The organism is Phytomonospora sp. NPDC050363, assembly GCF_040655735.1.
In the GTDB taxonomy this organism is placed as follows: domain Bacteria; phylum Actinomycetota; class Actinomycetes; order Mycobacteriales; family Micromonosporaceae; genus Phytomonospora.
This window is the reverse complement of record NZ_JBFAKK010000007.1, coordinates 83,083-193,800: the sequence shown is the minus strand read 5'-3', so window position 1 is coordinate 193,800 and position 110,718 is coordinate 83,083. Positions and strand designations below refer to the sequence as shown.

The window sequence follows — 110,718 nt, the reverse complement described above, 5'->3', positions numbered from 1 at the left end:
GCCAGATCGCCGACCACCTCGGCGATGCGGCCGTCGCCGGTCGGGTCGTAGGCGAGCAGTTGCCGACCGGGGAGCCCGGCGGTGCGCTCGTTGGCCTCGTAGCGCAGGGCGAGGGGCGCTCCGTCGAGGTTGCCGACGACGCCGGGGTGGCGGCGGGCGAGGTCGGAGGCGGTCTCGGGGGCGAGCGCGGCGAAGAAGGCGGCGACATCGGCGGGTGAGGCCGACGCCGGGTCGGGGAGCGGGTGTCCGTCCACTGTGTCGGCGAGCCAGGCGGCGGTGCCGGGCGGCTCGTAGGCGGCGGCGCTGCCGGGCCACAGGCCGACGGCGAGGAGTCCCAGGGCGATGCGGGCGAGGAGGCGTCGGGTCATGGTGGCCACGATCCGGTCGCGGCACGCCTGCGGGCGTCACCCGGCGGAGCCAAAACGGCCCCCTACCGGGGTAGGGGGCCGTGGCGCGCGGGTGCTACTTGACGATGACCGGTGGCATCGACAGGGCGAGGTCGACCATGTCGTCGGCGGTCAGGCCGGGGCCGGGGCCGGTGCCCTGGCCGGTGCCCTGGCCGGGGTTGGTGCCGGTGTTCTGGTGTCCCACGATGGGTTCCGCGTTGACCACGACGGCGTTGCCGTCGGGTAGGTAGACGAGCGCGGTGACGATCTTCTGCGTCGAGTCGCCGTCGGCGTCGAGTACGCACTCGACGGTGAGGATCCGCTCCCCGCCGGGGCCGGTGCGCTCGTCGCAGGTGAAGTCGGCGAGTTGCCCCTCGTGGGTCTGGGAGTCGTAGCGGTAGTCCTCGCAACCGGCGACCAGGTAGCGCGGATCGGGTTTGAGGGGCAGGACTCCGTCGATGCTTCCGGCTCCTTGGAGATAGGAGTCCTTGGGGTAGAGCGTCAGGAAGATCGCACTGTCGTCGGGGACTCCGTCGACGACCCAGCGCAAGCGCTTGGAGGAGTCGCCGAAGACGTAGACCGGCCGCGAGAAGGCGGCGGGTTCGCCGGCGGCGTCACCGACCAGGAAGACGTTGGACCGTCCCACGGGCGGAAGGTTGTCACGGGTGATCTGGACGTCGGCGTCTCCCGCGTCGTCGTGCCGATACAGGCTCACGTCGCCTCGCGCCGCGATCCATTCCCACAGCGCGTCGGTCAGCACCTCGGTCTCCGGTGTCCCGGTTCCCGAACTGGCCGCGGTCCAGGAGTACCCCTCGTTCCAGTCGAGGTCGGGCAGCGGGAAGGACGGCTGCTCCTCGACCTGCGGCGCGGCATCGGCGGAGACGGACGGCTCGGGCGAGGCGCCGGTGGCGACGCCGCCGGTCGCGGGCTGGAACACGAGGATGCCCGCGGCCAGCGCGGCCACGCCCGTGACGAGCGCTCCCCCGATGCCGAGCCTGCGGCCGAGGACCCGTTTGCGTCCCGCCGTGACGATCCCGTCGGCGGTGAGCGCCGACGGGGGGATCTCGCCCTCCAGTTCACGGGACACCACCGAACGGATGTCGTTTGTCATGATGATGCTCCTTGGATGTCTTCGAGGGCCGAGTCCGTCATCAGACCGCGCAGGGTGGCAAGACCCCGCATGGTCAGGTTCTTGACGGCACCGGTCGAGCAGCCCATGATCTGCGCGGTCTGCTCGACCGGTAGGTCCTCCCAGAAACGAAGGACGATCGCGGCGCGCTGGCGTTTCGGCAGTCGCTGAAGGGCTTCGGTGAGCATCAGGCGCTCGTCGGCCCGCCGCGCGTCGACGACGGTGCCTTTGGGCACCGCGCTCTCGCCGCCGATCTTCACGCGCCGAAACCAGGCGAGCCGGTGCTCGTCGATGAGGACGTTGACGATGATGCGCCGGACGTAGGCCTCCACCGAGATCTTCTTCGCCCGGCTCCAGGCCCCGTACAGGCGGATCAGCGCCGTCTGCACGGCGTCTTCCGCGCGATGCCAGTCCCCGCAGCACAAGTACGCGAAGACTCGCAGGGCCTCGGTGCGCCCGGCGACGAACTCCCGGAAGTCGGCTTCCCGTTCGGCTCTCATGAATCTCCGCTCATCGGCCGCGATTGTCGTGGATCTGTACGAGATCCCCGGGGGCCGAGGTCACGGCAACAACCCGGGTTTCTCTCCCGGGCGCCGGCGGGCGGGCTCAGACGATGATGACCGGTGGCAGGGCGAGGGCGAGGGAGGTGAGCTGCTCGGCGGTGAAGCCCGCCGCGGGATGTTCGACCACGAGTTCGCCGTTCTCGTCGTGGGAGTCGGGCGACCAGTCGCTGATCACGATGGCGTTGCCGTCGGGTGTGTAGACGACGCTCGTGCGCACCTCTTCGCGGGCCGGTCCGGGCTCGCCGGTGACGGCGAGGACCTCGAAGACCCTCGCGCCGTTGCCCGCCACGTACTCCTCGCAGACGTTGAGCTCGGCCAGGTCGCCGCTCGCCTCGCCGCAGCCCGGGGCGAGGTAGCGCCAGTGCGGGCTCAGCGGATCGTCGACCACGGACCGTCCTCCTTGTGTGAAGGACCCTCTCGGGTAGTAGGTCAAGAACACGTCGTCGGGCCGTGCCACGCCTTCGAAGCGCACGCCGAGCTGCTGCTTGTAGATCGGGCGGGAACCCAGCGGTGACAGCCCGCCGCTGGAGGCCTCGCCGAGCTCCTGTGTCCTGCGCTCGACCGGGGGGAAGGTCCACCAGTCCACCGGCTCATAGCCGCCGTCCGTCGTGGGCCGGCTCAGCTCGATGCCCTCCACGCTGCCGAGAAGGTCCCACCAGCCCTGGGTCAGCATCGCCGTCTGCGCCGTCACGCTCGGCCCGGAGTACGGGATCCAGCGAAGATCGGCGCCCTCGGGCGGGACCTCCAGCACGATCTCGGGTTGCCCGCCGTTCAGTTCGTCCGGCCGGGGGGCCGGCATGATCGTCGACGGGCTCGTGCTCGGTGAGGCCGCGTCGCCTCCGCCGACTGGCAGGCCGAGCCACAGCGGTGCCTTGACGACGAAAACGGCCCCCATGACCAGTGCCAGCAAGCACGCGACCATACCCGCCGAGCGCCTGCGCCACATGCGCCTGCGGCCGCGTGCGGCGAGTTCGGCCGCCGTGAACGCGGCCGGGGGCCGGATCGCGGCGAGTTCCCGATCGACGCGGCCGCTGAATTCGTCGGTCACCGCGAGGCTCCCTCTAGTTCGGCGAGAGCGCTTTCGGACAGCAGGCCGCGCAGGGCGGCCAGGCCGCGCATGGTCAGGTTCTTCACCGCTCCGTGGGAGCAGTCCATGATCTCGGCGGTCTGCTCGACCGACTGGTCCTCCCAGAAGCGCAGGACGACGACGGCCCGCTGCCGCTGCGGGAGCTTCAGTAAGGCCTCGACCAGGACGACGCGTTCCTCGGTGTGGTCGTGCACGGCGGCGGCGGGCGTCTCAGGCGTGTTGTGGTCGCCGACGCGGACGCGGCGAAACCAGGCGAGGCGGTGCTCGTCGATGAGGACGTTGACGATGATCTTTCGTACGTACGGGTCCAGCGAGGCCCGTTTCGCGCGGTTCCAGGCTCCGTAGAGGCGGATCAGCGCCGACTGCACGGCGTCCTCCGCCCGATGCCAGTCCCCGCAGCACAAGTAGGCGAAGCCCCGCAGGCGTTCGGACCGCTCCACGACGAATCGCCGAAATTCCGCGTCACGCCGTTCATCCATGAAACCCCCGTCTCCGCAGACCACCGGTCGAAGGTTGTACGGCCGCGGGACCTGTTTCGGTCACGCCGGTGGGCTGCTTCCCTTGACAGGCTAGGGCTTGTCTTGTGGGTCTTGTGGGTGCGAGGCGGAGATCATTTTGTTTCTGGCAAGCCGTGGTGGCGGCCTAGTACCGGTGTTGTACTCGGCCGACGCGACGGCGTAGTCCAGGGGCGAAATGAGCCCGCCGTAGCCCCGCAGTGATCCACCAGACACGCCCTAGGGGCCCCGCCGAAGTGGCGGGGCCCCGTCGCGCCGGGTCAGACGATGACGACGGCCGGAATGGAGAAGACGAGTTCGGCGAGTTCACGTGGCGTCAGTCCGGGCTCGGCGTCCGGGATGGACGGCTCGCCGGGCTCCATCGGCTCGGGTGCGATGTCCTCGACGACGACGGCGTTGCCGTCCGGCAGGTAGACGATCACTTTGCTGGAGCGGCTGGGCGGGCTGGAGTCGTTGGGACGGTGCGTGTCGAGGAGGATCTCCTGGACCCGTTCGCCGTTGGGACCGGTGGACTCACGGCAGGTGTAGTCGGCCTTCCAGCCGTCGCGGCCCTGGCCCGACCAGAAGTAGTCCTCGCATCCGCTGCTCAGGTAGCGCCAGTCGGAGGCGCCCGGCACGGCTCCGGGGATGGACTTCACGCCCTCGATGTAGGAGCCCTTGGGGAAGTACTCGATCCGGATGCCGTCGGGCCGTTTCACGCCGTCGAAGTGCAGGTTGACGTTCCACAGCTCGTACATCGGGCGCTGGTAACCCTGCAGTTCGCCGCGGCCGAAGGCGCCGGGTTCCGTGGCGACGTTCTCGGCGAGGCCGTCCACCCGGCGGGTGAAGGGGCCGAAGTTCGCGGATGTGGCCGCGCTGGTGACCCCGGTGTCCATGTCGCTGGTGAACAGTTCCGCGCCATCGATATTGGACAGTGCCTGGTACCAGGCGCCGGTGAGCGCCCTGGTCGCCGGGTTCTGCTCGACCGAGCCGACGGTGGCCCAGAACCATTTCTTGTCAGGATCCGGCTGGGGCAGCGGGAAGGCGCTCTGTGTGAGAGGAAAGGAGGGGGCGGCCGACTCCGACGAGCTCGTGGACGGGGAGGCCGCCGGGTCGGCCCGGTCTCCGCCGGCCCTGCCGGCCAGCTGGAAGACCAGCCCGGCGGCCAGCGCCACGATGACCACGGAGGCCGCACCGGCGGTCAGCGAGCGCCTTCGGGTCTCCAAGCGGCCTTTGCGGACCAGGCCGTCGGCGGTGATCGCGGTCGGCGGTGAGGCGGTGTCGAGTTCACGGTCCAGCGAGGAACCGAAGTCGCGCGTCATGATGGAGCTCCTTCGAAAGGTACGAGGGCCTCTTCCGTCAGAAGACCGCGCAGGGTGGACAGACCCCGCATGGTCAGGTTCTTGACGGCACCGGTCGAGCAGCCCATGATCTGCGCGGTCTGCTCGATCGGGAGGTCTTCCCAGTAACGGAGGACGACGGCGGCGCGCTGCCGCTTGGGGAGCCTCATCAGCGCCGAGGTGAGCACCATCCGCTCGTGCGGGCCGTGATCGGTCGAGGCGCGCTCGGGCATCCGGTCGGAGACGTGCACCCGGCGAAACCACACGAGGCGGTGCTCGTCGATGAGCAGGTTGACGATGATCCTTCGCACGTATCCGTCCACCGACGAGCGCTGCGCGCGCTTCCACGCGTGGTACAGCCGCAGCAGCGCCGTCTGCACCACGTCTTCGGCCCGATGCCAGTCACCGCAGCACAAGTACGCGAAGCGCCGCAGCCTCTCTGTTCGTGTGGCCACGAACTGGCGGAACTCGGCTTCCTGCTCGGATCTCATGCGGGCCCCATCATCCGTCGTCGTTGTCGCCCGTACCTACGAGGATCGACGCTTCGAAAGTCACGCGAAGCGGCCCCCCGCCTTGAGGACAGGGGGCCGCGTGGCCGAGGGCGATGTCAGTCGAGCGGGACGGCGGCCAGCGCGGAGGCGATCGCGGTGAGCTGGTCGAGGTCGAGGGCGGAGCCGCTCAGCCCCGTGTCGGGCCCCGCCGGTGAACCGAGACCAGAGAGCATCACCGCGTCACCGGCGGCGGTGTAGACGACGACGGTCCGCCTCAGCCAGCCCGCACCGGCACCCGTTCCCGGGCCGGGCCGTACTTCGGCCTCGGCGCGCAGCAGTTCCTCGCCGGACTCCAGGGCCGTCCTCTCACAGGTGTACTCGACCCGCAGGTCGGCGCCGGAGTCGACGTCCGGCAGGTCCCAGTCGACGCAGTACGGCTCGACGTAGGGGTCGACAGGATAGGGCACGTCCTTGAAGGACCGTTCGAACGGCGGCTGCCGCAGATAGCTTCCGGAAGGAAGGACACGCACGTCCAGCGACATCGCCGCGGTACCGGGCGTGGACACCATCAGGTAGATGTCGTGATCGAAGGTGTAGACGGGCACCTGCGGTCCGACCCGGTCCTCGTCGGGCTCGTCGTGCCGGGGATCGGTGTCGTCCCAGAGCTGCGCTTCGAGGCGGTGCAGCGACGGGAAGTCCTCCGGCTCCAGGTAGGGCGTGTTGCCGCTGAGGCCGAACTCGAAGCCGTCGATCGCCGACAGAGCGCCCCAGAGGGCCTGGGTCATCGCGACGCTCTGCGGGGTCGTCTCCGGTTCGCCGTACTGCCACCAGTACGTGGCCTTTGGGGGCAGCGACGACAAGTCCCCCGCCGTGTCGGTCCCGCCCGGGCCGCCGACCACCAAGCCCGCGGCCACCGTGATCGCGGCGAGTGCGGCCAGGGCCGACAGCGCGCCGCCGAGCCGCCGTCGGCGGATGCTGCGGCGGCCCATCGCCGCGATGGCGGGGCCGTCGAGCGGTTCGGGCGGGACGGTCTCGTCGAGTTCGGCCTCCACCATGGAGCGGAAATCACCGGCGGTCATGCTCGGACTCCTTCGATCTCGGGCAGTTCACTGTCGGCGAATTCCTCGCGCAGGCGGGCCAGCCCGCGCATGGTCAGGTTCTTCACGGATCCGCTGGAGCAGCCCAGGATCCGGGCGGTCTCCTCGACCGACTGGTCGTCCCAGAAGCGCAGGACGATCGCGGCTCGCTGGCGGCCGCGCAGCCGGAGCAGGGCGGCGACGAGGGTCACCCGGTCGACGGTGCCGTCGGGGCGGGAGGGTATCTCCGGGGGTTCGCCGGTGACGCGCTCGCGGCGAAAGCGCAGGCGGCGCTGCTCGCTGATGAGGATGTTGACCACGACCTTGCGGGCGTAGGCGTCCACTGTGGCCGGACGTACGCGCGGCCAGGCCCGGTAGAGGCGCAGCAGCGCCGTCTGGACGGCGTCCTCGGCTCGATGCCAGTCACCGCAGCACAAGTAGGCGAAACGGCGCAGGCGCTCGCCGCGCCCGGCGACGTACTCGCAGAACTCGGCGTCCCTTTCGGGGGTCATGAAGGCTCCCGGCTGTCACGGACATTGTCATCGGGGGATACGCCGCGACGGGGGTGGGAGGTCACGTGGGCGTGGAAAGGCCCCGCGCGCCGGGGGCGGGCGGGGCCGGGAGGGCTACTTCACGGGTACCGGTGGGATGCCGAGGGCCAGGTCGAGGAGGTCTTCGCCGGTCAGGACGAAGTCGCCGCCCTGGCCATCGATGATCCCGACGTCCTCGCTGAGCGGCGTGAGGCTGTCGGAGACCACGACCGCGGTCCCGTCGGTCCGGAAGAGGGCCACCTGCCGCCGGCTCGCGACGCCGGATGGGCGTGCCATCGAGTATTCGACCGTGGCGACCGCTTCCCCGTTCGGACCGGTGGAGTTCGTGCACGAGTAGCTGAGGACGTTCGGGTCATCGTCCATGCCGGCGCATCCGTGTACGACATATGGCGCCTGCTCCCAGTCGCTGCGGCTGTCCACCTCGCCGACTCCGGGCAGGAAGGACCCCTTGGCGTGGACCTCCACCGACAGCTCCTCCGGCCAGACGCCGTCGGCGAATACGAGGGCGACGCTCCCGCCCGAGTACAGCGGTGCCAGGTACTCGCCGCTGTCCAGTGGCCTGAAGAACCCCTCGGGGTCGCTCGGGTAGGTGACCGCGAGAGCGCGCCACGACCGCAGGACATGGTCGTAGTTGTCCTCGGCGAGCGGCTGCCACGGACTGGTGGGGTCCTCGCCCTCGTAGGAGTAGGCGATGGCACCGTCGATCGCCAGAACGCTCTCCAGCCACGCCGCGGAGATCGCCTCGGTCTCGGGGGTCCGCGACGCGTCTTCCCGTGGGAACCACACGTACATGCCGGCGGGATCGAGCTCGGGCAGCGGGAACTCCGGCTGGTCGACGGGCGGGTAAGGCGGGCGGGCCGCGTCCGGATCGACCGACCCCGGCAGGAGACCGGGAACCACGAGGACCGCCGCCACCACCGCCGCGAGGCCCGCCATGACCGCTCCGCCGCCGAAGAGCCGCCGGCGCACGCGCACTTGCCGTCCCTTGTGGATGATCGACTCGCCGGTGATCGCCGACGGCGGCGTCAGCTCGGCGAACTCCGCGTCGAGGGAGCGGCCCAGTTCGCTGGTGGTCATGTCGTTGCCCCTTCGATGTCCTGCACTACCGCCTCGGAGAGCATTTCGCGCAGCCTGGCCAGGCCGCGCATGGTCAGGTTCTTCACCGATCCGCTCGAACAGCCCAGGATCCGGGCCGTCTCCTCGACGGACAGGTCCTCCCAGTAGCGCAGCGCGATCGCGGCCCGCTGCCGCTCGGGCAGCCGCAGCATCGCCCGCACGACCGTCAGCCGGTCGCCGGTGCTCTCGGCGATGTCGCGCGATCCGAGCTCCGGCAGGACCTCCGACGGCCGCTCGCGGGTGAACCACAGGCGCCGGTGCTGCGCGATGAGAATGTTGACGATGATCTTTCGTGCGTAGGCGTCGACCGAGCGCGTCGGCCGCCCCCAGTTCAGATACAGCCGCACCAGCGCCGACTGCACGGCGTCCTCGGCTCGATGCCAGTCACCGCAGCAGATGTAGGCGAACTGCCGCAGCCGGGCCGAGCGCTCGGCGACGAAGTCGCCGAACTCGGCTTCGTGTTCGGGTTTCATGTACACCGCCCCTTCGCCGATACAGATGCGATGGGACGGGCAAGGGTCACGCGGCGAGCGCCGGGAATCCCGGCGCGGCCGGCCTACCCCTTGTCGGAGGCGGTGTTGTGAATGCCCAGGATCGCGATGTCGTCCTTGGGCGCATCGGGCGAGAAGTTCATCGTGATCGCCTTGAGCCTCGACGTCACCACCGCCGCCGAGTGCCCGGCCAGCGGCGTCACCGCGCGACAGACGCCCCGCAGCCCGAACATCACGTCACCGTTTCGCCGCTCGGTCACGCCGTCGGTGTAGAACAGCAGCGAGTCGCCCGGCGCCAGCGACAGCTCGGTGATGGTCACCTTCACCTGCTCCAGCAGCCCCACGGCCGTGCCCTCGATGCCGACGAACTCGCACTCGCCGACCTTCTTGAGGTGCAGCGCCCGCTCGTGCCCCGACAGGCACATCTCCACGTGCAGCTCCTCGCCGCGCCGTTCGATCATCGCGGTGATCAGCGTGGCGTAGCGGCCCTCGTCGGGCTGTTCGAGCAGCGTCCGGTTGAGCAGTTCGATGATCCTCGGCAGCGGAAGGCCCTGCCGGGCCAGCGCGCGCAGGACGTCTCGCACGACGCCGGTCACGGCGGCGGCCTGCGGGCCCTTGCCGCACACGTCGCCGGCGGAGACGAGGAAGCGGCCGGGCTCGACCTCCAGGACGTCGTAGAAGTCGCCGCCGACGTCGGTGCCGGTGGAGGCGGGGACGTACTCGGCGGCGAACTCGATGCCCGGCGGGCTGGGCAGCGCCGCCGGGAGCAGCGCCTGCTGGAAGGCCTGGGCGATGCGCTGGCGCTCGGCGTGGATGCGCGCGTTGTCGAGGGCCAGCGCGGCGCGGCGGGCGATGTCCTCGATGACGGTGATGTCGTCGGGCGCGTGCAGGCGGTCGACCGGGCGGCCGAGGGTCAGCACGCCGAGGACCTTGCCGCGTGCGCTCAGCGGGACGGCCACGCCTTCGAGCGGGCGCGTCAGCGGGACCGTGAGTCCCAGCTCGACGGTCTCCTGGAGGCGTTCGATGAGTTCGGAGTCGGGCCCCGACAGCAGGCGCTTGACCACCGGCCACTGGGACTCCTCGCGGTGCGTCCCGGCGGCGGGCTTGAGCTCGCCCCACTCGTCGGCGACCCACAGGGTGCACCACTCGCCGAGCCTGGGGACCATGATCTGCGGCACGAGCGCGAGGGTCAGGTCGACGTTGAGGGACTGCGCGAGCAGTTCGCTGGCCTCGGCGAGGAAGGTCAGCCAGGAGCGGCGGCGCACGTCGGCGGCGCGCAGGCGGTCGGCCTCGATGGTCAGGGCCATCCGGTCGGCCGACAGGGAGGCCAGCGACACCCAGGAGCGCTCGGCGTAGGACTCGGGGTAGAGCACCAGGCGTCCCGACAGGGGGCGCGCCATGGTCAGGGGCACCGTCACGGCCCCGATGGGGTCGGTGTCGGGTACCTGCCCGTATCGCCCGATCTGCTGGTCGCCGGATCCGTCGCCCTCGTCGAGCCACACCGCGCCGCCGGCGGCGCCGGTGACCTCGCAGAGCCTCAGCAGCAGCTCCGAGACCAGCTGGGGCAGCGTCAGGCGGCTGCGCAGCTCGTCGGGGACGCTGACCAGCCAGGCGATGCGCTCGGCGGCGTCCTCGGCGGCGACGGGCTCCACGATCGAGGTCGCGGGGGCGACGGGCGCCACACCGATGTGCGGCTGCGGCGTCGAGCGCGTGCCGTGCTCCAGGCGGAACCAGACGCCCTTGCCGGTCGCGTCGTGTGTCGTCCCCCACGCGGTGGCGAAGCGGTCCACGAGGAGCAGCCCACGCCCGTGCTCGGCCATCTCGTCGGGTGGTTCGGTGGACAGCGGTTCGAGCGGCCCGCCGCGGAAGTCGGTTACGGTTACGGTGACGCCGTCGTCATCTGCCGTGACCTCAACGTCCAGGTCGGTGCCGGCGTGTACCACGCCGTTCGTCGACAGTTCGGTGGTCAGCAGCATGGCCTCGTCGAGCAGGTCGGTGAACCCGGCCTCGACGAGCACCTCGCGCACGAGGGCGCGTGCCGCCGCCGGCGACTGGTGGTCGGCCGGTAGGCGAAGACGTCGTCGAGCATTTACGGACACAGCTTGCAGTGTCCCCCATGCGCAATCAAAGATAGAAACACCCCACCGAGGTTCAACCGCAGCGAGGCGATCGATGACAACTGTCAAAGCGCCACAAGTACGACGCGATGAGAACGAAGAGGTCCTGACCGTCCTCGCCGAGGCTCTCGCGCGCGTGGAGAGCGGCGACTTCAGCGTCCGCATTCCGCGTGGTCACGGGCTGGGCGGAGAGGTCATCGACCGCTTCAACTCGGTCGTGGCCAAGCAGGACACGCAGGTCAGGGAGCTGACCCGGATGAGCCGGGTCGTCGGCCGCGAGGGCCAGATGACCGAGCGCTTCGCCGAGGAGCACCTCGACGGAGGCTTCCGGGAGGCCGCGCAGGCGGTCAACTCCCTCATCGACGACATCGTGCGCCCGACCGCCGAGATCTCCCGCGTGATCGCCGCGGTCGCCGAGGGCGACCTGTCGCAGCGCGTGTCGCTCCAGATCGACGAGAGCCGTCCCCTCAAGGGCGAGTTCCTCGAACTGGCGCGGACGGTGAACAAGATGGTGGAGCTGCTGCGCGGCTTCGCCGTCGAGGTGACGCGCGTCGCCCGCGAGGTGGGCACCGAGGGCAAGCTGGGCGGCCAGGCGGCCGTACCCGGCGTGTCGGGAACGTGGAACGACCTCACGGTCTCGGTGAACCTCATGGCGTCGAACCTGACCGACCAGGTGCGCAACATCTCGCAGGTGGCCACGGCCGTCGCGAAGGGCGACCTGTCGCAGAAGATCACCGTGCTGGCGCAGGGCGAGATCGCCGAGCTGGCCGGGACGATCAACTCGCTGACCGACACGCTGCGGGTCTTCGCCAACGAGGTCACACGTGTGGCCCAGGAGGTCGGCACCGAGGGCAAGCTGGGCGGCCAGGCGGCCGTGCCCGGCGTCGCCGGGACGTGGAAGGACCTCACCGTCTCGGTGAACTCCATGGCCTCCAACCTGACCGACCAGGTGCGAAACATCGCCCAGGTCGCCACCGCGGTCGCCACCGGCGACCTGTCGCAGAAGATCACCGTGGTCGCCCAGGGCGAGATCCTGGAGCTCAAGAACACCGTCAACACGATGGTCGACCAGCTGTCCGCCTTCGCCGACGAGGTCACGCGTGTGGCCCGCGAGGTGGGCACGGACGGGAAACTAGGCGGCCAGGCGAAGGTCACGGGCGTCTCGGGCACCTGGCGCGACCTGACCGAGAACGTCAACCAGCTCGCGTCGAACCTGACCGACCAGGTGCGAAACATCGCCCAGGTCACCACGGCGGTCGCCAAGGGCGACCTGTCGCAGAAGATCACCGTCGACGCCCAGGGCGAGATCGCCGAGCTGAAGAACACCGTCAACCGGATGGTCGACCAGTTGTCGTCCTTCGGTGACGAGGTGACACGAGTCGCCCGCGAGGTCGGTACCGAGGGCAAACTGGGCGGCCAGGCGCACGTGCGGGGCGTGTCGGGGATCTGGAAGGACCTCACCGACAACGTCAACCTCATGGCGTCGAACCTGACGGCCCAGGTCCGCAACATCGCCCAGGTGGCCACCGCGGTCGCCAAGGGCGACCTGACGCAGCAGATCACGGTGAACGCGCAGGGCGAGATCGCCCAGCTGAAGAACACCGTGAACAAGATGGTCGACCAGCTCTCCGCCTTCGCCGCGGAGGTGACGCGAGTCGCCAGAGAAGTGGGCACGGAGGGCAAGCTCGGCGGTCAGGCGCAGCTGCGCCGGGCGGCCGGCACCTGGCGCGACCTGACCGACAACGTCAACCTCATGGCCTCGAACCTGACCAACCAGGTGCGAAACATCGCCGACGTCGCCACCGCCGTGGCCAAGGGCGACCTGTCGCAGAAGATCACCGTCGACGCGCAGGGCGAGATCCTTGAGTTGAAGTCGACGGTGAACCGGATGGTCGACCAGCTGTCTTCCTTCGCCGACGAGGTGACCCGGGTGGCCCGCGAGGTGGGCACGGACGGGAAACTCGGCGGCCAGGCGCACGTGCACGGCGTGTCGGGGATCTGGAAGGACCTCACCGACAACGTCAACTCGATGGCCTCCAACCTGACCGACCAGGTGCGAAACATCGCCCAGGTCACCACGGCCGTAGCCGAGGGCGACCTGTCGCAGAAGATCACGGTCAACGCCCAGGGCGAGATCGCGCAGCTCAAGAACACCGTCAACAGGATGGTGAGCCAGCTGTCGTCCTTCGGTGACGAGGTCACGCGCGTGGCGCGCGAGGTCGGCGTCGAGGGCAAGCTGGGCGGGCAGGCGCAGGTCGAGGACGTCTCGGGCATCTGGAAGGACCTGACCGACAACGTCAACCAGCTCGCGCGGACCCTGACCAACCAGCTGCGGGCGGTCGCCGAGGTGTCGACGGCGGTGACGCGCGGGGACATGACCCAGCGGATCACCGTCGACGCGCAGGGCGAGGTCGCCGAGCTGACCGGCAACATCAACCAGATGATCGAGGCGCTGCTCGACACCACCGTCAAGAACGCCGAGACCGACTGGATGAACTCCAACCTCGCGCGCGTGTCGGAGCTGCTCCAGGGGCAGCGCGACATCGGCGAGGTCTGCCGCATGATCATGACCGAGGTGACGCCGCTGGTGGACGCCCAGGTCGGCGCGTTCTTCCTGATGACCTCGGGCAAGAACCAGCCCAAGCGGCTGGTCCTGACCTCCTCCTACGGCTACGTCGGCCCCGACACCGACCTGGTGTTCGCGCCGGGCGAGTCGCTGGTCGGCCAGGCGGCGACCTCGCGGCGGGCGATCCGCCTCAAGGACGCCCCCAGCGACTACCTGGTGGTCCGCTCCGGTCTCGGCCGGGCGCGTCCCGCCGACGTGGTCGTGCTGCCCGTCCTGTTCGAGGGCGAGCCGCTCGGCGTGATCGAGTTCGGGTCCCTCAACGCCTTCTCGGCGCTGCACCTGAACTTCCTCGACCGCCTGGTCAACACCATCGGCATCGCGCTGAACACGATCCTGGCCAACCGCCGCACCGAGGAGCTGCTGACGGCCTCGCAGAAGCTGGCGCAGGACTTCCGCGACCAGTCGGAGAAGCTCCAGCGCGCCAACGAGGAGCTCCAGGAGAAGGCGCAGCTGCTCACCGAGCAGAACCAGAACATCGAGCTGAAGAACCGCGAGATCGACATGGCCCGCCTGGGTCTTGAGGACAAGGCGCGCCAGCTCACGCAGGCCTCGCAGTACAAGAGCGAGTTCCTGGCCAACATCAGCCACGAGCTGCGCACGCCCCTCAACTCGCTGCTGTTGCTGGCCCGCCTGCTGGCCGAGAACGCGGAGCGCAACCTCTCGGCGAAGCAGATCGAGTTCGCGCGCACGATCCACAACGCCGGTTCGGACCTGCTGGTCCTCATCGACGACATCCTCGACCTGTCGAAGATCGAGGCCGGGCGGATGGCGGTCGACCCGAGGCCGCTGGCCGTCGACGAGATCGCCGGCTATGTCGAGCAGGCCTTCCGGCCGCAGGCCGAGGAGAAGGGCCTTGAGTTCTCCGTCGAGCGGGCGCCGGGCGTGCCGGACACGGTCGTGTCGGACGCGCAGCGGCTCCAGCAGATCCTGCGCAACCTCGTGTCGAACGCGGTGAAGTTCACCGACACCGGCAAGGTCTCGCTGACGATCGCACCGGCCCCGGCCGGGATGATCTTCGGTGCGCCCTCGCTGGACACCGCCGAGACCGTCTACGGCTTCATCGTCAGCGACACCGGCATCGGGGTCCCCGACGAGAAGCTGGCGCTCATCTTCGAGGCCTTCCAGCAGGCCGACGGCACGACCAGCCGCAAGTACGGCGGCACGGGCCTGGGCCTGTCGATCTCGAAGTCCCTGGCGCGCCTCCTCGGCGGCCTGATCATGGTCGAGAGCCAGCCGGGCAAGGGCAGCACCTTCACGCTGTTCGTGCCCGACGTGCTCACCGCCGACAAGATCCAGGTCACCGACGAGCTGGGCACGGTCCAGCCGGTGCAGATAGCGCCGAACCGGTCCCGCCCGATCCTGCGCCAGGCGGGAAACAAGCAGGAGCGGCGGGCCACGCCCAGCGCGCAGGTCCTGGAGAACGCGCGGGTGCTCATCGTCGACGACGACGTCCGCAACGTCTTCGCGCTCACCAGCGCGCTGGAGCTGCACGGCATGACGGTCCTGTACGCCGACAACGGCGCCGACGGGATCGGCCTGCTGACCGAGCACGGCGACATCGACATCGTGCTGATGGACTCGATGATGCCCGACATGGACGGCAACGAGACGACCCGCGAGATCCGCCGGATCCCGGAGTTCGCCGACCTGCCGGTGGTGTTCTTGACCGCGAAGGCCACGCCGGGCGACCGCGACGGCTCGCTCAAGGCCGGTGCCTCGGCGTACATCACCAAGCCCGTGGACCTCGACGAGCTGCTCGATCTGATGGCCTACTGGGTCGAGGGCGGCGACAACGCGCTGGCGCCCGCCGTCCACAATGACGAGGTGCTGGAGGGCGAGATTGTGGACGGGAACGTCCGAGACGGGCGGGAGTCGCGGTGAGCAGCCCGAGAACGGCGAAGATCCTGCTGGTCGACGACCGGATGGAGAACCTGGTCGCCCTGGAGGCGATCCTCCAGGGCCTGCCGGTGGAGCCCGTCGCGGTGACCTCCGGCGAGGAGGCGCTCAAGAAGCTCCTGGTCGGTGACTTCGCCGTCATCCTGCTCGACGCCCAGATGCCCGGCATGGACGGCTTCGAGACCGCCGCGCACATCAAGCAGCGCGAGCGGACCCGGCACGTGCCGATCATCTTCCTGACCGCCGTCGACCGCGACGCGCACCTGGCGTTTCGCGGGTACGCAGCCGGCGCGGTCGACTACATCACCAAGCCCTTCGACCCGTGGGTGCTGCGGGCGAAGGTGTCGGTGTTCGTGGAGCTGTGGGGCCGCAAGGAGCAGCTGGGCGTGCAGGCGGCGACCGTCCGAGCGGTGCAGGCGGAGAACGCACGCCTGCGCGACGCCATCGAGGAGGCGCGGTCGGTGCTGCGCGGCGGTGGTGACGGCGGGGTCGAAAAGGCCGTGGAACTGCTCACCCGGGCGGGTGAGTGACCGCGGACCCCGCGAGAGTCGGCATCGTCCGTTAGGCTTGCCAACGTGGTACGCCCGGAGCTAGACATCTCCGTGCGCCAGGATTCGGGTGACACGATCGTGGCGTTGCGCGGCGAGATCGACATTGGGACGGTCTCGCGTCTCACCGATGCCGTCGAGAACGCCCTCACCGACCCTCCGGACAGGTTGATCCTGGACATGCGGCAGGTGACCTTCTGCGACTCGCAGGGCCTCGGCACGCTCGTCGTGCTCAACAGGGCCGCGACGAGGGCGCGGACCCGGCTGGTGCTGGCCAATCTCGGTGACTTCCTGTCCCGCCTGCTGAACGTGACGGGGCTGCGGCAGGCCTTCGTGATCCAGGACGGGGACAAGGGGTAGCCCGGCGCGGGAGAGTTCCCGCGCGTCGTGCCCCCGGGCGACCGGGTCGCTTGCCCGTGCCCGAAACCTTCCCCGAACAAGTCCGGTCCTCCACCCAACCCTTCCGCCGCAGCCTGCGTTTGACAGGTGAAGAACGGGAGGATCGGATGGACCGATACGAAGGTTTCCGCGAGTTCGTGCTCGCGCGGGGACCAGCGCTGTCACGCACGGCCTATCTACTCTGCGGCAACCACGCCGGCGCCGAGGAACTCGTGCAGGAGGCCCTGGCCAAGACCGCCTCGCACTGGCGGAGGGTGCGCGACGGAAACCCCGAGGGCTACGTCCGGCGCACGATGGTCAACCAGCACACGTCCTGGTGGCGCAAGTTCGGCCGCCGGGAGCGTCCCTACGCCGACGTCTCCGAAATGGTCGGCGGGCGGCCCGACTCCTCGCACGCCACCACCGAGCGGCTGGTGCTCGTCACCGCCCTGGCCGCGCTGGCACCCAAGCAGCGCGCGGCCATCGTGCTGCGCTTCTACGAGGACCTCTCCGAGACCGAGATCGCCGACGCCCTCGGTGTGGCCAACGGGACGGTCAAACGCAACATCCATGACGGGCTGCGCCGCATGCGCGCCCTCATGCCCTCGATCGACGACATCGAACTGGAGGCGACGACGTGAACCTGCACGACGAACTCGGCGGCCTCGCTGACCAGGCGGGCCCCTACACCGACCCCGACAAGGCCCTCGCGACGGCGAAGCGCCGCAACGCGCTCAAGCTGACACTGGCGCCCCTGGCCCTCGTCCTGGCCGCGGCGGCGGCCGTGCCCTTCGCGCTCAGCGGAGGCGACGGCGGCGCGACGCCCGCCGCGAGCGGCTCGGCTGACACGGGGGCGATGGCGATCGGCGTCGACTACGTGACCGAGGACGGGAAACTGGTCACCGCCACCGGCCCGGACTTCCAGCTGGAGGGCTGGGAGAACGGCGGCGAGGTGGCACGCGTCCCCGCCGGATGGCTCGTCACGAGCTACGACAAGGTGAGGACCTCGCCCGACGAGCCCGCGGGCCTCTATCTCCTCAAACCGGACGGGACGATCGTGCAGACCGATGTGAGGCCCTTCGACTCCTCGCTGACCATCTCCCCTGATGGAACGATGTTCGCGTTGCGCACGGGTCTGATGAAGGGCGAGTTCGCGGTTTATCGGGTCGACGACGACGGCGTCGAAAAGTTCGCCGCGGCGCCGATGACGAACGTGAACGCCCTCGCCGGCTGGCTGGGCGACGAGCTGACCTTCTACCACGCCGACGAGTCCGACGGCAGCGAGCAGGCCGTGGTGAGCTGGGGCGTGTGGGACCCGGCCGGTGACGAACCCTTCGTCACCGAGTGGTACCCGGGTTCGCCGGACCTGACCGGCACGCTCGACGGCACGATGACCTTCTGGGACGAGCGCCCCGGCAACGAATGGTGCATGGTCCGCGCCGACGGCGACACCGGCGATGAACTGGGCCGCCGCTGCGACCTGGCCATGTCCATCGGGGTCACCATGTCCCCCGACGGCCGCTACGGGGTCGGCTCGGTGAAGGACCCCACCGACGAGAACGCCCCCGAGATGTTGATCTTCGAGACGGAGATGCTGTTCGACGACGTCGCCTCGCAGCCGATCGTCGCCTGCGGCGCGACGGGCTACGGCGACACCGTCTGGCTCGGAGACGTCGCCTACCTCACCGACGGCGTACGCATGAAGGTCACGGCCTGCGATGTCGACGGCAACCTGATCGAGACCGCCGAGTTCGACACCATGATCAGTCTCGTCCAGGCCTACGGCGAGGTCTGACCCCCACCACCGAGGCGCGCTCCCCGCGGGGGAGCGCGCCTTCCTCGCGCCTACTCCAGCCGCGCCAGGTTCAGCGCGTGCCACTTCAACGTCTCCTCGTCCCCCGTCGACCACCACACCGTCGCTCCCCGCGCGCGCACGATCCGCGCGTCGGAGGCCACCAGCAAGGTCTTCCCGCTCACCTGGTCGAAGATCAGCAGCGGCTGCCCGTCGGCGTCGGCGGCCGACACGTCGAGCAGCACCTCGAAGCGATCCAGCAGCATCGGGTCGGGCACGGCCGCACTGGTGCGCTCGTCGGCGATGCGCCGGCGCTGCGACCCGTCGGTCCGCATCAGTTCGGTCCCCCCGGGCCCGGCCATGCCCAGCGCCAGCACCCGGCACCACACCGGCGTACAGGTCGCCAGCGCACCGGTCTCGACGGGAATCACGGTCGTGTTCTCCGCGGCCATGTCGGCCAGCAGCACGCCCTCACCGGCCGCACCGCCGTTGCTGACCGCGTAGGGCCAGGCGCTCCAGGCGAACTCGCCCTCCAGTGTCACCGTCGTGGTCTCGCCGCCCGACAGGGGATGCGAGCGCAGCTCGGTCGCCGGCGCCGACCCCCTGGTGCCGGCCGCCCAGTGCACACTCCCGCCGGCGATCTGGAGGTCGTACTGGGAGCCGGTGAACAGCGCGTCGCCGGTGTCGGCGGTGACGCGGACCGCCTCGGCCTCGGCGAGCCCGGCCGGCGCGGTCCAGATGCCCGTACGGGCCACGCCCTTGGCGTCGGGAACGGTCTGCGTCCACACGATCCGCTCGTCGTCGGCGGCCACGGCGGTGAAGCCGGGCGCGTCGTCGGCGCTCAAGGTCGCCAGCTCGCGGGCCTCCTCGCCGGGGGTGTAGACGACGAGCCGGACGCGCTCTCCGTCGGGTGTGGGCGCGGTGGCCACGACGGTGAGCTCGTCGAGGTAGAGCAGTGGCGTGAAGGGCGTGCCGTCGAAGAAGGTGCCCAGGAACTCCGCGGGAGTCGTGCCGGGCCATTCCTCGGCGACGGAGCGAACGGCGGGACCGACGGGGGAGCCGGTGGGCGTGCGTTCGGGGATGGGGAGCGCGATCCACACAGCAGCCGCCGCGAGGGCCAGGACGAGGGCCGGTGACGGGCGGGTGAACAGGCGCGAACCCATGGTCAGCGGCTGTTGCGCTTACTGCGCCGCCGCAGCGCGAAGCCGCCGGCGACCGCGCCCGCGACGGCCCCGGCGGCGATCGCCGTCGGAAGCGCGAGCATGGCGGCCTTACGCCCGGAGCGGAAGTCCTTGATGGCCCAGCCGCGCTGGCGGGCGGTGCGGCGCAGCACCGTGTCGGGGTTGACCGCGACGGCGTGGCCGACCGCCGAGAGCATCGGCAGGTCGTTGGAGGAGTCGCTGTAGGCGGAGCAGCGGGCCAGGTCGAGGCCCTCGACGGAGGCCAGCGCGCGGACCGCGTCGGCCTTGGCGGCGCCGTGCATGATGTCGCCGATGAGGTGGCCGGTGTAGATGCCGTCCTTGATCTCGGCGACGGTGCCCAGAGCGCCGGTCAGGCCGAGGCGGCGGGCGATGATCTCGGCGAGCTCGACCGGGGTCGCGGTGACCAGCCACACGCGCTGGCCGTCCTCGCGGTGCCGGTGGGCGAGTGCGCGGGTGCCGGCCCAGATGCGTTCGGCGATGAGCTCGTCGAAGATCTCCTCGCACAGGTCGACGACCTCGTCGACCGGGCGGCCGGCGACGAAGGCGAGCGCCGACTCCTTGATGTCGGCGATGTGGCCGTGGTTCTCCTTGCCGTGCAGGCGAAAGCGCGCCTGCTGCCAGCCGAAGCGCATCAGGTCCGAGGTGCGGAAGAAGCGCCGGGCGGCCAGTCCGCGGGCGAACCAGTAGATCGACGCGCCCTGCATCAGGGTGTTGTCGACGTCGAAGAACGCCGCCCCGGTCGCGTCGGTGACCGGCGGCGGGTTCTGTACGTCGAGTGCGTTCACCATTCGAGGGTAGTGCCTGCCGGTGACGAGACGGAAAACCGTGTTCAACCGCCGAGCAGTCCGGAGAGGATGCCGCCGAGTTGGCCGAGGAGGCCACCGCCGCCGTCGTCTTGATCGGAGGTGTCGTCGGTTCCCGGTGTGCCGGTGGGTCCGGCGGTCGGCGACTTGGTCGGTTCGGCCGCCGGGTCCTTGGTCTCGTCGTCTTCGTCCTTGGGCTTGTCGGCCGGATCGGCGTCGTCGGCCGGGTCGTCGGGACGGGAGTCGCGGCTGGCCTGCAGCTCGCTCTCGTCGACGGGGGCCGGCGTGTGCGACGGGTCCGGCAGGGCCGAACAGGACAGTGGGACGGGGCCCAGGGTGTCCACCTCGGCGTCGCCGGAAGCGGTGCACAGCAGGGAGAAGCGCAGCTTCTCGGAGCGCTGTTCGACCTCGTCGAGCAGGCCGAGGGAGTCGAGGGCCCGCGAGCGGGTCTCGGCCTCGGTCGAGGCGACGAAGTCGACGAGTTCCACGCGGTGGGTCTCGACGAAGGTGTCGATGGCGTCGAGGACGCCCTCGTCGGTGCGTTCGACCGACGCGCCGGTGAGCAGGGAGACGCCCTGGCGGGTCTCGTCGTCCATGTCGTCGAGGGTGCGGTCGACCGACGCCGGGTCCGTGGCGACCGAGGCCGCCTCGTCGAGCCGGTTGCGGGCGAACTCCAGGTAGAGCTGACCGCGGTTGACGTCGGATCCGGCGAGTGCGAGCTGCGCGCGCTCGGTGGAGCGCTTCACGTCGTAGAGCGCGTCGCCGGGCATGGCCTGGCCGCTGGCGGCCGACATGCCGGACAGCGCGAGGATGCCGAAGACGACCGTCACGCCGACGGCGAGGCGTCGGCCTCCGCGTGCGGGTGCGGGCGCTTCGGGCTTGGCGCGCGGGATGGCGTCCGGGCCGGTGGCCGTGTCGCCGATCCCCTGAACGCTCGCGACCGCCATGAGGCGTCCGCGGAGCTTGGCCCGGAAGGCGTCGTCGGTGCGGACGCGGGCCGTCTCCTCGGCCAGTCCGGTGATGGTCGTGGCGACCTCCACCAGTGGCGCGAGGTCGTGGTCGTGGGTGGACTTGATGTGCTTGCGAGGCGCGCCTTGCGTCTCGTCCAGGAGTTGCGCGAAACGTTCGGCTCGGGCTCGTCCAAACGGTCCTGGCGTCATTGCACACCCCCTCTCGCCGCTTGTATCCGATTCAACGCGGACAGGCCTCTTCCGGTTACGGCCAACGCGCTAAGGGTGTGCTCACTCACCCTGGACAGCCGGGCGAAGTGTCGGACATCTGACGAATATTCATGGTTTTCGAAGCCTTGGGCATGCATGAACACCACGGGGGCACGGCCCCGGACTGGGGTCATCGTCCGAACCCTTCGGGCAGCAGACGGCCCAGCGTGCGCACGGCGCGGTACTGGAGGGCCTTGATGGCGCCCTCGTTCTTGTTCATCGCGCGGGCGGTCTCGGCGACGGAGAAGCCCTGGAGGAAGCGCAGGACGATGCACTCCTGCTGCTCGGCGTTGAGCTCCTTGACCGCTTCGAGGAGGGTCGCGTTGGTGATCTTGTCGACGACGGCCGTCTCGGGGTTGCCCTCGGGACCGGACTCCTCCTTGTCGGCGTCCAGGACGTCGGCGGTGGCGACCTCAAGTCGGTAGCGGCCGGACTTGAAGTGGTCGGCCATGAGGTTGCGCGCGATCGTGACCAGCCAGGCGCCGAAGTCGCGGCCCTGCCAGGTGAAGCTGTTGATCCGCTTGAGCGCCCGCAGGAAGGTCTCGCTGGTGAGGTCCTCGGCCAGGTCGCGGCGGGAGACGCGGAAGTAGATGTAGCGGAAGACCGTGTCGATGTAGCGGTCGTAGATCTGGCCGAAGGCCTCGGTGTCGCCGGCCTGCGCACGACGGACGAGGTCCCAGATCTCGGTGCCGCGGACGGGGTCGTCGCCGCCGGTCTCGGGACCGCCGGTGCCGGGTTCCTCGGCGGCCTTCTCATCGGTGCGGCCGCGGGCCACGGGTGCGATCCTGCCGCGAGTCGGTGGTGAGGCGGCCTCCGATCCGGTGGCCGCGGCCGGATCGGCGTGGATCGTCGCCGCCAGCATGTGACGCATGGCGGCCAGCCCATTGGAAAGGGCGAGCCTGGCCATGTGCAGCTCGTCGGTGACAACATGCGCGGAACCGGGCACTTACCTGCCTCCTCGGGTGAGGGGTTTGTCGGGACCCAAGGTCACGGGGGTGCCGACCCGGATCATGATAGGGCCTGACCCACCGAACTGTGCGGACTTAACTACACAACGCAGAGATTGTGTCCCGAGAGTAGTCATGATCGGAACGGACAGTTTGTGCGATTAATGTTTGAGTCCTCACCCGGTTGAGTGACGGTACCCCTTTTCACCTGCTCTCCAAAACCCTTGACGGGAAAGGAATATCCGAAGTGGGCTCACAAATCGGCGAGTCGCGCGTCGTACTTCTCACCACGGCGGGATGCCACTTGTGCGTCGAAGCGCGAGTCGCACTGGATCGTGTGTCGCGACGCACCGGCGTGTCGTGGTCCGAAGTGGACGTGGCCGCCGACGAGGCCCTCCGCCGCGAGTACGCCGACCGTCTGCCGGTCGTCCTGCTCGACGGCCGCGAGCACGGTTACTGGCGTGTCGAGGAGGACCGGCTGGTCGCCGACATAAGCCGGTGAACTCGTCGGATGCCGCGGGTAATCTCTTCGGATGACGACGCGCCACCTGGTCTGGGACTGGAACGGGACCCTTTTCAACGACATCGACGCGGTGGTCCAGGCGACCAACGACGTGCTCACCGGAGCGGGCGGGAACGCCGTGACCACCGACGAGCACCGGGACCGATTCAAGCGGCCCATCGCCGACTACTACTCGCTCGAACTCGGCCGCACGGTGACCGCCGAGGAGTTCGTGCTCATGGACCGCATCTTCCACCAGTCATATGAACGGCACCGACTGGCGTGCAAACCCGCCGCCGACGCCCGCGACGCCATCGCCGCGTGGGGCGGAACGCAGTCATTGCTGTCGATGTGGCACCACGAGAACCTGGTGCCCTTGGTCGACCAGTTCGGACTAACCGCTCTGCTTAACCGCATCGATGGATTGCGCGGAGCCGGCGGCGGTCCCAAGCAGCCCCATTTGGAGGCGCACCTGGCCGCCATCGGCGTCGAGCCCTCGACGGTGGTGCTGATCGGCGACTCGGTCGACGACGCCGAGGCCGCGCTGGCCGTGGGCGCCGCGGCGGTGCTGTACACCGGCGGGTTCACGTCGGAGGTGAAGCTGCGGGCCGTCGGCGTGCCGGTGGCGGCGACGCTGCTGGGGGCGGTGGAACTGGCGGGGTCGAGCGGGGTCTGAGAAGGAAGGCGCTGGTGACGGTGCCGCCGGAGTGAAGCGCGTGAGGTGACGCCGTGCGCTCACTTCGGGCCGTCTTCGCCGTCGAGCGATCGGGCGGCCGCCTCCTCGACCGGACGCCCTGTGGCCGCCGGGTCACAACGGCATGAACCTCCCGCCGTTCACGTCCAGCGTCACCCCCGTGACGTAGCTGCTCGCCTCGCCCGCGAGGAACAGCACCGGCTCGACCAGCTCGCGCAGCTCGGGCATCCGCCCCAGCGCGATCTCGCCCCGCACGGCCGCCTTCTCCTCCTCCGGCAGGGCCTCGAACATCGCCCCGACCCGGTCGGTCAGGAACAGCCCCGGCGCGACGGCGTTCACGCGCACGCCGTCGGGGCCGACCTCGCGCGCGAGCTTGCGCACGAGTCCCCCGATCGCCGCCTTCGCGGCCGCGTAGACGACGCCCGTGACCGGAGAGGGCTGCCGGCCGCCGATCGAACCGCAGGCCACGACGGCGCCCTTCGACTCGCGCAGGTACGGCAGTGCGGCGCGGCAGGCGTACAGGGTGCCCTTCACGTTGACGTCCAGCACTCGGTCCACATCGGACGACGAGACCTCGGCGATGCCCGGCGGGGTGCCCAGGGAACCGCCGGCGAGGCACACGAGCACGTCGAGGCGGCCGTAGCGGTCGGCGACCTCGGCGCAGACCAGCTCCAGGGCCGCGGGATCGGTGACGTCGACGGGGTAGTCGCCGCCGGCCGGATCGACCGTGGCGACGATGGCGCCCTCGGCCTCGAACCCGGCGCGCAGGACCCGCCCGATGCCGCCGGCGCCGCCGGTGATCAGCACGGCCCGCCCGTCGAAGCGCTTACTGTTGACGACCGTCATTCATGCACGATACTAAGACCCGTGGGCAACCTCAGCGGAACCATGCGTGTCGCCGTCATCGGCGGCGGACCCGGCGGCCTGTACTTCGCGGCCCTGGCCGCCCGCCGCAACCCGGCCTGGGAGATCACCGTCTGGGAGCGCAACGCACCCGACGACACCTTCGGCTTCGGCGTCGTCTTCTCCGACGAGACCCTGGAGTCCATCGAGGTCGGCGACGCCGAGATCTTCGCCGAACTCGCCGGGCGCTTCGTCCGCTGGGACGACATCGATGTCCACTATCGACAGACGCCCGAGTCGCCTCCGTCGCTGACCACGTCGGGCGGCCACCGCTTCGCCGCCGTGAGCCGCGTCGGCCTGCTCGCCCTGCTGCACAAGCGATGTGCCGACCTCGGTGTACGCCTGCGCTTCGAGTCGCAGGCACCGCCGGCCGCCGAGCTGATGGCCGCCAACGACCTCGTGGTCGCCGCCGACGGTGTGCACTCGGCCAGTCGCGCGGCCTTCGCCGAGACCTTCCGGCCGAGCCTGGACACCCGGCGCTGCAAGTACATCTGGCTCGGCAGCGACCGCGCCTTCGAGTCCTTCACCTTCGACGTGCGCCCGACCCCGCACGGAGTCGTCCAGCTCCACGGCTATCCCTACGACGCCGGCGGCTCGACCGTCATCGTCGAGATGCGCGAGGAGGTCTGGTCGGCGCTCGGGCTGACCGACGCCACCGCCATCGAGCGCTGCGCCGAGCTGTTCGCCGACCGGCTCGCCGGGCATCGCCTGCACGGCAACAACTCCAAGTGGATCGGCTTCACGACCGTGCGCTGCGAGCGCTGGTCGCACGAGAACCTGGTGCTGATCGGCGACGCCGCCCACACCGCGCACTTCTCCATCGGCTCGGGCACCAAGCTCGCCATGCAGGACGCCGCCGCGCTCGTCGAGAAGCTCGGCACCGCAGGGGATGTCGCCGACGCGCTCGGCGAGTACGAGGTCGAGCGGCGGCCGGTGGTCCTGTCGACGCAGCGCGCCGCGCAGGCGAGCCTGGAGTGGTTCGAGGACCTCGGCCACTACCTCGACCAGGAACCGCCGCAGTTCGCGTTCAACCTGCTCACCCGCTCCCGCCGCATCACCTACGACAACCTGCGGCTGCGCGATCCCGGTTACGTGTCCGAAGTGGACGACTGGTTCGCCGCCCACGAGGTGGCCCGGGGCGCCACACCGGGGCCCGCGGTCCGCAGGCCGCCGATGTTCCAGCCCTACACCCTCGCCGGTCTCGAACTGCGCAACCGCGTGGTCGTCTCGGCCATGGACATGTACTCCGCCGACGACGGCGTCCCCGGCGACTTTCACCTGGTGCACCTGGGGTCCAAGGCGCTCGGCGGTGCCGGACTGGTCATGACCGAGATGGTCTGCGTCTCGCCGGAAGGGCGCATCACGCCCGGCTGCGCGGGTCTGTACGACGACGAGCAGACCGTCGCGTGGAAGCGGATCGTCGACTTCGTGCACGGGCGCAGCGAGGCGAGGATCGGCGTGCAGCTCGGACACGCCGGTCGCAAGGGTTCCACGAAGCTGATGTGGGAGGGCATCGACGACCCGCTGCCCGAGGGCAACTGGCCGCTGGTCGCGCCGTCCCCGCTGCCGTACAAGGAGAGTAGTCAGACGCCGCGCGAGCTGAGCGTCGCCGACCTCGACGCCGTTCGCGCCGACTTCGCCAGGTCGGCGCGCCGCGCCCGCGAGTGCGGATTCGACCTGCTCGAACTCCACTGCGCCCACGGCTACCTGCTGTCGAGCTTCATCTCACCGCTGACCAACCACCGCACCGACCACTATGGAGGGTCGCTGGAGGGCAGGCTGCGCTTCCCGCTCGAAGTGCTGGCCGCCGTTCGCGCCGAGTGGACCGGCCCGCTGTCGGTGCGCCTGTCGGCCACCGACTGGCACCCCGACGGCCTCACACCCGAGGAGTCCGTGGCCGTCGCGCGCGCCTTCGCCGCCGCCGGTGTCGACGCGATCGACGTCTCCACCGGCCAAGTCGTCCATGACGAGAAGCCGGCCTTCGGCAGGTCCTTCCAGACCCCCTTCGCCGACCGGATCCGCCACGCCCTGGCGGCCGACTTCCCCGCCGTCACCGTCATCGCCGTCGGCGCCATCTCCTCCTACGACGACGTCAACTCGATCATCCTCGCCGGCCGCGCCGACCTGTGCGCCCTGGGCCGCACCCACCTGTACGACCCGCAGTGGACCCTGCACGCGGCGATCGAGCAGGACTACCCGATGCCGTGGCCGAAGCAGTTCGCGGCGGGCGCCCGGAAGCCACCGACGGGGCGGGGTTGAGGGGACGGCGGCGGGGGCGGCGACGGCGGCGGGGTGCGGTCTCGGCGCGAGGGTGGGGCGGTGGTTGGGCGGGTGGGGCGGTGGCGTTGCGAACGCCGCCGTAGCGGCCGAGCGGCGGGCGCCCGGAAGCCACCGACGGGCCGGGTGAGGTGGGTCCTCCCGCCGGGCAACGGCCGACGACCCCGGGCGTGACGCGGCACAGCGGCACGGAGCGGCCGGCACGATGCCGCCGACGGAACGCGCTGCGCAGGGCAAGGTGCACGCCGGGAGCCCCGTGGGAGGTCATCCAGGTGCGGCGGGACTGGTCCGGACGCGCTCGGCTGGCGAGGGCGCACCCGGGGCGGCGTCTCGCGGCAGCGGCACGGTGCCGGGCGGGGTGGCGGCGCCAGGTCGGGAACCATGCGCGAGGTCGTCCAGGGCGGCCCGGCGGGGCCGGGCGCACTCCGGTCCTGGCGGCGTTCGGTCGCGGTCCCACAGTTCCCGCTTCGAAGGCTTGCTCGCACCTGCTGCTACGCGGGCGCCGACGTGGAGTGGCTGACCGTCCCCACGTCTGAGGCCCACCCATGCCGGGCGAGAAGCGCAACAGACCCACTCCGCGCGTGGACAGCGTGGACAGCGTGAATGCGGCGGCACTGCGCACGGTGGCGCCGGGTATCTCCGGGCAGCGGGAGTAGGCGTTGTAAAAGCGGTCTGCGGTGGCCTGATCGACGGAATGGCGCTGCCGCCTGCCCGGCCGCTGAGTTCCCGATGGGCAGCGCAGCCGAGCCGGTCTACCGGCGGGCAACGGCTGGCGAGTCCGGACCGGCATCACGTCCGCCGCCGCATGAACCCGCCGCCCCGGCGGCACTGAGAGCAGTGGCAGGCAGAAGGTCGTCAGGGGCGGCCCACTGGGGCAGGACGCACTCCGTCCAGACTGCCAGCGAGTCCGGGGCGGCATCGAGGCCGCAGCGAGCCGCTTGTCCGGCCACTGAGCCGAGTACGGAGCCTCCGACGGGACGGCGCTGAGCGGCACGCCGTCGCCCGCCGGGCCACGGTTCCCGAAACGGCGTGGTGATCCACGCGGTCGGCGCTGCCGCCGTCACCGGCGGAGTCGAGTCTCCACGGACAGGTGACTGGCTGGGTCCTCCCGTCGGGCGGCAGTCGGCGAGCCCGGGTCGTGGCTGGCCGGCGGGGGAGCGCAGCGGCAGGGGACCCGCCGTCCCGGGCGCCGCCGACCCACCACCCCCGCGCTCCCACCCCGCGCCACGCCACCCCGCCGCCCCGTCCCCCACCCCACAACCCCCGCCCACGCGAAGGGCGGCCCCGTCGGAGCCGCCCTTCGTCGTTCCTCGCCAGTGGACCAGCCGCGCGTCGCAGCCACCCCACCTACCTCACGCCTTACTCCACGCCCACCACCGCCTGGGCGAACTGCGCGGCGTAGAGCCGCGCGTACGCTCCCCCGGCTTTCAGCAGGCTCTCGTGGTCGCCCTGTTCGACGATCGCGCCGTCCTCCATCACCAGGATGAGGTCGGCGTCGCGGATCGTCGAGAGGCGGTGGGCGATCACGAAGCTGGTCCTTCCGGAGCGCAGTTCGGTCATCGCGCGCTGGATCAGCACCTCGGTGCGGGTGTCCACAGAGGACGTGGCCTCGTCGAGCACGAGGATGGTCGGCTCGGTCAGGAACGCCCGCGCGATCGTGATCAGCTGCTTCTCACCGGCGCTGAGGTTCGAGCCCTCCTCGTCGATGACCGTGTCGTACCCGTCGGGGAGGGTGCGCACGAAGTGGTCGACGTGGGTGGCCCTGGCGGCTTCGAGCATCCGCTCCTCGCTGATCCCGCCGACCCCGTACACGATGTTCTGCGCGATCGTCCCACCGAACAGCCAGGTGTCCTGCAGGACCATCCCGGTGCGCGCCCGCAGATCCTCGCGGGTCATCTCGGCGATGTTCACACCGTCCAATGTGATCCGGCCGCCGCGCACCTCGTAGAACCGCATCAGCAGGTTCACCAGCGTCGTCTTGCCCGCACCGGTCGGCCCGACGATGGCCACGGTGTGCCCGGGCTCCACCGCCAGCGACAGGTCGTCGATCAGCGGTCTGTCGTCCTCGTAACGGAACGAGACGTGCTCGAAGGCCACCCGGCCGACGGTCTCGGTCGGCGTCAGCGGACGCTGCGGCTCGGGCGACTGCTCCTCGGAGTCGAGCAGGTCGAAGACCCGCTCGGCGGAGGCCACGCCCGACTGGAGCAGGTTGGCCATCGAGGCGACCTGCGTGATCGGCTGCGAGAACTGGCGCGAGTACTGGATGAACGCCTGCACGTCACCCAGCGACATCGTGCCCGACGCCACCCGCAGGCCACCGATCACGGCGACCAGCACGTAGTTGATGTTCCCGATGAACATCATCGCCGGCTGGATGATGCCGGAGATGAACTGCGCCTTGAACGCCGCCTCGTAGAGGTCCTCGTTGTGCTCGGCGAAGGTGTCCGACGCCTCCTTCTGCCTGCCGAACACCTTGACCAGCGCGTGCCCGGTGAACATCTCCTCGATGTGCCCGTTGAGCTTGCCGGTCGTGCCCCACTGCTTCAGGAACTGCGGCTGCGCCCGCTTGCCGATCAGCACCGTCACCCACAGGGAGACCGGGACGGTCACCACGGCGATCACCGCGAGCAGCGGCGAGATGATGACCATCATGACGAGCACGCCGACGATCGTCAGCAGCGACACCACCAGCTGCGACAGCGCCTGCTGGAGCGTCTGCGAGATGTTGTCGATGTCGTTGGTGGTGCGCGACAGGATCTCGCCGCGCGGCTGCTTGTCGAAGTACCCCAGGGGAAGCCGGGCCAGTTTCGTCTGCGCCTGCTCCCGCAGCCGAAAACCCATGCGCTGCACGATGACCGCGGTGATCCTGCCCTGCCAGAGCATGCAGAGCGAGCCGGCCACGAACAGCGCCAGCACGATCAGCAGGACCCGCCCGACCTCGGTGAAGTCGATCCCCTGCCCGGGCGTGAACTCCACTGTGGACATGACGTCGGCGACGGTCTCCTCACCGCTGGCGCGCACCAGTTCGATGGCCTGCTCGCGGCTGATGCCCTCGGGCACCATCTTGCCGATGACGCCACCGAAAATGAGGTCGGTGGCGTGCCCGAGGATCTTCGGGCCGATCACCGTCAGCGCCACCGACGCGACGCCGAGGAGCAGCGCGAAGAACGCCAGCCCGCGCTCGGGGCGCATCATCCGCAGCAGGCGGAGGCTGGACTCCTTGAAGTGCATGGCCTTCTCGGTCGGCATCGCGCCGGCCATCGGCCCGCCCATGCCGCCGCGCTGGGGAGCGCCCTTGATGCGGCCCGGCGTCGGGCCCTCGGCCTTGCCGTTCTGCGCGGGCGCGGACGCGGACGTTCCGTTCTTCTCCGGCTCGCTCATGCCGCCTCCTGCTCACTGTGCTGCGACAGCACGATCTCGCGGTAGGTCTCGTTCTCCGCCATCAGCTCGTCGTGCGTACCGGTGCCGACCACGCGTCCTTCGTCGAGGACCACGATCCGGTCGGCCGAGCGGATCGTGGACACGCGCTGGGCGACGATGACGACCGTCGCTTCGGCGATCTCACGCGACAGCGCGGCCCGCAGGGCGGCGTCGGTGGCGTAGTCGAGCGCGGAGAAGGAGTCGTCGAAGAGGTAGATCTCGGGCTTGGCGACCAGCATGCGCGCGATCGCGAGCCGCTGCCGCTGTCCGCCCGACACGTTCGTGCCGCCCTGCCCGATCGGGGAGTCGAGTCCCTCTTCCTTGGCGCGCACGAACTCGGCGGCCTGCGCGACCTCCAGCGCCCGCCACAGGTCGGCGTCGGTGGCGTCGGGGTTGCCGTAGCGCAGGTTCGTGGCGATGGTCCCGCTGAACAGGTACGGCTTCTGCGGGACCATGCCGACCGCCTTCGACAGCGTCGCGCGGGCCAGGCTGCGCACGTCGACGCCGTCGACGAGGACCTGCCCGCCGGTCACGTCGAACAGCCGCGGGATGAGGTTCAGCAGCGTGGTCTTGCCGCTTCCGGTCGAGCCGATGATCGCCGTCGTCTGCCCCGGATGCGCCACCAGGTCGATCCCGCACAGCACGGGCTCCTCGGCGCCGGGGTAGCCGAAGTCGACGTCGCGCAGTTCGAGCTGCCCGTGCTGGGGCAGCTCGGTGACCGGCGAGTCGGGGATCGTCAGGCTCGTCTCGGTCGACAGGACCTCCTGGATGCGGCCGGCGCTGACCTGCGCGCGCGGCAGCATGATCAGCACGAAGGTCCCCATCATCACCGACATCAGGATCTGCATCAGGTAGGACAGGAAGGCCGTCAGGGCCCCGATCTCCATCCCGCCGGAGGCGATCCGGTGCGCCCCGAACCACATCACGGCGACGCTGGAGACGTTCATGACGAGCATGACCGTCGGGAACATCCACGCCATCAGGCGCCCGACGCCCAGCGACACGTCCATCAGCTCGCGGTTGGCGCCGGCGAAGCGCTCCTGCTCGTAGCGGTCGCGCACGAACGCGCGGATCACCCGGATACCGGTGATCTGCTCGCGCATGACGCGGTTGACCTCGTCGATGCGGACCTGCATGGCCCGAAACAGCGGGCCCATCCGGCTCACGATCAGCGCGACCGAGCCGATCAGGACCGGCACCAGGATCAGCAGCAGCGCCGACAGCGGCGGGTCGACGCTGACGGCCATGATCACGCCGCCGAAGGCCATCACCGGCGCCGAGACGAGCAGGATGAAGGTCAGGAAGACCAGCATCTGCACCTGCTGGACGTCGTTGGTGATGCGGGTGATCAGCGACGGCGCGCCGAACTGCCCGACCTCGCGCACCGAGAAGGACTGGACGCGCTCGAAGATCCCGGCGCGCACGTCGCGGCCGACGGCCATCGCGGTGCGCGCGGCGTAGTAGACCGCGGCGATCGAGGCGAGGATCTGCACCAGCGTGATCGCCAGCATCACCCCGCCGAGCCGCAGGATGAGCCCCGTGTCGCCCTTGACGACACCCTTGTCGATGATCTCGGCGTTGAGGGTCGGCAGGTAGAGCATCGCGATCGTCGAGACGAGCTGCAAGGCGATCAGGTAGGCGATCGGCTTGCGGTATGGGCCCATGTGCGCTCTGAGAAGCCGCAGGAGAGTGCGGCCGTCCCCCTTTGAGGGAGGTGGCTCACCGGGTGGGCCGCCGTTCTTCTGCGCGCGCGTGAGTGTCACCTCGCGCGTGGCCGGTGAACTCATTCTGCTGGCCTCCCTGATGCCTGTCCTACGTTGTCCGCCTTGAGAGTGTGCGCGCCTTAGGCGAGGACTAGAAGCGATTTTCGCGGCCGGCGCATGGCGAGCCTGCCTCTTGAACATAGGTTGAGGTCAAGCGCCCACGTCGAGCGGGTGGCGACGGCCACAAACGGCTAGAACGGGACCGCCGCGAGGGTCGCCGGCTTGAGGTCGTCGAAGCCGCGCGAGGTCAGCGCCAGGATCAGGTGCTCGTCGGTGACCGTCACCAGGCGCGCGCCCGGCTGGTACCACATCAGCTTGTCGATCCCCAGGTTGTAGGCGGTCGTCGCGAAGGTGGCGTCGGGCGTCTCCTCGCTGGGGAACGCGCCCGTCGACGACAGCAGCAGGTCCCCGACGATGTTCGTCTTCCCCGACGGCGGCGCGGTGTCCTCGGCGCTCCACGGCGCCACGGCGCCGGTGATCTCCGCCATCATCAGCGACTCGTCGCGCTCCACCGGGCTGTAGGCGACCACCGGGTCGCGGAAGGCGCGCGCGGTGCCCGCCTCCAGCGCCGTCCAGCGCGCGCCACCGGTCACCGAGTCGACGACCTGCGGGAAACCGTTCACGTTCTGCCCGAGCAGGACGTCGCCGGTCGCCATGATCGAGGCACCCGCCTCGCAGTCGGCGCCGAAGGCGACCGTCTCGGTCCCACCGGAGGCGGGGTCGTAGACGGTCACGTCGGTCGTGCAGCCGTCGTGTTTCCCGACGGTCGCCACGCGCTCGCCGTGCACGGCGATGATCGGGTAGGTGTCGAGGTCCATCAGCGTCTCGGGGCGGCCCCGCGTGTCGCCGGTCTCGGCGTCGAGCGTGACGGTCTTCTCGTCGCCGTCCTCGCGCAGTCCGATGTTGACGTAGACGACCGGCGAGCTCGACGCCAGCCGCAGCGCCTTCGTCGAGACGATCGACTGGTCGACCGGGTCGGGCAGGACCGGCGCGGCGACGGCCACCTCGGCGGCATAACGGCGGTGCCACAGCCGCTCGGCGTCGGTGAGGGAGGTCGCGACGACCTCGCGCTGCTTCCCGACCCGCTCGGCGGTGTAGAGCGTGTCGTCGCTGACGGCGAAGACCGGCGGGTTGTGGCCCAGTTCGCCCTCGTAGGTGAAGCGCTCGGCGCCGGTTGTCAGGTCGTAGACGGTGATGCGCGGGCCCCTGGCCAGCACGACCGCGTCGACGGTGACGCGCACGGGGCCGTCGACCTCGGGGATCTGCCAGCGCTGCTCGCCGGTGACCTCGTCGAGGGCGGTGACGGTGCGGTCGGCGAGGACCAGCACGAACCCGCCCGCCGCGACGGCGTCCGGCGGCTGCTGTTGCGCGGCCAGCGTGTGCCGCCAGTCGATCTCTGGTTCGGCGGCGGTTGCCGAGAGCGTGGTGATCCAGATGGCGGCGGCGGCGGACATGGCGATGACAGCGGCGACCACACCGAGAACCCAGGCGGTCCTATGTGGCCGAAGGCGACGCATGCGGACAGTATGGCGCTGCGGGGCCACGCCCTTGATCGGGGGACGGGTACATCTCACCGCCCGTCCCCCGCGCGGGCGCTATGCGTCGAGGCTCGACAGGTCGAGCGCGGCCAGGCGGGCCGGGTCGCTGAGGGCGTCGATGGCGGCGACCTTGCCGCCGACGACGGTGAAGGCCATCAGCGAGACCGGCTTGCCGTCGAGCGTGGCGAGCATGCCCGCGACGCCGTTGACCAGGACCGGGACCGCGACACGATCGCCGCTGGCGAACATCGCCGCGCGCGAGGCGACCGTCTCGGCGCCGACGAGGCGACCGATCGGGCCGTCGACGCGCAGCACGATGTTGGGGTCGAGGATCGACACCAGCCGGTCGAAGTCGCCCTCTCGCGCGGCGGCGAAGAAGGCGTCGACGACGCGGCGCTGCCGGCCGAGGTCGGGGTCGGGCTTCGTGGGGGCGCTCTGCACGCGGCGGCGCGAGCGGCTGGAGAGCTGGCGGGTGGCGTCGATGGTGCGGTCGACGATGGGGGCGATCTCCTCGAAGGAGACGCCGAACATGTCGTGCAGGACGAACGCGAGCCGCTCGATCGGGTTGAGGGTGTCGAGGACGACGAGCAGGGCGATGCCGACCGAGTCGGACAGCAGGGCCTCGTGCTCGGGGTCGACGCCGTCGGCGCGGCTGACGATCGGTTCGGGCAGGGAGAACTCGCCGAGCGGCTCCTCGCGACGCGACTTGCGCGTGCGGAGCATGTCGAGGCAGATGCGGCCGACGACCGTGGTCAGCCAGCCGCCCAGGTTGCCGACCGCGGAGACGTCGGCGCGGCTCAGACGCAGCCAGCCTTCCTGCACGGCGTCCTCGGCCTCCGAGAGCGAACCGAGCATGCGGTAGGCGACGGCACGCAGATGCGGCCGGTGCTCCTCGAAGCTTGCGGCGAGACTGTCGTGGTCGTTCATGGGCGGGGGCCCTCCGTTTCAGGTCGTCAAAAGCATGACGGATGCCGGTGAGCGGATGTGACGGGCGTGGGTGCGGGCGATCAACGGCGATCGGGTACGGCGGGCTCGCCGTCGAGCGTGAGCAGCGCGTGAGTGAGGAATGAACGGGCCTCGCCGGGGTCGGTGCGGTCGGCGGCCCGTTCACGGGAAAGGGCGTTGAGCGCGGCGGTCAGCAGCGAGGCGAAGGCGCTGTGACGGGTCATCGCCCAGCCCGCCGCGTCGGCCTTCCCTGTCCAGTGTCCCCCGTCGTGCCAGCGCAGGGCGCGGCAGGCGTTGAGGAGGGCGTCGGCGTGCGGTTCGGCCCCGGGTTCGAGGTTCGCGGCGACCGACGCGGCGACGACCGGCCGCAGCTCGGCGGCGGGCGGCCTGTGGGCCAGCGTGGTGAACGCCGGGCCGGTGAGGGCGCGGTCCTGCTGGGCGGTGATGTCGCGGTCGATGGGGTACCAGTGGCCCGGGCGGTCCGAGGGGCCCTGCTCGACCAGCGGGGGCAGGTCGCGGTCGGTGTTGAGGTTGAGCGCGAAGCCGTCCTGCGTGGTGAGCGCGGCCAGCGCGGCGCGGTCGTAGAGGACGAACTCCAGGCCTGCGGCGGGGCAGGGCAGCGCTTCGTGGGCGAGGGCGGCGGCGATCTCGCCGACGGCGGCCGGGGTGGGCGACTCGGCGACGGCGATGAGGTCGAGGTCGCTGCGGCCCGGGAGGTAGGCGTCGAGGGCGACCGAGCCGGTCGGGTAGACGCCGATCAGGTCGGCGCCGAGGAGCGCGCGCAGCCGGGCGGTGAGTTCGCGCAGGTAGGCGGCCTCGGCCTCAGGGAGGGTCATGGGGTCACGATCGCATGGTGGGGGTGGGGCGGGGCGACTTCAGCCCGGCAGACCGGTGATCTTGCGCAGGAGGCCCGACGGCATGTTCTGACGGCACGAAAAAGCGCCCGGCATCGCGCCGGGCGCTTCTTCCAGGATCCGCGTCAGCCCAGGTCGACCGAGGGGTACAGCGGGAAACCGGCGAGCAGCTCGGCGGCCTGCCCGGCGACCTGCGAGGCCACCTTCGGGTCGAGGACGTGCGTCGCCTTCGAGGGCGCGCCCGACTTCGTCGTGCCCTGCGTGGTGTTGTCCAGGACCGTGTGGATGAGGGCGGCGACCTCGTCCATCTCGGCGGTGCCGAGGCCGCGACTGGTCAGCGCGGGGGTGCCGATGCGCACGCCGGAGGTGTACCAGGCGCCGTTGGCGTCCTGCGGGACGGAGTTGCGGTTGGTGACCACCCCGGAGTCGAGGAGCGCGGCCTCGGCCTGGCGGCCGGTGATGCCGTACGAGGACACGTCGATGAGCACCAGGTGGTTGTCGGTGCCGCCGGTGACCAGCGTCGCGCCCCGCTTGAGCAGGCCCTCGGCGAGCGCGCGGGAGTTGTCGACGATGCGCTGGGCGTAGTCGCGGAAGTCCTGCGTGCGGGCCTCGGCGAGCGCCACGGCCTTGGCGGCCATCACGTGCGGGAGGGGGCCGCCGAGGACCATCGGGCAGCCCCGGTCGACCTGCTCGGCGAGTTCGGCCTGGCACAGGACCATGCCGCCGCGGGGGCCGCGCAGGGACTTGTGGGTGGTGGTGGTGACGATCTGCGCGTGCGGGATGGGGTCGAAGTCTCCGGTGAGGACCTTGCCGGCGACCAGGCCCGCGAAGTGGGCCATGTCGACCATGAGGGTGGCGCCGACCTCGTCGGCGATCTCGCGGACGAGGCGGAAGTTGACCAGGCGCGGGTAGGCGGAGTAGCCGGCGACGATGATCAGCGGCCGGAACTCCTGCGCGGCGGCGCGCAGGGCGTCGTAGTCGAGGAGGCCCGACTGGGGGTCGGTGCCGTAGGAGCGCTGCTCGAACATCTTGCCGGAGATGTTGGGGCGGAAGCCGTGGGTGAGGTGGCCGCCGGCGTCGAGGGACATGCCGAGCATGCGCTGGTCGCCCAGGGCGCGGCGCAGGACGGCCCAGTCCTCTTCGGTGAGGTCGTTGACGTGCTTGGCGGTGTGCTCGGTGAGGAAGGGCGCCTCGACCTTGGCGGCCAGGATCGCCCAGAAGGCGACGAGGTTGGCGTCGATGCCCGAGTGGGGCTGGACGTAGGCGTGCGGGGCGCCGAAGAGGGCCTTGGCGTGCTCGGCGGCGATCGACTCGACGGTGTCGACGTTGCGGCAGCCGGCGTAGAAGCGGCGCCCGATCGTGCCTTCGGCGTACTTGTCGCTGAACCAGTTGCCCATGGTGAGCAGGACGGCCGGGGAGGCGTAGTTCTCGCTGGCGATGAGCTTGAGCGACTCGCGCTGGTCGGCGAGTTCCTGCCCGATGGCGTCGGCCACGCGCGGCTCGACGGTACGGATCACGTCGAGGGCGGCCCGGAACGCGGTGGACTCGGTGCTGATGGACACGGTGGACCCCTCCATGGTGGAAGCGCAGATAAGGAAGGCCCAGGCGCACGGCAGGTGGAGCTGCGGCCGCTCCCCGATGGTTGAGCCCATCCCAGCGCGCCAGTCGCGGCCCGTCGTGACCATAGCAACCGGCACCGTGATCGGCCCAGGCCGGTGCTGGGCCTCTATTCGGTGATCTTCACCAGTCCGCGCAGTCCGGCGAGGACGTCGGCGCCGGTGGGGGCGTTCTCGGGGTCGGAGAGCAGCTGGATCGCCACACCGGACATGAGGGCCATCTGCACCATTCCGACGGTTCGCCTTGCCTCGTCGCCGACCTCGTCCTCGGGGGTGCTGGTGACGATGGCGGTCAGGCCGCTGCGGCCTTCGCGCATGCCTTCGGCGAGGACGCGTTTGAGTTCTTCCTGGCGCTGGGCCTGGATGAACAGGTCGATGGAGACGAGCCACATGTCGGGGTGGGCGCGGATCTGGTCGAGGGTCTCGTCCCACATGGTGATGTAGGCCTCCTCGGCGGTGGCGTCGCCGTCTTTGGGCATGAGCGCGCGGCCGGAGATGTCGCCCCACTCGTCGAGGATCGCGAAGATCGCCTTGAAGAGCAGGTTCTCGCGGGAGCCGAAGTGGTAGCCGATGGCGGCCATGCTCACGCCGGCGGCGGTGGCGATGTCGCGCACGGTGGTGCGGTCGAAGCCCTTTTCGAGCAGGCATTTCTTCGCTCCGTCGAGCAGAGCCTCCTTGTTTCCCATGGTCAAGAGCCTAGCAGAGCACTTGCGCGAACGAATTAGGCGAACGCCTTAGGCGATCGACTTGCGCGATCGCCCAATTTCTGGTTATGGTCTGCCCAGAACCCCGACCGACCGACAGGAGCACCACCGTGAACACCCCCCGACGAGTCCTCGCCGGACTCGCACTCGGCGCCATCGCCGTGGGAGTCCTGCCCACCGCCGCGAGCGCCGGAATCAATCGCGGCGACGTCGTGGTCACCGACAAGGGCGCCCTGCGCGGCACCACCGCCGACGGCACCCGCACCTTCGAGGGCGTCCCCTACGCCGCCGCGCCCGTCGGCGACCTGCGCTTCCGCTCCCCGCAGCCCAACGCCGCCTGGAAGGGTGTGCGCGACGCGAACACCCCCGGCGGCGCCTGCGCCCAGCCCGCCTCCATGCCCGTCGGCGTCCCGACCGCCAACGAGGACTGCCTCTACCTCAACGTCACCGCCCCCACCCGGGCCCGCGACCTGCCGGTCATCGTGTGGATCCACCCGGCCGACATGATGGTCGGAGCCGGTGACATCTACGGCGCCGAGCGCCTCGCCGGTGACGCCGTGGTCGTCACGATCAACTACCGCCTCGGCGCGATGGGCTTCCTCACCGACCCGTCGCTCGACTCAGGCTCGGTCAACGGCTCGGGCGGCCTCGGCCTCGAAGACCAGCAGGCCGCCCTGCGCTGGGTCGCCGGCAACATCGACGCCTTCGGCGGCGACTCCGGCAACGTCACGCTCATGGGAGAGTCCGGCGGCGGCTACGGCGTCTGCGACCACCTCGCCTCACCGGCGTCGGCCGGCCTGTTCGACCGCGCGATCGTCGAGAGCGCGCCCTGCGGCGTCGGCGGCGGCAGCCGGACCCGCGCCGAGGCGATCGCCGACAGCGAGGCGGTCGTCAAGGCCGCGCTCGCCCACCAATCCTGCGAGGGCGTCACCGACGCGGCGGCCTGCCTGCGGACCGTCGACGCGCAGACCATCGTCGACGCCTACGGCGCCTGGGGCTCGCCCCGGCCCGTGTCGGGTACGCCCCTGCTGCCGCTGCCGGTCGAGGAGGCGCTGCGCACCGGGAGGTTCAACCGCGTGCCGGTCCTGGTCGGCGTCAACCACGACGAGGCCAACGGCATGATCGGCGGCGCGGAGCTCAGGCCCGACGCCACTCCCATCCCACGCGAGGGCTACCGCGCGGCCGTCGAGCAGTACTTCGTCGGCGAGGACCCCGAGCCCATCATGGCGCGGTATCCCCTGTCGGACTACGGCAACTCCGCCGGCCTGGCGCTGTCGACCGCGCTGACCGACCGCGACTGGTCGCTGGCCACCTACGACACCGCGCAGACGCTGTCGAAGTGGACCCGCACCTACATGTTCGAACTCGCCAGGCAGGAAACCCCGTGGTTCGCGGGCTACCCCGAGCCGAGCTTCCCGGTCTGGTCGCAGCACATGGCCGAGATCCCCTACCTCCTCGACATGCAGGTCATTCCCGGCGTCGACTTCTTCGAGCCCCTGAGTGCCGAGCAGGCCCGCCTGGCCGAGCGCATGATCGCCACCTGGACACGCTTCGCCGAGTCGGGAAACCCCGGCTGGGACCGGGTCCGCGAAGGTGACGCGAACGTGCGGTCGCTCAAGCCGGGACCGTGGACGGAGACGGAGTTCGTCCGCGACCACGAGCTGGCGTTCTGGCGCTCGATGGCGTAGAGGTTCACCGAAAGCCCCCGGCCGGGTTCGGTCGGGGGCTTTGCCGTGGGCGCTGGAGGGTCCGGCGGACGGTGACGCGGCCCTTGGGTTTGGGCCGGGCGACCTCGGCGAAACCGGCGGCGGTGAACATCGGCAGACTCCCGGTGAAGGAGCCTCCGGGCGTTCGGGTGACGACCTCGCGGTCGATGGGGACGCCTTCGACGGCCCGCGCACCGTGGCGGCGGGCGAGGTCGACGGCACCGTCGAGCAAGGCGCGGGAAACCCCCGTGCCGCGATGGGATTCGAGGACGAAGAAGCAGGACACGAGCCAGGTCGCGGCCATGTCGGTGCCCTCGGGCGGGGGTGTGTCGCGTGCGGTGTTCAGACGCGGGTAGGCCTCCCGTGGCGCGACGGCCGCCCAGCCGACGGGCTCGCCGTCGACGTAGGCGAGCACGCCGGGCGGCGGGCCGTCGTCGACGAGTTCGCGGGCGGAGGTCCGGCGGGGCCGGGTGCGTTCGGCGCCGCGCTCCTCGCGCCACCACATGCACCAGCAGCCCTTGTTGCCGCCCATCCGGCGGCAGAGGGAGGCGAAGTCGTCCCAGCGGGCGGGGGTGAGGTCACGGATGTCCACGGGGGGATTGTCGCTCGCGGGGAGGCGGGTGGGGTGGGAGATGCCGGCACTTCCCGACCCCGTGAGCCCCGCCACTCACCCTCCCGCAGGCCCCGGAGTGATCCATAGGCTGCGAATACCAGCCGCCACTCCCGGAGGTTCGTTGTGATCAGCGCCCACGCCGCCCTCGGCATCGCCGCCATCTCGCTGGGCATGGTCCTCACGCCCGGCCCGAACATGATCTACCTGGTCTCGCGCTCGATCACGCAGGGCCGCCGGGCCGGGCTGATCTCCCTGGGCGGCGTCGCCGTGGGCTTCGTGGTCTACGTGATCGCCGCCGCGGCAGGTCTGGCGGCGGTGTTCGCGCTGGTCCCGGCCGTGTACACGGTCCTGAAGATCGCCGGCGCCGGCTACCTGCTGTACCTGGCGTGGCAGGCGGTCAAGCCCGGCGGCGTGTCGGCCTTCGCGCCCAAGGAACTGCCCATCGACAGCCCTCGCAAACTCTTCACGATGGGCCTGGTCACCAACCTGCTCAACCCGAAGATCGCGATCCTCTACGTCTCGCTGCTCCCGCAGTTCATCGACCCCGCCGCCGGCCCGGTCGCGTTCCAGAGCGTCCAGCTCGGCTTCGTGCAGATCACCATCGCCGTCACCGTCAACGGGCTGATCGCGATGGGCGCCGGTTCGATCGCCCGCTTCCTCGGCAGGCGTCCACTGTGGATGCGGATGCAGCGCTACGTGATGGGCACCGTCCTGGCCGGGCTGGCGATCAAGCTGGCGACCGACCGGACGAAGGCCGTCGCGGCCTAGACCACGTCCCGCCGCATCGGCGCCAGCACCGCCGCGACCGCCGCCACCACCGCGTACCCGAGCAGCACCAGGGCGCCCAGGACCGGCGTCAGCAGCGTGATCGACGCCGTCCCCACCTCGGCCGACATGGCGTCGGCGACGTAGGTGAAACCGGTCAGCGCCGAGGTCGCACCCCCGGGAAGCAGCGGATACACACCGCCGACGCCCGGCATCAGCATGAGCAGGGGCTCGCCGACGTACAAGTACCCGACGACGGCGGCCAGCGCGGCGACCTGGTTGTGCAGGAGCGCGCCCGCGCCGACGCCGATGACCAGGTACACGGCCATGGCCGCACCGATGCGCGCGAGGACGCCGAGCACCTCGCCGGGCGGGAGGCCGAGGGCGGTGCCGCGCAGGGCGGACACGCCGTAGAGGGCCGCCGCCGACGTCGTGGCCAGGACCAGGCCGTAGACGAGCCCGGCCCCGGCGTGGACGACGAGTTTCCCGGCCAGGACACGCCCGCGCCGGGGCGCGTGGAGGAAGGTCGCGTCAATGGTGCGGTGCCGGTACTCGGCGGTGACGGCCATGGTCCCCAGCGCCGCCGGCACGAACGCGCTCAGCCCGAGCACGCCCAGAAGGAGCCGCACGCCCTCGGCGGTGTCGAGGCCGGGCATCGGCGGCTGGAAGTTCTCCGGGCCGGTGGCGGTCATCGCGCCGACCAGGCCGAGGCCGATCGCGGCGGGCGCGAGGACGATCGCCCAGCCCAGGCGGGTGGCGAGCAGTCGGCGGAGTTCGGAGCGGATCACGGCCGGGCCTCCTTGGCGGTGCCGAGAGCGGTGTCGAGGTACATGGCTTCGAGGTCGCCGTCGGCGGGTCCGGCGGCGGCGAGACGGCCGTCGCGGATGACGACGGCCTCGTCGGCGAGCCGGTCGACCTCGCCGAGGACGTGACTGGAGACGAGCACGGTCCGGCCGCGTCGGGCCAGGTCGCGCAGGGTTTCCCGGAGCCAGACGACTCCTTCGGGGTCGAGGCCGTTGCCCGGTTCGTCGAGGACGAGAACCTGCGGGTCGCCGAGCAGGGCGGTCGCCAGCGCGAGGCGGCGGCGCATGCCGGTGGAGTAGCCGCGGGTGGGGCGGTCGGCGGCCGCGGTGAGGCCGGCGCGGTCGATGAGTTCGGCGACGCGCGCGTCGGGGTGACCGCCCATGGCGGCGTAGACGCGCAGGTGGTCGCGGGCGCTGTGGGCCGGGTGGAACCCGGCGGCGTCGAGCACCGCGCCGACCGTCCGCGTCGGGTGCGGCAGGTCGCGGTAGGCGCGCCCGCCGATCGTCGCGGTGCCGGACGTGGGCGCGACAAGGCCGAGGAGGATCCGCATCGTCGTGGTCTTCCCGGCGCCGTTCGGGCCGAGGAAGGCCGTCACGGCGCCGGGCCGGGCGGTGAAACTCAGGCCGTCGACGGCCGTGACGCGCCCGAAGCGCTTGCTCAGGCCCGCGATCTCGATCTTCACGAGGCCACCCGCCCGAGCGCGGCGGCCAGCTCACCGGCACCGGCGTGGGAGACGACGACCTCGGCGAACTCGTCACCGTCGAGGACCAGCCGCAGCCCGGGCACACCCCGGTAGGCGGCGGCCAGCGTGCGCCTTCTGCCGAACACGCCCCAGACGCCGACCTTCACCAGGCCGGTCACCTCCAGGCCGCGCCGGGCGCCGCGCAGGTGGCCGACCGCGTCGGGAATCGCGCTCGCCTCCCGGATCGCCTCGACGGGGATGGTGTGCGTGGCACGGCCGGTGAACAGGCGCTCGAAGGGGCCGAACGCGATGCGAACGGTGGTGGGGGTGTGCGTGACGGTTGCCATGTCAGGTCCTTTCGGGATCGACGGGCACGAGGATGGTCGCGAGGACGCGCGGGACGCGCCCTTCACGCGGGGTGTTGGCCAGCAGGGGCGCGATCAGCTCGTTGAGGCCGCGCGCGAAGTCGGCGAGTTCGGCGTCGTCGAGGTTGAGGACGGTCTGCTGGTAGCCGGCGCCGTCGGCGGCGAGGTCGACGTTCTCGCGGGAGAGGTAGCGGGAGAAGTCCGACAGCAGGGTGGAGACGAAGGCGGTGAAGTAGCGGCCGTGGTCCTCGGCCGTGGCCTGCGCCATGGTGGCCGGGGTGAGTCCCCCGGCGGGTAGGGCGTAGACGCGCTCGACGGCGCCGCGGATCTTGTGCTCCTCGGCGATCTCGAGGACGCCGCCCTTGGTGAGGGCCGCCAGGTGCCGGTAGAGGGTGGCCTGCGGGACGTCGGGGAGGTCTTCGACCAGCTCGCGCGTGGTGCGGCGGTGACCGGCGATGGCGCGCAGGATGCGGATGCGCACGGGGTGGAGGACCAGTTCGGCCCAGACGTCGAGGGGTTCCATGCCGCAACATTATCATTCTCGATAACGATAATGTTCGGCAGTGACGAGCGGCACGCGCGTTGGGACGCGCTAGGGCGTGTCCTGGTGGTCTTGTGGGTGCGAGGCGAGGCTCGTTCTTCTTCTGGCAAGCCGTTCTTTCGCCCTGGTACCGGTGTTGTACCTGGGCGAAGGAACGGTGCCGCCAGGGGGAAAACGAGTCCGCCGCAGCCCCGCAGTGATCACCCGGACACGACCTAGGGCACGCCCTAACCGAACATCTCGGCGGTCAGCGCCAGGTGCGGCGCGGCCTCGTCGGCGCGGCCCATCCGGCGCAGGGTGCGGCCCAGCATGTAGCGGGCGTAGAAGTCGCCGGGGTTGGCCTCGACCAGCTCGCTCAGGATCTCCTCGGCCCGGCGCAGCTGCGCCGAGGCGAAGTAGGCCCGGGCGGCGAGCATCCGCACGTTGGGGTCGCGGCCGAAGTCGTCGAGCAGCGGCCGCAGCAGGACCAGCGCGCCCAGCGGGTCGTTGAGGCCCAGCAGCGCCTCGGCGTGGCGGAGGCGGCGGACCTCCTCGGGCAGGGCGACGGCGTCGTTGCTGTCGCGGAGGAAGTCGAGGATCTCGCCGGGGGTCTGGGCGCCGCGCAGGAGCCGCTCGCCGACGGCGAAGGTCGGCGAGGAGGTCACGCCGATGGCCTTGCCGCGCAGCATTTCCTCGCGCAGGGTCGTGCGCGCGGCGTCGCCGTCGAGGAGCTCGCCGGCGTCGTCGAGTCCCGCCTCGGCGGCCAGGGCGGTCAGGGTTTCCCGGTCGGTGATGTTGCGGGCCTCGATGTGGTGGGCGCGCATGAGCCGCTCGGCGAGCGCGTCCTGGAGTTCGGGTCCGCCCTTGTCGAAGGCGAGGACGAGCAGGCGGTGGGCGGCTTCGGTGTCGCCGCGCCAGGCGGCGCCCCACCGCGGGCCGAGGCCTTCGGCGGCGGCGACGCGGGCGATGCCGAAGGCGTCCTCGTCGGTGGGCGCGCTCACGGCGGGGTCGGGGGCGGTCGGGTCGATGCGGAACGGCCGCCAGACGAGCTCGACGGGCTCGCCGTCCCACTCGGCGAGGGCGGTGGCCAGTCGGCGCCGGGCGATGTAGGCCCAGCCGCAGACCGGGTCCGCCCATAGTTCGATTCGCATATATCTATGTTAGGGGTGACCTGGGAAACCCCGTCCGAGCTGTTCGGACGGGGTTTCCCGGGGTGATCTACCAGACGTGGACCTCACCGCAGGAGTGGTTCAGCACCGGCCGCGGCAGTCCGCGCAGGTGCCGGTCGGCGAAGGCGCCGACGTAGGTGCGCGTCAGTTCCAGCGCGCGATCGCCGGGCGTGGTGCCCATCGGGAGGCCGAGCTGGTCGGCGATCGGTGCGTAGTCGGTGAAGGAGGAGTGGCCGGTCCCGTCGACGGTGATCCAGCGCTTCCAGCCCTGGAGTTGGCCGTAGACCTCCGTCCACTTCGGGCCGTATTCGCCGTCGGGAGCGTGGTGCGGGGCGCCGAGCAGCATGAACGGCTTCTCCGCGCCCTCACCGGCGGGCGGGACGTGGACGGTGCCGTCCATGTCGAAGCCCGCGCGGACCCGGTCGTCGGAGGCGAGCAGCGGCACCGCCGAGGCGCCGCCCATCGAGTGCCCGCCCATCAGGATGCGGTTCTCGTCGACGGGAAGGGTGCCGATCAGCTCGTCGAGGACGAAGGAGACATCGGCGGCGCGGCCGAGCGCGACGTCGGAGCCCTCGGGGTCGAGGGTGCAGACCAGGCACTCGGTGACGCGGCCGTCGGGGAAGGTGATCGCCGAGGCCTCGTAAGTGTGGTCGACGCCGAGGACCAGGTAGCCGCGGCTGGCGAGATCCTCGGCGAGGCCGGTCAGCGAGGAGCGCGGCATGGAGAAGCCGGGCGACAGGACGACCGTCGGGAGCCGGCGGCCCTTGATCGGGGCGTCGACGTAGGAGTGCGTGGCGATCGTGCTGAGCGCCTCCGGCGGGACCTCGGGCGGGACACCGAGGCTGCCCAGGATCAGCGGCGACTCGGCCGCGCTGACGTACGGGTCGAGCTCGCCGACGGCCGCCCGGGCCGGATACCAGGCCGTGACCATGAGTTCGCGGTTCTCGGTGGGGACCCACGGGTCGGCGCGCGACTCGTCGACCAGGTGGAAGTCACCGACGCCGACCGGGAAAGGACCGGTCGGCGCGGGAAGGGTGAGCGTGGGCGTCGGCGGGGCCGCGGACGCGGGTGTCGCGACGGCCGCCGCGACGAGAAGGCCGCCGGCGAGGACGCCGATGGCGGTGGTGCGGATGGGGCGCATGAGCTCGCTTTCAGGTCGAGTGGTTCATGACCATGCGAGTCTGTGCCGGGTGGGGGCGCGGGCGCATCGGGTGCTTCCCGGACTCGCCCCCTACAGGATCCGGGTGTGGCGGAGGCCCTCCCGCACCCACCGGGAGGGCCTCCGCCCGTTCCGCACCCCAGGCTTACTTCCGGTCGTCGCCGGAAAGTCCGCGCAGGCGATCGCCGGCGTTCTCGGCCGCGTCGGAGACCTTGTCCCCGGCCTGGCCGAGCTTGCCCTTCGCCTGGTCGCGCTGGCCCTCGCCCACCAGTTCTTCGTTGTTGGTGAGCTTGCCGACGCCTTCCTTGGCCTTGCCCTTGAGTTCCTCTGCCTTGTGCTTCATCTTGTCTGTGGCGTCACTCATTGCGGTTCCTCCAACCATGGACGTCTGGTCTAGGGATGCCCGTAGGGGGAGTGGATCAAACATGGGGAGGGGTGGGTGGCGGGAAGACGCCAGGTTCACGGAAGGGGGTGCGGGGGCGGGTGGGGTGTGTGTGAGGGGTGGGGTTGGGCGGGGTGGGGTGGGTGCGCGCGAGGGGGGCGTGCGCGGTGGGTTGGGTGCGCGGTGGGGGAGGGCGTGCGGTGGCGCGGCGCTAGCGGCGGGAGAGGCGTGGCGGGGCGTGGCGGGAGAGGCGGGGCGGTGCGGGAGCGACTCGCCGCGAGAGCGGCGGGCGGGACCGCGCCCGGACAGGCCTGGGGCGCGCGAGGCTGGCCGGGAGCGAAGCCGCCCCGACCGCAGGCCACCTCAGGATTAAGGCGAACCAGGGCACGGTAGTGCGCGCGCCGCGCGAGCGGCGGGGCAGGGCGGGAGAGGCGGGGCAGGGCGTGGCGGGAGAGGCGGGGCGGGAGCGGCGGAAGCGAGGTGCGGCGGTGCGGGGCGTGGCGGGTGTGGCTCGCCGCGAGAGCGGCGGGCGAGACCACGTCCGACAGGCCCGGGGCGCGCGAGGGCTTGCCGGGGGCGAAGCCGCCCGGCACGCGGCCACCACAGGATGAGGACGAGCCGGGCTCGGCGGCGCACTCCCACGCGAGCGGCGAAGCCGTGGCGCGAGGGGCGGAGGCGAGCTACGGCGACGCCGGAGCGACCGGCCGCGAAAGCGACGAGCGAGGACGCGTCCGACGGACCCGGGACGGGAGAGGCGGAGGCGAGCTCGCGACGGCGCGGGAGAGGCCCGCAGAGAGAGCGGCAGGCCGGACCGCGTCCGACAGACTCGGGACGGGAGAGGCGGAGGCGAGCTCGCGGCGGCGCGGGAGAAGCCCGCCGCTCTCGGGCGGGCAAGGCCGCATCGGACAGACTCGGGACGCGCGACGGCGTGCCGGGGCGCGGCGAAACCGCCCGGCACACGGCCGCCGCAGGAAGAAGTCGAGCACCAGCGCCACAGCGCCGTCAAGCAAGCCCCGGCGGAGAAGCCGCGAAAACGAGGGGGCAGGACGCGCCGCCCGGCGGGCACCATGAGCGACCGGCCGCGAGAGCGGCGGGCGGGACTACGTCCGACAGGCCTGCGGCGAGCGAAGGCCTGCCGGGGCGTGAAGGCGTGCCGGGGCGTGGCGAAGGCGCCCCGACGAACGACCCCTACAGGAAGACGAGCCGTTCTCGCGGCGACGCGCCGCCGCGAGAACGGCGGAACCGCGCTGGCCGCGAAGCCATGGCGCGAAAGGCGTAGGCGAACTGCGGCAGCGCGGGAGAGGCCCGCCGCGAGAGCGGCGGGCGAGGCCGCGTCAGACAGACCCGGGCGCGCGAAGGCGTGCCGGGGCACGGCGAAGCCGCCCGGCACGCGGCCACCGCAGGAAGAAGACGAACCGGGCGGGGCGGCGCGGCGCACCCCCACGCGAGCGGCAAAGCCGGGGCGGCGCGAGAGGCCGCCCCGGCGAGTGGCGCCAGCACAGGAAGAAAACGAGCACCAGCGCCACAGCGCTGCCGAGCGAACCCCGGCCGACAAACCGCGGAAACAGGAGGCGAGAGCGCGCCGCCCTGCGGCCACCTTGAGCCGACGGCCACGAGCGCGCCGCCGCGAGAGCCTGGCTGATGAGGCGGGCGGCTCCAGCCGCCGCCCGGGACGAGGACCAACGGCCGTCAGCCTTCGGCGCAGGACCGGGTCCAGGGACGGAGTTCCTGGTGGGGTCTGGGGCAAAGCTCCAGTGCCGGTCTGGGGCGAAGCCTCCCAGCAGGGTCCGGGACAGCGTCCCGGCGGGGGCGGGGGGGCGGAGCCCTCGGCCGGGTGAAGGCCGAGACACCACCCGGGCCGCGAGATGCCGTGAAAGCGGCGGGTGCATAACCCGGCGTCCGTCATTGCCTCCGACCCCCGCCCGCAGCATCCGCTTCCGCCTCCGCCCCCTGCCGCGTCGCCGGAACGCCACCGTCGCCCAGCCCGCTAGGTCCCACACCGACCACGCCGCCTCCCGCGCCACCGTCTCCCGCTGCGCTAGCTCCCACGCCAGCCCTCACGCCACCGCCACCTCCCACGCCACCGTCTCCCGCTGCGCTAGCTCCCACGCCAGCCCTCACGCCACCGCCACCTCCCACGCCACCGTCTCCCGCTGCGCTAGCTCCCACGCCAGCCCTCACGCCACCGCCACCTCCCACGCCGTCCCCCGCCACGCCGTCCCCCAACACGCCAGGTCCCCCGCCCGCCACGCCCCCACCACGCCGCTTCCCACGCTGCCTCCCCCGCCCCACCCACACCGCCACCGCCGCCGCCCCCAGCGCCGCCACCGCGCACACCGGCCACAGCACCCCCGGCGCGTTCCCGTACACCGCCGCCCCCAGCGGCGGCGCGAGCACCAGCCCACTGGTCGCCAGCCCCGAGTACAGCCCCTGGTACCTCGCGACCAGCCCCGGCGGAGCGCTGTCGGCCAGATGCGCGGTCGCCGTGGTCTTGTACAAGATCTCCCCCGCCGTCAGCGTCAACATCGCCCCGACCATCAGTGCGGTCGCGGTCCCGAGCCCGAACATCGCGAACCCCACGCCCACCAGCCCGTACCCGACCCCCATGATCACCGGCGCCCGGAAGCGCCGCAGCGCCAGCGCCACGGGGATCTCCAGGCACAGGATCGCGCCGGACCCGACCGCGATCAGCGCCGCGTACAGCCCCACCGCGTGCCCGCTGTCGCGCAGGTACACCGGCAGGGTCGAGTAGAGCTGGCGGTAGACGACGTCCACGACGAGGATGGCGGGCAGCAGCGCCAGCAGCCTGCGGTCGGCGAGCAGGGCCCGCCACATGCGCGGGGTGGGACCGCCGTGGGCGGGCGCGCCGGCGTCTGCGGGCAGCAGTTGCGCGACGACCTGCCGCACGATGAGCAGCGCGAGCCCTTCGATCACGAACATGGCGGTGTAGGAGTGCGCCGCGAGCAGTGCTCCGATCAGCGGCCCGACGATGGTCCCGGCGTTCATCGCCGACCGGCCGATGGCGATGGCGGCGCGCCGGTGCTCGGGGCCGGTCGCCACGGCGATGATCGCCGACTGGGCCACGCCCCCGACACCCAGCATGTAGGTGGTCAGGGGCAGCGCGACGGCGAGCGCGGGGACGGGCAGCCACGGGATGGCGAGGATGCCGAGGGATCCGGCCAGGGCGGCGGCCTGCATGACGCGGCGGTGGCCGTAGCGGTCGGCGAACCAGCCGCCGGTGAAGTTCCCGGCGATCGATCCGGCGCCGACGACCCCGGCGATGACGCCGGCGGTCGCCAGCGGCACATCGCGCGGGCCGGTCAGGTAGAGGAAGAGGTAGAAGCCGAGGAAACCCGCGCAGGCGGTGAGGAAGCGGTTGGCGGCCAGGATCCAGACCTGGCGGGGGACGCGGCGCATGCGGGCATGCTCTCACGAGTAAGTCTCTTTTGGGAACTGACTATATGCTGAAGCGATGTCCCGCCGAACCAGCCTCGCCGACTCCTCGTGCGCCATCGCCCAGACGCTCGATCTCGTCGGCGACTGGTGGACCCTGCTGATCGTGCGCGACACCGCCCGCGGCCTGCACCGCTTCGAGGAGCTGCGCGCCGAACTCGGCGTGTCGCGCAAGGTCCTCACCGAGCGCCTGGCGATGCTCGTCGACCACGGCGTCCTCGCCAAGCGCCCCTACAGCGCTCGCCCGCCGCGCCACGAGTACGTCCTGACCGACCTCGGCCGCGGCCTGCTGCCCGTCCTGGTCGCGCTCCAGGACTTCGGCGACCGCCACCTCCTCGGCGACGGCACCGTCACCGCGACCGCCGAGCCGGGTTCGGCCGAGGCGGCGCGGGTGCGCGCCCTGGTCGGCACGCGCATTCCCGGGCTCTCGTCCTTCGACCCGATCGCGCCGACCCCGTGGACGGTCCTCTACTGCTATCCCGCGACCGGTCTGCCGGGCGCCGCGGCGATCCCCGGCGGCGTCGGCTGCACGCTCGAAGCATGCTCCTTCCGCGACCGGCTCGACTCCTTCACGCGGCTCGGGGCGAGCGTGAAGGGCGTGAGCACGCAGTCGGCGGCCGAGCAGGAGGCCTTCGCCGCCGACAACCGGATCCGTTTCCCGCTGCTGTCCGACGCCGGACTCGAACTGGCCGGGGCGCTGCGCCTGCCGACCTTCCGCGCGGCCGGCTCGGTGCGCCTGAAGCGCCTGACGCTGATCGCCGACTCCTCCCGCGTGGTGCGCGAGGTGCTGTACCCGATCACCGACGTGACCGGCGGCGTGGAGGACGCCCTGTCCGCCGTCGAGCGGCTGGCAGGGGACCTGGCGAGCGCTAGCTCCAGTTCCGCGTGAGGGCGGTCAGACCGGCGTTGACCTGATCGGGCGTCGGGGCGCGTTCGGGGTCGACCATCCACTGGACGAGCAGGCCGGCCATGAGGGTCATCACCACGGCCCCGACGGCGGCGTCGGATCCGCCGCCGGCCTCCGGCCCGTCCGAACTGAGTGAATGCGACAGCCCGTCCCGCGCGATCTGCTGGTCGCCGGCGAGCCGGGCGCGCAACTCCGGCGAGTGCAGGGCGACGGCGAGCGCCTCGACGTTGGCCGCCCACAGGTCGCGGTCGGCGGTGAACGCCTCGGTGAGCTTCGTCCAGAAGGTTCGCAGGCGGTCGGCCATGTCCCCGTCGGCGGGCAGGCCGTCGACGATCGTCTCGACGGCCTCGCGCATGGAGTCGATCATCGCCTCGTGAAGGAGGGCCTCGCGGGTCCGGAAGTGGTAGTTGATCGCCGCGAGGTTCGTCTCCGACATCGCGACGATATCCCGCACGGTCGTCTTGGCGTAGCCGCGCTCGGCGAGGCACTTCTTCGCGGCGGCCAGGAGGGCTTCACGGGTTCCCATGCGCCGCAGCCTACCCGAGCATCCGAACGATCGTTTACGGCAAGCGTCAGTGACAAGCGTTTCTGACACCTGTTTCAAACAAGCGTCACAAACGTGTGTATGGTCGTGGCATGACCCTCAACCCGTACCTCTCCGGAAACTTCGCCCCCGTAAAGGAGGAGGTCACCGCCTACGACCTCCCCGTGACCGGCACGATCCCCGCCCACCTCAACGGCCGCTACCTCCGCAACGGCCCCAACCCGCTGGGCATCGACGACCCCTCCACGCCCCACCTCTGGACCATGGGCGAGGGCATGGTTCACGGCGTGCGCATCCGCGACGGCCGCGCCGAGTGGTACCGCAACCGCTGGATCCGCTCGACCTCGGTCGCCGACCGCCTCGGCGAGCCCCGCCGCGGCACCCCCGTCGACGAGCGCATGGACTTCACCCCCAACGTCCACGTCACCGGGTACGCCGGCCGGACCTACGCCCTCATCGAGGGCGGCATCCGGCCCTACGAGCTCACCTACGACCTCGACACCGTCGGCCCCGCCGAGCTCGGCGCCACACCCGAGGGCTACTCCGCCAACGCGCACTCCAAGTACGACCCGGCCACCGGCGAGCTGCACTCGCTGGCCTTCCAGTACGGCAACGAGTCGGTCCAGCACATCGTCATGGACGCCGCCGGGCGCGTCGTGCGGACCACGATGATCTCCACCCCCGGAAACCCCTACATGCACGACTTCGCGCTCACCGACCGGCACGTGCTCGTCTTCGACTCGCCGATCGTCTTCGCCCCCGAGCGCCTGGCCGTCGGCATCCCGTACGGCTGGGACCGCGACCGCCCGGCCCGCGTCGGCGTCATGCCGCGCGAAGGCGGCGCCGTGCGCTGGCTGGAGCTCACCCAGGGCACCGTCGGCCACACCGTCAACGCCTACGACACCTCGCGCGGAATCGTCGTCGACGTCATCGTCCACCCCCGCGAGTGGGACCTCGGCGACATCGGCGCCAGCCGCCCGATCCTGGAGCGCTGGACCATCGACCTCATCGACGGGCACGTCCGCCAGGACCTCGTCGACGACCGCCCCCAGGACTTCCCGCGCATCAACCAGCGCTACGCCCAGGCGCCCCACCGCTTCGGCTACCTCGCCGTCACCGAGCTGTACACGATCCCCACGCGCCCCGACGGCTTCGGCAACCAGCTCCTCAAGCACGACGGGCAGACCGGGACCGCCGAGATCCACGACTTCGGGCGGCACAACGCCGTCGGCGAGGGCGTCTTCGTGTCCTCGGCGTCACCGAGGACCGAGGACGACGGCTACGTCATGACCTACGCCCACGACGCCGACCGGGGCGCCACCGACCTGGTGATCCTCTCGGCGGCCGACTTCACCGCCGCTCCCCTGGCGCGCGTCCACCTGCCGGTGCGGGTCCCGCTCGGTCTGCACGGCAGCTGGATCCCCGACCCGCACTGACGCGGGCCCCCTACCCCGCCTCGAACTCCTCGGCGTCGCGAACGATGCACCCGTTGTCGACGCCGTTGAGGTGGTCCTCGTAGACGGCCAGCTTGTGCGTGATCATCGACATGCAGCGGTCGAGCGCGGCCCGCTGCTCCTGGATCCGCTCGCGGTGGGCCCGCAGCAGCGCCAGCCGCTCCGGCTCGTTGCCGCGGCCCTCGCGGATGAGGTCGGTGTAGCGGCGGATCTCGGCCAGCGGCATGCCCGAGCTGCGCAGCCAGGTGCACGTCGTCAGCCAGGCGACGTCGTCCTCGCTGTACAGCCGGCGGCCGTTGGCGCTGCGCCGGACCTCGTCGACGAGCAGTCCCTCACGCTCGTAGAAGCGCAGGGCGTGCACGCTCAGGTCGGTGCGCTCGGCGACTTCGCCGATGGTCAGTGCCCGGGTCATGCCGCCAAGACTACGACTCGACCTGGAGCGAACTCTAGGCGTGAGCCGGCTCTCACCCACCCGGCGGGCACCACGCCCGACCAGGCGCGCCACGCCGAGCCTGAGACGGCTCTCAGGCATCGGCCGACATGTGCGGTTAGCCTCGAAACCCGTCCGAAGTACTGCGGAGGCCGACATGTCCACCACCGAACTCGCCGCCGAGCCGGCCTCGCCGACCCCGGTCGTGCAGGGCCTCGCGCTGGGCGGGATCGGCGGCGCGCTCGCCGCCGTCGTGCTCATCGGCGGGCTCGACCTGTGGACGGTGAACTGGCCGCGCAATCCACTGTGGAGGACCATCAGCGAGTACGCGCTGGGGCCGCTGCGGCCGGTCTTCGACACCGGCGTGGCGCTGCTGTCGCTGGGATCGGCGGCGGTGCTGGTGGCGCTGATCGCCCGCCGGCTGGCCAAGCCGTGGTCCGGCGGGTCGATCGCACTGGCGCTGTGGAGCATCGGGCTGATGATGGTCGTGGTCTTCCCCAAGCACGACTGGCAGATCGGGCCGAGCTGGAACGGTTACGTGCACCAGTTCGGAAGCCTGATGGCCTTCATCGCGCTGCCGATCGCGGCGATCCGCCTGTCGAAGCCGTGGCGCGCCGACGCCGAGTGGGGCAACTGGGGCCGCTGGACGGCTCGGCTGGGCTGGCTCTCGGTCGCCTGGTTCGCGATCCTGCCCGCGTCGATGATCTACGCGAAGTTCTCGACGCTGGCCTGGTGGCAGGTCGTGCCGCTCGGCCTGGTGGAGCGCGGGCTGACGCTCACCGAGGTGCTCGTCGTGCTGGTCCTGGCGGCCTGGTGCCGCCGGGCGGTCCGGCGCGGCGCGCAACCGCAGCCGGTGACCGGCGAGCCGCTTCCGTCCACTATGGCCTGAGGCGGGACAGCGGGAAGGGAGGCGCGGCCCCCGCCCCTCCCGCGAGCGCGGCCCTAATCCCAGCCGGTGATCCCGACGAAGACCGGCTCGGGCCGCAGCGTCACGTCGTACGCCTTGCGCACGCCGTCGCGGATCTCGGCCGCCAGATCCAGCAGCGCCGCCGTCGTGCCGTCGCCGCGGTTGGTGAGCGCGAGGGTGTGCTTGGTCGAGATGGCCACGCCGTCGCGGCCATAGCCCTTCTCGAAACCGGCGTGCTGGATGAGCCAGGCCGCCGAGGTCTTGACGCGTTCACCGTCGGGCCAGGCCGGTGGCGGGGCGTCGGCGGGAGCTTTGGCGGCGACGGCGGCGAACTCGGCCTGGGACAGCACCGGGTTGACGAAGAAGGACCCGACGCTGCGGCTGTCGGGGTCGGCCGGGTCGAGGACCATTCCCTTACCCCGACGCAGTCTCAGCACGGTCTCGCGGACCTCCTCCAGGGGCGCCGACCCACCGGCCTCGACGCCCATGGCGCGGGCGGTCTCGGCGTAGCGCAGCGGCCCCGACATCTTCGAAAGACGCAGCCGGAAGGTCACGTCGAGGACCACGTAGCGGTCGTCATGCTTGAAGACGCTTCCCCGGTAACCGAAACCGCAGCGTTCGGGCGGGTAGATCTCGACACGGTCGAGGGAGCGGTCATAGACGGTGACCTCGGCGATGGTCTCCGACACGTCCTGTCCGTAGGCGCCGACGTTTTGAATCGGTGTGGCGCCAGCGGATCCGGGTACTCCAGAGAGGCACTCCACGCCCGACCAACCCTCGGCGACGGCGCGGGCGACGAACTCGTCCCAGCCGTGTCCGGCGGCGACCTTGACCAGGACGCCGTCGTCATAGCCGGTGACCTCGACGCCATGGGTGCGCAACAGCACGACGGTTCCGGAGAAACCGTCGTCGGAGACCACCACATTGCTCCCCCCGGCGAGTACGAGGAGAGGCCCATCGGCACCGCGAACGGCTTCGACGACGTCGGCGGCGGCGTCGACCTCGACGAGCCGACCGGCGGGTCCGCCCAGGCCCAGGGTCGTGTACCGGGCCAGCCGGGGTGGGATCACATCAAGCACGCAGACCACCATAGGCTGGGGCCCTGCTCCGGCACGAGAGGGTGTGGCGACCATGACCAACTGGGACAAAACCGATTACCTCGACGCCCTGCACCGCGATGCCACCGCCTTCCGCGGCGCGCTCGCCCCGGACACTTTGGACAGTCCCGTTCCGCCGTGTCCTGATTGGACCCTCCGGGACCTCGCCGTGCACCTGGGGACGGTCCATCAGCGGATCGCCGCCGTCGTCAAACGGGGCGCACTCGACAAGCCCGACGACCTCCCCGTGGACGCGCCGGCCGACGTCGCCGGGTTCTTCGACGCCTCCTACGCCGAGCTGTCGGCGACGCTCCAGGCGATGCCCGCCGACGGCCCCGCCTGGAACTGGGCCCCGCAGCCCAAGACCGCGTTGTTCTGGGCGCGCCGCGCCGCACTGGAGACGGCCCTGCACCGCTGGGACGCGCAGGTCTCGGTCGGCGTGACCGAGCCCATCGGCGACGACCTGGCCGACGACGGCATCGACGAGGTCCTCGACACCTGGCTGCCCGCCGGGCGCCGCCTGGACCCCGCCACCGACGCCGCCGGCCTGGCGCATCTGATCGCCACCGACTCCGAGAAGGAGTGGTTCCTGCGCCTCAACGGCGAGCGGGTCGTCCTGCTCGACGCGCCCAGCGTCGACTCCGACGAGCCGGTCGACGTGCGCGCATCGGGCCCGGCTTCGGACGTGCTGCTCTCCTTGTGGGGGCGTGTCCCCTTCGACATGCTGAGCATTGAGGGCGACCCTGCGCTTCTGTCGGCTTTGCGCACTGGTTGACGGTTCTGTCACCCCCTTGAACTAACCTGGCCGCCATGACCGAATTTGCGCTCGGCGGCCTCGATGAGCTCTTCGCCGAATCGGCGGGGTGGACCGGTGGCGAGTTGATCGGCTTCGACCTGGAGACGACCGGCACCGATCCCTTCGCCGACCGGATCGTCACGGCGGCCGTCGTGGGCCCCGGCGCGATGCGCCGGACCTGGCTGGTGAACCCGGGCGTGCCCATCCCGCCGGAGGCCTCGGCGGTGCACGGCGTGACCGACGAGCGTGCCCGCACCGAGGGCCGCCCGGCGCCGGAGGTGCTGCCCGAGATCGCGGGGGCACTCGTCGCGGCCGTCGAGTCGGGCATCCCGGTCGTGGTCTACCGCGCCGGGTTCGACCTGACGATGCTGGCCTGCGAGCTGCGCCGGCACGGCCTGCCCGAGCCGGACTGGTCGGCGATCACGGTCCTCGACCCGTACGTGCTGGACAAGCAGGCCGACCGCTACCGCAAGGGCAAGCGGACCCTGTCGGACGTGACGGCCCACTACGGCGTGAAGCTGGAAGGCGCGCACTCGGCGGACGCCGACGCCACTGCCACCGTCGAGCTGTGCCGTGAGATCGGCAGACGGCACGCCGTGATCGGCGGCATGGCCGTCCGCAAGCTCCACGACGCCCAGGCGGACTGGCACGCCGCCGACGCCGCCGGGCTGGAGCGATACTTCCGCAGCAAGGGACGCGAGGAGTCGGTCGACCAGCGCTGGCCGCTCAGGCTCGACGAGTAGGGCTTGTCTCGTCCACCGGACACGCCCTGAGACACCCGGGTGCGAAACCGCCCACCGCTGGCCGCACACGCCGATCACGCCGTACTCTTTGACGCATGTTTGCCTACGAGGTGACCGGCTGGGTCGATCTGGGCCTGTTCTGCGTGGTCCTCCTCGTGGAGGGCGTCGCGATCATCCACTGCGCCTTCCAGCGCGCCGACGGTTTCGGCGCGATCGGCACGCTCTCCAAGCCCCTGTGGCTGGCGCTGCTGGCCGGCACGGTCCTGCTGACGATCCTGTTCATGGGCTACAGCAGCATCGGCCTGATCGCCGTGATCGGCGCGCTGGTGTACCTCGTCGACGTCCGCCCGACCATGCGGGACATCGGCGACCATTCGTGGTGACCGTGCGCCGGACCTCGTCCGGCGCCGCACTCGAAGAGCTCACCACCGGTTCTGGGGAGCCGGTGACGGTCTTCGCGCACGGACTGGCCGGGTCGATCGCGACGACGCGGCCTTTCGCCTCGGGCGTCGCCGGTACGAAGGTGTTCTTCCACGCGCGCGGCCACGGCGGCTCCTCGCGCGGCCCGATGACCTACGAGGGCCTGGCCGCCGACCTGCGTGAGATCGCCGACGCGCACGGCGCCACGCGCGCCCTGGGCGTGAGCATGGGCGCCGGGACGCTCCTGCGCGCCGCCGCCGACGATCCCCGCCGCTTCGAGCGCCTCGTACTGGTCCTCCCGGCCGTCGTGGCCGGTCCTCGCGGGCCGGAGGCGGTCGCCTACTGGCGCCGCGTGTTCTCCGCCGAGCCGGACGAGCTGGCCGCGCTGCTGTCGGAGGAGATTCCCCCCGAGGCCCGCGACTCCGCGCGCGAGTTCGTCGGCGAGCAGGTCGCCGCGCTGACCGGCCGCAGGGGCGAGCGCATGTTCGGTGAGATCGCCGCCGACAACCCCCTCGACGACGCCGAACCGCTCAAGGCCGTCGAGGTGCCCGTGCTGCTCATCGGCGCCGAAGGCGACGCCCGCCATCCCGCCGAGGTCACCCGCCGCCTGGCCGCTCTCCTCCCCAACGCCACCGCGCACGTCTACCCCGAACCGGGACTGCTGTGGCGCTACCGAGGCGATCTGCGCGCCCGGATCTCGGGTTTCCTCAACGCCTCGGCTTGAGCGACTGGACGGTGGTCCGTACCGTATTCGCCATGCTCCCCACGGCTTCTCCCGCCCGCAATCCCAGCGCCGCCGCCCAGTTCGCCAACGGATTCCGGCTCGCCGCTCGCGGCCTCGGCATGTGGGCGCGACGCCCCAAGCTGATGCTGCTCGGCGCGATCCCGGCCTTGATCACGCTGATCCTGTTCGTGGTCGGCTGGGTCTTCCTGCTGGCCAACATCGGTGACCTGTCAACCTGGGCGACCGGCTGGGCCGGGGACTGGAGCGAGGGCTGGAAGACGACGATGGAGGTCATCGCCGGCCTCGCGATCGTCGGCGTCGGCGCGCTACTGACCTTCCTGACCTACACGGCGGTCACGATGATCGTCGGCGATCCCTTCTACGAGTCCATCTCGGGCGAGGTGGAGAAGCTCTGCGGCGGGGTGAACGGCGAGGTCGAGATCAAGTTCTGGGCGGGCATCGGCCGCTCGGTCGTCGAGGCCGTCCGGCTGCTGATGCGCACTCTCGTGGTCGCGCTGTTCCTGTTCGTCGCCGGGTTCATCCCCTTCGTCGGGCAGACCGTGATCCCGGTGATCGGCGCCCTGGTCGCCGGCTGGTTCTTCACCGTCAGCATCGTCGCGGTGCCCTTCACCCGGCGCGGTGTCGACTACACCGGACGGCGTAAGCGGCTGGCGCAGAACCGACCCCTCGCGGTCGGCTTCGGCACCGCCTACGTCCTGCTGTTCCTGATCCCCGGCGGCGCGGTCCTGGCGACCCCGGCGGCCGTGGCGGGCGGGACGCTGCTGGCGCGCGAGATCTTCGGCGAGCCCGCCGTGACGATGGCCACGAACTCCGGTCAGCCCGGTCGGCCGCCCGCCCAGATGCCCGGCCATCCGCACTCCCACCAGGGATACGCGCAGCCCGGACAGTCGCAGCGGCCGCCGTATTCATCGAATCGTTAACCCGAAACAGGTTTAGACGCCGCTTAGACGTCAAGATCGCCGCATTGTGGCGTCGACGCGCTACCGTTGATGCAATGAGGGTCGACAGCTACGACTTCCGAGACCTGGCCAACCGCTTCGAGGACGAGTACGAGAGGGCGCTCGCTGCGATCGGGACGTTCAACGTCGCCGTTTTCGGCGACACCGGCGCCGGCAAGAGCACCCTCATCAACGCGGTGTTCGGCCGGCAGCTCGCCGCGACCGACATCGGCGACTCGATCACCCAGCACATCACCTATCACGGCGGCCCACCCGAGCCGCTCGGCATCTACGACAACCGGGGCTTCGGCCTCGACGACGCCAGCGACGTCGACAGCATCATCGCCGAGCTGCGGCGGATCGTCACGGAGAACCGCGCCCGGCCCGTGTCGGAGCGCATCCACGTGGTGTGGTTCGTGACGAACAGCTACAGCCGCCGCTTCCTGGAGAGCCACGCGCGCTTCGTCCGCGCGCTGGCCGACCTGGGTCTGCCGGTCATGATGGTGCTCTCCCAGGTGCCCACCACCAGGGACGGCGGCTACCACAAGGACGCCGTCGCGCTGGCCGAGCACATCAAGAAGCTCAACCTCCCGACCACGCCGCGCGGGAAGGTGTACATGGTCAACTCGATCGGTGATCCCGACCTCGGCCAGCCCGCGCACGGTCTGCGCGAGCTGCTGGAGGGCACCTTTCCGGTTGTGCCTGCTGCCGTACACGAAGCGCTTATCGCCGCACAGCACATCGACCTGGAGCTGAAGCGCAAGAAGGCGCGCCAGATCGTGCTCGGCGCCGCCGCGGCGGCCGGCGGCAGCGGGGCCGTGCCGGTCCCGGTCGTCTCCGACGTGGGCGTGCTCGCGATCGTGATGACCATGATCGCGCGGGTCAGCGCCACCTACGGCGTCACGCTCGGCAAGCGCCGGACGATGCGCGTTGCGGCGGTGGCCTTCTCCGGCGGGGCGACGATCGCCAGCGGGCGGATCGTGGCCAAGCTCGTCGGGTCGCTGGTGGCGAAGTCCGCCGGGCGTTCGGTGCCGGGCGTGAACATCGCCGTTGCCGCGGTCAGCGCGGGCACCGCCGCGGTGCTGACGACGGCGTCGGGATTCGCGTGGATGAAGGTCTGCGAGCGCATGCTCGTCGAGCCGAGCCTGCGGGAAGAGGACGCCGGCCGCATCTTCGAGGAAGAGTTCAAGGCGCGGGCCAAGAAGGGCACGAAGGCCTAGGAACGTCGTCGGGCCGCGCATCCGAGTCGGGTGCGCGGCCCTTTTCCGTGTCAGAGCTTCGCGGCGAATGCGGCGATGTCGGCGGCGTGCGCGGCGGGCTGCTCCATGGCGACGAAGTGGCCGCTGAAGGCGTTGTCCTGCGGCCAGTGCGCGATGTCGTTGTCGCGCTCGGCCCTGCGCCGGACGAAGTCGGAGCCGCCGCCGTAGACGCCCGTGGGCGCGTGCCGCTGCCCGGCGGGCCAGGCCATCGCCTCGCCGGCGCGGACGTAGTCGAAGGTCCAGGACGTGGTCGCGGTGCCGCCGGTGAACCAGTACAGGGCGGCGTTGGCGAGCAGCAGGTCGCGGTCGATGACCTTGTCGGGCGTCTCGGCGGAGATGGTGAACTCCTTGAACTTGTGCAGCAGCCACGCCAGCAGGCCGGCCGGGGAGTCGTTGTGGCCGTAGGCGAAGGTGCGCGGCGCCTTGCCGAGGATGGCGTGGTGGTTCAGGGGCATGGTCGTCCAGACCTGCATCTGCTCCCACTCGGCGAGCTCCGCGGGCTCCATGCCGTCGACGTCGTCGGCGGTGGGCAGGCCGATGCCGCCGTCGATGTGGACGCCGATGACGTGGTCGGGAGCGGCACTGGCCAGGGCGGGCGCGACGTAGGCGCCGAAGTCGCCGCCCTGGGCGATGTAGCGGTCGTAGCCGAGGCGCTCCATCAGCTCGGCCCACATGCGCGCGACGCGCTCGGCGTCGAAGCCGGCCTCCTTGGGCGCTTCGGAGAAGCCGAAACCGGGTAGGGAGGGGATGACGACATGGAAACGCGGCGTCAGGTGCTCGATCTCGTCGGCGAACTCGACGAAGGAGTTGGGCCAGCCGTGGGTCAGGATGAGCGGCACCGCGTCGGGGTCGGCGGAGCGGACGTGCAGGAAGTGGACCTCGTGGTCGTCGATGATCGTGACGAACTGGGGGAAGGCGTTGAGCCGGTCCTCCATGGCGCGCCAGTCCATCGCGCGCCAGTGCGCGGCGAAGTCCTTGAGGTAGGCGAGCGGGACGCCGTGGTCCCAGCCCTCGCCGCCGGCGATGTCGGCCGGCCAGCGGGTCGCGTCGAGGCGGGCGTGCAGGTCGTCGAGGTCGGCCTGGGGGATTTCGATCCGGAACTCTCTCATGGACGCCACACTAAGGATCATGTAGGCCTGATCATGACCTAGTTAGCGGTGCTTGCATGTGGCAGCTATCACGAAACGATTACAACCGCATGTCAGGCCCGTAAGGGAACCCTGATTTCGGCCGAGAATGAGCGTTCCGCTTGCAGTTGCTAGCAGTCGCCCCTACCGTGGAGTCATGGCCGGACGCGATATCGGAGAGTTCATCCGCGAGATGCGGAACAACGCCAAGGTGTCCCTGCGGCAGCTCGCCGACCAGGCCGGTGTCAGCAATCCGTATCTGAGCCAGATTGAGCGTGGTTTGCGTAAACCAAGCGCCGAAGTGCTCCAGCAGATCGCCAACGCGTTGAAGGTCTCGACGCCGTTGATGTACCTGCGAGCCGGGCTACTCAACGACAAGGACGGGCCGGGGACGATGGCGGCGATCGCCGGCGACCCCGATCTGACGACCCGCCAGAAGCAGACCCTGACCGAGATCTACGAGGCCTTCCGGCGGGAAAACGCCCGCACGCGCGGCGAAGACCTCGATGATGAAGGCGACGGCCCGGTAGTCGTCACCGACGCCGAAGTGGCCGAAGCCGCCGAGGAAGAACTCGACAAAGAGGCGGCGACACCAGTCGCGGCCCCCAAAGCCCGGGCGCGTCAGCGACGCCGCCCGACCACCGAACAACCGTCCGAGGAGGACTAGTCATGCCGTCGTCGACCGACCGTACCCGTAAGCTCCCCAAGCCCATCTACGCTGCCGCGGGCGCCGGTGAGCTGGCCATGGAGCAGCTGCGCAAGCTTCCCGGTCAGTTCAGCGAGCTGCGTGACCGCGCCAAGCTGAACGAGCGCCTCCAGGGTGTTCGCGAGGACCTGATCGAGGCCGGCCGCAAGGTCCGCGAGATCGACACCGACAAGCTGCGCGAGTCGGCCATCGTCACCGCCGCCAAGGCCCAGGAGCGGGCGAAGGACACCTACGCCGAGCTCGTGACGCGCGGCGAGCGTGTCGCGGCGGGCGAGCGCAGCCCCATCCGGGTCATGGCGACCATCGCGCGCCCCGACACGGCGGGTGCGCCTGGCACGCCCACGGTCGGGACTCCCGGTTCGATGCCGCAGACCGCGCCCGAGGCGGCGGCTCCGGCCGCGGGCCCGGCCGCCGGTCCCGCCGCGCCGAAGCCGACGGTGAAGCAGCCCACCGCCCGCAAGACCACGCCGCGGGCGAAGAAGAACGACGTGCCGAAGGCCTGAGGGCCGAGGTGAGGTGAAGGCGGGGCCCGCGGGCCCCGCCTTTTTCGTGCGCGGGGTCAGGTCTCGCAGACCACGCCGTCGTCGTCGCGGTCCTGGTACCAGTCGTACTCGGGATCCTGGCCACGGTAGTAGGGGCCGTACCCGGCCGCGTTGGCCTTCCCGCACGTGTCGAAGCGCGGGTCGGTGGCCGGGTCGTCGGGCAGGTCGTCGTCCTCCTCGCGAGGCGGCTCGCAGACGACCCCGTCACCGTCGGCGTCGCGGTACCACCCGTACTCGCTGTCGCGGCCCTACTCGTACGGGCCGTAGCCGGCGGCGAGCGCGTCGGCGCAGGTGTCGAAGCGCGGATCGGTGTCGGGGGGCGGGGGTTTCTTCTTCGACTTCGACGGGGTCGCGCCGGGGCTCTTGGTCGGCGAGGCCGACGAAGCCGGCGGTCTTGGCCTGCTCGGGGGTGAGCTTGGGGGCGGTGGGCCGGACAGTGGCGGAGGGACGGTGGGGTAACCGGGACCGGCGCTCGGCGGGTGGGGCTCAGCGGCGTTCGCAGACGAGGCCGTCGTCGTCGCGGTCCTCGTACCAGTGGTACTCGGGGTCGACGCCGAGCCGGTACGGGCCGAAACCGGCGTCGTTGGCCTCACGGCAGGTGTCGAAGCGGGGGTCGGTCCGCGGCGGCGGCTTCGGCGGCAACGGCGGCAGCGGGGCGGGGGAGACGGACGGTGCTGACGGCGACGGCGGTGCCGATGAACCGGAAGTCGCGAGCGGACTCTCGATGCGTGGGGCGGGACCTTCTGCGGCCGTCAGCCCGATCAGGCCTTGCAGGCCCGTCGTCTGAACACCCACAGCACCGCCACCACGATCCCCGCGAATGCTCGCCACCCGAAGGGCAGATCAGTCGAGCCACACCGCCGGATGTCCTCGGCCACTGCTCCGCCGCACGGCAAGGCCGATCCCCGCCTGGCCTGTCGTACCTGCCACCACGTCCGCTGCTCCGCGCTTCCCACCCCCCTCGCGGCATCGGCCACGCTCGCAAGGCCGCATCAAACCACAGTTCCGCCGCTACCGGCCTCCACAACACCGCGCCCATGCCCCCACCAGCGCCGACCGAGATCACCGTCGAGCCACCGCCCCAAGCCCACCCCTCCCACCCACCCCTACCCTTGCCCCATGGACGCCGCCACAGCCGACCGCTACCTCGCCCGCATCGGCGCCGCCCGCGCCCCCCACCGCTCGCCCGAAGCCCTCCGCGACCTCCAGGTCGCCCACCTCCACACCGTCCCCTTCGAGAACCTCTCCATCCACCTCGGCGAGCCCGTCGACCTCGACGAGGACGCCCTTGTCGACAAGATCGTCACCCGCCGGCGCGGCGGCTTCTGCTACGAACTCAACGGCCTCTTCGCCGCGCTCCTGCGCTCGCTCGGCTACCGCGTCACGCTCATGCAGGCCCGCGTCCCCGGCAACAACGGCCCGGCGATCCCCTTCGACCACCTGACCCTGCGCGTCGACCTCGACGAGCCGTGGCTGGTCGACGTGGGCTTCGGCAAGTTCACGCAGCACCCCCTGCGCATCGACGAGCGCGGCGAGCAGGTCGACCCGGACGGCGCCTACACGGTCGCCGAGGTCGAGTACGGGGACTTCGAGGTCCGCCGCGAGGGCGCCTGTGAGTTCATCGTCGACCCGCGCCCCCGCAAGATCGCCGAGTTCGTCCCGACGTGCTGGTGGCACCAGACCTCGCCGAAGTCGCACTTCACGAAGGGCGACGTGTGCTCGATGCCCGTCGACGGCGGCCGCGTCACCCTCCGCAAGGGGCAGCTGATCCGCACGGCGGGCGACGAGCGCACCGTCGAGACCTTCGACGGCGATGCCGAGCTGCTCGCCGCCTACCGGTCGATCTTCGGCATCGAGCTGCCACGTTTGCCCGGAAAAACCCCAAACGCCTGAGCCCGCCTCCACGGCGCCATAGATTTTCGTCCATGGACATCCTCATCGTCGGTGCCGGGAACATGGCCAGGGGCATCGCCACGCGCTTCCTCGCGGGAGGCCATCCCGTGCACATCGCCGACCGCGACCCGCAGAAGGCCCGCCGTCTCGCCGCCGACCTCAACGCCGACGCGACGGGCGAGTCGCTCGACGACGGCCCCGGCGACGCGCGCATCGTCGTCCTCGCCCTCCCCTACCCCGCCAACCGGGAGATCGCCGAGGCGTGGCGCGACAGCCTGCGCGGCAAACTCGTCGTCGACATCTCCAACCCGGTCGACTTCGCGACCTTCGACGACCTCGCCACGCCGCCGGGCATGTCGGCGGCCGAGGAGGTCGCGGCGGCGGCGCCCGAGGCCCGCGTGGTGAAGGCCTTCAACACGACCTTCGCGGGCAACCTCGCCGGCGGCGCGCCGATGGACGTGTTCATCGCCGGCGACGACGAGTCCGCGCGGGAGGAGATCGCCCGCCTGGCCAGCGACGGCGGGCTGCGCCCGGTCTCGGTCGGCGGCCTCAAGCACGCGCGCGAACTGGAGGGCTTCCAGTTGCTGCACATGAAGGCCCAGGAGCAGATCGACGGGCGCTTCAGCACCACCATCGGCTTCGCGACGGTGTGAGACGGGCCGGGGGCCGTGCGTCGCGAGCCCGGCCCTCACCTCGACCCATGCTCTTCGCCTAACCTCGACCCATGCTCTTCGAGGAAATGTGGCGTGATCTCGCCCCCGTCGGCCGCTTCGACGCCACCGGGGGCTACCGCCGGTACAGCTACGCCGCCGCCGAGCTGGAGTGCCGCGCCTGGTTCGAGGCGCAGGCGCGCGAGCGCGGGCTGACCGTCGAGACCGACCGCAACGGCAACCTGTGGGCCTGGTGGGGCGCCCCGGCCGCCGGCGACGCCGTGGTCACCGGCTCCCACCTCGACTCGGTCCCCGACGGCGGAGCCTTCGACGGCCCACTGGGCGTCGTCAGCGCCTTCGCCGCGCTGGACCTGTTGCGCGCCGGCGGTTTCGAGCCTCGCCGACCGATCGGCGTGGCCGCCTTCGTCGAGGAGGAGGGCGCCCGCTTCGGCCTGGCCTGCCTGGGATCGCGGCTCCTGACCGGTGCCGTCGACCCCGCCAAGGCCCGCGCCCTCACCGACGAGCAGGGCACGACCCTGGCCGACGCGATGTCCTCGGCCGGTTTCGACCCCGAGCGCATCGGCCGCGACCAGCGGCTCCTCGACCGCATCGGCGTCTACGTCGAGTTGCACATCGAGCAGGGCCGTGCCCAGATCGACCTGGGCGCGCCGATCGCGGTGGGCTCGGCGATCTGGCCGCACGGACGCTGGCGCTTCGACTTCGAGGGCGAGGCCAACCACGCCGGCACGACTCGCATCGAGGACCGCGTCGACCCGATGCTCACCTACGCCAACACCGTCCTAGCCGCCCGCAAGAAGGCCAAACTCGCCGGGGCGCTGGCCACCGTCGGCAAGGTGCACTGCGAACCCAACGGCACCAACGCGATCCCGTCGCGGGTGCGCGCCTGGATCGACGCCCGGGCGTCCACAGAGGACACACTCGCCTCGGTGCTGGCCGAACTGGAGCAGGCGACCCACGAACGCGCCCGGCGCGACGGCACGAAGGCCACCGTCACCCGCGAGTCCTACAGCGCCGAGGTCGCCTTCGACCTCGCCCTGCGCGACAACCTCGGCGCGATCCTCGGGGGCGTCCCGGTCCTGGCCACCGGAGCCGGACACGACGCGGGCGTCCTCGCTTCGAGCCTGCCGACCGCGATGCTGTTCGTGCGCAACCCGACCGGCGTCTCGCACGCCCCCGGCGAGTTCGCCGAGATCCCCGACTGCCTCGCCGGAGCCGAGGCGCTCGCCACCGTCCTGCGGGAGCTCGCGGCATGACCTACTACGCCGACCGCGCCTGGCTGGGCGTCGAGGAGGGCTTCGCCGAGCGGGTGCTCATCTCGGTCGCCGACGGCCGGATCACCGCCGTGGCAACGGGTGCGGAGCCCGGCGCCGCGATCCGGCTGCCCGGGCTGGTGATCCCCGGACTGGTGAACGCGCACTCCCACGCCTTCCACCGGGCACTGCGCGGCGCCACCGCCGGCGGTCGCGGGGACTTCTGGACCTGGCGCGAGCAGATGTACTCCGTCGCCGCGAACCTCACGCCGGACACCTATCTCGCGCTCGCGCGGGCCACCTACGCCGAGATGGTCACCACGGGGATCACCACCGTCGTCGAGTTCCACTACCTCCACCACGACCGCGACGGCAGGCCGTACGCCGATCCCAACGCCATGGGCCACGCGCTCACCGCGGCCGCAGCCGAAGCCGGGATTCGCCTGGTACTGCTGGACACCTGCTACCTACAGGCCGATGTGGACGGTTCACCGCTGACCGGTCCGCAGTTGCGGTTCACCGACGGCGACGCCGACGCTTGGGCAGAACGCGCATCCCATGTGGACACACCCCATCCCGGCGCCGCCATCCACTCCGTCCGAGGCGTGCCACCCGAAGCGATGCGCGTCGTCGCCGACTGGGCCCGCCGCGAACAACGCCCCCTCCACCTGCACCTGTCGGAGCAGGTGAAGGAGAACCTCGCCTGCCAGGCCGTCCATCGCCGCAGCCCCACCGAACTCTGCGCCGACACCGGTGTCCTCGGCGAGCGCACCACCGCCGTCCACGCCACGCATCTGTCCACAACGGACATCGGCCTGCTCGGCTCCACGCACACCGGCGTGTGCTTCTGCCCCACGACCGAGCGGGATCTCGCCGACGGCATCGGCCCCGCCGCCGCACTGGTCGGCGCGGGCGCCCGACTGTCGCTGGGCAGTGACAGCCACGCGGTCATCGACCTGTTCGAGGAGGCGCGCGCGGTCGAACTGAACGAGCGCCTGGCGACCAACGAGCGCGGTTCCCACCAGGCCGCCGAGCTCCTCGCCGCCGCCACCGAGGGCGGTGCGCACAGCGCCGGACTTGCGGGGCCCTATGGGATTCGCGCCGGTGCGCCCGCCGACCTCGTCGCCGTCCGCACCGACACGATCCGCACGGCGGGCGCCGCCGAGGCCGACCCCGTCGCCGCCGTCGTCTTCGCCGCCTCCGGCGCCGACGTCTCCCACGTCGTCTCGGCCGGCCGGCTGATCGTCGAAGACGGAAGGCATCGCCTCCTCGACGTGCCAGGCGAACTGGCGGCCTCCATCAAGGCGGCGCGGGGAAGCTGATTGCGCCGGTCGGCGCCGGCGCCTTAGGCTTCGACGCAAAACCCCCGTGACTGGTACAGGTGCCGCATGTCGAACCACACCCCGTCGAAAGCCGTGCTGGAGAAGGCGCGCGAGCTGGACCTGGGCCCGCTGGAGCGCCGAATGCGGCGGCGGCCGGGGATGCCCGGGGCGTTCATCTGCGTCGTACTGGCGATCGTGGGCATGAACTTCGTGGTGAACGGGCCCTACAACGGTTTCGGTTACTCGGTGATGGGCCTGATCGCGCTGATCATCGTGTGGTGGACGTATGTGTGGATCCGGCGCGTGGGCGGTGGGCTGTACATCTTTCGCGGCGGGTGCATCGACGCCGCCGGGCTGCGGCTGATCGTCGTGCGCTGGTCCGACGTCCTGTCGATCAAGACCGGGGAGACCATGTACGCGGTCAACTCACTGCCCGTGGGATCGAGCTTCAAGTACGCGGTGGAGTACCGGGTGCCGCACAACGGGAACACCGCGGTGTGGGAGCTCAACACGACCTACCCGGACCTGGTCGACGCGACGACGCTGATCTCGCGGCGGTCGGGGGTGACGATCACGGCGAACTCATAGCTCGGGCCAGTCGCCGATCAGCCGGTGAGCGAGCATGACGAAGGCGTCCACTGTGGCCGCGTTGGCGATCTGGCGAGTGATCACATCGGTGTCCAAGATGATCTGCTCGCGCCACATGAGGACCGGCTCGAGGGGAACCGAGCCGAGCACCATCGAGCGGCCCATCCACAGTCGCCCCGCCAGCTTGCGCAGCTCGTCATCGGTGGTCTCGAGCCAAGCGGTTTGGGTCGCGCTCAGCCCGGACAACTCCTTCGACTGCGGGTCGGCCACCGCGGTACGCACAAAACGAAGCGCAGCGCGCAACCCGGCCCTTTCGTGCCCTCGCAACACGCCAGTTTCGATGATTCCCCGGGTGCCGTGGGCTAGGCCGGCCGCAGCGTAGATGTGCTGCCGCGTCCAGCGGTGAAACACCAGCCAGCGCGACACGACGTTGGCGAGGGCGGGATCCGCGGTTGCCCGCAATGCGATGTCGACCGCGTGGGAGCGGCCCGCACTCAAGTCGATCAGGATCACGTCATACTCTTCCTCCAGCCGGGCGAACAGCGTGGCGCAACGCCGCAGGACCTCCGCATCGCAGGCGAACTCCGCACCGCCCTCGTCTCCCGGAAGAAGCGTGAGACGCCCGGCGCCGTCCGGGCGACCGCGCAGGCCGTCGCGGTCCGACTGGTTCCAGACCTCAAGGCGGACCGGCTCGGGGATCTCGCCCAGCAGGTAACGATGCAGCCCGCCGAGTACAGTGCCACGAGAGGCGTCATCGATGGAGAAGATCGCACCGGATGTCGGCCGGCCGAGATCGAGGTCCAGGTAGGCGACGTTGGCGCCCTCGAGAGCACTGCGGTAGGCGATATTGCAGCTGGTCAACGATCGGCCGGTACCGCCCTTGTCCGAGGTGGCGAAGACCAGCACCCCTACGCCCCCTTGGCGTCTTGGCGAGCCGCGGCCAACCGATCGAGGTCCCTCAGCACCTCCTGCACGATGGCGATCGCGCTGGCCGGACGTCGGTACTGGATCGCCTTGGCCCGCGCCAGGTTCGTCTGCACCATCATGAGCAGATCTCGAATCGGCACGCCGCACTCCGCAGCGCCGTCGAGCAATTCCTGGTCGTAGAGATGCTCGGCCTCGCTCAGTGAGTGCTGCGCCTGGCGGATCATGAAATCGCTGCGGGGCGGATCGCCTCGAACGAGTTCGGCGGCACCGACAAGGCTCTCTACGACGCGGAGGGTGTGGTGCCAGGACGGTCCGTCGGCGTGCCGCCCCCCGAGCTGGGTGTACACATTGGACGGCTCGTCCCACAGGTGGCGGTACTGGCCCGCGGTGAAGCGCCGCCTGACCAGGTGGTCCCAGACCCCATCGCGGGTTCGCAGCAGCTCGGCGCGCAGTCCGACGTCGTCGATGGGGGCGGCGACGCGCACGATGCACTTGAGCAGCACGGCCGCGAAGTCCGAGACCTGCCGGTACAGCGCCGGACCACCCACCTTGTCGGCGCCGTCCAGACCGACCCGCGTACCAGGTGCGTGCAGGAGAATCGCGCGGTCGTTGCCCTCGGCGCGCTCGATGACCCGGCCGCGTTTGGCCAGTTCGGTGAGCACCCGCCCCAGACGGCTCAGGTTCTCGTCGGAGACCCGTCGATCGACCATGTCGCGCGTGACGATCGCCGACACCAGGAGACTGGAGTAGTCGGAGTGGACGGCGTCGGTGGTGTTCCAGGGCATACTTTCGAGCGGCCACCGGCCTTCGCCGAAGGTCGCCAGCTTCGCCCAGTAGCGCCGGGTCATCTCCCAGCGCAGGTGGAGCGAGTCGGCCAGGCGCCGCTGCTCGGCGTCGAGAAGGCCCAGGACCCTGGTCCGGGTGGAGAAGAGGTCGGCGATGCCGTCGAGGGCGACGGCGGTGAAGTAGAGGGAGGACGCGTCAAGCGCCACCCCTTTGCGCTGGGCGCCGCCGGATTCGGCGTGGAGGATCTCGGGTGCACCGTCGATGACGCCCCATGACCACCCGCACTCGAACAACGTGGTCTGGCCTTCGAGTTCGGCCTCGCGACCGGAACCGATCGTCAGGTCACGCAAGCCGGCGTTGACATCGCGCAGCTCGCGGCGCAGTTCCGCGACGAGCCTGCGATCGGCGACGTCCGCCTGGTTCAGCGAGCCGAGCAGGATTTGGCCCTCGGGCGAGTCCGCTTCGAAAGCGTTGACGGTGAAACTCCGCAGCAGACCGACCATGGCCGCCGTGAGGCGTTTGTTCGCCAGCGCCTCGAGTTTGTCGACCTCGGCCATGACGAGTCGGCTGCGCAATCCTTCCCGGAGGGTCCGGGCGAAAGTGAGGACCGCCAAGGTGAGCGTGATGGAGAGCGCGAAGGACTCGGTCACGTCGAGGGCGCGCTGGCCGGGAGTGGGAGCCTCGCGGGTCTCGCTGGCGAAACAGCCCCCACCCGAGAAGCGTGGATCGCCCTCGCTGTCGCTGTGGCGCTCAAGGAAGGAGATCAGGACTCGGGTGAGCACGCGCGGGATCTGCACGGCGGTGCCGAGCGGGCTCAGAGCCCGCACCACCGGTTCGATCGTCTCGTCAGGGGTCGCCAAGCCGAACGCGGGCAACTCTGCTGCGGGGAACATCAGGCACAACAGCTGTTGCGTGTCGGACACCGAGTCGTCGGCGTCTCCGCCGTGCCACACCCAGTCGCCCTCCCTGGATGTGCGCTCGTCGGCGTGCTTCTCGCGAATCGACGATCTGGCGACCGCTTCCCAGATCTCGAGTAGATGCTGCCTCGGCTGAATCCTCATGAACGCGACCACCCTCCGTCACAACTTCAGTCGTGAGCCGCCCCGCCGGGCCGCCGTCCCCTGGCCGCCCTGACAGCACCTTCCCACACCGAAGACGGTGATCACAACGACGAGACGCGCTCCTCATCGACGTAAGGCCTGGATGGTGGGGTGTTCGCGCAACAAGACGCAACGCACCGGTTCGCTGGAGTCAGCGGTCTGGTGTGTCCGGCCCCTCAATGAGGACGGGCCCCTTCTGCGGTGACGGTGGGTGTCACCGCAGAAGAGGCCCTGCTCGCCGCAAAGGTTCCCCGGGTGTCCGGGGACACAGTCGCCGTCAGCGTCCGACGATGTGGTCGAAGAGCTCGCGGTAGTCGCGAACGGCCGTGCGAAGCCGCTCGGTGTCCGCCGAGTTCTCGCCGGACCAGCCGTCGAGTTCCCGCTTGCGGGTGTCGAGGGCGGTGCGCAGCATCTCCAGCGACTCCTCGACGAGCGCGCCGGCCTCGGTCGCCGAGGATCGCGGGTCGTCGATGAAGCGGAGCTGGATGGCCTGCCAGCGCTCGTGCAGGCTCTCGTGAGTTCCCTTGTCCAGCAGGGAGTCTCCGCCGCCGGGTTTGGTGACCTCGGCGCGGCCCGTCGCGTGCGTGGACTCGGTGGAGTGCGTGGAGGGGATGGGATCGGGGGTGTGAACGGGATCGGGGTCGCTCGCCTGCTTCTTCTTGGCGTCGTCGTCGACGCGGGTGCTGGCGAACACCTCGGGCTCGTTCTTCGAGGTCGTGAAGTCGGCCCGATCGCCGGACTTCACCTCGGTCTTCTTGTCGTGCGCGGCATCGGACTTCTTGCCGAGGTCGTCGCCGGTCTTGTCCGACGAAGCCGACGAGGCCGGCGCGGAAGTCCTGCCGAAGTCGTCGGCCTTCTTGTCGCGCGCGGCGTCCGACTTCGTGCCGAAGTCGTCGCCGGTCTTCTTGTCCGAGCTCGTGTCGGTCTTGGCGACCGGCACGGTCCTGGTCTCGGAGACGTCGCTCTTGTTGTCCGACAGGCCATCGGACTTCTTGCCGAAGTCGTCGGCCTTCGTGTCCGAGACCTTGTCCGAGACGGCGCCCGACTTGGCGTCGGCGTGCTGTCCGTTCTTGTCCGCCGAAGCCGTCTTGCCGGAAGGCGACGTGTCGGTCCTCTTCTCCGGAGGCTTCGGGACCTCAAGCCGCGCGTTGGCGGTCTCGGTCGACTTCGGCTTGTCGCCGGAGAACTCCGGCTTGGGGGCGGGCTTGCGCGGGTCGCCCGACGAGGTCGAGGTCGAACCGCCCTCACGGGCCTTGGCGTCCTCGTCCGTCAGTTCGTCGATGTGGCGGTTGTCAGGGGTGTCACTACGCATTGCTACTCCTCGGGGTGGGCTCGTCGATCTGGGCTTCCTTGCCGAGCAGCCGGGTCACGATCGCCCGGTAATGCACCATGGCGCGGCGCAGCTGCTCGGTGGAGGCCTCGCCGCCGTCGTGGAGGCTGGTGCTGAGGGCGTGCGCCTCGCGGTAGTCGGCCATCGACCGGGGGTGGTCGACGGAGAGCACGGCGAGCCGCTCTTCGTCGTTGTCCGTCGGGTAGCCGATCTCGCCGGCGAGGGCGGTGGTGAGAGCGTCGGCCTCGCGAACGGCCTCGTCGGGCTGGTCGACGAAGTGGATCTGGAGCGCGCGCCAGCGCCCGATGTAGCGCTCGCGCTGCTCGGGGGTGAGGTCCTTGAGCTCTAGCTCGTCGTGCCGGCGGATCCGTTCGCGCAGTTCGCGTTCGGCCTCGGCCTTGCCGCTGTCGCCGACGAGTCGGTCGTACTCCGGCCCGAAACGGTGCCGGAGAGACTTGCCGCGGAACATGAACCAAGCTCCTGCGGCCAACGCGACCACGACGACGAGCACGAGAATGACGATCAGCGTGGGTGACATGGGGTCCTCCTTCTTGCATGGAGTGCCCCGTTGTCATGAGCGTTAACCATTCGGGCGGCCCGGCGAAGGACGCCGGGCCGCCCTGAGTACTACTGGATTCCCTTGCGAATGCGGTATTCGGCCACTACAGCGAGGTGATCGGAGGCCTCGGCGTGCTCGGTGACGACCCTCGCCGACACCGGCTTGACGTCGGGCGTGGCGAGCACGAAGTCGATGCGGGCGGTGGGGTTCAGTGCGTCGTAGGTGTAGCCGGGGCCCTCCCCGACGGCCGGCCAGGAGTCGGCGTAGACGTCGGTGAGGATCTGGATCTCGGGCTTGTCGGCGGTGGCGTTGAGGTCGCCGGTGAGCAACGTGCGCTCATCACCGAGCAGCTGGATGATCGCCGCGGCCTGCTCGGCGCGCTCCGCCGCGCTGGTGTGCTGGAGGTGGGTGTTGGCGAAGGTGAAGCGCGCGCCGTTGTGCTCGATGGTGGCCTGGAGCAGACCGCGCTGCTCGCCGGCCGGGTACTTCGGCAGGAGGGTGTTCTTCCAGCGCAGGATCGGCCCGCGCGAGAGGATGGCGGTTCCGTACTGGCGACGCGGCTCGCCTTCGGTGACCGGGTCGAGGTCGAGGTTGGCGCCGTAGATCGCGCGCATCCGCAGCATCCGGCCGAGCAGGGCGGTCTGGTCGGCCCAGTCGCTGCGCTCGCTCCAGTGGCGGTCGACCTCCTGGAGGCCGACGACGTCGACGTCCAGTTCCTCGATGATCGCGGCGATCCGTTCGAGGTTGAGGATGTTGTCGGCGCCGGCGCCGTGGTGGATGTTGAAGGTCGCGACGCGCAGCGTCGTGTACGCCGACGCCGATGCCGGGGCGGTGAGGGCGAGTGCTCCGGCGGCCAGGCCGAGGCCGCCACCGATGAGCGCGCGGCGGCCGATGGTGTTGCTCATTGCTGACTCCAAGGGGTGGGGGTGCCCTGTGAGGTTCGGTGCCGATCTTGAACGCGGAGGCACGGGGGTGCGAACTCCACGGGGCGTCATGGCGAAGGCGAGGCTAGCGGAATTTCGGGGTCGCTTGATCCTTTAGGCGGCAGTAATTCCGTGAACACCGACCGGAGCTAACCGGCTGCGGCGTCTCCACCTCGCAGAACGGCGCCGGCGAGACGGTCGGCGAGGACGAGGTCACCGCGATCGGCGGCGTCCTCGGCGCCGCGCAGGACCACGTCGGGGCGCGTGACGTACCCGCCGTCGACCTGCCACATCGCGACGCGGAGATTGTCGTCATGGCGCCGCAGCGGTGAAGCGAGGGCGGCGACGGCGAGGTCGCGCCAGATGTCGGCGATGCGAGAAGCGGTCATCAGCGCTCGGACCGACTCGCCGTGCAGCGGGTGCGCCAGGCGCAGGCGACGACGTGATCCTCTGCGTTCCAAAGTGATCAGGCCGCGGGTGCTCGCCTCGGTGACGGCCGCGGTGTCGGTCAGGCGGGTGAGCATGGACAGGGGCAGCGGTTCTGCCCAGGAGACGAGTTCGACGACCGCTCGGACGGGGTCGGGCAGGCCCGCGAGGTTGGCGGCGATCAGTGCGGCGACGTCAGAGGGCGTGTCGAGGCCGCCGTTCCAGTGCCAGACGCCGAAGCGGCGTTCGAGGTCGCCGGTGGCGCGGCCCGCGGCGAGGAGTTCGCGCAGCGCCAGCGGGTTGCCGGCGGCCTTGGTACGCAGGCGGTTGCGGCTTTCGGGGTCGAGGGTCGCGCCGTCGGGTTCGAGGCCGAGTTCGTGGTCGATGAGGCGGTCGACGTGCGCCTCGGTGAGCGCTAAGAGCGTCGCCGTGCGCTGGTTCCCTTCGGGCGGCGGGGTTTGCGGTGTGCGGCCGGTGCCGACGATGAACGCGAGTCCGTCGGCGGCCAGGTGGGACACGAGCGCGGCCGAGCCGTCGTCGAGGAGCGAGGTGTCGTCGACGCCGAGCACGACCCGCGCGCGGCCTCCTTCGGCATATGCCCAGTCGAGGATGGCGGCGGCGAGATCGCCGGGCTTGCCGAGCTCCGCCGGCGCAAGGTGCGCGGCGGCGCCGAGGGGAACCGGCGCGGTGGCCCGGGTCGCGAGGATCCAGGCCGTCTTGGCACCCGCGCGGGCGAGGCGGTCGACGGCCTCGCGCGCCAGGCGCGTCTTGCCGACGCCGGCGGGCCCGGTGACGATCACGCCGCAGGAGTCCGGATCACGTCGCGCGTCGAGGATTCCGGCCAGGTCGGCGTCCCTGCCGGTCAGGGGCCAGCTTCGCATCACCGCCGCCTTTCGGGACGCGTACGGCACGTCCCACCACGGGGCCATCGTAGGGCAATTCACTCCCGTCCACTGTGGACACAGAGCGGCCCCGCACCCACCCAGGTGGTGCGGGGCCGCTTCGCTGATCCACGGGACGCGGCCGGATTCAGGCAACCCGGCCGGACGGCGAAGCGGCGAGGGCGCCGATCGCCTTTTCCCGGTTCCACACCGGCGGCGGCCTGGTGGACGTGGCCGCGGAAGTGCGGGCTCCCGCCTCGACGGCGCGTGGAGCCGGGTCGTCCGGACATCGCGGATCGGAGTGGGTTCCTCCCCGGTGATCCCGGAACCGACACTACGACCGGGGCCGCACATGACAGCGCACATGGCGGTCTTGATGGATACGGCCTGCGACCCCGGCTCCACCGAGACGGCGGAGCCGGGGTCCTCGGGCTACTTGGCGATGAGCAGCAGCAGGCCGCGCTCGCGGACGATGTAGGTCGTCCCCGCGCCGCCGATCAGCGCCTCCGTACCGGCGGTGGCGACCTGGTTCGGGCCTTCGGCCCAGCTCGCGGTGTCGGTCACCCGGTACCACTGCTTGCCGGCGCCGGGCGAGGGAAGCGTGAAGGTGACGTCGCCCGACCAGCCGTTGTACCCGACGAAGATCGAGGCGGCCGAGTCGCCGAGTTCGCTGCCGTCGTAGCGCCATCCGAGGGCGTGGTTGCCCGCGTTGGCCCAGTACGCCGCGTCCGGCGTGGTTCCCGCCGGCGTGAACCATTCGAGCTGCTTCATGCCGTCGCCGTCGGCGTCGGCGGAGGTGTAGAAGTTCGCCGGCCGCAGGGCCGCGTGCGCCTTGCGGAACTGCGCGAGACGGGTCGTGAAGGTGCGAAAGTCGGTCTGGGCGGTGTCGAAGGACCACGACTGCCAGTTCGCCGGGGAGTCGAGGTTGTAGGGGTTGTTGTTGCAGCGCATGGATCGCAGGTACTCGTCGCCGCCGGTCATCATCGGCGTGCCCGCCGAGAGCATCACGAAGGCGGTGCCGTTGCGGGCCGACTTGCGTTGCAGGGCGGCGTTTCCGCCGTGGTCCCAGGAGATGTTGTCGTCGCTGCCGCCGTCGGAGGGGCCGTACGGCCAGGCCTGGGTGTTGTTCTTGGCGTTGCAGGAGTAGAGGTCCTTCAAGGTGAAGCCGTCATGGGCGACCATGAAGTTGACCGAGTGCCACGGCTTGCGGCCGTCGTCGCCGTAGAGGTCGGCCGAGCCGGCGAGGCGGTCGGCGAGCTGCCCCGGTGTCACGGCGTCGACGCCGAGCTTGTTCTGGTCGCTGCGCAAGGTGTCGCGGTAGCGGCCGTTCCACTCGGCCCATCCGGCCGGGAAGTTGCCGACCTGGTAGGTGCCCTCGCCGAGCGCCCAGGGTTCGGCGATCCAGTCGGTGCCGCTGCCGCCACCGGCCGGCCGCGCGGGCATCTCCGCGGTGATGCGGTTGAGCGCGGTCGCGGGATCGGTTCGGCTGTAGGAGAAGCAGCCGTGCTGGCAGGTGTTGCCGAGGACCGAGGCGAGGTCGTGGCGGAACCCGTCGACGCCGAGTTTGTCGCGCCAGTGCGCGAGAGAGTCGACGATGAGGTTCTGGGCGACGGGGTTGTAGGTGTTGTAGTTGCCGCCGACTCCCGTGTTGTCCCAGGAGGACTGGCGGTCGGCCGACAGCGAGTAGTAGGCGGGGTTGTCGAGGCCCCGGTAGGAGAACACGTTGTAGACGTTCTTGTCGCCGCCGTGCGAACCGCCTTCGCCGGTGTGGTTGTAGACGACGTCGACGAAGACCTTCAAGCCGTTGTCGTGGAAGGCCTTGGTCATCGCGGCGAACTCGGCCGTCGGCCCGCCGGGCGACTTGTCGGAGGAGTAGCGGCGGTCGGGCGCGAAGTAGTTCAGGGTCATGTAACCCCAGTAGTTGTCGCCGGCCGTGCCGGTGGCGTCGACGTCGTTGGCGTCGTTCTGGGTCTCCTGGACGGGAAGGAACTCGACGGCGGTGACGCCGAGCGCGGCGAGCTGGGCGGCTTTGAGGCCGGCGCCGCGGTAGGTGCCCCGGTAGGCGGCGGGGATGGAGGCGTCGTTGGCGGTGAGGCCGCGCAGGTGGGTCTCGTAGACGATGTCGTCCTTGAGCGGGCGCGTCGGCTTCGTGCCGGTCGCGGATGTGGTCGCCGCCAGGAGGACGCCCTTCGCGGCGTGCGGTCCACTGTCGACGGTGCGGCCGCCCGGGCCGGAGGTGAAGACCGTCTCGTCGGTCATGCCCGGCCGCAGCGGGTCGTGGCTGACCTCGCGCGCGTAGGGGTCGAGGAGGAGTTTGTTGGGGTTGAAGCGATTGCCGGCGGCGTCGACGTCGGAGACGAAGCCGGTGGACGAACCCGGTGTCCAGGCGGCGTTGTAGGGCCAGTTCGGGCCCCACGCGCGGTAGCCGTAGTACTTGCCGGCGGCGGAGACGGTGGCCGACCAGATCGTGCCGGACTTGGCGAGCGTCGCCTGGGCGACGGGCGCGGCGCCGGTGGGCAGATCGTAGAGGTAGACGGCGATGCGGGTCGCGGTGCCGGAGTGCACGCGGAAGGTGATGGTGGAGCGGTCGGCGCTGTAGCGGGCACCGAGCTGCGCGGTGTCGATGCCCGCCTGCGCGGCGGTCGGGGCGGTGGTCACGACCGCGAGGGCGGAGAGGAGGGCGAGCAGGACGACGGGGATGGTGCGGCGGGTTAAGCCGCGCCGGGCGCGTAGGGGCATGCCGGGCCTCCGCAGGGATGCAAGGAGTTGCAGGATTCCTGCAAGTTAGCAGCAGATTACCGGGGAGTAAAGGGATGTGGTGGACATGCCGACGCCGAGATGCGGGGCCTCGGCGCTACTTGTGGGTTGCCAGGCGCTCTCAAATACTTTGCGAGTAGAGGCCGCCCCCAGAACACTGGCGCCATGCCGAAGGACCTCACCGCCAACGAGCTGGCCGAGTTCGCCGTGCTTGCCGACGCCGCCACGCCCGGCCCATGGTTCTTCCGCCTCCTCGACGACGACTGCGCCATGAATCTCACCGCCGTCAGCACCAAACCCGACACCGGTCAGGGGGAACGCTGGCCGGACTTCGAACACGCCGAGATCATCGCCGCCACTCTCGTCCAGCACCCCCGCTACGTCGACGTCGCCGACGAGCGATGGGACGAGAACGCCCGGTTCATCGCCGCCGCCCGAGAGTTCGTCCCACGCATGATCGCCGAAATCGACCGCCTGCGGAAGGAGCGGTGTGAACCGCAGGGGTAGAACGAGATAGCTCGTTGAGGAACACCGATCACCCTCTACCCACCCGTCCCGCCGCCCTCGTTCCTCTTGGCGAGGCTCCGGACCTGCCCCTCGTGGATGTCGCTCACCCACTCCCAGCCGGGTTCGGGCGAGGTGATCCGCGGGTCGTCGACCTCGCGGCCGTCGCGCAGGGCGTGCAGGTACGCGCGATCGCGCTCGATCCGGGCGCGCGCCTCACCGGCCCCGCCGACCGACCCGTGGCCGGGAATGACGACATCGACCTCGTCGGCCACCGCCTCCAGCAGCCGCAGCCCGGTGAGGTACTCCTCGATCGGGTCGTTGGTGTCGGTCCAGTTGTCCAGCATGGGAACGAAGACGTCGGAGAGCATGTCACCGGCGACGAGAACCCCGTGCTCCTCGATGAACAGCGCCGCATGGCCCGGTGCGTGCGCGGGATGCTCGATGATCCGCACTCGCGGTCCCTCCCAAGGGATCTGCGTCGCCCCGGCGGGCAGTGCGGTGATGAGGCCGTAGGGCTCCAGCGGAACCTGCCCGATGATCTCCGGCGGCAAGCCCTCGGCGACGCGGGCCTCCCAGTCCGGCGCCGACCGCACGTCTCGCATGAAGGCCGCGCAGCGGGCGGTGCCGTAGCGGGGCGCTGCGCCGAGGTCGGCGTGCCAGAGCACGTGATCCCAGTCGGGATGCGTCGCGAAACCCGCCACCACGGGCAGGTCCAGCCGACGGAGGTCCTCGGCGAGGCAGGCCATCTCGGAGCCTTCGATCCCGGGGTCGACGAGCAGCACGCCGTCCGCGCCCCGCACGACGACGGTGTTGTTCTTCAGCAGTTCGCTGTGGTGGGCCAGCACGCCCTCCGCGACCTGTGTCAGCATGACGAGTCCTTCTGCTTGTGGTTTGCAACCGCTTCTGGAGAGCGTAAGGCTCACCGGCGACAAAAACCGCTCGAACTCACCGGTAGTCCGATCGGCCGATGCGCCCCGGACCCGGCGCGAATACGCTCCCTCGCAGTCCACCAACCAGGAGTTCCGGTGAAGATCACCCTGCCGATGACCCCGGCGAAACTCGCCGTCCTCGCCCTTCTCGTCGTGTACGGCGCGGCCACGATCGCCGTCGCCGTCATCCTCTTCGAACCCGAGGAGATGACCGAGAAGACGAACCTCGCCTACGTCGTCACGCCCGCCATGTCGGCGGTCATGACCGTGGCCTACATGTTCTTCCTCCGCCCGAAGAGCGCCCGGCTCGACGGAACCACGCTGAGCGTCCGCGAGGCCCGTCGCGTGGTCAACGTCAACCTGGCGACGGTCGTCGACGCGCGGATCGAGCAGACGCCGGACAGCTCCGATCGGCGACTCGACCTGCGACCGGCCGACGAGGAGGTCGTGAGCCTGCCGCTCGGCGCGGCGAAGGCCCCGGAACTCGCCGCACTCGCCGACGCGCTCGCGGCCAACGAGACCGCCGCGGCGAAGGAGACGGCCGCCAGGCTGCGCATGCCGCGCTGAACCCGCATGACCTCGCCCACAGTGGACACCATCGCGCGAGCCCGCCCCTTATTCTACGATTCGTAGAAAGGGGAGGCTCCATGCGCATCCTCATCGTCGGCGGGGGAATCGGCGGCGTCGCCGCCGCGCGCACCCTCCTCGACGCCGGGCACGAGGTCACCGTCCTCGAACGCTCGCCCGAGCTCCGCACACTCGGCGGCGCGATCACCTTGTGGCACGCCGGAACCACCATCCTCGACGACCTCGGCGTCGACCTCTCCGGCGCCGGCGGCCGGCTGACCTCCGTCGAGGCCCGGACGGCCTCGGGGCGGCCGGTGATGACCATGGACCTGCGGCGCCTCGACGCGACCTTCGGCTCCCACGCACTCGTCATCCCGCGCGCGACACTGCTGCGCGCGCTCGCCGACGGCCTGCCCGACGAGGTCTTCCAGTTCAACGCGCGCTTCACCGGCCTGGAAGAACTCGCCGACGGGATCCGTGTGCACACCGAGGACGGCGGCGTCCACGACGCCGACCTGCTCATCGGCGCCGACGGAGTGGGGTCGGCGGTCCGCGCGGCCGTCTTCGGCCCCGAACCCAAGCCGCTCACCGGTGTCGCGAGCTGGCAGGGCCTGATCCCGACGCCCGTCGATCTGGGCGGCACGGCGCTGATGATGATGGGCGCCAAGGGATACCTCGGCTTGAGTCCGGCCGGCGACGGCCTCGCGCAGTGGTTCTGCGACACGCCCTGGCCCGCGCCCGACGGTGATCCGCTCGCGATGCTCGCCGAACGCTACGGCGACTGGGCCCCGCCGGTGCCGGAACTGTTCGCCGCGCTGTCGCATGTGGACGTTCGCGCCTACCCGCATCATCGGCGCCGGATCCCGCGCTTCTGGGGCCGTGGTCGCACGATCCTGCTCGGCGACTCGGCCCACGCCATGCCGCCTTCGCTGGCGCTGGGCGCCAACCAGGCGCTTGAGGACGTGTGGGTGCTGCGGCGGGCACTGGACGCCAGTCCGGCGACGGCGCTGCGCGAGTACAGCGTCCGGCGGCGCGGACGCGCGTCCTTCGCGGCGGCGGTGGCGACGCGGAGTATGGCGGTGCGCGGTCCGCAGGCGTTCTTCCAGCGGGAGGCGATGATGCGCGGGGCGGGAACGTTGCCGTCGGGGGTGTTCGAGCGGGCGCTGATCGGGATGAAGCGGCGGATCAGCAACCGGCTGGGGGATGTGGCGGTCCGGCATCCCGGTCCGGCGGCGATCACGGTTCCGCCGACCGAATAAGGCCGGGGACCGACGGAAAGGCCCGCGTGGCGGAGCTCCGGCGGTGCTATTTTTGCTCAGCCGGGAGCCCACCCGGTCTTCACCCCATGGGATCACTCACATATGAATAGACGCCTTCTGGCGGGTGCCCTCGCCTGCGCGATCACCGCCACCGGTGCCATCCTCGCCGCTCAGCCCGCTGCGGCCGATCCACCCGAAAGCCACGTCGCCCTGCCCGGCGGCACCTACACCGACGTCACGGTCGACGAAGCCCGCGGAAAGGTCTTCCTCGCGAAGACCGGTCCGGACGCCGTCGTGGTCACCGACCTCAACGGAACGCTTCTCCAAACGATCACCGGCATCACCAACCCGAGCGAACTGTCGCTGAGCGAGGACGGATCGACGATCTACGTCACCGAGAGGGAAACGGCATCCTTCGCCGCCATCGACGCCGAGTCGAATGCCGTGACTCATCACCCGCTGCCCGCTGAACACTGTGTGATCTCGGCTGCGTACACCGGCGGAAAGCTCTGGTTCTCCTACCGCGACGGTGACTGCGTGACCGGAGGATCGCTCGGGTCCTACGACCCCGCGACCGGCGAAGTCGGGTCCGCCCTGGCCGAAACCCATGCGAACAGTGTGCTGCGCGCCCTACCCGACCAACCTGACCGTCTGGTCCGCGCCGACACCGGTGAGACCCAAGGGACCTTGCGCGTATATGACGTCACCGGCGAGACCCCCACGGTGGTCTCTACCCGCACCCCGTTGCGCCTCACCGCCTGTTCCCGACCCACGCTGTTCGCCGACGGCGACAAGGTCGCGCTTCCCTGCGGCGGCGCCGGGACCAGGATCTTGAGCACCGCCGACCTTCAACTCATCAGGACACTGCCGGCCTCATCACCGCCCGCGTCCATGACAGCCACGGCCGCCACCGTCAGCCCGGACGGCCGCTTCATCGCCACTGGCAGCAGACTCGTGTTCGGTACCGGCGCAACGGCGTCGATCTGGGATGCCGAGACAGGTGCACGGGTCCGCGACATCACTTCTGCGGGCCTGACGATCGCAGCAGGGGGCCTTGCGCTCACCGACGGCGGCGAACTTTTCCTCGCCTCTTCGGGCGAGAACGCCGTCTTGTCGATCTTCGAGCTGGCCACCACATACGCGACCCGCTTGACCCTCAGCGCCCCGGCCTCAGTGGCGCGCAACGGGACCGTGAACGTCACCGGCAACCTGCAATACGGTCCCAGCGTGCCGACGGCTCTCTCGGTGACTCGCATCGGCGCCAACGGACCGCGTGACCTGGGCACCGTCATGACCGACGCTCAAGGTGTCGTGAACTTCCATGACACACCTGGAGTCCTCGGCCGGGTTTTGTATCGCTTCTCCTATACCGGCGACGCCGAGCACACCTCCGTCCAGACAGACGTTCGCGTCGTCATCCGCGGCCTCCCCGGAGATGTCAACGGTGACGGCTACGCCGACACCGTGGTCGGTGCTCCGGGCGAAGACCTCGGCGATGACACCGACACCGGCCAGATCCACCTGCTCTACGGCTCGGCGAACGGCGTCACGACCACCGGCAACAAGGCGATCCACCAGGACACGACCGACGTCATCGGTACCAACGAGGATGGCGACCGCTTCGGGCACGCCACTGCCTTCGGTGACTTCAATGGTGATGGTCACGCCGATATCGCGGTCGCCGCGCCGGGCGAGAACATCGGTTCGACCTCCAACGTCGGCGAGATCTTCGTCTTCCAGGGCTCGGCCCGCGGGTTGCTCACCACGAGCGTTGTCGGGATCTATCCGGCCTATCACGAGGCGGAGTGGGGATTCGGCAGCTCTCTCGCCACAGGCGACTTCGACGGCGACGGTCTCGACGACCTCGCGGTCGGCGCGCCGGGAGCCAACGTGGTGTATGTGTACACCGGTGGCGACACCGGTCTCGTCAGCGCGCGATACTCAGGCCTGGGCGACATGTCCCAGAATCGCCGGTTCGGGTTCTCCATCGACGCCGGAGACATCAACGGCGACGGCCTCGATGACCTGGCCGTCGGAGCCGTCAACGACTACGACGTCAAGGGCTCGCCCATCGGTTCGGTCACGCTGTTCCATGGAGCGGCAAGGGTCCCGCAGAAGAACCAGCGCCTCACCAAGGCTACGGCCGGTGTCCCGGGCTCGGCCGGTTCTTTCAACACGTCGAAAGGCGACTCCGCCGACCAGTTCGGCGCGCAGGTCGCGCTCGCGGACTTCAACGGTGACGGCAAGGACGACCTCGCCGTCGCCGCGCCCGGATCCGCCGTGACCGGGACCGACGGCAAGCGCAAGGCCGACGCCGGGACGGTGACGGTCCTGTACTCCGACGGTACGCAGATCGGCACGACGGGGGCGGTCGAGCTGACACAGAAGTCGGCGGGACTGCCGGGCAATCCCGGCGCCGAGGACAACTGGGGCGCGACCATCACCGCCGGTGACAGCAACCGGGACGGTCGGGACGAGCTGGTCGTCTACGGGGCTGGGGAGGACTTCATCACCGTCGTGCCCGGCGGCGTGAACGGACTGGTCTTCAGCGGTGCCAGGGCATGGAGCCAGGACTCGCCGGGTGTTCTGGGAGGGTCGGAGACCGGTGACCGTTGGGGCGCGAGTCTGCGGTTCGCCGACACCAAGGGCAACGGGCACCTGTCGCTGATCATCGGCGCGACCGGTGAGGACTCTGGCGCCGGCGCCATCACCGTCATGTACAGCAACGCCAACGGGATCACCGGGACCGGCGCGAAGTTCTTCTCACAGGACACCGACGGGATTCCCGGGTCGGAGGAGAAGAACGACAACTTCGGGGCCTTCTTCTAGCCTCTAGGCGCGGATTTAGTCACGAACACCCCGGCCCGGTAGTTTTCGGGCCGGGGTGTTCGCGTGTCGCGCCAAACCGACTTGCATGCGGTGACCTGCGCGTTTACGCTCCTCCGCGATGACTCTTCTTTCGCATGACACAGCAGGCAACGGTCCCGACGTCGTGCTCTTCCACTCCTCGGTCTGCGACCGGCGGATGTGGAACGCGCAGTGGGACACGCTGATCGACGCGGGCTTCCGCGTCACCCGTTTCGACTTCCGCGGTTTCGGTGAGACCCCGCCGCCGAGCGAGCCGTGGGACAACGCCGCGGACGTGATCGCGCTGCTCGACTCTCTCGGCATCGGCCGCTTCCACGCCGTCGGCGCCTCCTTCGGTGGGCGCGTCGCCCACCAGGTCGCGGCCCGGTGGCCCGAGCGGGTCGAGAAGCTGCTGCTGATCTGCAGCGCCGGGACCGTCGTCGACGGGACGCCCGACCTGGACGCCTTCGACGAGCGCGAGGAGGAGCTGTTCGAGGCGCACGACCTTGACGCCCTGGTCGCGCTGAACGTCGAGACGTGGCTCGGCCCCGAGGCCGACCAGAAGACCCGCGACTTCGTGGGCGACATGCAGCGGCACGCCTTCGAGGTGCAGTTCGCCGCCGAGGACATGGAGTCGCTCAAGCCGGAGTTCGACCTGGCCGACATCTCGGCCGAAACGCTGGTCGTGCAGGGGCTGCACGACCTGGACTTCTTCGTGGCGACCGCGAAGGCGCTGGCCGAGCGGATCCCGAACGCGCGGCTGGTGGAACTCGACTGGGCGGGGCACCTGCCGACGCTGGAGAACCCGGCGAAGGTGGAGCCGCTGATCCTGGAGTTCCTGCGGGAGGGTTAGTTCGGGCCGTTGCCGTGGCCTTGAGCGGTCGGACTCAGCGGTCCGGGCGCAGGCGGTGGAAGTCGGCGCGGATCGTGCCCTGAAGGTGGTAGAGGTCTTCCATCCGGTGGCGGCCGTGATGCCGGTCGAGTTTCTCGGCCAGCAGGCACAGGAAGCACGTGCAGTACTCGCCGACGGTGAGACCGCGGGCGTGTGCCACGTGCGTCAGAAGCGCGACACCGAAGACGGCCGGAACTGCCATGAGCAGGAATGTGCCGGTCAGCAGTGCTAGGTTTTCCAACGGCATGAAGGGTTTCCCTTCTTGTATGGGCGGCCACCCTTGGGTTTTCCAGGACCTTCGGGGGTGGCCGCTTTGCTGTGTCCGGGTCCGGGTCCGGGTGCGGGTGCGGGGCGCGGTTCAGGGGCGGCGGTCGAGGCCCGCTCGGATGGCGGTGATGGCTTCGGCGAGGCGGTCGCAGGGGTAGGGCTGGGCGCAGGCGTTGCAGCGGCCGGCGCGGCCTCGGGTGTGGATGCGGTGGGCCTGCCAGTGGTCGGCGTCGGCGGGGTTGGGGCTGTGGCCGGAGGCGCCGGGGACGCCGTTGGCGTTAGTGGCGTTCACGGCAGCGGAGCTCCTTGGCCTGGGCGGGGGTGATGTCGAGGCGGGCGAGGAGGTTGGTCGCCCAGCGGAGTTCCTCGGAGCGGAAGGGTTCGCAGCGCAGGACGTGGACGGCCCAGCGGAGGTCTTCGTCGCAGCGCCAGGTGGAGGAGGCGCCGAAGGCGGAGGCGTAGTCGGCGAGGAGGGCGAAGACGCGTTCTTCGCGGCTGCGGCCGAACCAGGCGACGAGGACGGTGAAGGTCCTGCCTCGGTGGTCGGGTTTTTCGGGTGCGTCTTCGCTGGTCATCGCTTCCCCCTCCGGAACGTGACTGTTCGGTGACTTGAGGGGAGCATGCCATACGTTCTACGGTCATGCAATCTCTGCATACGTGCGACACGCCGCAGACTCGCAGACTAAACCGGATGACCTAGACTGACGCTCGCAAATCACACGACTGGTGGGGGAAACCGATGTCCGAACAGCGCGCCCGATCTCTACGAGCCCTCTGGCTCGGTCAGCGCCTCAAGCGCATCCGTGTGGATGCGGGGATGACGTTGAAGCAGATCGGTGACTACATCCGCCGGGACAACGCCACCGTCAGCCGCATCGAATCCGGCTTCCTGCCCGCGCGGATTCCCGAAGTCCTGGCGTACCTGGATCTCTGCGGCGCAGACGATCCGCGTCAGCGCGAGGGGCTGAAACGCGTCTCGCAGGAGGTGTTTCGCGAAGGGTGGTGGGATGATCGGGTTGACTCGATCGAGGACGAGTTCGTCAATGTAGTTTGGCTGGAATCGATGGCCAACTCGATCCAGTCCTATGAGGTCCACGTGCCTGGCCTGCTCCAGACCCGCAGCTATGCCGAGGCGCTGGTTCGAGGCGGCGTCGAGCCCGGCACAGACAGTGAGATCGCCGAAGGTCTGGGAATTCGCATGCAGCGACAGGAGCGTCTGACCGCCGAGGATCCACTTCGCCTATCCGTTGTAGTGGATGAAGTTGCCTTGCGGCGTCCGATCGGTTCGGCCCGGGTCATGCGGGAACAGTTGCAGCATCTGCTCGATTTCAGCACAAGGCCCAACGTGAGCGTCCGCGTTCTCCCGCTCAGCGCCGGTGCACACCCAAGCATCGACGGCCCGTTCAACATCCTGCGCATCGCCGAGCCTGGCTTCGATGTTGCGTTCACGGACACGCGAGCCGGAACCATCGTGCTGGAAAGTGCCTGGGTCGAGACACTCACACTTGTCTATGCTTCTCTTGTCGAGATGGCGCTCGGGCCCAAGAAGTCCAACGAAGCCATCGCCGCAGCGATCGAGGAGTTTGCATGACCCGCTGGCGCAAGAGCAGCAAGAGCACCAGCAGCGGCAGTGGTCAGTGCGTTGAAGTTTCGTGGCGCAAGAGCACCCGCAGCGGCAATACCGGCAGCGGTCAGTGCGTGGAAGTCGGCTGGCGCAAGAGTTCCTTCAGCCCGAACAACGGCGGGAACTGCGTCGAGGTGGGAACCACCGCTGAAACGGTGGCGATCCGGGACTCGAAGCACGTCCCCGGGCCGATCCTCACCGTCCCCGCCTCGGACTGGGCCGGCTTCCTGCGCACCCTCTAGCCGTCCCCTCTAACCGCCCCGCCCTGCGGTACGCCCCGGGAGCGACCCCCAGTTCGCGTTTGAACGCCTTCGCGAAGGCGAACTCCGAGCTGTACCCCACCTGCCTCGCCACGCCAGCAACAGACGCGTCACTCTCCCTGAGCCGCTTGGCCGCCAACGTCATCCGCCACCAGGCCACATAGGCCATCGGAGGCACCCCGACCATCTGCGTGAACCGCTCGGACAGCACCGACCTGGACATCCCAGCCCTCCGAGCGAGCCCCGCCACCGTCCACCCCCTGGCCGGATCCTCGTGAACAGCCGTCAGCGCCGAGACCATCGCCGGGTCTCGCATCGCGGCGGCCCAACCATGCCCGCTCTCCTCCGGCGCCGTGTCGATCCAGTGGCGCAGCATGCACACCAACAGAGCATCGAGCAGGGCCGGGATCATGGCCCCTGACCCGGGAGTGGGGCCGGCCAGTTCGGTACCGAGCAGGTCGATCGCGGCACGCATCGGCGTGGGATTGGCAATACGGGCAGGAATGTGCATGTGCGCCGGGAGCGCAGTCCACAGTGGATGCGCCCGGGCACCGCCCAGTTGGTACGCCCCGCACAGCAGCACCGCCTCAGAAACCGAGGCGGACTCCAGCCGGTGACCGGGCTCGCGAGGCAGGAACACCGCGTCGCCGGCACCGAGGAGCACCGCCTCACCGTCAAGCGGACGAAACCAGCACGCGCCTTGCAGCAGCACATGGAAACCGGCGCCGTCGGACGCCGGGAACTCGTCGGCCCACGGTCCCCGACGACGCTGGAGCGCGGAGTGGGGCCGCCCCGACCGCATCGCGGTGATGGCGTCGCTGAGCACGTCCATCCGAAAATCGTAGCCATGCCCCATGCCCCGGACGATCGGACAGTGATTCCGGAGTCTGAGGCATGGAGAGTCCCGATCCCCGGCCATACGGTGAAGTCACGAAGCCAAACCGAGCCGAGCCGACCGGGCACGGCCGAGCCGAACAAGGGTGACTGATGAAGATCGCGGTGAACGGTGCGACCGGCTACACCGGCAAACTGGTGACCGCCGAGCTGGCCCGGCGCGGCATCGCGGCGGTACTGGTCGGACGTGACGAGGATCGGCTGCGCGAGGCACGAAACGACGTAGTGGCAGGCGATGGCGAGATCCGGGTCGCCGACATCTCCGAACCAAAGGCGCTCGCGACGGCCTTCGCCGGCTGCGACGTCGTCATCAACTGCGCGGGCCCCTTCTCCCTCCTCGGCGAGCCGGTGATCCGCGCGGCCATCGCCGTCGGCTGCCACTACGTGGACACGGCCGGCGAACAGCACTACGTCAAGGAGGTCTTCGACCGCTTCTCCGACGACGCCGAAGCGGCGGGCGTGACCATCGTGCCCGCACTGGCCGACGACGGCGGGCCCGGCGACATGATCGGGCACCTGACCGCGACCGCGGTCGCGCCGGTCGCCGAACTGGCGCTCGGACTCTGGTACCGCGAAGGCGGCGCCTCCCGGGGCAGCCTGCGATCGATGCTGGCCCTGGCCGACGACGCGGCACTGGACTATGTGGACGGCGAGTGGGTGCGCAGCGCGTCCGGTACACCTGCGTCGATGCGCTTTCCCGGCGCCGAGACCGAAGTGCCGCTGGCGAAGTTCGGCATCCCGCCGATCGCCATGATCCCCCGGCACGTCCAGGTCGCCCGTGCCGAAGGGTTCGTCAACGCCGACATGCTCGCCGGGCTGCGTGAAGTGACCCCTGAGCTGGTCGACTCGCTTCCGCCGGGGCCACCCGCCGACGAGCGCCGCCGGCAACGCTGGACGCACGTCGTCGAGGCGATCGGGATGGACGGCCGCAAGGCTCGTGGCGAAGTCGAAGGTTCCGACGGCTACGGAACGACCGCCGTCATCGCGGTGGAGGGCGCGTACCGGCTCGCGACCGTTCGCGCACCGCGCGGGGTGCTCGCCCCCTCACAGGCCTTCGACCCGGCCGACTTCCTGGACCGGCTGACCGAACACGGCGTCCGCTGGAGCGTCAAGGTCCAGTAAGGCTCGGACCTAAGGCTGGAAGGCCCCGCCGCGCTTCTCCAGGAGCTTGTGAATCGTCTGCTGGATGCTCTCCTTGACCTGGTCGGCCAGGTTGAAGATCTCCATGGGGTCGTCGGCGTGGTCGGCCATGTCGCTGGTGTCGATGGGCTCGCCGAACTCGATGTGCCACTTCGACGGCAGCGGCACGGCGCCCAGCGGCCCGAGCCACGGGAACGTCGGCGTCACGGGGAAGTAGGGCAGACCCAGAAGCCTGGCGAGGGGCTTGATGTCGCCGATGATCGGGTAGATCTCCTCGGCGCCCACAATGGACACCGGGATGATCGGCACACCGGTCTTCAGCGCCGCCGCCACGAAACCGCCCCGGCCGAAGCGCTGGAGCTTGTACCTGTCCCACACCGGTTTCCCGACGCCCTTGAAGCCCTCGGGGAAGACGCCGACGAGGTGCCCGGCGGTGAGCAGCCGTTCGGCGTCGGGGTTGCAGGCCAGGGTCGCGCCGGTCTTGCGGGCGTACTCGCCGAGCAGCGGGGTCTTGAAGACGAAGTCGGCGCCCAGCAGCCGCAGGTGGCGGCGCGCGGGGTGGTCGTCCAGCAGGCCGAGCTGGAGCATCGCGGCGTCCATCGCGATGGCACCGGAGTGGTTGCCGACGATGAGCGCGCCGCCCTTGTCGGGGACGTGCTCCAGTCCGTGCATCTCGACCCGGAACCACTTGCGGTACAGCACCCGCAGCGCCGGAGCCACGACCTCCTCGGTCAGCTCCTGGTCGAACCCGAACTCGTCGACCTCGTAGTCACCGGACAGGCGGCGCTCGACGATGTCGAAGACCTTGTTGATCGCGTCTTCGAAACGACTGCTCATCAGGCTTCCTCAGCTGTGCCGAACTCCGTGCCGGACTTCGCGCCGAACACCGCGTCGAAAGCCTCCGGCGTCGGCAGCGGGTTGATCCCGTAGGTCTCCACGAGCCTGCTCACGTCCATGACACGGCCGTAGCGCAGGAAGTCGAGCTGGTCGCGGGAGACGTCGATGCTGCCGAGGGCCGCCAGTCCGCTCAGCGCGAACTCCGGGACCGGCGCGGCGATTCCCCGCGCTCGCCGGATGGCCTGCGACAGGGGCATGGCGCCCGGGCCGCCGACGTTCAGGACGGTCGGCCGGTCGTGGCGTTCGGGCGGCTCGGGGTGCGGCCGCACGGTGGCGTGGTGCAGCACGTCGACGGCGTCGTCGATGTGCAGGAACTGGACACGCGGGTCGAAACCGAGCACCGTCGGGACCAGCGGCAGCGCGAAGTAGCGGCTCATGGCCGTGTCCGCCTTCGGCCCGATCAGGGGCGCCAGGCGCAGGACGGTCACCTCGATCTCGGGCCGGCGGCGGGCGAAACCGCGCACGTAACCCTCGGCGTCGAGGACGTCCTTGGTGTACTCACCGCGCGGGACGGCGCGCAGCTCGGTGTCCTCGGTGAAGATCGCGGGGTCGCGAATCGAGGCACCGTAAGCCGCCGCGGCGGACTTGACCACGACGCGGCGAACGTGCGGCGAGCGCTGGCAGGCGGCGAGCAGCTGCATCGTGCCGATGACGTTGCGCTCTTTGAGCTCCGAGCGCGAGCGGGTGCGCGACGTCGAGGCGCCGATGGCCAGGTGCACGACCGTGCACACTCGGCCATCGGCCAGCAGCTCGGTGAGTTTCGACCGACCGTTGCTGGCCGGTGACAGCAGATCATCGGTGGCAGCCGTCATCACCCGCGCGACACGGTCGTCGGCGGTCAGTCTCGCGGCGAGACGACCGCCCAGGTACCGGTCAGCGCCGGTGACGAGGACAGCCGGTCCGGTCACTTGCCCTGGCGGCGACGCTGCACGCGGGTCTTGCGGAGCAGCTTGCGGTGCTTCTTCTTCGCCATGCGCTTGCGACGCTTCTTGATGACCGAACCCATAGGTGTTCCCCTAGTAGCTGGAGGTGGTGTGTAACCGCTCAACCATACCGACTGCCAGCCGTAACGCCACGTCGGGGAACCCGGCAGGCAGGCCGGAGCGCAGATACTCCTGTACGGCCTGCTCCGGAACCCGGAACGAGCGGCCCACCCGGACCGCCCCGAGCTGCCCGGAGTGGACGAGCCGGTACACGGTCATCTTGGAGACCCGCATGAGTTCGGCGACCTCGGCGACGGTCAGGAACCTTACCTCGCTGAGCAGGCCCTGCGGCCCGCTGTTGCCCGTCGTGTTGCTCATCTCGGCACCACCCTCCCGATGCGCGCCGCACCCCTTTCAGGGTGGTGCGGTGCGAACATGTAGATGCTTCGTTTATCCACCGTAATGTGGTGGCGCGGGTGTTGACCATGGTTCGCCAGGGTCGGGTGATGAGGGTTATAGGGGTCGGGCGTGGCGTGGGCGTCGAGACGACTCAAACCGGCGGGCGCAGGCCGTCGATCATGACGGCGAGATAGGCCTCGGCAAGCCCCGGGGAAGCCGCGCGGGCCACCGCGAAGGCGGTCTCGCCGATGAGCGTGGTGGCGAGGCCGGGGTCGAGGTCGGCCCGGATGGAGCCCTCCGCCCGCGCCCGGACCACCAGTTCGCGCACGACCGCCTCCAGCTCGGCGCGCAACCGGGCGGTCTCGGGCAGGTCGAGGCCGCCGAGGTGGTCGTTCACGCCGTGGTGCGCCGACTGGAACGCGATCAGTTCGGCGAGGAAGGCCCGCAGGGCGTCCAGCGGGCGGCCTTGGCCGAGCAGGTCGCGGCCGCGCTCGACCATCGGCCCCAGCAGGCCGGACACGGCCGCGTCGATCAGCGCGCCCTTGCCGCCGAAGGCGCGCACGACGGTCCCGGCGCCGAGGCCGGCGCGGGTGGCGATGGCCTCGACGGTCAGGGGCGCGCCCGACTCGGCCAGCAGCGCAGTGGCCGCCTCCAGGGCCAGGCGACGGTTGCGCACGGCGTCGGCGCGCAGACCTCTTCCCTCGCTTGACAAGTGGAACACCCCTTCCATATATTCTACTGGAATCCTGATTCCAGTTATTCTAGACAGGGAGCTCCGCCATGACCCAGCGCGTCCTCATCTCGGGCGGCGGCATCGCCGGCCTGACCCTGGCCCACTGGCTCGCCCGCCACGGCCTCCAGCCCACGATCGTCGAACGGGCCCCCGGCATCCGGCCCGGCGGCAACGGCGTCGACGTGCGCGACCAGGCCACCGAGGTCCTCGACCGCATGGGTCTCATGCCCCGCGTCCGCGCGGCCGCCACGGACGTGACCGGTATGCGATTCGTCGACACCGAGGACCGCACCCTCGCGCGGCTCGACATCGCCGGCAGCGAGGTCGAGATCATGCGCGGCGACCTCTCCGCCCTCCTGCACGAAGCCGACCGCGATGACGTCGAATACCTCTTCGGCGACTCCATCACCGCCATCGACCAGGACACCACCGGCGCCACCGTCGCCTTCGAGCACGCACCCAAGCGACGCTTCGACCTCGTCGTCGGCGCCGACGGCATGCACTCCACCGTCCGCCGCCTCGCCTTCGGCCCCGAGGACCGGTACCTGCGGCACAAAGACCACTACTTCGCCTTCGCCGACGCCGACGCGTCCCTCGCCGAAGACCGCCGCGTGACCATGTTCAACCGGCCGGGAAAGATGGCCGGGATCTACCGCTCGGGCAACCACGCCCAGGCCAAGGCGTACTTCATGTTCCGCTCCCCGCGCCTGGACCACGACCACCGCGACCCCGCGCAGCACCGGCGACTGCTCCTCGACGCCTTCGGCGCCGAACGCTCCTGGCACGTCGCCCGCCTGCTCGCCACGGCCCTGGCCGACCCCGACCTCTACTTCGACGCGCTCGCCCAGGTCCACCTCGACTCCTGGCGACGCGGCCGCGTCGCCCTGCTCGGCGACGCCGCCTGGTGCGCCTCGCCCGCCTCCGGCGCGGGCGCCGAACTCGCGCTCGTCGGCGCCTACCGGCTCGCCGGGGAGCTGGCCGCCGCCGGCGGAGACCACACGGCCGGCTTCGCCGCCTACGAGGCCGGCCTTCGCCCGCTCGTGCGACAGCGCCAGAAGATCGGCCCGAACGTGCGGCTCATGGTGCCCAGGACCGCGATCGGCGCGAAGGTCCGCAACGCCGTCGTCGGCCTGCCACTGCTCAAGACCCTCGAAGCGGCCGAGAGCCGGGCCCGGCGCAAAAAGAACGAGCCGCTGGGCGCGTACGCACCAGCGGCTCGTCGAAACAATCCCTAGACCGTCGTCTTCACGTAGTCCTCGATCTTCGCCAGGATGTTCGGCCAGCTCTCCCCGAACACCGTCTCCGAGCTCGCCGCGGCCTCCTCGCCGTCGCGGGCCACGGCCTCGAAGAACTGGTAGAACTTGTCGATCGTGTACGTGTCGATCATGTACCGCACCGCGAGGTACGCCAGCCCGTACTTCCCCGACCCGGCGAGGCCGTCGTCGGCGCTCGTCGGCGCCACCAGCTCGCCGTCCCAGCGGATCGACGACAGGTAGTCCTGCACGTTCGACAGTCGCGGGTAGTTGCTCACCGGCTGGTCGCCGTGGTCGATGTACTCGGCGATGCCCTCGTTGAGGAACCAGTCCTCGGGCTGCGGCTCGACGTCGCCGGTCCCCAGCAGTGTCACCACATGCCCGAACTCGTGGCGCATGGTCGACTCGAACTCCTCGCGATTCCCCAGGCGCTCGACGTGCATGACGACCTCGATGCCGGTCTGCTTCCAGTCCCCGTTGTCGTCGATGGTCCCCAGGGGCAGCGCGAAGCCGACGACGTTGGGGCCGATGTCGCCGGTCCCGTACCACTCGGCGAACTCGTCCTCGCCGGCCAGGAAGACCACGTAGCGGTCGACACGGTCCCAGTGGGCGTAGGTGTCGGCGTTCTCGGCGGCGGCCTCGGCGACTTCGAGCGCCTGGTCGAGGCGGTTCTCGTACTGCGGAGGCGCCGCGACCAGCACGCGCGGGCCCGACTTGACCGCCAGGTCGCTGATCTCGAAGGGACGGGGCCCGGCCTGGTTCGACGCGGACTCGTCGACCTCGGTGATGAACAGTCCGGCGTCGGTGACCTCCCACTCGGTGGGGATGACCACGTCGGTGGGCTCGCAGACGGCCGGATCGCTGGCCCCGAAGCAGTAGCCGACGATCAGGTCGATGTCGAAGGCCCGCTCGGTGCCGCCCCCGGCGCGCGCGTCGGCCTTGCCGTCGAGTTCGTAGGTCCAGTTGGTGACCTCAAGGGCGCGCAGGTTCTCGTAGCGCTCGGTCATGCGGTCGACGAGGTCGGCGTCGTCGCTGTCGTAGAGGGCGAGCCAGCCCTGCTCGTCGCCGCCGAGCAGGGCCGTGCTCTGCCGGTTGAGGGCGGCCAGCGCCGCGCCGGAGACGTACTCCTCCCACTCGCGGTCAGAGGCCGACGCGCTGGGCTTGGGCGGAACGGGCTCCAGGGCCTCGTTGAGCTGCACACCGCTGCGGCCGATGAGGCTGCCGGCCACGATGGACGCCGCCGCCAGCAGCGTCACCAGCACGAGCATGCCGACCCGCCGGGGCCAAGGGCTCTTCGGCTGCGGCGGCGAGCCGGGCAGCCAGTACGGCCCGTTGGCGGTCATCCCGGCAGGCGGGGCGCCCGGGTAGGGCGGATAGCTCAACGGCGCCGGAGGCTGCGGCTGAAGCGGCGGGAACTGCGACTGGGGCGACAGCGTGGGGCCCCAGGAGGGACGCGACGGCTGCGACTCGCGGGCCTGGCCGTATGTCGTGGGCGTCGAGGGCGACGCCCACGGGGACTGCGGCTGCTGGGGCTGTTGGGGTTGCTGAGGCTGCTGGGGCTGAGCCGGTTGCTGCTGTCCGTAGCGCGGATCCTGCTGCGGCTGCTGCGATTGCTGCGGCCACGAGGGTTGTGTGGGCTCCGGTGTCCCGTGCTGCTGCGGTTGCGGCGTCGGCTGACCCGACGGCGGAAGTCCGTACGGGTGGGATTGCCAGGACGGAGGAGGCGGCTCGGAGTTCACCGATACGAACGTATGAGGGCCGCGCTACACGCGCCCGGCATATTCGGTCACGATTGGGTCACGATATCGGTTCTACAGGCGCGGGAGCGGCCACCGCCATGCGAAAGGCGGGAGCCTCGTCCAGCCAATGGATCTCGGTCTGCCCGCCATGCCCGTGTATGCGCAAGATCTCCTCGACGGAGTCCCACACGCAGATCTGCTGAACGCCCGTCGTCGAGCCGATCCAGCGGGTGATCGCCCGGCCGTCCGACCAGGCGACGCCGTAGGCGATCCGGCCCGTCCCCGAGACCCCCGAGGCGTCGGCCCACCGATGGAGAACGAAACGCCGGGGTTCTTCCCCAACAGGGTCGGGATCGTCGTCACGCATCGTGGATCCTCTCACGCGTTTCCTGTGACAACCTCTGTCGTTGTCTTAGCAGGAGGGTTGCATGGGAAGACCACCGGCGCAAGCATATCGGTGGTACTGCCGTTCACTCGGCAAAATGCACGAAAACTTGCCGCCCTACCTGCGGAAACGCTTGGCGCGCAAGGGATTCCACATGCCACTTGACGTCGTCGGGAGGAGCTCGCCGTGACGGCCAGGAAGACCAACGGGACCGATCTGCGCACCTCCCCGAGCCTCCGCCGAAGGCGCCTGGGAATAGCCCTGCGCCGCCTTCGTGAGGTATCGGGGACCAGTCGCGAACTGGCCGGAGCGCGCCTGGAGTGCTCGCCGTCGAAGATAAGCCGCATCGAGAACGGCGACGTCGGCGTCCGCCGCCGTGACCTGGAAGAACTCCTCGATCTCTACCAGCTCACCGACACCGAGGAACGCGCCAAACTCGTCGATCTGGCCCGCGAGAGCCGCGAGCGCGGCGGCTGGTGGATCAAGTACTCCGATCTGCCGAAGGCGTACCTGCGCTACATCGAGTTCGAGTCGGTGGCGCGATCCATTCGCTGGTTCGAGATGTCCACCATTCCGGGGGCACTCCAGATCCCGGAGTTCACCGAATCGCTGATACGCGGATCCGACCCGACTTTCACACCGGAGGACCTTTCCCGCCAGCTCGACGTCCGTCGCGAACGGCAGCGGACGCTGACCGCGCCGGGGGGCCCCGATTGCGCGTTCGTGCTGGGTGAGTCGGCGATCCGATACCGCGTGGGGGGCGACGGCGTGTGGCGCCGGCAGCTTCAGCATCTGCTGGAACTGGCCGACCGGCCCAACATCCGCATCCAGGTTCTGGCATTCGATCATGGCGCACATGAGGCGATGGCAGGTTCTTTTCAGATCATGCATCACCACAAGCCCGATCCCGCTGTTGTGAACTGCGAAGGCTTCGCCGGCCACTTCGTCATGGACGACCCCGTCGACGTGGAACGGTGCAGCCAGGTTTTCGATCGCCTGTCCGCCTCGGCGTTGAGTCCGCAGTTGTCACTGAGGCTGATCGCGGAGGCGGTGGCCTGAGTGACTAGGAGGGGCGATGACGCCCACTTCAGGACGCGCGCCACTGTGGCGCAAGAGCAGTCGCAGCTACGCGAACAACGCATGTGTTGAAGTGGCCGACCTCGGCCGCTCGATCGGCGTTCGCGACTCGAAGCTCGCCGCGGACGCGCACTATCCGGTGCTGTCGTATTCCGAACAGGAATGGACCGGGTTCGTCGAGAGCGTCAAACTCGGGCGCTTCGACGGTTAGGTTTATGTTGGCGGTGGTCCGTGCCGGGGTGGGTGCGGGCCGCCGTCGCCTCCGGGGCGTGCCGTGTGGGCGTGCCGTGCCGGGCGCGCGTCTACCAGCTGTGGGTCCAGGTGTACCAGTGGTCGCCGAGAGCGTGGAAGCGCGCGGAGTCGAAGCCGTCGTCGGCCAGCTCGGGGCCGGGCCCGGATGGCAGGTAGGCGATCCCGGCGTCGTCGAAGAAGGCGCCGTTGTCCTCGTAGAACCAGTAGCCGCCGGTCACCGCGAACGCGGCGGTGATCGTGTAGGTGCCGATCTCGCGCTCGTCGGACCAGCCGTCCCAGTCGGGCGCGGTTCCCGGTGCGGGCACGGGAAGCGTGGCGACGAGGTCGTCGAAGGCCGGACGGCTCAGTGCCCAGCGCGCCTCGCGCGGGACCTGGGCGATGAGCGCGACGAGCACGGCCGCGGCGACGACGGGCGCGATCACCAGCTGCCACGAGCGGTGCCCCGCGTGCCCTCCGTCGGCGAACATGGCGAGCCAGGCGATGGCGATCCCGAAGGGGGCCGGGATCATCAGCGCGGCCAGGACGAAGTCGAAGCCGGGTGGACTGAAGGCCACCGTGATCAACACGCCTGTCGCCAGCACGGCGGCGTGCAGGATCCACCACGCGCGCTGGGACGGTGGGCTGGGCTCGGGGCGGGGCTCGGGCATGCGCGATTGTGGCATCAGCCGTCCTACGCCGGCCCCTCCGCGGCGGCGATGAGGAAGTTCGGCAGCCGCACGTAGGCCTCCAGGCCGTCGGCGTCGGCGAGCTCGGGCGGCAGACCCGGCTCGACGACCTCGCGCAGGCGGCAGCCGAGGGCGGCGAGCTCGTTCAGATATGCCGACAGGGGCCGATGGAAGTCGGTGGCGTAGGTGGAGGGCATGTCGTAGTCGGCGAGGTAGCGGTCGACGCGGTAGGCGCCGTGTTCGCGCCAGATACCACCGAGGCCCTCGAAGGCGGGGTGGGTGATGGCGAAGACGAAGGTCCCGCCGGGTCGCAGGGCCTCGACGCAGGCGCGCATGGCGGGTTTCCAGTCGGGAATCGCCATGAGGACCATGCTGCACACGACGGCGTCGAAGGGCGCGCCGAAGTCGGCGGGCAGGTCGGTGAGGCCGGCCTGGAGGTAGCGGATCCCTTGCGCCAGTTCGGTTTCCCGGCGGCGCGCGTAGCCGGACAGCGCATCGGTCGGTTCGACGCCGACGACGTGGGCGCCCTCGCGGGCGAGCATGCGGGAGAAGTAGCCGTTGCCGCAGCCGGCGTCGAGGATCCGGCGGCCGGTGAGCCCGCCGTCGGCGCCGAGCAGGCGCAGCAGGTGCGGGTTGACGAGGTGGCGTTTGGCGAAGTCGCCGTCGGCGTCCATGGCGCCCACGACCTCCGGCGGCAGGGTCTCCCACTGGGCGATGGCGGCTTCGTTGGTCCACTCAGGCATCCGGGCAGCATTCCACGCGAAAGGGGGCCACTTTCAAGCCCGCTCGAAGAATTCCACGTACGGTCTTGTCGAATCCGGCCGGTTCATCCGACGTAGTGGCGTACCGACCGAACACCACGCCAAGGAGAACAACATGGCCCAGTACGCGATCCTCATCTTCGACGACCCGAACGCCGGCGCCTACGCCCCCGAGCAGGAGGCGGCCAGCCAGCGTTACGCCGACCAGCTCATCGAGTCGAAGGCGATGGTCACCGGGTACGCGCTCCAGTCGAGCGAGACGGCCACGGCCGTTCGCGGCGACGCCGTCACCGACGGGCCCTTCCTCGACACCAAGGAGGTCATCGCCGGCTTCTACGTCGTCGAGGCCCCCGACCTCGACGCGGCCCTCGACATCGCGCGCGCCAACCCGGCCGTCCAATGGGGACGCGGTGGGGTCGAGGTGCGGCCGGTCGCGGGCGGCATCCCGCCCATCGCACGGTGAGCGAGGCGGCCCGCGCCGTCGCCGAGGCGCACCGTCGTGAGTGGACGTTCGTGCTCGCCGCGACGGTGCGCGTCGCCGGCGATCTCGGCCTCGCCGAGGAGTGCGTGCAGGAGGCGTACGCCTCGGCGCTGTCGTCGTGGGAGCGCGACGGGATCCCGGCCAAACCGGGGGCGTGGCTGACCACCGCCGCCAAGCGCCGGGCCGTCGACACGATCCGCCGGGAGAGCACGCTGCGCTCGAAGCTGCCGCTGATCGTCGAGCGAGAAGGGGAGGAGACCGTGACCGTCGCCGAGGAGCCCGACGCGGTGCCCGACGAGCGCTTGCGGCTGATCTTCACCTGCTGCCATCCCGCGCTGGCGCGAGAGGCGCAGCTGGCGCTGACGCTGCGGCTGGTGTGCGGGCTGCCGACGCCGGACGTCGCGCGGGCGCTGCTGGTCTCCGAGCAGACGATGGCCGCCCGGATCACCCGGGCGAAGCGGAAGATCGCCGGCGCGCGCATCCCTTTCCGGGTACCGCGTCCGGCGGAGCTGCCCGACCGGCTCGCCGGCGTGCTCGGCGTCGTCCACCTGCTGTTCACCGCCGGGCACACCGCGCCTTCGGGGCCGTCGCTGATGCGCGCGGATCTGGCCGACCGGGCGCTGGGTCTGGCCCGGACGCTGCGCGAGCTGATGCCCGACGAGCCGGAGGTCGGCGGCCTGCTCGCGCTGCTGCTGGTGACCGACGCGCGGCGGGCGACGCGGACCGGGCCGGACGGGCGGCTGTTGCCGCTGGAGGAGCAGGACCGCTCGCAGTGGGACCGCGCGGCGCTGGGCGAGGCGCACGGGCTGATCGTGGCGGGGCTGCGCGACGGGCGGGCGGGGCGGCATCTGGTGCAGGCGGCGATCGCGTCGGTGTACGCGTCGGCGCCGACGTACGCCGAGACCGACTGGGCGGAGCTGGTGGCGCTCTACGACCGGCTGCTGGAGCTGTGGCCGTCGCCGGTGGTGGCGCTCAACCGGGCGGTGCCGCTGGCGATGGTGCGTGGGCCGGCGGCGGCGCTGGCGGTCGTGGAGACGCTGGAAGGGGATCGCCGGCTGGAGCGCTACCAGTATCTGCCGGCGGTGAAGGCGGACCTGCTGCGCCGCCTCGGGCGCGATGCCGAGGCGGCGCAGGCTTACCGGCGGGCGATCGAGCTGACGGGGAACGAGGCGGAGCGGGCGTTTCTGGTGGGGAGGCTGGGGTCAGCCGAGTAGGCGGGCGTTGTTCCAGCCGTCGCCGACGTAGTGGAACGCCCATTGGCCGGATTCCCAGAACCACTGCCACAAGTAGCCGTCGTCGCTGACCTCGACGAAGTGCGTGGGTGTGAGACCGGCGAGCAGGCGCGTCCCGGACATGGCGGAGACGTGGCGGACGTACTCGTCGTAGCCGACACCGTTGCTGAACCACTCGGACAGGCCGCCCGTTCCGGTGGCCTCGACGAAGTCGCCGTGGGAGAGCCCGGCGATGGCGACGGTGCTGCTCGTCGTCCAGCCGTAGCCGACGAAGGTCTCGCTCCAGACCCCGCCCGAGCGGGTCCAGCGCGACAGGCCGCCCGACTCGACCTCCAGGAAGGAGTTCGGGCCGAGGCCGGTGAGCAGTCGGGTGGCGCCCCATCCGCTGCCCTGCACCGATTCCACATAGGTGCTGCCGGTCCAGGTCCACTCCGACAGGCCGCCGGCCGCGGTGATCTCCAGGAAGTGGGCGTCGTCGAGGCTGGTGATGAGGCGGGTGCTCTCCGGACCCCAGCCGGAGCCGAGCGTGGTGGGGGTCCACACGCCGTTGACGTGGTTCCACTGCTTGAGGCGGCCCTGGTAGTCGATCTCCAGGAAGCGGCCGGGGCTTTGGGCCTGGGTGCCGACGTCACGGGCGGGCGCGGCGGCCTGGGCGGGCGATGCGATGAGGGCGGTGACGACCATGAGGGTCGCGGCGAGGAGCCGGGCACATCTGCTCACTAATATTGACATCCGTCGATATAAGCAGATGGTGGAATCCCCGTCCACCCCCCGAAGAACGCATGCCCGCCCTCGCGATCTTCGCTGCGATCGGGGGATGGCCACCGTCCTGCTCGACCTCACCGTCCGCGCCCTCACCACCGCATCCCCAGAAACGTGAGCGGCCCGGCGTCGGCGACGGCGATCTCGTGGAAGCCGACCCGGTCGTAGAACGCGCGGGCGGGGGTGTTCTCGGTGACCATGCCGAGGTGGACGCCCGGCACGCCCGCCGCCTTGAGCGCGCCGACGAAGGCCTCGATCAGCTCGCGGCCGTGCCCGGAGCGCTGGTGCTCCGGAAGGAGATCGATGTGCAGATGGGCGGGGTAGGGCGCGAGTTCCGGGGCGAGCATGCGCTCGGGTGTGTGCAGCAGGTGGCGCATGACGTCGTCGGGAGTGTCGGTCGTGGCCGGCGCCGGGTAGCGGTCGGCGACGGACGGGAGCCACTCGTCGCGGAAACGCCGGACGAAGCGGGCCGTGTCGGCCGTCCCGAGGATGTAGCCGACCGCGCGCTCGCCGTCGTCGATCACGAAGGCGAGCGACGGGTCGAGGCGCGCGTAGGGGACGGCGAAGATCTCGGGGAGGACCGCCGGGTCGCGGTAGTGCGGGCGGGCGTCGCCGCCGAGGTGGGCGGTGCGGACGCAGATGTCGCGGAGGGCGGGCTCGTCGGCGGCGCGATAGGGGCGGAGGCGGGGTCGGGGCATGGGAAGATCATCCGGCGGGGATGGGTTGGGGGGCAAGGGGGCGCCAGTCCTCGCGGTCGAGCACCGCGAGGTAGAGGGACGCCAGCCGGGACGCGTGCTCGGCGAGGTCGGCGAGGCGGTCGGCGAGGGCGGCCGCCACGGCGAAACGCTCCGCCGACGGCTTCTGCCGCGCGAGGTGGCGCGCATGGGCCTCCACGACCTGCGGCGCGGGCGGGTACTCCGCCGGCGTCAGGCCCATTCCCGAGCAGCCCAGCATGCTGCGCAGCAGCCGGCCGGTGTGGTCGACCAGCTCGTCATCGGCGTCGGGCGCGGTGATCGCGTCGTGCAGGTTCGCGGCGACCGCGACCTTCCCCGCGTAATAGCCGTCCAGTCCGGGATCGCAGGAGCGGCGCAGCAGCCACGACCTCTCCGGGCCGGTGACGTCCCCGGCCCCGCACAACCGGCGGACCAGCCACCTGCCGACCGCCCGGACGCGTGCGGGGTCGGCGCGCAGGGCTGCGGCGGCGATGGCGGCGTCGGGGTGGATCGGCACGTAGAGACCGCAGAAGGCGTTCACCAGCTGGGCGGGCCGGGCGTGCGGGTCGGCGAAGTTGGCGTCGAGCACGGCGGGCACGGTCACGCCGGACCAGCGCCGCCCCCAGCCCTCCGCAACCGCGCCTCCACCAGCGCCGACAGCCGCGCGACGGCCGGCGCGATCTCGCCCTTGTAGTCGTCGATCACGCCGGACCTGGCGGCGGAGTCGGCGGCGCCCTGCATGGTGTTGGCGATGCCCGGGACGTCGGGGTGACTCAGCTGGTAGTCGGCCATGGCCTCGGCGAGTTCGGCGACCCGCGGGTCATAGGGCTCCCAGGCGCTGGCCTCCCAGCTGCGTTTGAGCAGGTCGGTGTACTCCTCGTCGTCGAGAGAGCGCTCGACCTGCGCGAGGTACCCCTCGAAGTCCGGCAGCAGCGCCTTGGCCAGGATGAGGCCGTCGCGGCTGGTGTCGACGAAGCCCTCGGGGAAGCCGAGCGCGGCGATGCGGTCCAGCAGCCGCGCGGCGTGGTCGGACAGCAGGAGCCGGTTTCCCGTGGCGAGCCTGTCGAGCATGTCGCGGCGTTCGGCGAGTTCGGCGATCCGCTCGGTAAGCCGGGCCTTCACGTCGGCGACGTCGGCGGCGAAGGTCTCGGGGTCGGCGTCGAGCATGGCGCCGACCTCGGCCAGCGGCACGCCGGCCTCGGCGAGCGTGCGCACCTGCACCAGCCGCAGCAGCTCGGCCGACCCGTAGCGCCGGTAGCCGGAACTGTCGCGGATGGGCTCGCCGACCAGCCCGAGCCGGTGGTAGTGCCGCACGGTCTTGATCGTCACGCCGGCGAAGGCCGCCGCCTGGCTGATCGTCAACTCACTCGACATGCCCCCGCCGCTCCTTCCGACTCCCGCGCCCGCCCGGACGCGCGGGTCGAGGCTAACGCGCGGCCGCGCCGGACTCGGTGAGCCCGGCGCGGCCTGAAGCGTTCCCAAGGTCAGACCGCCCCACCGAAGACGAGCTTGAGCAGCTTCTGCGTCGCCTCCTGGAAGGCCGCCGCCTTCGACAGCGCGGGGTCGTCGACGTAGTTGAGCGACGCGGTCATCGTCTTGCGCCCGTCGGGGGTGCTGTACATGAGCCCGGCGTGGCCGGAGATGCCGCCGTTGTGGGTGATGATCTTCCCGCCGCCGTCGGGGGCGTCCTGCACGAACACTCCCAGGCCGTAGCCGACCTTCGCCTCGGGCGTGTTCATCTCGGTCAGCAGCTCGGCGGGCAGCAGTTCACCGCGCTGGAGGGCCGAGATGAAGACGTGCAGGTCGCGGGTGGTCGAGATCATGTCGCCGCCGGTGGAGACCCACGAGGGGTTCTGGCTGGTCACGTCGACGATCTCGGCGTCCTCGGCGTACTGGTAGTAGGCGTGCGCGTGCGGCTCGGGGACCTCGGTGGAGGTGCTGTCGGGCATGCTCGTGCCCTCCAGCCCGAGCGGCTCGATGATCCTCCGCCGCAGCTCCTCGGCCAGCGAGCGGCCGGTGACCTTCTCGACGACGAGCCTGGCCAGCACGTAGTTGGTGTTGGCGTAGCTCCAGTCGGCGCCCGGCTCGAAGCGCACCGGCTTCGACAGCGCCAGTTCGACCAGCTCCTCGGGTGTGTACACGCGGAAGCGGTCCTCGACCCATTCGCGGCCCGACCAGACGACCCCGGGCACGATGGTGCCGTCCTCGTAGTACTCACCGGTGTGGTTGAAGACGCCGCTGGTGTGCTGGAGCAGCATCCGGACGGTGATCCGCTCGTCGAGGGCCAGGCCGGGCAGGTACTCCACGACGGGGGCGTCCAGCGCGATCCTGCCCTCGGCGACCAGCTGGAGCACGACGGTCGCGGTGAAGGTCTTGGTGTTGCTGCCGGCGCGGAAGTGGCCGTCGACGGGCGGCGGGGTGGTCCCGCCGAGCTCGGCGAGTCCGGCGCTGCCCGTCCATTCGCCGTGCTCGTCGTTCACGCGAAGCGTCATGCCGGTGAAGCCGGAGTCGACGATCTCCTGGAGGAGCTTGTCCAGTTCGGGGCGGTCGGTGGCGGTGGTGATCTCGTTGTTCGTCATGGGCCAAGCCTCCGAGGTTGACCTAAGGTCACAGCAACTCGGCGATCATGTGACGCCCGCCACTCATCGGCCCAGCTGGTCGCGCCGACGGACCAGGTACGCCCTCTCGGCGCTGTTGCCGGCCAGCTCGATCGCCCGGTCGTAGGCCGCCCTGGCCTCCTCACTGCGGGTCAAGCGGCGCAGCAGGAAGGCGCGGGTGGCGTGGAAGGCGTGGTACCCCTCCAGCGGCAGGCCGTCGACCTCGGCGAGCGCGACCTCCGGGCCGTCGAGTTCGGCGAGCGCGATGGCGCGGTTGAGCCGCACGATCGGCGAGGGGTCGAGGCGTCTGAGCTGGTCATAGAGGGCGACGACCTGCGTCCAGTCGGTGTCGCGGACGTCGCGGGCGTCGGTGTGGACGGCGTTGATCGCGGCGAGGACCTGGTAGCGGCCCGGTGCCCGACCGGAGGCGAGCCGGGCGCGGACGAGGGCGTGTCCCTCGGCGATGAGCCCGCGGTCCCAGGCGCCGCGGTCCTGCTCGTCGAGGGTGACCAGTTCGCCGCTCGCCGACACGCGCGCGGGCCGGCGGGCCTCGGTCAGGAGCATCAGCGCGAGCAGGCCGATGGTCTCGCCGTCGTCGGGCATCAGCTCGGCGACCAGCCGGGTGAGGCGGATCGCCTCGGCGGTGAGGTCGGCGCGGACGGTCTCCTTCTCGGCGGCCGAGGGCAGATAGCCCTCGTTGAAGATCAGGTAGAGGACGGTGAGGACGCCGTCGACCCGGCCGGGGAGGTCTTCGCGGGAGGGGACGCGGTAGGGGATCGTCGCCGCCTTGATCTTCGCCTTCGCGCGGGTGATCCGCTGGCCCATGGCGGTCTCCTGCACGAGGAAGGCGTGGGCGATCTCGGGCACGGTGAGCCCGCCGACCATGCGCAGGGTGAGCGCGATGCGGGACTCCATGGCGAGGGCGGGGTGGCAGCAGGTGAACAGCAGGCGGAGGCGGTCGTCGTCGATGGCGCCGAGGGGTTCGGGGGTGTCGGACAGCATCAGCGCCTCCTTGTGCTTGTCGGCGCGCCTCGACTCGCGGCGGATCCGGTCGAGGGCCTTGCGGTGGGCGGTGGTGGTGATCCACCCGCCGGGGTTGGCGGGGACGCCGTCGGCCGGCCAGCGCTCGACGGCGGTGGCGAAGGCCTCGGCGGTCATCTCCTCGGCGATGTCGAGGTCACCGAAGCGCCTGGTCAGCGCCGCGACCACCCGGGCCCACTCCTCGCGGTGGGTCCGGGCGATCGCCGCGCCGGCGTCGGTCATGCGGTCATGATCGGTCGCAGCTCGACCCGCCGGTTGCAGTTCTTCGAGCCCTCGGCGGCCAGGCGCAGCGCCACGTCGAGGTCTTCGGCCTCGACGATCCAGAAACCGGCGACGTACTCCTTCGACTCCAGGTAGGGGCCGTCGGTGAACACCGGTTCGGCGTTCCTGCCGTCGACGACGGTGGCCGACTCGGGCGCGGCGAGCCCGCCGGCGAAGACCCAGTGGCCCTTGGCCTGGAGTCCCTCGTTGAAGGCGCGGATCGCGATCATCTCCTCCGGGGTCCCGGAGTTGGACCGACCGTCGAGCACGGACATCAGGTAGTGCGCCATTTCGTCTCCACTCGTGACGTGGCCGCCTGTCGGGCCGCCTCTCATCTGTACTACGAACACCGCCGGCCGGATCCGACACGCCCGCGGGAAAAACCTTCCCGGACACGAAAACGGCCCCGGGGGACCCGGGGCCGTCGACGAATGTCCTGCTAGTTCTTGCCGGTCACGCCTTTGAGGAAGAACCCGACGTTGGCGGGACGCTCGGCGAGCCTGCGCATCAGGTACCCGTACCACTCGTCGCCGTAGGGCACGTAGACGCGGACGCGGTGGCCCTCGCCCGCCAGGCGCTTCTGCTCGTTGGGCCGGATGCCGAAGAGCATCTGGAACTCGTAGGTGTCGGGCGAGCGGTCGAACCACTTCGCCCGGTCGAGGCCGATCTCGATGAGCCGCGGGTCGTGCGTGGCGAGCATCGGGTAGCCCTGGCCGTTCATGAGGGCGTTGATGCAGCGCACGTAGGACCGGTCGACGTCGAGACGCGCCTGGTAGGCGACCGACTCGGGCTCCTTGTAGGCGCCCTTGCACAGGCGCACGCGCGAGCCGGGGCCGGAGAACTCCTTGCAGTCGGCCTCGGTGCGGCGCAGGTACGACTGGAGCACCGCGCCGGTCTTGGCGTGGTCGGCGCGCAGGCGGTTGACGATGTCGAGCGTCGAGTCGGTGACCGTGTGGTCCTCCATGTCGACGGTGACGGTCGTGCCCGCGTCGGCGGCCGCGTCGCAGATCTCCTTGGCGTTGGCGTAGGCGCCCTCGGGATCGAAGAGGAGCCCCAGCGCGGTCAGCTTCACGCTGACCTCGGCCGCCTCGGTGAGCTTGGCCTTGTGCAGGGCCGTCAGCAGGCGCAGGTACTCGTCCTTGGTGGCCTCGGCCTGCCCGGCGTTGAAGGTGTCCTCGCCGAGATAGTCGAGGCTGATCAGCAGGCCGTCGTCGGCCAGCTGCTGCGTGGTGCGCACGGCGTCGTCTGTCGTGGTGCCGGCCACGAACCGCCGCACGAGCCCGCGGGAGATGGGTGTCGTCTCCACCCGCCGCTCGACCCATTTGTTACGGGCCGCGGCGAGGATTACCGAACGCAACATGAGGCCGAGAGTAACCGCCCTGGACAGATCCGGCGAGATCGGCATGCCAGTAAGGGGCCAGTGGTGTTGTACTGGTTACTTCGGCCATCTTGCCCTACCGTTGTGTGGTGGACTTCGACGCTTACGCGCAGACCGCCGCGGACCTGGTCAATAACGACCTGTCCGACATGGAAGCACTTCAGGACATGTTCGCCGAGCGCGAATACATGCGGACCCGGGTCACCGAACGCGACCTGGCGACCTTCCGGCGAGCCCGGAAGAAACTCAGGGACGTCTTCGAACGCGGATCCGCGGGGGACGACGAGGCCGCGGTCGAGATTCTGAACACGCTGCTGGAGGCCTACCCGGTCCAGCCGCGAATCTCGGGCCACCCCAACAACGACTGGCACATGCACGTCTCCGGGAGAGGCGCGACCGTCGCCTCGGAATACCTCGCGGGCGCGGCCTGGGGCCTGTCGGTGTGGCTGTGCAACTACGGGAGCGCCCGTTTCGGCATCTGCGCCGACGAACGCTGTTCGAAGGTGTTCCTGGACACCTCCTCGAACTGCTGCCGCCGGTTCTGCTCCGAACGCTGCGCGACCCGTTCGCACGTCGCGGCGCATCGCGCTCGCAAGAAGGAGGTCGCGGGGGCGGCCACCTGACCCCTCACCACTACGATGGCGGCCCGTCTCCCGATGAGATGGGCCGCCTTTTTCGACCCGAAGGACCGAAGCCGTGCCCGACCGACCTGAGATCGTCTGCATCTGCGGCTCCGTCCGGTTCGCCGACGAGATGAACGCGGCGAACCGCGAACTGACCTTCGCGGGCGTCATCGTCGTGGCTCCCGGCGTCTTCCCAAGCGCCGGGGATCGCGAAGCGGACGCGTCGATCACCGACGAGCAGAAGACCGCGCTGGGCGCCCTCCACCTGCGCAAGATCGACCTGGCCGACCGTGTCCTGGTCGTCAACCCGGGCGGGTACATCGGCGAGTCCACGAGCAGGGAGATCGCCTACGCCCAGGCCACGGGCAAGCCGGTCTCGTTCACCGATTCGTCGTGACCCGGCTCGCGAGATAGACGGGTTCACGGCCGTCGCCGGATCCGGGATCCGGCGACGGCCGTCCGCTCGGCCCGACGGCACAGCGCGAGGCGACTCAGCACGCGTCGACTCAGCGCGATGCGCGATCAGGCGACTGCGGACATCACGACGCGATCATCGAGACGCGCCTCAGACCACCGTGCCGGCGGCCGCGCGGCGGCGCTTGGCGGCGAAGAACAGGGCCGCACCGCCCGCGGCGATCAGGGCCGCGCCTGCGGCGGCGAAGCCGGTCAGCGAGGCGCCGGTCAGGGGCAGTGAGACCGAGGGACCGCCGCCACCGGCGCCGGGGCCGGTCGTGTCGGTGCCGCCCGGGCCGGGAAGCTGAGCGTCGTCGTCGAGGGCGATCGCGGTGGTCAGCGGGTCGAGTTCGGCGCCGGCCTCGTAGAAGCCGCCGAAGAAGGCCGCGCCGTCGGCGGTCAGCGTGGTCGGGACGCCGTTGAGGGCGATGACGCCGTCGTCGACCGCGACCTCGGCGGTGAAGGTCGCCAGGGCGGTCTCGCCGACGTAGAGGGTGCCCTCGTCGCCGGTGACCTTGAGGTTGAGGTCGGTGAAGGTCAGGTCGAGCTCGTAGTGGCCGCCGCTCTCGTGACCGAGGAAGTGGACGGTCCCCTGGTAGGCGGCGGTCAGCACCCCCTTCTCGGCGTCGTAGACGCCGGTGGCGGCACCGAAGCGGTAGCCGTCACCGTTGTCGGTGGCACCGTCGGACAGTTCGACCTCGCCCTTGGCGATCGGGCCGACGATGTACTTGCGGAAGGACTCCTTGACGCCCCAGTCGAGGGTGCCGTCGACGACGTCGGCCGGGCCCGCGGGGTCGGTGGTGGCCGGGTCGGTGGTGGGCGTGCCGCTCGGACCGGTCGGCGCGGGGCTGGACGGGGACGCCGAGGTCGAGGACGGCTCGGGGTCGGGCGCCTCGGCCTTGACCTTGACGGTGACCGGGTCGAGGGCGCTGCCGGCGGCGTAGAAGCCGCCGAAGGCGGGCGCGCCGGCCTCGGTGAGCTCGGCGGGGATCGCGCGCAGCCAGGTGTAGCCGAGGTTGTCCTGCTCGGGGGCGATGCCGGTCAGGTCGAGGGTGGCGAGTTCCACGTCGTCGTAGAGGCGGACCTCGCCGGTGGCCATGTCCTTGGAGCTGACGTCGGCGATGACCTTGCCGGTCTTGCCCGGGTTGTCGGTGGTGACGCGGACCTGGCTGATCGACATGTCCAGCGCCCAGACCTCACCGGACTTGTGCGCCTGGAAGGTCACCTTGCCCTCGAAGGCGGCGGTGAGGCTGTGGGTGGACAGGTCGTAGGTCCCGGTCCCGCCGGTGAACCCGTAGGTGCCGTCGTCGTAGGAGCGGGCGCCGTCGGAGACGGTGATCCGGCCGTGGCCGATCGGTCCGACGACGTACTTGCGGAAGGTCTCCTTGACGCCCCAGGTGGTCTCGCCGTTGGTGATCGGGAGGGTCGTGCCGGCGTTGGCGGGTGCGACGGCGGCGAGAACCGCGGCGCCGGTGGCGGTGAGGATCGCGGCGACGGCGAGTGACCGTCTCCAGCGGGTAGAGGTGTGGGCCATGAGGGGGGACTACTCCTTCTCTTCGGTGACAGTGCTCTCGGGCACGGGCCTGCGGCGGCGGACGAGGAGGACCGTCGCCGCGACGGCGGCCAGTGCGACCGCGGCGACGATCCAGTACGCGGCGGGCATGAACCCGTCGGCGTCCACTTCGGACGACGCGGCGGCCGGCGCGATCGACGCGGGCGGCTGGGTGGCGGCGACGTCCTCGCCGAGGTCGGGCAGGGGCGGCAGTTCGGCGCCCGACTTCACCGGGACCGCCAGCCACAGCGGGTCCATGTCGGTGCCCGCGGGGTAGAAGCCGCCGAAGACGGCGGCGCCTTTCGCGGTGAGGACGGTGGGGGTCTCGTCGAGGCGGACCAGACCGTCCTTTTCGGACAGTTTCGCGGCGAAGGTCACCAGGGGGACATCTTCGGTGGTGGCGCCGGCGGAGGTGACGTCGGCGGTGAGCGTGCCCTTGTCCTTGGCGACGGTGACGCCGAGGCCGGTGAGGGTCAGGTCGAGACCCTGGCCGGTGAAGGTGATCGCGCCGGTGAAGGCGGCGTCGAGGGCCTTCTTCCGAGCGTCCCAGAAGCCCTTGCCCTCACCGAAACGGAAGAGCGCCCCGCCGTCCTGCGCACCCTCGGTCAGCGACCAGGAGCCCTTGGCGATGTCGCCGACGACGTATTCGCGGTAGGTGCGGCGCACGCCCCAGTCGACGGCGGCGCCGCTGAACTCGCCGTCGCCGGCCTTCGTCGACGGCTTGGTGTCCGGCTTGTCGGCCGACATGTCGGCGGTGAGGCTCAAGGGATCCAGCTCGGTGCCGGCCTCGTAGTAGCCGGCGAAGGACTTGGCGCCCTGTGCGGTCAGGGTGGCGGGAATGTCGGACAGCTCCATGCGCGTGGTGCCGCCGGAGGTGTCGAGCCCGCCGACACCGAGGTCGGCGAAGGCCACCCCGTGGCTGGTGCCCGCAGGCGTGGTGACGTCGACGTAGAGGGTTCCGCCGCCACCGGCGATCTCGACCTTCGGGTTGGCGATCAGCAGGTCGAGTTCGTAGTCGCCGCCCTCCTTCTTGTGGCCGGTGAAGCGCACGCCACCGGAGTAGCCGGCGGTGAAGTCTCCGGAGCCGGGATCGTAGGCGCCCGTTGCGGAGTGGAAGCGGAACCGGTTGGAACCGGCGGTGGCCGCGCCGCCGGTCAGGCGGTACTCGCCCTTGGCGATCGGACCGGTGATGTAGTTCTGGAAGGAGGTCTTGAGGCCCCAGTCCAGGCGGCCGCCGGAGACCTTCGAGTCGGCGGCGTCGGCCTGGCCGGGAATGGCGACCAAGGCCGCCGTGAGCAGGGCGGCGAGCGTCGTTCGGAGCACGCGGGCGGACACGCGGCGGCCTCCTTGCGGGCGGTGTGACCAGGGGCTTGAGATGAAAGTTAGGGAAGGCTAACCTATGGAAATCTGGCGCTCACCCTACCCCCGTCGCATTGATTAGGCTAGCCTCACCTAAGTTGATCTGGCTTCGACGCCAGTGCCCCCGACAGACAAGGCCCGCCCCATGCGACAACGCGCGATCCCCGGACTCCTCGCGGTCCTCGCCCTCGCCCTCACCGGGTGCGGCGGCGCGTCGGACGCCGCCGGGCCCGCCCCCGAGATCTCCGCGCCCGCCGACCGGGTCGAACCCCTCGACGGGATCCCCGAGCCGAGGCTGCCGGTCACCGTCGCGTCCGCCGACGGCGCGAGCGTCACGCTGACCAGTGTCGACGCGATCGTGCCGCTGAGCGGCTCACTGTCGGAGATCGTGTTCACCCTGGGGCTCGGCGACCGGGTCGTCGCCCGCGACATCACCGCCACCTTCGAGCAGGCCGCCGACCTGCCCGTCGTCACGCGCGGGCACGACGTGTCGGCCGAGGGCGTGCTCTCCCTGCGGCCCGGCGTGGTGCTCGCCGAGAAGTCGACCGGGCCGGTCGAGGCCGTCGCCCAGATCAGGAACGCCGGGATCCCGATCATCGTCTTCGAGGGCGCCTCAGATCTGTCCAGTGTGGACAAGCGGATCGCCGACGTGGCCGCCGCGCTCGGCGTCACCGAGGCCGGCGACCGCCTGCGCGCCCGCACCGCCGAACGCCTGGAAGTCGTCCGCACCACCATTCCCGCCTCCACCGACAAGCCCCGCGTCGCCTTCCTCTACGTGCGAGGCTCCGCCTCGGTCTACCTGATCGGCGCGGCGAACTCCGGCGCCGCCGGACTCATCGAGGCCGCCGGCGCGATCGACGCGGGCAAGGAGGCCGGCCTCG

Annotated in this window: 112 protein-coding genes and 1 riboswitch (2 of these 113 cut by a window edge); of the genes, 42 read left to right on the top strand and 70 right to left on the bottom strand. The window is 70.6% G+C overall.

Annotated elements, in window-relative coordinates:
- The 12 genes from AB0I28_RS20620 to AB0I28_RS20565 form a co-directional block, all read right to left on the bottom strand.
- Positions 1-368 carry the beginning of an alpha/beta fold hydrolase gene (locus AB0I28_RS20620; protein ID WP_357495521.1) on the bottom strand. It extends 649 nt beyond the left edge of the window, so 368 of the gene's 1,017 nt are visible here — the first part of the coding sequence; its start codon is at positions 366-368; its stop codon lies beyond the left edge, outside the window.
- 94 nt (positions 369-462) lie between these two features.
- Complete coding sequence (locus AB0I28_RS20615; protein WP_357495519.1) at positions 463-1,497, bottom strand: hypothetical protein; 1,035 nt, start codon at positions 1,495-1,497, stop codon at positions 463-465.
- A complete protein-coding gene (locus AB0I28_RS20610; protein ID WP_357495517.1) occupies positions 1,494-2,015 on the bottom strand; it encodes a SigE family RNA polymerase sigma factor in 522 nt (173 codons plus the stop codon). The genes AB0I28_RS20615 and AB0I28_RS20610 overlap by 4 nt, the downstream gene beginning before the upstream one ends.
- 106 nt (positions 2,016-2,121) lie before the next feature.
- A complete protein-coding gene (locus tag AB0I28_RS20605; RefSeq protein ID WP_357495515.1) occupies positions 2,122-3,126 on the bottom strand; it encodes a hypothetical protein in 1,005 nt (334 codons plus the stop codon).
- Positions 3,123-3,644, bottom strand: coding sequence for a SigE family RNA polymerase sigma factor (locus tag AB0I28_RS20600; RefSeq protein ID WP_357495513.1), 522 nt, complete (start codon positions 3,642-3,644; stop codon positions 3,123-3,125). Before AB0I28_RS20600 ends, AB0I28_RS20605 begins: the two co-directional genes overlap by 4 nt.
- Positions 3,645-3,940: 296 nt before the next feature.
- Positions 3,941-4,981, bottom strand: a complete 1,041-nt coding sequence (locus AB0I28_RS20595) for a hypothetical protein (RefSeq protein ID WP_357495511.1) — start codon at positions 4,979-4,981, stop codon at positions 3,941-3,943.
- The gene (locus AB0I28_RS20590; RefSeq protein WP_357495508.1) at positions 4,978-5,490 is read right to left on the bottom strand and encodes a SigE family RNA polymerase sigma factor; all 513 of its coding nucleotides are present in this window, start codon (positions 5,488-5,490) and stop codon (positions 4,978-4,980) included. Before AB0I28_RS20590 ends, AB0I28_RS20595 begins: the two co-directional genes overlap by 4 nt.
- 116 nt (positions 5,491-5,606) lie before the next feature.
- Positions 5,607-6,569 carry a hypothetical protein gene (locus AB0I28_RS20585; RefSeq protein ID WP_357495506.1) on the bottom strand — a complete coding sequence of 321 codons (963 nt, stop codon included), beginning with the start codon at positions 6,567-6,569 and terminating at the stop codon, positions 5,607-5,609.
- Positions 6,566-7,078, bottom strand: a complete 513-nt coding sequence (locus AB0I28_RS20580; RefSeq protein WP_357495504.1) for a SigE family RNA polymerase sigma factor — start codon at positions 7,076-7,078, stop codon at positions 6,566-6,568. The genes AB0I28_RS20585 and AB0I28_RS20580 overlap by 4 nt, the downstream gene beginning before the upstream one ends.
- A 114-nt stretch (positions 7,079-7,192) precedes the next feature.
- Entirely contained in the window at positions 7,193-8,194 is a 1,002-nt protein-coding gene (locus tag AB0I28_RS20575) for a hypothetical protein (RefSeq protein ID WP_357495502.1), read from the bottom strand.
- On the bottom strand, positions 8,191-8,706 hold the full coding sequence (locus AB0I28_RS20570; RefSeq protein WP_357495500.1) for a SigE family RNA polymerase sigma factor: 516 nt from the start codon (positions 8,704-8,706) through the stop codon (positions 8,191-8,193). The genes AB0I28_RS20575 and AB0I28_RS20570 overlap by 4 nt, the downstream gene beginning before the upstream one ends.
- A gap of 83 nt (positions 8,707-8,789) precedes the next feature.
- A complete protein-coding gene (locus AB0I28_RS20565; RefSeq protein WP_357495498.1) occupies positions 8,790-10,823 on the bottom strand; it encodes a SpoIIE family protein phosphatase in 2,034 nt (677 codons plus the stop codon).
- 73 nt (positions 10,824-10,896) lie between these two features.
- On the opposite strand from AB0I28_RS20565, the gene AB0I28_RS20560 reads away from it, so the two are divergent.
- The 5 genes from AB0I28_RS20560 to AB0I28_RS20540 all read left to right on the top strand — a co-directional run bounded on the left by AB0I28_RS20560 (position 10,897) and on the right by AB0I28_RS20540 (position 18,084).
- Entirely contained in the window at positions 10,897-15,348 is a 4,452-nt protein-coding gene (locus AB0I28_RS20560; RefSeq protein ID WP_357495496.1) for a HAMP domain-containing protein, read from the top strand.
- A complete protein-coding gene (locus AB0I28_RS20555; RefSeq protein ID WP_357495494.1) occupies positions 15,345-15,893 on the top strand; it encodes a response regulator in 549 nt (182 codons plus the stop codon). The genes AB0I28_RS20560 and AB0I28_RS20555 overlap by 4 nt, the downstream gene beginning before the upstream one ends.
- 45 nt (positions 15,894-15,938) lie before the next feature.
- On the top strand, positions 15,939-16,271 hold the full coding sequence (locus AB0I28_RS20550) for an STAS domain-containing protein (protein ID WP_357495492.1): 333 nt from the start codon (positions 15,939-15,941) through the stop codon (positions 16,269-16,271).
- Between the two features lie 146 nt (positions 16,272-16,417).
- Positions 16,418-16,930 carry a SigE family RNA polymerase sigma factor gene (locus AB0I28_RS20545; RefSeq protein ID WP_357495491.1) on the top strand — a complete coding sequence of 171 codons (513 nt, stop codon included), beginning with the start codon at positions 16,418-16,420 and terminating at the stop codon, positions 16,928-16,930.
- Entirely contained in the window at positions 16,927-18,084 is a 1,158-nt protein-coding gene (locus AB0I28_RS20540; RefSeq protein WP_357495489.1) for a hypothetical protein, read from the top strand. The genes AB0I28_RS20545 and AB0I28_RS20540 overlap by 4 nt, the downstream gene beginning before the upstream one ends.
- Before the next feature lie 50 nt (positions 18,085-18,134).
- Here AB0I28_RS20540 and AB0I28_RS20535 read toward each other — a convergent pair whose 3' ends face one another.
- The 4 genes from AB0I28_RS20535 to AB0I28_RS20520 form a co-directional block, all read right to left on the bottom strand.
- Positions 18,135-19,244 carry a hypothetical protein gene (locus tag AB0I28_RS20535; protein ID WP_357495487.1) on the bottom strand — a complete coding sequence of 370 codons (1,110 nt, stop codon included), beginning with the start codon at positions 19,242-19,244 and terminating at the stop codon, positions 18,135-18,137.
- Between the two features lie 2 nt (positions 19,245-19,246).
- Positions 19,247-20,068 (bottom strand): HAD-IB family hydrolase, encoded by an 822-nt coding sequence (locus AB0I28_RS20530; protein WP_357495485.1) that lies wholly within the window; start codon positions 20,066-20,068, stop codon positions 19,247-19,249.
- A gap of 44 nt (positions 20,069-20,112) precedes the next feature.
- Entirely contained in the window at positions 20,113-21,246 is a 1,134-nt protein-coding gene (locus AB0I28_RS20525; RefSeq protein ID WP_357495483.1) for a DUF5667 domain-containing protein, read from the bottom strand.
- 190 nt (positions 21,247-21,436) lie between these two features.
- Positions 21,437-22,252 (bottom strand): ECF subfamily RNA polymerase sigma factor, BldN family, encoded by an 816-nt coding sequence (locus tag AB0I28_RS20520; protein WP_357495481.1) that lies wholly within the window; start codon positions 22,250-22,252, stop codon positions 21,437-21,439.
- A 260-nt stretch (positions 22,253-22,512) separates the two neighbouring features.
- Between AB0I28_RS20520 and AB0I28_RS20515 the strand changes: the two genes are divergently transcribed.
- Positions 22,513-22,755, top strand: coding sequence for a glutaredoxin family protein (locus AB0I28_RS20515; protein ID WP_357495952.1), 243 nt, complete (start codon positions 22,513-22,515; stop codon positions 22,753-22,755).
- A gap of 31 nt (positions 22,756-22,786) precedes the next feature.
- Positions 22,787-23,431: an HAD hydrolase-like protein gene (locus AB0I28_RS20510; RefSeq protein ID WP_357495480.1), complete on the top strand. Its 645-nt coding sequence runs from the start codon at positions 22,787-22,789 to the stop codon at positions 23,429-23,431.
- A 132-nt stretch (positions 23,432-23,563) separates the two neighbouring features.
- On the opposite strand, the gene AB0I28_RS20505 is transcribed toward AB0I28_RS20510, so the two are convergent.
- The gene (locus AB0I28_RS20505) at positions 23,564-24,295 is read right to left on the bottom strand and encodes an SDR family NAD(P)-dependent oxidoreductase (RefSeq protein ID WP_357495478.1); all 732 of its coding nucleotides are present in this window, start codon (positions 24,293-24,295) and stop codon (positions 23,564-23,566) included.
- Positions 24,296-24,316: 21 nt separating this feature from the next.
- Between AB0I28_RS20505 and AB0I28_RS20500 the strand changes: the two genes are divergently transcribed.
- The gene (locus tag AB0I28_RS20500; protein ID WP_357495476.1) at positions 24,317-26,611 is read left to right on the top strand and encodes a bifunctional salicylyl-CoA 5-hydroxylase/oxidoreductase; all 2,295 of its coding nucleotides are present in this window, start codon (positions 24,317-24,319) and stop codon (positions 26,609-26,611) included.
- Between the two features lie 1,377 nt (positions 26,612-27,988).
- Here the strand turns inward: AB0I28_RS20500 and AB0I28_RS20495 are convergent.
- From AB0I28_RS20495 to AB0I28_RS20465, 7 genes are all read right to left on the bottom strand, one after another.
- Positions 27,989-30,010: an ABC transporter ATP-binding protein gene (locus AB0I28_RS20495; protein ID WP_357495474.1), complete on the bottom strand. Its 2,022-nt coding sequence runs from the start codon at positions 30,008-30,010 to the stop codon at positions 27,989-27,991.
- On the bottom strand, positions 30,007-31,713 hold the full coding sequence (locus tag AB0I28_RS20490; RefSeq protein WP_357495472.1) for an ABC transporter ATP-binding protein: 1,707 nt from the start codon (positions 31,711-31,713) through the stop codon (positions 30,007-30,009). Before AB0I28_RS20490 ends, AB0I28_RS20495 begins: the two co-directional genes overlap by 4 nt.
- Positions 31,714-32,003: 290 nt before the next feature.
- Positions 32,004-33,329, bottom strand: a complete 1,326-nt coding sequence (locus AB0I28_RS20485) for a PQQ-binding-like beta-propeller repeat protein (protein WP_357495470.1) — start codon at positions 33,327-33,329, stop codon at positions 32,004-32,006.
- Between the two features lie 78 nt (positions 33,330-33,407).
- Positions 33,408-34,277, bottom strand: a complete 870-nt coding sequence (locus AB0I28_RS20480; RefSeq protein WP_357495468.1) for a sigma-70 family RNA polymerase sigma factor — start codon at positions 34,275-34,277, stop codon at positions 33,408-33,410.
- Between the two features lie 80 nt (positions 34,278-34,357).
- Positions 34,358-35,131: a nucleotidyltransferase domain-containing protein gene (locus AB0I28_RS20475; RefSeq protein ID WP_357495466.1), complete on the bottom strand. Its 774-nt coding sequence runs from the start codon at positions 35,129-35,131 to the stop codon at positions 34,358-34,360.
- Between the two features lie 143 nt (positions 35,132-35,274).
- Positions 35,275-36,711, bottom strand: a complete 1,437-nt coding sequence (locus AB0I28_RS20470; RefSeq protein ID WP_357495464.1) for a glycine hydroxymethyltransferase — start codon at positions 36,709-36,711, stop codon at positions 35,275-35,277.
- A gap of 30 nt (positions 36,712-36,741) precedes the next feature.
- Positions 36,742-36,828, bottom strand: a riboswitch (ZMP/ZTP riboswitch).
- Positions 36,829-36,875: 47 nt separating this feature from the next.
- Positions 36,876-37,451 (bottom strand): TetR/AcrR family transcriptional regulator, encoded by a 576-nt coding sequence (locus AB0I28_RS20465; protein ID WP_357495463.1) that lies wholly within the window; start codon positions 37,449-37,451, stop codon positions 36,876-36,878.
- A 128-nt stretch (positions 37,452-37,579) separates the two neighbouring features.
- On the opposite strand from AB0I28_RS20465, the gene AB0I28_RS20460 reads away from it, so the two are divergent.
- On the top strand, positions 37,580-39,157 hold the full coding sequence (locus AB0I28_RS20460; RefSeq protein WP_357495461.1) for a carboxylesterase family protein: 1,578 nt from the start codon (positions 37,580-37,582) through the stop codon (positions 39,155-39,157).
- A gap of 4 nt (positions 39,158-39,161) precedes the next feature.
- On the opposite strand, the gene AB0I28_RS20455 is transcribed toward AB0I28_RS20460, so the two are convergent.
- Positions 39,162-39,767 carry a GNAT family N-acetyltransferase gene (locus tag AB0I28_RS20455; protein WP_357495459.1) on the bottom strand — a complete coding sequence of 202 codons (606 nt, stop codon included), beginning with the start codon at positions 39,765-39,767 and terminating at the stop codon, positions 39,162-39,164.
- A gap of 192 nt (positions 39,768-39,959) precedes the next feature.
- Here AB0I28_RS20455 and AB0I28_RS20450 point away from each other — a divergent pair, with 192 nt between their 5' ends.
- Entirely contained in the window at positions 39,960-40,556 is a 597-nt protein-coding gene (locus AB0I28_RS20450) for a LysE family translocator (protein ID WP_357495950.1), read from the top strand.
- On the opposite strand, the gene AB0I28_RS20445 is transcribed toward AB0I28_RS20450, so the two are convergent.
- From AB0I28_RS20445 to AB0I28_RS20410, 8 genes are all read right to left on the bottom strand, one after another.
- Positions 40,553-41,341 carry an ABC transporter permease gene (locus AB0I28_RS20445; RefSeq protein ID WP_357495457.1) on the bottom strand — a complete coding sequence of 263 codons (789 nt, stop codon included), beginning with the start codon at positions 41,339-41,341 and terminating at the stop codon, positions 40,553-40,555. The genes AB0I28_RS20450 and AB0I28_RS20445 overlap by 4 nt on opposite strands.
- The gene (locus tag AB0I28_RS20440; protein ID WP_357495455.1) at positions 41,338-42,039 is read right to left on the bottom strand and encodes an ATP-binding cassette domain-containing protein; all 702 of its coding nucleotides are present in this window, start codon (positions 42,037-42,039) and stop codon (positions 41,338-41,340) included. The genes AB0I28_RS20445 and AB0I28_RS20440 overlap by 4 nt, the downstream gene beginning before the upstream one ends.
- Entirely contained in the window at positions 42,036-42,386 is a 351-nt protein-coding gene (locus AB0I28_RS20435) for a hypothetical protein (RefSeq protein ID WP_357495453.1), read from the bottom strand. Before AB0I28_RS20435 ends, AB0I28_RS20440 begins: the two co-directional genes overlap by 4 nt.
- Before the next feature lies 1 nt (position 42,387).
- A complete protein-coding gene (locus AB0I28_RS20430) occupies positions 42,388-42,927 on the bottom strand; it encodes a helix-turn-helix domain-containing protein (RefSeq protein ID WP_357495451.1) in 540 nt (179 codons plus the stop codon).
- 245 nt (positions 42,928-43,172) lie between these two features.
- Positions 43,173-44,075, bottom strand: a complete 903-nt coding sequence (locus AB0I28_RS20425; protein WP_357495450.1) for a DsbA family oxidoreductase — start codon at positions 44,073-44,075, stop codon at positions 43,173-43,175.
- Between the two features lie 67 nt (positions 44,076-44,142).
- Positions 44,143-45,234, bottom strand: coding sequence for a hypothetical protein (locus AB0I28_RS20420; RefSeq protein WP_357495448.1), 1,092 nt, complete (start codon positions 45,232-45,234; stop codon positions 44,143-44,145).
- A 163-nt stretch (positions 45,235-45,397) separates the two neighbouring features.
- Positions 45,398-45,616, bottom strand: coding sequence for a CsbD family protein (locus AB0I28_RS20415; protein ID WP_357495446.1), 219 nt, complete (start codon positions 45,614-45,616; stop codon positions 45,398-45,400).
- Positions 45,617-47,536: 1,920 nt separating this feature from the next.
- Positions 47,537-49,051: an MFS transporter gene (locus tag AB0I28_RS20410; RefSeq protein ID WP_357495444.1), complete on the bottom strand. Its 1,515-nt coding sequence runs from the start codon at positions 49,049-49,051 to the stop codon at positions 47,537-47,539.
- 55 nt (positions 49,052-49,106) lie between these two features.
- Here AB0I28_RS20410 and AB0I28_RS20405 point away from each other — a divergent pair, with 55 nt between their 5' ends.
- Positions 49,107-49,976, top strand: coding sequence for a winged helix-turn-helix transcriptional regulator (locus AB0I28_RS20405; protein WP_357495443.1), 870 nt, complete (start codon positions 49,107-49,109; stop codon positions 49,974-49,976).
- Here AB0I28_RS20405 and AB0I28_RS20400 read toward each other — a convergent pair.
- Positions 49,957-50,520, bottom strand: a complete 564-nt coding sequence (locus AB0I28_RS20400) for a TetR/AcrR family transcriptional regulator (RefSeq protein ID WP_357495441.1) — start codon at positions 50,518-50,520, stop codon at positions 49,957-49,959. The genes AB0I28_RS20405 and AB0I28_RS20400 overlap by 20 nt on opposite strands.
- A gap of 110 nt (positions 50,521-50,630) precedes the next feature.
- Between AB0I28_RS20400 and AB0I28_RS20395 the strand changes: the two genes are divergently transcribed.
- Positions 50,631-51,974 carry a carotenoid oxygenase family protein gene (locus AB0I28_RS20395; RefSeq protein ID WP_357495439.1) on the top strand — a complete coding sequence of 448 codons (1,344 nt, stop codon included), beginning with the start codon at positions 50,631-50,633 and terminating at the stop codon, positions 51,972-51,974.
- Positions 51,975-51,984: 10 nt separating this feature from the next.
- On the opposite strand, the gene AB0I28_RS20390 is transcribed toward AB0I28_RS20395, so the two are convergent.
- On the bottom strand, positions 51,985-52,404 hold the full coding sequence (locus tag AB0I28_RS20390; protein ID WP_357495437.1) for a MerR family transcriptional regulator: 420 nt from the start codon (positions 52,402-52,404) through the stop codon (positions 51,985-51,987).
- Positions 52,405-52,579: 175 nt separating this feature from the next.
- Between AB0I28_RS20390 and AB0I28_RS20385 the strand changes: the two genes are divergently transcribed.
- Positions 52,580-53,311, top strand: coding sequence for a DUF998 domain-containing protein (locus tag AB0I28_RS20385; RefSeq protein WP_357495435.1), 732 nt, complete (start codon positions 52,580-52,582; stop codon positions 53,309-53,311).
- A 53-nt stretch (positions 53,312-53,364) separates the two neighbouring features.
- On the opposite strand, the gene AB0I28_RS20380 is transcribed toward AB0I28_RS20385, so the two are convergent.
- Positions 53,365-54,420 (bottom strand): UDP-N-acetylmuramate dehydrogenase, encoded by a 1,056-nt coding sequence (locus tag AB0I28_RS20380; RefSeq protein ID WP_357495433.1) that lies wholly within the window; start codon positions 54,418-54,420, stop codon positions 53,365-53,367.
- A gap of 40 nt (positions 54,421-54,460) precedes the next feature.
- Between AB0I28_RS20380 and AB0I28_RS20375 the strand changes: the two genes are divergently transcribed.
- From AB0I28_RS20375 to AB0I28_RS20350, 6 genes are all read left to right on the top strand, one after another.
- Positions 54,461-55,201 carry a maleylpyruvate isomerase family mycothiol-dependent enzyme gene (locus tag AB0I28_RS20375; RefSeq protein ID WP_357495431.1) on the top strand — a complete coding sequence of 247 codons (741 nt, stop codon included), beginning with the start codon at positions 54,461-54,463 and terminating at the stop codon, positions 55,199-55,201.
- Between the two features lie 35 nt (positions 55,202-55,236).
- The gene (locus AB0I28_RS20370; protein ID WP_357495429.1) at positions 55,237-55,965 is read left to right on the top strand and encodes an exonuclease domain-containing protein; all 729 of its coding nucleotides are present in this window, start codon (positions 55,237-55,239) and stop codon (positions 55,963-55,965) included.
- A 95-nt stretch (positions 55,966-56,060) separates the two neighbouring features.
- A complete protein-coding gene (locus AB0I28_RS20365) occupies positions 56,061-56,348 on the top strand; it encodes a DUF2516 family protein (protein WP_357495426.1) in 288 nt (95 codons plus the stop codon).
- Positions 56,345-57,109, top strand: a complete 765-nt coding sequence (locus AB0I28_RS20360; protein ID WP_357495424.1) for an alpha/beta hydrolase — start codon at positions 56,345-56,347, stop codon at positions 57,107-57,109. Before AB0I28_RS20365 ends, AB0I28_RS20360 begins: the two co-directional genes overlap by 4 nt.
- A gap of 32 nt (positions 57,110-57,141) precedes the next feature.
- On the top strand, positions 57,142-58,050 hold the full coding sequence (locus AB0I28_RS20355; protein ID WP_357495422.1) for an EI24 domain-containing protein: 909 nt from the start codon (positions 57,142-57,144) through the stop codon (positions 58,048-58,050).
- Between the two features lie 74 nt (positions 58,051-58,124).
- On the top strand, positions 58,125-59,288 hold the full coding sequence (locus AB0I28_RS20350; protein WP_357495420.1) for a DUF697 domain-containing protein: 1,164 nt from the start codon (positions 58,125-58,127) through the stop codon (positions 59,286-59,288).
- 50 nt (positions 59,289-59,338) lie between these two features.
- On the opposite strand, the gene AB0I28_RS20345 is transcribed toward AB0I28_RS20350, so the two are convergent.
- Positions 59,339-60,436 (bottom strand): epoxide hydrolase family protein, encoded by a 1,098-nt coding sequence (locus AB0I28_RS20345; protein ID WP_357495418.1) that lies wholly within the window; start codon positions 60,434-60,436, stop codon positions 59,339-59,341.
- A gap of 175 nt (positions 60,437-60,611) precedes the next feature.
- Here AB0I28_RS20345 and AB0I28_RS20340 point away from each other — a divergent pair, with 175 nt between their 5' ends.
- Together AB0I28_RS20340 and AB0I28_RS20335 are read left to right on the top strand one after the other, a co-directional pair.
- Complete coding sequence (locus AB0I28_RS20340; protein WP_357495416.1) at positions 60,612-61,121, top strand: helix-turn-helix domain-containing protein; 510 nt, start codon at positions 60,612-60,614, stop codon at positions 61,119-61,121.
- A gap of 2 nt (positions 61,122-61,123) precedes the next feature.
- Complete coding sequence (locus AB0I28_RS20335; protein ID WP_357495414.1) at positions 61,124-61,663, top strand: hypothetical protein; 540 nt, start codon at positions 61,124-61,126, stop codon at positions 61,661-61,663.
- A gap of 56 nt (positions 61,664-61,719) precedes the next feature.
- Here AB0I28_RS20335 and AB0I28_RS20330 read toward each other — a convergent pair whose 3' ends face one another.
- Together AB0I28_RS20330 and AB0I28_RS20325 are read right to left on the bottom strand one after the other, a co-directional pair.
- Positions 61,720-61,866, bottom strand: coding sequence for an excalibur calcium-binding domain-containing protein (locus tag AB0I28_RS20330; RefSeq protein WP_357495948.1), 147 nt, complete (start codon positions 61,864-61,866; stop codon positions 61,720-61,722).
- A 322-nt stretch (positions 61,867-62,188) separates the two neighbouring features.
- A complete protein-coding gene (locus AB0I28_RS20325; RefSeq protein ID WP_357495412.1) occupies positions 62,189-62,344 on the bottom strand; it encodes an excalibur calcium-binding domain-containing protein in 156 nt (51 codons plus the stop codon).
- A 477-nt stretch (positions 62,345-62,821) separates the two neighbouring features.
- Here AB0I28_RS20325 and AB0I28_RS20320 point away from each other — a divergent pair, with 477 nt between their 5' ends.
- The 5 genes from AB0I28_RS20320 to AB0I28_RS20300 all read left to right on the top strand — a co-directional run bounded on the left by AB0I28_RS20320 (position 62,822) and on the right by AB0I28_RS20300 (position 67,426).
- A complete protein-coding gene (locus tag AB0I28_RS20320; RefSeq protein WP_357495410.1) occupies positions 62,822-63,595 on the top strand; it encodes an arylamine N-acetyltransferase in 774 nt (257 codons plus the stop codon).
- A 32-nt stretch (positions 63,596-63,627) separates the two neighbouring features.
- Positions 63,628-64,248: an NAD(P)-binding domain-containing protein gene (locus AB0I28_RS20315; protein WP_357495408.1), complete on the top strand. Its 621-nt coding sequence runs from the start codon at positions 63,628-63,630 to the stop codon at positions 64,246-64,248.
- A gap of 71 nt (positions 64,249-64,319) precedes the next feature.
- Positions 64,320-65,519: an allantoate amidohydrolase gene (locus AB0I28_RS20310; RefSeq protein WP_357495406.1), complete on the top strand. Its 1,200-nt coding sequence runs from the start codon at positions 64,320-64,322 to the stop codon at positions 65,517-65,519.
- On the top strand, positions 65,516-66,838 hold the full coding sequence (locus AB0I28_RS20305; RefSeq protein ID WP_357495404.1) for a formimidoylglutamate deiminase: 1,323 nt from the start codon (positions 65,516-65,518) through the stop codon (positions 66,836-66,838). Before AB0I28_RS20310 ends, AB0I28_RS20305 begins: the two co-directional genes overlap by 4 nt.
- Before the next feature lie 66 nt (positions 66,839-66,904).
- A complete protein-coding gene (locus AB0I28_RS20300; RefSeq protein ID WP_357495402.1) occupies positions 66,905-67,426 on the top strand; it encodes a hypothetical protein in 522 nt (173 codons plus the stop codon).
- Here AB0I28_RS20300 and AB0I28_RS20295 read toward each other — a convergent pair.
- From AB0I28_RS20295 to AB0I28_RS20265, 7 genes are all read right to left on the bottom strand, one after another.
- On the bottom strand, positions 67,421-68,332 hold the full coding sequence (locus AB0I28_RS20295) for an SCO2523 family variant P-loop protein (protein WP_357495400.1): 912 nt from the start codon (positions 68,330-68,332) through the stop codon (positions 67,421-67,423). The two genes, AB0I28_RS20300 and AB0I28_RS20295, sit on opposite strands and share 6 nt — an antisense overlap.
- A gap of 2 nt (positions 68,333-68,334) precedes the next feature.
- Entirely contained in the window at positions 68,335-70,200 is a 1,866-nt protein-coding gene (locus tag AB0I28_RS20290) for an SCO2524 family protein (RefSeq protein ID WP_357495398.1), read from the bottom strand.
- Positions 70,201-70,516: 316 nt separating this feature from the next.
- The gene (locus tag AB0I28_RS20285) at positions 70,517-71,551 is read right to left on the bottom strand and encodes a hypothetical protein (protein ID WP_357495396.1); all 1,035 of its coding nucleotides are present in this window, start codon (positions 71,549-71,551) and stop codon (positions 70,517-70,519) included.
- Positions 71,544-72,107, bottom strand: coding sequence for a hypothetical protein (locus tag AB0I28_RS20280; RefSeq protein WP_357495394.1), 564 nt, complete (start codon positions 72,105-72,107; stop codon positions 71,544-71,546). Before AB0I28_RS20280 ends, AB0I28_RS20285 begins: the two co-directional genes overlap by 8 nt.
- An 89-nt stretch (positions 72,108-72,196) precedes the next feature.
- Complete coding sequence (locus tag AB0I28_RS20275) at positions 72,197-73,033, bottom strand: endonuclease/exonuclease/phosphatase family protein (protein WP_357495392.1); 837 nt, start codon at positions 73,031-73,033, stop codon at positions 72,197-72,199.
- Between the two features lie 167 nt (positions 73,034-73,200).
- Positions 73,201-74,358: an AAA family ATPase gene (locus AB0I28_RS20270; RefSeq protein WP_357495390.1), complete on the bottom strand. Its 1,158-nt coding sequence runs from the start codon at positions 74,356-74,358 to the stop codon at positions 73,201-73,203.
- 432 nt (positions 74,359-74,790) lie between these two features.
- Positions 74,791-77,097, bottom strand: a complete 2,307-nt coding sequence (locus AB0I28_RS20265; protein ID WP_357495388.1) for an isoamylase — start codon at positions 77,095-77,097, stop codon at positions 74,791-74,793.
- Between the two features lie 183 nt (positions 77,098-77,280).
- On the opposite strand from AB0I28_RS20265, the gene AB0I28_RS20260 reads away from it, so the two are divergent.
- Positions 77,281-77,622 carry a hypothetical protein gene (locus AB0I28_RS20260; RefSeq protein WP_357495386.1) on the top strand — a complete coding sequence of 114 codons (342 nt, stop codon included), beginning with the start codon at positions 77,281-77,283 and terminating at the stop codon, positions 77,620-77,622.
- Positions 77,623-77,657: 35 nt separating this feature from the next.
- Here AB0I28_RS20260 and AB0I28_RS20255 read toward each other — a convergent pair whose 3' ends face one another.
- Complete coding sequence (locus AB0I28_RS20255) at positions 77,658-78,491, bottom strand: MBL fold metallo-hydrolase (protein ID WP_357495384.1); 834 nt, start codon at positions 78,489-78,491, stop codon at positions 77,658-77,660.
- 156 nt (positions 78,492-78,647) lie between these two features.
- Here AB0I28_RS20255 and AB0I28_RS20250 point away from each other — a divergent pair, with 156 nt between their 5' ends.
- From AB0I28_RS20250 to AB0I28_RS20235, 4 genes are all read left to right on the top strand, one after another.
- Complete coding sequence (locus tag AB0I28_RS20250) at positions 78,648-79,118, top strand: hypothetical protein (protein WP_357495383.1); 471 nt, start codon at positions 78,648-78,650, stop codon at positions 79,116-79,118.
- An 80-nt stretch (positions 79,119-79,198) separates the two neighbouring features.
- Complete coding sequence (locus AB0I28_RS20245; RefSeq protein WP_357495381.1) at positions 79,199-80,377, top strand: NAD(P)/FAD-dependent oxidoreductase; 1,179 nt, start codon at positions 79,199-79,201, stop codon at positions 80,375-80,377.
- Between the two features lie 102 nt (positions 80,378-80,479).
- A complete protein-coding gene (locus tag AB0I28_RS20240; protein ID WP_357495379.1) occupies positions 80,480-83,206 on the top strand; it encodes an FG-GAP repeat protein in 2,727 nt (908 codons plus the stop codon).
- Positions 83,207-83,324: 118 nt separating this feature from the next.
- The gene (locus AB0I28_RS20235) at positions 83,325-84,077 is read left to right on the top strand and encodes an alpha/beta hydrolase (RefSeq protein ID WP_357495378.1); all 753 of its coding nucleotides are present in this window, start codon (positions 83,325-83,327) and stop codon (positions 84,075-84,077) included.
- 34 nt (positions 84,078-84,111) lie between these two features.
- Here the strand turns inward: AB0I28_RS20235 and AB0I28_RS20230 are convergent, their stop codons facing one another.
- From AB0I28_RS20230 to AB0I28_RS20220, 3 genes are all read right to left on the bottom strand, one after another.
- On the bottom strand, positions 84,112-84,363 hold the full coding sequence (locus AB0I28_RS20230; protein ID WP_357495376.1) for a hypothetical protein: 252 nt from the start codon (positions 84,361-84,363) through the stop codon (positions 84,112-84,114).
- A 111-nt stretch (positions 84,364-84,474) separates the two neighbouring features.
- Complete coding sequence (locus AB0I28_RS20225) at positions 84,475-84,675, bottom strand: hypothetical protein (RefSeq protein WP_357495374.1); 201 nt, start codon at positions 84,673-84,675, stop codon at positions 84,475-84,477.
- Entirely contained in the window at positions 84,662-84,958 is a 297-nt protein-coding gene (locus AB0I28_RS20220) for a hypothetical protein (RefSeq protein ID WP_357495372.1), read from the bottom strand. Before AB0I28_RS20220 ends, AB0I28_RS20225 begins: the two co-directional genes overlap by 14 nt.
- Positions 84,959-85,122: 164 nt before the next feature.
- Here AB0I28_RS20220 and AB0I28_RS20215 point away from each other — a divergent pair, with 164 nt between their 5' ends.
- Both AB0I28_RS20215 and AB0I28_RS20210 read left to right on the top strand, forming a co-directional pair.
- Positions 85,123-85,974, top strand: a complete 852-nt coding sequence (locus tag AB0I28_RS20215; RefSeq protein WP_357495370.1) for a helix-turn-helix transcriptional regulator — start codon at positions 85,123-85,125, stop codon at positions 85,972-85,974.
- Positions 85,975-86,081: 107 nt separating this feature from the next.
- Positions 86,082-86,249, top strand: a complete 168-nt coding sequence (locus AB0I28_RS20210; protein WP_357495946.1) for a DUF397 domain-containing protein — start codon at positions 86,082-86,084, stop codon at positions 86,247-86,249.
- Here AB0I28_RS20210 and AB0I28_RS20205 read toward each other — a convergent pair.
- Complete coding sequence (locus AB0I28_RS20205; RefSeq protein WP_357495368.1) at positions 86,203-87,099, bottom strand: AraC family transcriptional regulator; 897 nt, start codon at positions 87,097-87,099, stop codon at positions 86,203-86,205. The two genes, AB0I28_RS20210 and AB0I28_RS20205, sit on opposite strands and share 47 nt — an antisense overlap.
- Before the next feature lie 155 nt (positions 87,100-87,254).
- Between AB0I28_RS20205 and AB0I28_RS20200 the strand changes: the two genes are divergently transcribed.
- Positions 87,255-88,283, top strand: coding sequence for a saccharopine dehydrogenase NADP-binding domain-containing protein (locus tag AB0I28_RS20200; protein WP_357495366.1), 1,029 nt, complete (start codon positions 87,255-87,257; stop codon positions 88,281-88,283).
- A 9-nt stretch (positions 88,284-88,292) separates the two neighbouring features.
- Here the strand turns inward: AB0I28_RS20200 and AB0I28_RS20195 are convergent, their stop codons facing one another.
- The 5 genes from AB0I28_RS20195 to AB0I28_RS20175 all read right to left on the bottom strand — a co-directional run bounded on the left by AB0I28_RS20195 (position 88,293) and on the right by AB0I28_RS20175 (position 91,232).
- Complete coding sequence (locus tag AB0I28_RS20195) at positions 88,293-89,138, bottom strand: lysophospholipid acyltransferase family protein (RefSeq protein WP_357495364.1); 846 nt, start codon at positions 89,136-89,138, stop codon at positions 88,293-88,295.
- Positions 89,138-90,106, bottom strand: a complete 969-nt coding sequence (locus tag AB0I28_RS20190; protein WP_357495362.1) for an NAD-dependent epimerase/dehydratase family protein — start codon at positions 90,104-90,106, stop codon at positions 89,138-89,140. Before AB0I28_RS20190 ends, AB0I28_RS20195 begins: the two co-directional genes overlap by 1 nt.
- The gene (locus AB0I28_RS20185; RefSeq protein ID WP_184789097.1) at positions 90,103-90,204 is read right to left on the bottom strand and encodes an AURKAIP1/COX24 domain-containing protein; all 102 of its coding nucleotides are present in this window, start codon (positions 90,202-90,204) and stop codon (positions 90,103-90,105) included. Before AB0I28_RS20185 ends, AB0I28_RS20190 begins: the two co-directional genes overlap by 4 nt.
- Positions 90,205-90,214: 10 nt before the next feature.
- Positions 90,215-90,499, bottom strand: coding sequence for a helix-turn-helix domain-containing protein (locus AB0I28_RS20180; protein WP_357495359.1), 285 nt, complete (start codon positions 90,497-90,499; stop codon positions 90,215-90,217).
- A 172-nt stretch (positions 90,500-90,671) separates the two neighbouring features.
- On the bottom strand, positions 90,672-91,232 hold the full coding sequence (locus AB0I28_RS20175; protein ID WP_357495357.1) for a TetR family transcriptional regulator: 561 nt from the start codon (positions 91,230-91,232) through the stop codon (positions 90,672-90,674).
- Positions 91,233-91,300: 68 nt separating this feature from the next.
- On the opposite strand from AB0I28_RS20175, the gene AB0I28_RS20170 reads away from it, so the two are divergent.
- Entirely contained in the window at positions 91,301-92,488 is a 1,188-nt protein-coding gene (locus AB0I28_RS20170; RefSeq protein WP_357495355.1) for an FAD-dependent monooxygenase, read from the top strand.
- Here the strand turns inward: AB0I28_RS20170 and AB0I28_RS20165 are convergent.
- Both AB0I28_RS20165 and AB0I28_RS20160 read right to left on the bottom strand, forming a co-directional pair.
- Positions 92,485-93,849, bottom strand: coding sequence for a hypothetical protein (locus tag AB0I28_RS20165; protein ID WP_357495354.1), 1,365 nt, complete (start codon positions 93,847-93,849; stop codon positions 92,485-92,487). The two genes, AB0I28_RS20170 and AB0I28_RS20165, sit on opposite strands and share 4 nt — an antisense overlap.
- A gap of 454 nt (positions 93,850-94,303) precedes the next feature.
- Positions 94,304-94,612 carry a hypothetical protein gene (locus AB0I28_RS20160; RefSeq protein WP_357495352.1) on the bottom strand — a complete coding sequence of 103 codons (309 nt, stop codon included), beginning with the start codon at positions 94,610-94,612 and terminating at the stop codon, positions 94,304-94,306.
- A 204-nt stretch (positions 94,613-94,816) separates the two neighbouring features.
- Here AB0I28_RS20160 and AB0I28_RS20155 point away from each other — a divergent pair, with 204 nt between their 5' ends.
- Entirely contained in the window at positions 94,817-95,689 is an 873-nt protein-coding gene (locus AB0I28_RS20155) for a helix-turn-helix transcriptional regulator (RefSeq protein WP_357495350.1), read from the top strand.
- 16 nt (positions 95,690-95,705) lie between these two features.
- The gene (locus AB0I28_RS20150) at positions 95,706-95,918 is read left to right on the top strand and encodes a DUF397 domain-containing protein (protein ID WP_357495348.1); all 213 of its coding nucleotides are present in this window, start codon (positions 95,706-95,708) and stop codon (positions 95,916-95,918) included.
- 91 nt (positions 95,919-96,009) lie between these two features.
- On the opposite strand, the gene AB0I28_RS20145 is transcribed toward AB0I28_RS20150, so the two are convergent.
- Together AB0I28_RS20145 and AB0I28_RS20140 are read right to left on the bottom strand one after the other, a co-directional pair.
- Positions 96,010-96,621, bottom strand: coding sequence for a hypothetical protein (locus AB0I28_RS20145; protein ID WP_357495346.1), 612 nt, complete (start codon positions 96,619-96,621; stop codon positions 96,010-96,012).
- Between the two features lie 8 nt (positions 96,622-96,629).
- Complete coding sequence (locus tag AB0I28_RS20140) at positions 96,630-97,367, bottom strand: class I SAM-dependent methyltransferase (protein ID WP_357495344.1); 738 nt, start codon at positions 97,365-97,367, stop codon at positions 96,630-96,632.
- 133 nt (positions 97,368-97,500) lie between these two features.
- Between AB0I28_RS20140 and AB0I28_RS20135 the strand changes: the two genes are divergently transcribed.
- Both AB0I28_RS20135 and AB0I28_RS20130 read left to right on the top strand, forming a co-directional pair.
- Positions 97,501-97,848 (top strand): YciI family protein, encoded by a 348-nt coding sequence (locus AB0I28_RS20135; protein ID WP_357495342.1) that lies wholly within the window; start codon positions 97,501-97,503, stop codon positions 97,846-97,848.
- 50 nt (positions 97,849-97,898) lie between these two features.
- The gene (locus tag AB0I28_RS20130; RefSeq protein ID WP_357495944.1) at positions 97,899-99,080 is read left to right on the top strand and encodes a DUF6596 domain-containing protein; all 1,182 of its coding nucleotides are present in this window, start codon (positions 97,899-97,901) and stop codon (positions 99,078-99,080) included.
- Here AB0I28_RS20130 and AB0I28_RS20125 read toward each other — a convergent pair.
- From AB0I28_RS20125 to AB0I28_RS20090, 8 genes are all read right to left on the bottom strand, one after another.
- Positions 99,069-99,830 carry a hypothetical protein gene (locus AB0I28_RS20125; protein WP_357495340.1) on the bottom strand — a complete coding sequence of 254 codons (762 nt, stop codon included), beginning with the start codon at positions 99,828-99,830 and terminating at the stop codon, positions 99,069-99,071. The genes AB0I28_RS20130 and AB0I28_RS20125 overlap by 12 nt on opposite strands.
- A gap of 122 nt (positions 99,831-99,952) precedes the next feature.
- Positions 99,953-100,558: a GNAT family N-acetyltransferase gene (locus AB0I28_RS20120; RefSeq protein ID WP_357495338.1), complete on the bottom strand. Its 606-nt coding sequence runs from the start codon at positions 100,556-100,558 to the stop codon at positions 99,953-99,955.
- Between the two features lie 7 nt (positions 100,559-100,565).
- Positions 100,566-101,177, bottom strand: coding sequence for a hypothetical protein (locus tag AB0I28_RS20115; RefSeq protein ID WP_357495336.1), 612 nt, complete (start codon positions 101,175-101,177; stop codon positions 100,566-100,568).
- Positions 101,174-101,947, bottom strand: a complete 774-nt coding sequence (locus AB0I28_RS20110; RefSeq protein WP_357495334.1) for a MerR family transcriptional regulator — start codon at positions 101,945-101,947, stop codon at positions 101,174-101,176. Before AB0I28_RS20110 ends, AB0I28_RS20115 begins: the two co-directional genes overlap by 4 nt.
- 110 nt (positions 101,948-102,057) lie before the next feature.
- Positions 102,058-103,152: a serine hydrolase domain-containing protein gene (locus tag AB0I28_RS20105; RefSeq protein ID WP_357495332.1), complete on the bottom strand. Its 1,095-nt coding sequence runs from the start codon at positions 103,150-103,152 to the stop codon at positions 102,058-102,060.
- Between the two features lie 63 nt (positions 103,153-103,215).
- Entirely contained in the window at positions 103,216-104,433 is a 1,218-nt protein-coding gene (locus AB0I28_RS20100) for an RNA polymerase sigma factor (protein ID WP_357495330.1), read from the bottom strand.
- The gene (locus AB0I28_RS20095; protein ID WP_357495328.1) at positions 104,430-104,762 is read right to left on the bottom strand and encodes a YciI family protein; all 333 of its coding nucleotides are present in this window, start codon (positions 104,760-104,762) and stop codon (positions 104,430-104,432) included. Before AB0I28_RS20095 ends, AB0I28_RS20100 begins: the two co-directional genes overlap by 4 nt.
- A 149-nt stretch (positions 104,763-104,911) precedes the next feature.
- Complete coding sequence (locus AB0I28_RS20090) at positions 104,912-105,832, bottom strand: proline dehydrogenase family protein (RefSeq protein WP_357495326.1); 921 nt, start codon at positions 105,830-105,832, stop codon at positions 104,912-104,914.
- Positions 105,833-105,939: 107 nt separating this feature from the next.
- On the opposite strand from AB0I28_RS20090, the gene AB0I28_RS20085 reads away from it, so the two are divergent.
- Both AB0I28_RS20085 and AB0I28_RS20080 read left to right on the top strand, forming a co-directional pair.
- A complete protein-coding gene (locus AB0I28_RS20085) occupies positions 105,940-106,473 on the top strand; it encodes a CGNR zinc finger domain-containing protein (RefSeq protein ID WP_357495324.1) in 534 nt (177 codons plus the stop codon).
- A 73-nt stretch (positions 106,474-106,546) separates the two neighbouring features.
- Positions 106,547-106,870 (top strand): hypothetical protein, encoded by a 324-nt coding sequence (locus tag AB0I28_RS20080; RefSeq protein ID WP_357495323.1) that lies wholly within the window; start codon positions 106,547-106,549, stop codon positions 106,868-106,870.
- 168 nt (positions 106,871-107,038) lie between these two features.
- Here AB0I28_RS20080 and AB0I28_RS20075 read toward each other — a convergent pair whose 3' ends face one another.
- Both AB0I28_RS20075 and AB0I28_RS20070 read right to left on the bottom strand, forming a co-directional pair.
- Complete coding sequence (locus AB0I28_RS20075; protein ID WP_357495321.1) at positions 107,039-108,460, bottom strand: HtaA domain-containing protein; 1,422 nt, start codon at positions 108,458-108,460, stop codon at positions 107,039-107,041.
- A gap of 9 nt (positions 108,461-108,469) precedes the next feature.
- Complete coding sequence (locus AB0I28_RS20070) at positions 108,470-109,813, bottom strand: HtaA domain-containing protein (protein WP_357495319.1); 1,344 nt, start codon at positions 109,811-109,813, stop codon at positions 108,470-108,472.
- Between the two features lie 169 nt (positions 109,814-109,982).
- Here AB0I28_RS20070 and AB0I28_RS20065 point away from each other — a divergent pair, with 169 nt between their 5' ends.
- On the top strand, positions 109,983-110,718 hold the 5' portion of the coding sequence (locus AB0I28_RS20065; protein WP_357495317.1) for an ABC transporter substrate-binding protein. 251 nt of this gene lie beyond the right edge of the window; only the first 736 of its 987 coding nucleotides appear in the window; the start codon lies at positions 109,983-109,985; its stop codon lies beyond the right edge, outside the window.

What these genes read in the sequence shown, in the direction of transcription:
- AB0I28_RS20615 (WP_357495519.1), bottom strand. Translation starts at nt 1,497, where the DNA reads ATGACAAACGACATCCGTTCGGTGGTGTCCCGTGAACTGGAGGGCGAG.
- AB0I28_RS20610 (WP_357495517.1), bottom strand. Translation starts at nt 2,015, where the DNA reads ATGAGAGCCGAACGGGAAGCCGACTTCCGGGAGTTCGTCGCCGGGCGC.
- AB0I28_RS20600 (WP_357495513.1), bottom strand. Translation starts at nt 3,644, where the DNA reads ATGGATGAACGGCGTGACGCGGAATTTCGGCGATTCGTCGTGGAGCGG.
- AB0I28_RS20595 (WP_357495511.1), bottom strand. Translation starts at nt 4,981, where the DNA reads ATGACGCGCGACTTCGGTTCCTCGCTGGACCGTGAACTCGACACCGCC.
- AB0I28_RS20590 (WP_357495508.1), bottom strand. Translation starts at nt 5,490, where the DNA reads ATGAGATCCGAGCAGGAAGCCGAGTTCCGCCAGTTCGTGGCCACACGA.
- AB0I28_RS20585 (WP_357495506.1), bottom strand. Translation starts at nt 6,569, where the DNA reads ATGACCGCCGGTGATTTCCGCTCCATGGTGGAGGCCGAACTCGACGAG.
- AB0I28_RS20580 (WP_357495504.1), bottom strand. Translation starts at nt 7,078, where the DNA reads ATGACCCCCGAAAGGGACGCCGAGTTCTGCGAGTACGTCGCCGGGCGC.
- AB0I28_RS20575 (WP_357495502.1), bottom strand. Translation starts at nt 8,194, where the DNA reads ATGACCACCAGCGAACTGGGCCGCTCCCTCGACGCGGAGTTCGCCGAG.
- AB0I28_RS20570 (WP_357495500.1), bottom strand. Translation starts at nt 8,706, where the DNA reads ATGAAACCCGAACACGAAGCCGAGTTCGGCGACTTCGTCGCCGAGCGC.
- AB0I28_RS20560 (WP_357495496.1), top strand. Translation starts at nt 10,897, where the DNA reads ATGACAACTGTCAAAGCGCCACAAGTACGACGCGATGAGAACGAAGAG.
- AB0I28_RS20545 (WP_357495491.1), top strand. Translation starts at nt 16,418, where the DNA reads ATGGACCGATACGAAGGTTTCCGCGAGTTCGTGCTCGCGCGGGGACCA.
- AB0I28_RS20535 (WP_357495487.1), bottom strand. Translation starts at nt 19,244, where the DNA reads ATGGGTTCGCGCCTGTTCACCCGCCCGTCACCGGCCCTCGTCCTGGCC.
- AB0I28_RS20525 (WP_357495483.1), bottom strand. Translation starts at nt 21,246, where the DNA reads ATGACGCCAGGACCGTTTGGACGAGCCCGAGCCGAACGTTTCGCGCAA.
- AB0I28_RS20510 (WP_357495480.1), top strand. Translation starts at nt 22,787, where the DNA reads ATGACGACGCGCCACCTGGTCTGGGACTGGAACGGGACCCTTTTCAAC.
- AB0I28_RS20505 (WP_357495478.1), bottom strand. Translation starts at nt 24,295, where the DNA reads ATGACGGTCGTCAACAGTAAGCGCTTCGACGGGCGGGCCGTGCTGATC.
- AB0I28_RS20495 (WP_357495474.1), bottom strand. Translation starts at nt 30,010, where the DNA reads ATGAGCGAGCCGGAGAAGAACGGAACGTCCGCGTCCGCGCCCGCGCAG.
- AB0I28_RS20490 (WP_357495472.1), bottom strand. Translation starts at nt 31,713, where the DNA reads ATGGGCCCATACCGCAAGCCGATCGCCTACCTGATCGCCTTGCAGCTC.
- AB0I28_RS20485 (WP_357495470.1), bottom strand. Translation starts at nt 33,329, where the DNA reads ATGCGTCGCCTTCGGCCACATAGGACCGCCTGGGTTCTCGGTGTGGTC.
- AB0I28_RS20480 (WP_357495468.1), bottom strand. Translation starts at nt 34,277, where the DNA reads ATGAACGACCACGACAGTCTCGCCGCAAGCTTCGAGGAGCACCGGCCG.
- AB0I28_RS20475 (WP_357495466.1), bottom strand. Translation starts at nt 35,131, where the DNA reads ATGACCCTCCCTGAGGCCGAGGCCGCCTACCTGCGCGAACTCACCGCC.
- AB0I28_RS20465 (WP_357495463.1), bottom strand. Translation starts at nt 37,451, where the DNA reads ATGGGAAACAAGGAGGCTCTGCTCGACGGAGCGAAGAAATGCCTGCTC.
- AB0I28_RS20450 (WP_357495950.1), top strand. Translation starts at nt 39,960, where the DNA reads ATGGTCCTCACGCCCGGCCCGAACATGATCTACCTGGTCTCGCGCTCG.
- AB0I28_RS20435 (WP_357495453.1), bottom strand. Translation starts at nt 42,386, where the DNA reads ATGGCAACCGTCACGCACACCCCCACCACCGTTCGCATCGCGTTCGGC.
- AB0I28_RS20430 (WP_357495451.1), bottom strand. Translation starts at nt 42,927, where the DNA reads ATGGAACCCCTCGACGTCTGGGCCGAACTGGTCCTCCACCCCGTGCGC.
- AB0I28_RS20425 (WP_357495450.1), bottom strand. Translation starts at nt 44,075, where the DNA reads ATGCGAATCGAACTATGGGCGGACCCGGTCTGCGGCTGGGCCTACATC.
- AB0I28_RS20420 (WP_357495448.1), bottom strand. Translation starts at nt 45,234, where the DNA reads ATGCGCCCCATCCGCACCACCGCCATCGGCGTCCTCGCCGGCGGCCTT.
- AB0I28_RS20415 (WP_357495446.1), bottom strand. Translation starts at nt 45,616, where the DNA reads ATGAGTGACGCCACAGACAAGATGAAGCACAAGGCAGAGGAACTCAAG.
- AB0I28_RS20410 (WP_357495444.1), bottom strand. Translation starts at nt 49,051, where the DNA reads ATGCGCCGCGTCCCCCGCCAGGTCTGGATCCTGGCCGCCAACCGCTTC.
- AB0I28_RS20405 (WP_357495443.1), top strand. Translation starts at nt 49,107, where the DNA reads ATGTCCCGCCGAACCAGCCTCGCCGACTCCTCGTGCGCCATCGCCCAG.
- AB0I28_RS20400 (WP_357495441.1), bottom strand. Translation starts at nt 50,520, where the DNA reads ATGGGAACCCGTGAAGCCCTCCTGGCCGCCGCGAAGAAGTGCCTCGCC.
- AB0I28_RS20395 (WP_357495439.1), top strand. Translation starts at nt 50,631, where the DNA reads ATGACCCTCAACCCGTACCTCTCCGGAAACTTCGCCCCCGTAAAGGAG.
- AB0I28_RS20390 (WP_357495437.1), bottom strand. Translation starts at nt 52,404, where the DNA reads ATGACCCGGGCACTGACCATCGGCGAAGTCGCCGAGCGCACCGACCTG.
- AB0I28_RS20385 (WP_357495435.1), top strand. Translation starts at nt 52,580, where the DNA reads ATGTCCACCACCGAACTCGCCGCCGAGCCGGCCTCGCCGACCCCGGTC.
- AB0I28_RS20380 (WP_357495433.1), bottom strand. Translation starts at nt 54,420, where the DNA reads ATGGTGGTCTGCGTGCTTGATGTGATCCCACCCCGGCTGGCCCGGTAC.
- AB0I28_RS20375 (WP_357495431.1), top strand. Translation starts at nt 54,461, where the DNA reads ATGACCAACTGGGACAAAACCGATTACCTCGACGCCCTGCACCGCGAT.
- AB0I28_RS20370 (WP_357495429.1), top strand. Translation starts at nt 55,237, where the DNA reads ATGACCGAATTTGCGCTCGGCGGCCTCGATGAGCTCTTCGCCGAATCG.
- AB0I28_RS20365 (WP_357495426.1), top strand. Translation starts at nt 56,061, where the DNA reads ATGTTTGCCTACGAGGTGACCGGCTGGGTCGATCTGGGCCTGTTCTGC.
- AB0I28_RS20355 (WP_357495422.1), top strand. Translation starts at nt 57,142, where the DNA reads ATGCTCCCCACGGCTTCTCCCGCCCGCAATCCCAGCGCCGCCGCCCAG.
- AB0I28_RS20350 (WP_357495420.1), top strand. Translation starts at nt 58,125, where the DNA reads ATGAGGGTCGACAGCTACGACTTCCGAGACCTGGCCAACCGCTTCGAG.
- AB0I28_RS20345 (WP_357495418.1), bottom strand. Translation starts at nt 60,436, where the DNA reads ATGAGAGAGTTCCGGATCGAAATCCCCCAGGCCGACCTCGACGACCTG.
- AB0I28_RS20340 (WP_357495416.1), top strand. Translation starts at nt 60,612, where the DNA reads ATGGCCGGACGCGATATCGGAGAGTTCATCCGCGAGATGCGGAACAAC.
- AB0I28_RS20335 (WP_357495414.1), top strand. Translation starts at nt 61,124, where the DNA reads ATGCCGTCGTCGACCGACCGTACCCGTAAGCTCCCCAAGCCCATCTAC.
- AB0I28_RS20320 (WP_357495410.1), top strand. Translation starts at nt 62,822, where the DNA reads ATGGACGCCGCCACAGCCGACCGCTACCTCGCCCGCATCGGCGCCGCC.
- AB0I28_RS20315 (WP_357495408.1), top strand. Translation starts at nt 63,628, where the DNA reads ATGGACATCCTCATCGTCGGTGCCGGGAACATGGCCAGGGGCATCGCC.
- AB0I28_RS20310 (WP_357495406.1), top strand. Translation starts at nt 64,320, where the DNA reads ATGCTCTTCGAGGAAATGTGGCGTGATCTCGCCCCCGTCGGCCGCTTC.
- AB0I28_RS20305 (WP_357495404.1), top strand. Translation starts at nt 65,516, where the DNA reads ATGACCTACTACGCCGACCGCGCCTGGCTGGGCGTCGAGGAGGGCTTC.
- AB0I28_RS20300 (WP_357495402.1), top strand. Translation starts at nt 66,905, where the DNA reads ATGTCGAACCACACCCCGTCGAAAGCCGTGCTGGAGAAGGCGCGCGAG.
- AB0I28_RS20290 (WP_357495398.1), bottom strand. Translation starts at nt 70,200, where the DNA reads ATGAGGATTCAGCCGAGGCAGCATCTACTCGAGATCTGGGAAGCGGTC.
- AB0I28_RS20285 (WP_357495396.1), bottom strand. Translation starts at nt 71,551, where the DNA reads ATGCGTAGTGACACCCCTGACAACCGCCACATCGACGAACTGACGGAC.
- AB0I28_RS20280 (WP_357495394.1), bottom strand. Translation starts at nt 72,107, where the DNA reads ATGTCACCCACGCTGATCGTCATTCTCGTGCTCGTCGTCGTGGTCGCG.
- AB0I28_RS20275 (WP_357495392.1), bottom strand. Translation starts at nt 73,033, where the DNA reads ATGAGCAACACCATCGGCCGCCGCGCGCTCATCGGTGGCGGCCTCGGC.
- AB0I28_RS20270 (WP_357495390.1), bottom strand. Translation starts at nt 74,358, where the DNA reads ATGCGAAGCTGGCCCCTGACCGGCAGGGACGCCGACCTGGCCGGAATC.
- AB0I28_RS20265 (WP_357495388.1), bottom strand. Translation starts at nt 77,097, where the DNA reads ATGCCCCTACGCGCCCGGCGCGGCTTAACCCGCCGCACCATCCCCGTC.
- AB0I28_RS20260 (WP_357495386.1), top strand. Translation starts at nt 77,281, where the DNA reads ATGCCGAAGGACCTCACCGCCAACGAGCTGGCCGAGTTCGCCGTGCTT.
- AB0I28_RS20255 (WP_357495384.1), bottom strand. Translation starts at nt 78,491, where the DNA reads ATGCTGACACAGGTCGCGGAGGGCGTGCTGGCCCACCACAGCGAACTG.
- AB0I28_RS20245 (WP_357495381.1), top strand. Translation starts at nt 79,199, where the DNA reads ATGCGCATCCTCATCGTCGGCGGGGGAATCGGCGGCGTCGCCGCCGCG.
- AB0I28_RS20240 (WP_357495379.1), top strand. Translation starts at nt 80,480, where the DNA reads ATGAATAGACGCCTTCTGGCGGGTGCCCTCGCCTGCGCGATCACCGCC.
- AB0I28_RS20235 (WP_357495378.1), top strand. Translation starts at nt 83,325, where the DNA reads ATGACTCTTCTTTCGCATGACACAGCAGGCAACGGTCCCGACGTCGTG.
- AB0I28_RS20230 (WP_357495376.1), bottom strand. Translation starts at nt 84,363, where the DNA reads ATGCCGTTGGAAAACCTAGCACTGCTGACCGGCACATTCCTGCTCATG.
- AB0I28_RS20220 (WP_357495372.1), bottom strand. Translation starts at nt 84,958, where the DNA reads ATGACCAGCGAAGACGCACCCGAAAAACCCGACCACCGAGGCAGGACC.
- AB0I28_RS20215 (WP_357495370.1), top strand. Translation starts at nt 85,123, where the DNA reads ATGTCCGAACAGCGCGCCCGATCTCTACGAGCCCTCTGGCTCGGTCAG.
- AB0I28_RS20205 (WP_357495368.1), bottom strand. Translation starts at nt 87,099, where the DNA reads ATGGACGTGCTCAGCGACGCCATCACCGCGATGCGGTCGGGGCGGCCC.
- AB0I28_RS20200 (WP_357495366.1), top strand. Translation starts at nt 87,255, where the DNA reads ATGAAGATCGCGGTGAACGGTGCGACCGGCTACACCGGCAAACTGGTG.
- AB0I28_RS20195 (WP_357495364.1), bottom strand. Translation starts at nt 89,138, where the DNA reads ATGAGCAGTCGTTTCGAAGACGCGATCAACAAGGTCTTCGACATCGTC.
- AB0I28_RS20185 (WP_184789097.1), bottom strand. Translation starts at nt 90,204, where the DNA reads ATGGGTTCGGTCATCAAGAAGCGTCGCAAGCGCATGGCGAAGAAGAAG.
- AB0I28_RS20180 (WP_357495359.1), bottom strand. Translation starts at nt 90,499, where the DNA reads ATGAGCAACACGACGGGCAACAGCGGGCCGCAGGGCCTGCTCAGCGAG.
- AB0I28_RS20170 (WP_357495355.1), top strand. Translation starts at nt 91,301, where the DNA reads ATGACCCAGCGCGTCCTCATCTCGGGCGGCGGCATCGCCGGCCTGACC.
- AB0I28_RS20165 (WP_357495354.1), bottom strand. Translation starts at nt 93,849, where the DNA reads ATGACCGCCAACGGGCCGTACTGGCTGCCCGGCTCGCCGCCGCAGCCG.
- AB0I28_RS20160 (WP_357495352.1), bottom strand. Translation starts at nt 94,612, where the DNA reads ATGCGTGACGACGATCCCGACCCTGTTGGGGAAGAACCCCGGCGTTTC.
- AB0I28_RS20150 (WP_357495348.1), top strand. Translation starts at nt 95,706, where the DNA reads ATGACGCCCACTTCAGGACGCGCGCCACTGTGGCGCAAGAGCAGTCGC.
- AB0I28_RS20145 (WP_357495346.1), bottom strand. Translation starts at nt 96,621, where the DNA reads ATGCCACAATCGCGCATGCCCGAGCCCCGCCCCGAGCCCAGCCCACCG.
- AB0I28_RS20140 (WP_357495344.1), bottom strand. Translation starts at nt 97,367, where the DNA reads ATGCCTGAGTGGACCAACGAAGCCGCCATCGCCCAGTGGGAGACCCTG.
- AB0I28_RS20135 (WP_357495342.1), top strand. Translation starts at nt 97,501, where the DNA reads ATGGCCCAGTACGCGATCCTCATCTTCGACGACCCGAACGCCGGCGCC.
- AB0I28_RS20125 (WP_357495340.1), bottom strand. Translation starts at nt 99,830, where the DNA reads ATGTCAATATTAGTGAGCAGATGTGCCCGGCTCCTCGCCGCGACCCTC.
- AB0I28_RS20120 (WP_357495338.1), bottom strand. Translation starts at nt 100,558, where the DNA reads ATGCCCCGACCCCGCCTCCGCCCCTATCGCGCCGCCGACGAGCCCGCC.
- AB0I28_RS20110 (WP_357495334.1), bottom strand. Translation starts at nt 101,947, where the DNA reads ATGTCGAGTGAGTTGACGATCAGCCAGGCGGCGGCCTTCGCCGGCGTG.
- AB0I28_RS20105 (WP_357495332.1), bottom strand. Translation starts at nt 103,152, where the DNA reads ATGACGAACAACGAGATCACCACCGCCACCGACCGCCCCGAACTGGAC.
- AB0I28_RS20100 (WP_357495330.1), bottom strand. Translation starts at nt 104,433, where the DNA reads ATGACCGACGCCGGCGCGGCGATCGCCCGGACCCACCGCGAGGAGTGG.
- AB0I28_RS20095 (WP_357495328.1), bottom strand. Translation starts at nt 104,762, where the DNA reads ATGGCGCACTACCTGATGTCCGTGCTCGACGGTCGGTCCAACTCCGGG.
- AB0I28_RS20090 (WP_357495326.1), bottom strand. Translation starts at nt 105,832, where the DNA reads ATGTTGCGTTCGGTAATCCTCGCCGCGGCCCGTAACAAATGGGTCGAG.
- AB0I28_RS20075 (WP_357495321.1), bottom strand. Translation starts at nt 108,460, where the DNA reads ATGGCCCACACCTCTACCCGCTGGAGACGGTCACTCGCCGTCGCCGCG.